Origin of the sequence: Ruegeria sp. HKCCD7221, assembly GCF_013031225.1 — a bacterium.
Lineage (GTDB): Bacteria > Pseudomonadota > Alphaproteobacteria > Rhodobacterales > Rhodobacteraceae > Ruegeria.
The window spans coordinates 113,622-227,167 of sequence record NZ_WPZE01000002.1 but is presented as its reverse complement, the minus strand read 5'-3'; the positions used below and the strand labels follow the sequence as shown (position 1 = coordinate 227,167).

Annotated in this window: 110 protein-coding genes, 3 tRNA genes and 3 riboswitches (1 of these 116 only partly in view); of the genes, 44 read left to right on the top strand and 69 right to left on the bottom strand. The window is 57.8% G+C overall.

All coding sequences use genetic code 11. The features are described from left to right. The first annotated feature begins 93 nt into the window (after nt 1–93). The gene (locus GOX73_RS06745; RefSeq protein ID WP_171124014.1) at nt 94–1,263 is read left to right on the top strand and encodes a glycosyltransferase; all 1,170 of its coding nucleotides are present in this window, start codon (nt 94–96) and stop codon (nt 1,261–1,263) included. A 432-nt stretch (nt 1,264–1,695) separates the two neighbouring features. On the opposite strand, the gene GOX73_RS06740 is transcribed toward GOX73_RS06745, so the two are convergent. Together GOX73_RS06740 and GOX73_RS06735 are read right to left on the bottom strand one after the other, a co-directional pair. Beyond that, complete coding sequence (locus GOX73_RS06740; RefSeq protein WP_171124012.1) at nt 1,696–2,412, bottom strand: sulfotransferase family 2 domain-containing protein; 717 nt, start codon at nt 2,410–2,412, stop codon at nt 1,696–1,698. A 327-nt stretch (nt 2,413–2,739) separates the two neighbouring features. Further along, nucleotides 2,740–2,815 (bottom strand) — tRNA-Lys (locus GOX73_RS06735). Nucleotides 2,816–3,026: 211 nt separating this feature from the next. Here GOX73_RS06735 and dapF point away from each other — a divergent pair. Both dapF and mtaB read left to right on the top strand, forming a co-directional pair. Then, nucleotides 3,027–3,869, top strand: a complete 843-nt coding sequence (gene dapF, locus GOX73_RS06730) for a diaminopimelate epimerase (RefSeq protein ID WP_171124010.1) — start codon at nt 3,027–3,029, stop codon at nt 3,867–3,869. Then, a complete protein-coding gene (mtaB, locus tag GOX73_RS06725) occupies nt 3,866–5,122 on the top strand; it encodes a tRNA (N(6)-L-threonylcarbamoyladenosine(37)-C(2))-methylthiotransferase MtaB (protein WP_171124008.1) in 1,257 nt (418 codons plus the stop codon). The genes dapF and mtaB overlap by 4 nt, the downstream gene beginning before the upstream one ends. Before the next feature lie 141 nt (nt 5,123–5,263). Here the strand turns inward: mtaB and GOX73_RS06720 are convergent, their stop codons facing one another. The 3 genes from GOX73_RS06720 to petA are packed head-to-tail and all read right to left on the bottom strand — an operon-like array spanning nt 5,264 to nt 7,994. Beyond that, a complete protein-coding gene (locus tag GOX73_RS06720; protein WP_171124006.1) occupies nt 5,264–6,049 on the bottom strand; it encodes a cytochrome c1 in 786 nt (261 codons plus the stop codon). Nucleotides 6,050–6,066: 17 nt separating this feature from the next. After that, a complete protein-coding gene (gene petB / locus GOX73_RS06715) occupies nt 6,067–7,398 on the bottom strand; it encodes a cytochrome b (protein WP_170387948.1) in 1,332 nt (443 codons plus the stop codon). An 11-nt stretch (nt 7,399–7,409) separates the two neighbouring features. Further along, nucleotides 7,410–7,994 (bottom strand): ubiquinol-cytochrome c reductase iron-sulfur subunit, encoded by a 585-nt coding sequence (gene petA, locus GOX73_RS06710; protein WP_171124003.1) that lies wholly within the window; start codon nt 7,992–7,994, stop codon nt 7,410–7,412. 487 nt (nt 7,995–8,481) lie between these two features. On the opposite strand from petA, the gene GOX73_RS06705 reads away from it, so the two are divergent. Beyond that, nucleotides 8,482–8,925, top strand: a complete 444-nt coding sequence (locus GOX73_RS06705; RefSeq protein WP_171124001.1) for a cytochrome c family protein — start codon at nt 8,482–8,484, stop codon at nt 8,923–8,925. Nucleotides 8,926–8,937: 12 nt separating this feature from the next. Here GOX73_RS06705 and GOX73_RS06700 read toward each other — a convergent pair whose 3' ends face one another. Then, nucleotides 8,938–9,549 (bottom strand): FMN-binding negative transcriptional regulator, encoded by a 612-nt coding sequence (locus GOX73_RS06700; protein ID WP_171123999.1) that lies wholly within the window; start codon nt 9,547–9,549, stop codon nt 8,938–8,940. Nucleotides 9,550–9,604: 55 nt separating this feature from the next. Continuing rightward, nucleotides 9,605–9,755, top strand: a riboswitch (FMN riboswitch). Between the two features lie 68 nt (nt 9,756–9,823). Between GOX73_RS06700 and GOX73_RS06695 the strand changes: the two genes are divergently transcribed. The 5 genes from GOX73_RS06695 to cobO all read left to right on the top strand — a co-directional run bounded on the left by GOX73_RS06695 (nt 9,824) and on the right by cobO (nt 13,791). Continuing rightward, the gene (locus GOX73_RS06695) at nt 9,824–10,264 is read left to right on the top strand and encodes a 6,7-dimethyl-8-ribityllumazine synthase (RefSeq protein WP_171123997.1); all 441 of its coding nucleotides are present in this window, start codon (nt 9,824–9,826) and stop codon (nt 10,262–10,264) included. A gap of 142 nt (nt 10,265–10,406) precedes the next feature. Next, nucleotides 10,407–11,507: a chorismate synthase gene (gene aroC, locus GOX73_RS06690; protein ID WP_171123995.1), complete on the top strand. Its 1,101-nt coding sequence runs from the start codon at nt 10,407–10,409 to the stop codon at nt 11,505–11,507. Next, nucleotides 11,491–12,165, top strand: coding sequence for an HD domain-containing protein (locus GOX73_RS06685; protein WP_171123993.1), 675 nt, complete (start codon nt 11,491–11,493; stop codon nt 12,163–12,165). The genes aroC and GOX73_RS06685 overlap by 17 nt, the downstream gene beginning before the upstream one ends. A gap of 32 nt (nt 12,166–12,197) precedes the next feature. Further along, on the top strand, nt 12,198–13,133 hold the full coding sequence (locus tag GOX73_RS06680; protein WP_171123991.1) for a DMT family transporter: 936 nt from the start codon (nt 12,198–12,200) through the stop codon (nt 13,131–13,133). 58 nt (nt 13,134–13,191) lie between these two features. Continuing rightward, nucleotides 13,192–13,791: a cob(I)yrinic acid a,c-diamide adenosyltransferase gene (cobO, locus tag GOX73_RS06675; protein WP_171123989.1), complete on the top strand. Its 600-nt coding sequence runs from the start codon at nt 13,192–13,194 to the stop codon at nt 13,789–13,791. A gap of 237 nt (nt 13,792–14,028) precedes the next feature. On the opposite strand, the gene GOX73_RS06670 is transcribed toward cobO, so the two are convergent. After that, nucleotides 14,029–14,895, bottom strand: coding sequence for a branched-chain amino acid aminotransferase (locus tag GOX73_RS06670; protein WP_171123987.1), 867 nt, complete (start codon nt 14,893–14,895; stop codon nt 14,029–14,031). A gap of 160 nt (nt 14,896–15,055) precedes the next feature. Between GOX73_RS06670 and GOX73_RS06665 the strand changes: the two genes are divergently transcribed. The 6 genes from GOX73_RS06665 (at nt 15,056) to dxs (ending at nt 20,313) form a co-directional block, all read left to right on the top strand. Beyond that, a complete protein-coding gene (locus GOX73_RS06665; protein ID WP_171123984.1) occupies nt 15,056–15,568 on the top strand; it encodes a MarR family winged helix-turn-helix transcriptional regulator in 513 nt (170 codons plus the stop codon). Then, the gene (locus tag GOX73_RS06660; RefSeq protein ID WP_171123982.1) at nt 15,565–16,266 is read left to right on the top strand and encodes a response regulator; all 702 of its coding nucleotides are present in this window, start codon (nt 15,565–15,567) and stop codon (nt 16,264–16,266) included. Before GOX73_RS06665 ends, GOX73_RS06660 begins: the two co-directional genes overlap by 4 nt. A 69-nt stretch (nt 16,267–16,335) precedes the next feature. Continuing rightward, nucleotides 16,336–17,262, top strand: a complete 927-nt coding sequence (locus GOX73_RS06655; protein WP_171123980.1) for a histone deacetylase family protein — start codon at nt 16,336–16,338, stop codon at nt 17,260–17,262. Continuing rightward, nucleotides 17,259–17,501: an exodeoxyribonuclease VII small subunit gene (locus GOX73_RS06650; protein WP_171123978.1), complete on the top strand. Its 243-nt coding sequence runs from the start codon at nt 17,259–17,261 to the stop codon at nt 17,499–17,501. Before GOX73_RS06655 ends, GOX73_RS06650 begins: the two co-directional genes overlap by 4 nt. Then, a complete protein-coding gene (locus GOX73_RS06645; protein ID WP_171123975.1) occupies nt 17,502–18,368 on the top strand; it encodes a polyprenyl synthetase family protein in 867 nt (288 codons plus the stop codon). A gap of 16 nt (nt 18,369–18,384) precedes the next feature. Then, complete coding sequence (dxs, locus tag GOX73_RS06640; RefSeq protein WP_171123973.1) at nt 18,385–20,313, top strand: 1-deoxy-D-xylulose-5-phosphate synthase; 1,929 nt, start codon at nt 18,385–18,387, stop codon at nt 20,311–20,313. 103 nt (nt 20,314–20,416) lie between these two features. Here dxs and GOX73_RS06635 read toward each other — a convergent pair whose 3' ends face one another. The 5 genes from GOX73_RS06635 to GOX73_RS06620 all read right to left on the bottom strand — a co-directional run bounded on the left by GOX73_RS06635 (nt 20,417) and on the right by GOX73_RS06620 (nt 24,057). Then, complete coding sequence (locus tag GOX73_RS06635) at nt 20,417–21,313, bottom strand: metal ABC transporter solute-binding protein, Zn/Mn family (RefSeq protein ID WP_171123971.1); 897 nt, start codon at nt 21,311–21,313, stop codon at nt 20,417–20,419. Beyond that, nucleotides 21,310–22,212: a metal ABC transporter permease gene (locus GOX73_RS06630; RefSeq protein ID WP_217350996.1), complete on the bottom strand. Its 903-nt coding sequence runs from the start codon at nt 22,210–22,212 to the stop codon at nt 21,310–21,312. The genes GOX73_RS06635 and GOX73_RS06630 overlap by 4 nt, the downstream gene beginning before the upstream one ends. Then, a complete protein-coding gene (locus GOX73_RS06625) occupies nt 22,205–22,963 on the bottom strand; it encodes a metal ABC transporter ATP-binding protein (RefSeq protein ID WP_171123969.1) in 759 nt (252 codons plus the stop codon). Before GOX73_RS06625 ends, GOX73_RS06630 begins: the two co-directional genes overlap by 8 nt. Next, entirely contained in the window at nt 22,963–23,094 is a 132-nt protein-coding gene (locus GOX73_RS20915; RefSeq protein ID WP_256367674.1) for a hypothetical protein, read from the bottom strand. Before GOX73_RS20915 ends, GOX73_RS06625 begins: the two co-directional genes overlap by 1 nt. 207 nt (nt 23,095–23,301) lie before the next feature. Next, nucleotides 23,302–23,514: riboswitch (cobalamin riboswitch) on the bottom strand. 467 nt (nt 23,515–23,981) lie between these two features. Then, nucleotides 23,982–24,057: transfer RNA gene (locus tag GOX73_RS06620), tRNA-Thr, on the bottom strand. A gap of 164 nt (nt 24,058–24,221) precedes the next feature. Here GOX73_RS06620 and GOX73_RS06615 point away from each other — a divergent pair. From GOX73_RS06615 to arsB, 4 genes are read left to right on the top strand one after another with little or no spacing between them, the layout of a single operon-like run. Then, nucleotides 24,222–25,055, top strand: coding sequence for a helix-turn-helix domain-containing protein (locus tag GOX73_RS06615; protein WP_171123968.1), 834 nt, complete (start codon nt 24,222–24,224; stop codon nt 25,053–25,055). Continuing rightward, complete coding sequence (locus tag GOX73_RS06610; protein ID WP_171123966.1) at nt 25,052–26,050, top strand: ArsJ-associated glyceraldehyde-3-phosphate dehydrogenase; 999 nt, start codon at nt 25,052–25,054, stop codon at nt 26,048–26,050. The genes GOX73_RS06615 and GOX73_RS06610 overlap by 4 nt, the downstream gene beginning before the upstream one ends. Beyond that, nucleotides 26,047–27,312 (top strand): organoarsenical effux MFS transporter ArsJ, encoded by a 1,266-nt coding sequence (arsJ, locus tag GOX73_RS06605; protein WP_171123964.1) that lies wholly within the window; start codon nt 26,047–26,049, stop codon nt 27,310–27,312. The genes GOX73_RS06610 and arsJ overlap by 4 nt, the downstream gene beginning before the upstream one ends. A gap of 41 nt (nt 27,313–27,353) precedes the next feature. Beyond that, nucleotides 27,354–28,340, top strand: a complete 987-nt coding sequence (arsB, locus tag GOX73_RS06600; RefSeq protein ID WP_254429148.1) for an ACR3 family arsenite efflux transporter — start codon at nt 27,354–27,356, stop codon at nt 28,338–28,340. Between the two features lie 6 nt (nt 28,341–28,346). Here the strand turns inward: arsB and glf are convergent, their stop codons facing one another. Genes glf through GOX73_RS06585 form a run of 3 tightly spaced genes read right to left on the bottom strand, consistent with a single transcriptional unit; the run spans nt 28,347 to nt 31,191 of the window. After that, complete coding sequence (gene glf, locus GOX73_RS06595) at nt 28,347–29,504, bottom strand: UDP-galactopyranose mutase (protein ID WP_217350995.1); 1,158 nt, start codon at nt 29,502–29,504, stop codon at nt 28,347–28,349. Continuing rightward, entirely contained in the window at nt 29,501–30,394 is an 894-nt protein-coding gene (locus GOX73_RS06590) for a hypothetical protein (RefSeq protein ID WP_171123960.1), read from the bottom strand. Before GOX73_RS06590 ends, glf begins: the two co-directional genes overlap by 4 nt. Then, the gene (locus tag GOX73_RS06585; RefSeq protein ID WP_171123958.1) at nt 30,391–31,191 is read right to left on the bottom strand and encodes a glycosyltransferase family 25 protein; all 801 of its coding nucleotides are present in this window, start codon (nt 31,189–31,191) and stop codon (nt 30,391–30,393) included. The genes GOX73_RS06590 and GOX73_RS06585 overlap by 4 nt, the downstream gene beginning before the upstream one ends. A 543-nt stretch (nt 31,192–31,734) precedes the next feature. On the opposite strand from GOX73_RS06585, the gene GOX73_RS06580 reads away from it, so the two are divergent. Beyond that, nucleotides 31,735–33,519 (top strand): ABC transporter ATP-binding protein, encoded by a 1,785-nt coding sequence (locus GOX73_RS06580; protein ID WP_171123956.1) that lies wholly within the window; start codon nt 31,735–31,737, stop codon nt 33,517–33,519. Nucleotides 33,520–33,668: 149 nt separating this feature from the next. Here GOX73_RS06580 and GOX73_RS06575 read toward each other — a convergent pair whose 3' ends face one another. From GOX73_RS06575 to GOX73_RS06565, 3 genes are all read right to left on the bottom strand, one after another. Beyond that, on the bottom strand, nt 33,669–34,703 hold the full coding sequence (locus tag GOX73_RS06575; RefSeq protein ID WP_171123955.1) for an NADP-dependent oxidoreductase: 1,035 nt from the start codon (nt 34,701–34,703) through the stop codon (nt 33,669–33,671). A 29-nt stretch (nt 34,704–34,732) separates the two neighbouring features. Then, complete coding sequence (locus GOX73_RS06570; RefSeq protein ID WP_171123953.1) at nt 34,733–35,143, bottom strand: DoxX family protein; 411 nt, start codon at nt 35,141–35,143, stop codon at nt 34,733–34,735. Nucleotides 35,144–35,241: 98 nt separating this feature from the next. Continuing rightward, on the bottom strand, nt 35,242–35,922 hold the full coding sequence (locus GOX73_RS06565) for a type 1 glutamine amidotransferase domain-containing protein (RefSeq protein ID WP_171124660.1): 681 nt from the start codon (nt 35,920–35,922) through the stop codon (nt 35,242–35,244). A 287-nt stretch (nt 35,923–36,209) separates the two neighbouring features. Here GOX73_RS06565 and GOX73_RS06560 point away from each other — a divergent pair, with 287 nt between their 5' ends. Continuing rightward, entirely contained in the window at nt 36,210–36,794 is a 585-nt protein-coding gene (locus GOX73_RS06560; protein ID WP_171123950.1) for a TetR/AcrR family transcriptional regulator, read from the top strand. Nucleotides 36,795–36,914: 120 nt separating this feature from the next. On the opposite strand, the gene GOX73_RS06555 is transcribed toward GOX73_RS06560, so the two are convergent. Beyond that, nucleotides 36,915–36,991: transfer RNA gene (locus GOX73_RS06555), tRNA-Arg, on the bottom strand. A gap of 114 nt (nt 36,992–37,105) precedes the next feature. Between GOX73_RS06555 and GOX73_RS06550 the strand changes: the two genes are divergently transcribed. Together GOX73_RS06550 and GOX73_RS06545 are read left to right on the top strand one after the other, a co-directional pair. Continuing rightward, the gene (locus GOX73_RS06550; RefSeq protein ID WP_171123948.1) at nt 37,106–38,131 is read left to right on the top strand and encodes a LacI family DNA-binding transcriptional regulator; all 1,026 of its coding nucleotides are present in this window, start codon (nt 37,106–37,108) and stop codon (nt 38,129–38,131) included. 4 nt (nt 38,132–38,135) lie between these two features. Further along, on the top strand, nt 38,136–39,347 hold the full coding sequence (locus tag GOX73_RS06545) for a winged helix-turn-helix domain-containing protein (protein ID WP_171123946.1): 1,212 nt from the start codon (nt 38,136–38,138) through the stop codon (nt 39,345–39,347). 3 nt (nt 39,348–39,350) lie between these two features. On the opposite strand, the gene GOX73_RS06540 is transcribed toward GOX73_RS06545, so the two are convergent. Both GOX73_RS06540 and hpaR read right to left on the bottom strand, forming a co-directional pair. Next, entirely contained in the window at nt 39,351–40,040 is a 690-nt protein-coding gene (locus GOX73_RS06540) for a fumarylacetoacetate hydrolase family protein (protein ID WP_171123945.1), read from the bottom strand. Nucleotides 40,041–40,153: 113 nt separating this feature from the next. Further along, complete coding sequence (gene hpaR, locus GOX73_RS06535) at nt 40,154–40,582, bottom strand: homoprotocatechuate degradation operon regulator HpaR (protein WP_171123943.1); 429 nt, start codon at nt 40,580–40,582, stop codon at nt 40,154–40,156. 237 nt (nt 40,583–40,819) lie between these two features. On the opposite strand from hpaR, the gene GOX73_RS06530 reads away from it, so the two are divergent. Then, nucleotides 40,820–41,590, top strand: coding sequence for an HpcH/HpaI aldolase/citrate lyase family protein (locus GOX73_RS06530; RefSeq protein WP_171123941.1), 771 nt, complete (start codon nt 40,820–40,822; stop codon nt 41,588–41,590). Nucleotides 41,591–41,594: 4 nt separating this feature from the next. Here the strand turns inward: GOX73_RS06530 and GOX73_RS06525 are convergent, their stop codons facing one another. Continuing rightward, nucleotides 41,595–42,737: a DUF3095 domain-containing protein gene (locus GOX73_RS06525; protein WP_171123939.1), complete on the bottom strand. Its 1,143-nt coding sequence runs from the start codon at nt 42,735–42,737 to the stop codon at nt 41,595–41,597. A 142-nt stretch (nt 42,738–42,879) separates the two neighbouring features. On the opposite strand from GOX73_RS06525, the gene GOX73_RS06520 reads away from it, so the two are divergent. The 3 genes from GOX73_RS06520 (at nt 42,880) to GOX73_RS06510 (ending at nt 46,244) form a co-directional block, all read left to right on the top strand. Beyond that, on the top strand, nt 42,880–44,052 hold the full coding sequence (locus GOX73_RS06520; protein WP_171123937.1) for an MFS transporter: 1,173 nt from the start codon (nt 42,880–42,882) through the stop codon (nt 44,050–44,052). Between the two features lie 23 nt (nt 44,053–44,075). Continuing rightward, entirely contained in the window at nt 44,076–45,110 is a 1,035-nt protein-coding gene (locus GOX73_RS06515; protein ID WP_171123935.1) for a glycosyltransferase family 4 protein, read from the top strand. A 111-nt stretch (nt 45,111–45,221) separates the two neighbouring features. Then, nucleotides 45,222–46,244 carry an aspartate-semialdehyde dehydrogenase gene (locus tag GOX73_RS06510; protein WP_171123934.1) on the top strand — a complete coding sequence of 341 codons (1,023 nt, stop codon included), beginning with the start codon at nt 45,222–45,224 and terminating at the stop codon, nt 46,242–46,244. A gap of 88 nt (nt 46,245–46,332) precedes the next feature. Here GOX73_RS06510 and GOX73_RS06505 read toward each other — a convergent pair whose 3' ends face one another. The 9 genes from GOX73_RS06505 to GOX73_RS06465 form a co-directional block, all read right to left on the bottom strand. Beyond that, nucleotides 46,333–46,722 carry a hypothetical protein gene (locus tag GOX73_RS06505; RefSeq protein ID WP_171123932.1) on the bottom strand — a complete coding sequence of 130 codons (390 nt, stop codon included), beginning with the start codon at nt 46,720–46,722 and terminating at the stop codon, nt 46,333–46,335. Nucleotides 46,723–46,814: 92 nt separating this feature from the next. Continuing rightward, nucleotides 46,815–47,501, bottom strand: coding sequence for an imm11 family protein (locus GOX73_RS06500; protein WP_171123930.1), 687 nt, complete (start codon nt 47,499–47,501; stop codon nt 46,815–46,817). A 115-nt stretch (nt 47,502–47,616) separates the two neighbouring features. Continuing rightward, nucleotides 47,617–48,663: an ABC transporter ATP-binding protein gene (locus GOX73_RS06495; RefSeq protein WP_171123928.1), complete on the bottom strand. Its 1,047-nt coding sequence runs from the start codon at nt 48,661–48,663 to the stop codon at nt 47,617–47,619. After that, nucleotides 48,663–49,910 (bottom strand): hypothetical protein, encoded by a 1,248-nt coding sequence (locus GOX73_RS06490; RefSeq protein WP_371808574.1) that lies wholly within the window; start codon nt 49,908–49,910, stop codon nt 48,663–48,665. Before GOX73_RS06490 ends, GOX73_RS06495 begins: the two co-directional genes overlap by 1 nt. A gap of 5 nt (nt 49,911–49,915) precedes the next feature. Further along, the gene (locus GOX73_RS06485) at nt 49,916–51,124 is read right to left on the bottom strand and encodes a carbohydrate ABC transporter permease (protein WP_171123924.1); all 1,209 of its coding nucleotides are present in this window, start codon (nt 51,122–51,124) and stop codon (nt 49,916–49,918) included. Next, on the bottom strand, nt 51,124–52,356 hold the full coding sequence (locus GOX73_RS06480; RefSeq protein ID WP_171123922.1) for a sugar ABC transporter permease: 1,233 nt from the start codon (nt 52,354–52,356) through the stop codon (nt 51,124–51,126). Before GOX73_RS06480 ends, GOX73_RS06485 begins: the two co-directional genes overlap by 1 nt. A 66-nt stretch (nt 52,357–52,422) precedes the next feature. Continuing rightward, on the bottom strand, nt 52,423–53,778 hold the full coding sequence (locus GOX73_RS06475) for an ABC transporter substrate-binding protein (RefSeq protein WP_171123920.1): 1,356 nt from the start codon (nt 53,776–53,778) through the stop codon (nt 52,423–52,425). Continuing rightward, the gene (locus GOX73_RS06470) at nt 53,775–54,929 is read right to left on the bottom strand and encodes a LacI family DNA-binding transcriptional regulator (protein WP_171123918.1); all 1,155 of its coding nucleotides are present in this window, start codon (nt 54,927–54,929) and stop codon (nt 53,775–53,777) included. Before GOX73_RS06470 ends, GOX73_RS06475 begins: the two co-directional genes overlap by 4 nt. A gap of 306 nt (nt 54,930–55,235) precedes the next feature. After that, complete coding sequence (locus tag GOX73_RS06465; protein WP_171123916.1) at nt 55,236–55,886, bottom strand: carbonic anhydrase; 651 nt, start codon at nt 55,884–55,886, stop codon at nt 55,236–55,238. A 150-nt stretch (nt 55,887–56,036) separates the two neighbouring features. On the opposite strand from GOX73_RS06465, the gene GOX73_RS06460 reads away from it, so the two are divergent. From GOX73_RS06460 to GOX73_RS06450, 3 genes are all read left to right on the top strand, one after another. Further along, nucleotides 56,037–56,420, top strand: a complete 384-nt coding sequence (locus tag GOX73_RS06460) for a hypothetical protein (RefSeq protein WP_171123914.1) — start codon at nt 56,037–56,039, stop codon at nt 56,418–56,420. A 64-nt stretch (nt 56,421–56,484) separates the two neighbouring features. Then, nucleotides 56,485–57,867 carry a M17 family metallopeptidase gene (locus tag GOX73_RS06455; protein ID WP_171123912.1) on the top strand — a complete coding sequence of 461 codons (1,383 nt, stop codon included), beginning with the start codon at nt 56,485–56,487 and terminating at the stop codon, nt 57,865–57,867. After that, nucleotides 57,864–58,601 carry an NlpC/P60 family protein gene (locus tag GOX73_RS06450; RefSeq protein WP_171123910.1) on the top strand — a complete coding sequence of 246 codons (738 nt, stop codon included), beginning with the start codon at nt 57,864–57,866 and terminating at the stop codon, nt 58,599–58,601. Before GOX73_RS06455 ends, GOX73_RS06450 begins: the two co-directional genes overlap by 4 nt. On the opposite strand, the gene GOX73_RS06445 is transcribed toward GOX73_RS06450, so the two are convergent. From GOX73_RS06445 to GOX73_RS06385, 13 genes are all read right to left on the bottom strand, one after another. After that, entirely contained in the window at nt 58,598–58,948 is a 351-nt protein-coding gene (locus GOX73_RS06445) for a DUF2794 domain-containing protein (protein WP_171123908.1), read from the bottom strand. The genes GOX73_RS06450 and GOX73_RS06445 overlap by 4 nt on opposite strands. 72 nt (nt 58,949–59,020) lie before the next feature. Continuing rightward, nucleotides 59,021–60,688, bottom strand: coding sequence for an iron ABC transporter permease (locus GOX73_RS06440; RefSeq protein WP_171123906.1), 1,668 nt, complete (start codon nt 60,686–60,688; stop codon nt 59,021–59,023). A 110-nt stretch (nt 60,689–60,798) separates the two neighbouring features. Further along, nucleotides 60,799–62,016 carry a phenylacetate--CoA ligase family protein gene (locus GOX73_RS06435; RefSeq protein WP_171123905.1) on the bottom strand — a complete coding sequence of 406 codons (1,218 nt, stop codon included), beginning with the start codon at nt 62,014–62,016 and terminating at the stop codon, nt 60,799–60,801. A gap of 19 nt (nt 62,017–62,035) precedes the next feature. Further along, a complete protein-coding gene (locus GOX73_RS06430) occupies nt 62,036–62,869 on the bottom strand; it encodes an ABC transporter ATP-binding protein (RefSeq protein WP_171123903.1) in 834 nt (277 codons plus the stop codon). A 73-nt stretch (nt 62,870–62,942) separates the two neighbouring features. Beyond that, on the bottom strand, nt 62,943–64,223 hold the full coding sequence (locus GOX73_RS06425; RefSeq protein WP_171123900.1) for an ABC transporter substrate-binding protein: 1,281 nt from the start codon (nt 64,221–64,223) through the stop codon (nt 62,943–62,945). 72 nt (nt 64,224–64,295) lie between these two features. Further along, nucleotides 64,296–65,372 (bottom strand): branched-chain amino acid ABC transporter permease, encoded by a 1,077-nt coding sequence (locus GOX73_RS06420; protein WP_171123898.1) that lies wholly within the window; start codon nt 65,370–65,372, stop codon nt 64,296–64,298. A 3-nt stretch (nt 65,373–65,375) separates the two neighbouring features. After that, complete coding sequence (locus GOX73_RS06415; protein ID WP_171123896.1) at nt 65,376–65,633, bottom strand: hypothetical protein; 258 nt, start codon at nt 65,631–65,633, stop codon at nt 65,376–65,378. Between the two features lie 2 nt (nt 65,634–65,635). Then, nucleotides 65,636–66,622, bottom strand: a complete 987-nt coding sequence (locus GOX73_RS06410) for a branched-chain amino acid ABC transporter permease (RefSeq protein ID WP_171123894.1) — start codon at nt 66,620–66,622, stop codon at nt 65,636–65,638. A gap of 29 nt (nt 66,623–66,651) precedes the next feature. Further along, nucleotides 66,652–67,470, bottom strand: a complete 819-nt coding sequence (locus GOX73_RS06405) for an ABC transporter ATP-binding protein (RefSeq protein WP_171123892.1) — start codon at nt 67,468–67,470, stop codon at nt 66,652–66,654. A gap of 78 nt (nt 67,471–67,548) precedes the next feature. Next, nucleotides 67,549–69,492, bottom strand: coding sequence for an AMP-binding protein (locus tag GOX73_RS06400; RefSeq protein WP_171124286.1), 1,944 nt, complete (start codon nt 69,490–69,492; stop codon nt 67,549–67,551). A gap of 527 nt (nt 69,493–70,019) precedes the next feature. Next, nucleotides 70,020–70,418, bottom strand: coding sequence for an 8-oxo-dGTP diphosphatase MutT (gene mutT, locus GOX73_RS06395; RefSeq protein ID WP_171123890.1), 399 nt, complete (start codon nt 70,416–70,418; stop codon nt 70,020–70,022). Continuing rightward, nucleotides 70,415–71,641, bottom strand: coding sequence for a bifunctional glutamate N-acetyltransferase/amino-acid acetyltransferase ArgJ (argJ, locus tag GOX73_RS06390; protein ID WP_171123888.1), 1,227 nt, complete (start codon nt 71,639–71,641; stop codon nt 70,415–70,417). The genes mutT and argJ overlap by 4 nt, the downstream gene beginning before the upstream one ends. Before the next feature lie 6 nt (nt 71,642–71,647). Further along, a complete protein-coding gene (locus GOX73_RS06385) occupies nt 71,648–72,496 on the bottom strand; it encodes a peptidylprolyl isomerase (RefSeq protein ID WP_171123886.1) in 849 nt (282 codons plus the stop codon). 176 nt (nt 72,497–72,672) lie between these two features. On the opposite strand from GOX73_RS06385, the gene secA reads away from it, so the two are divergent. The 3 genes from secA to GOX73_RS06370 all read left to right on the top strand — a co-directional run bounded on the left by secA (nt 72,673) and on the right by GOX73_RS06370 (nt 77,988). Beyond that, the gene (secA, locus tag GOX73_RS06380; protein WP_171123884.1) at nt 72,673–75,390 is read left to right on the top strand and encodes a preprotein translocase subunit SecA; all 2,718 of its coding nucleotides are present in this window, start codon (nt 72,673–72,675) and stop codon (nt 75,388–75,390) included. 100 nt (nt 75,391–75,490) lie between these two features. Then, the gene (locus tag GOX73_RS06375) at nt 75,491–76,408 is read left to right on the top strand and encodes a hypothetical protein (RefSeq protein WP_171134826.1); all 918 of its coding nucleotides are present in this window, start codon (nt 75,491–75,493) and stop codon (nt 76,406–76,408) included. Nucleotides 76,409–76,431: 23 nt separating this feature from the next. Then, nucleotides 76,432–77,988, top strand: a complete 1,557-nt coding sequence (locus tag GOX73_RS06370) for a phosphate ABC transporter substrate-binding/OmpA family protein (RefSeq protein WP_171123879.1) — start codon at nt 76,432–76,434, stop codon at nt 77,986–77,988. A 3-nt stretch (nt 77,989–77,991) separates the two neighbouring features. On the opposite strand, the gene radC is transcribed toward GOX73_RS06370, so the two are convergent. The 13 genes from radC to dnaK all read right to left on the bottom strand — a co-directional run bounded on the left by radC (nt 77,992) and on the right by dnaK (nt 89,597). Then, nucleotides 77,992–78,747, bottom strand: a complete 756-nt coding sequence (gene radC, locus GOX73_RS06365) for a DNA repair protein RadC (protein ID WP_171124657.1) — start codon at nt 78,745–78,747, stop codon at nt 77,992–77,994. Between the two features lie 35 nt (nt 78,748–78,782). Then, nucleotides 78,783–79,517 (bottom strand): ABC transporter permease, encoded by a 735-nt coding sequence (locus tag GOX73_RS06360; protein WP_171123877.1) that lies wholly within the window; start codon nt 79,515–79,517, stop codon nt 78,783–78,785. Continuing rightward, the gene (locus GOX73_RS06355) at nt 79,514–80,239 is read right to left on the bottom strand and encodes an ABC transporter ATP-binding protein (RefSeq protein WP_171123875.1); all 726 of its coding nucleotides are present in this window, start codon (nt 80,237–80,239) and stop codon (nt 79,514–79,516) included. The genes GOX73_RS06360 and GOX73_RS06355 overlap by 4 nt, the downstream gene beginning before the upstream one ends. Next, nucleotides 80,236–80,910: a thiaminase II gene (tenA, locus tag GOX73_RS06350; protein ID WP_171123872.1), complete on the bottom strand. Its 675-nt coding sequence runs from the start codon at nt 80,908–80,910 to the stop codon at nt 80,236–80,238. The genes GOX73_RS06355 and tenA overlap by 4 nt, the downstream gene beginning before the upstream one ends. Further along, nucleotides 80,907–81,842: an ABC transporter substrate-binding protein gene (locus tag GOX73_RS06345; protein WP_171123870.1), complete on the bottom strand. Its 936-nt coding sequence runs from the start codon at nt 81,840–81,842 to the stop codon at nt 80,907–80,909. Before GOX73_RS06345 ends, tenA begins: the two co-directional genes overlap by 4 nt. A 19-nt stretch (nt 81,843–81,861) precedes the next feature. Next, nucleotides 81,862–82,824: a HesA/MoeB/ThiF family protein gene (locus GOX73_RS06340; RefSeq protein WP_171123868.1), complete on the bottom strand. Its 963-nt coding sequence runs from the start codon at nt 82,822–82,824 to the stop codon at nt 81,862–81,864. Continuing rightward, nucleotides 82,821–83,417 carry a thiamine phosphate synthase gene (locus GOX73_RS06335; RefSeq protein WP_171123866.1) on the bottom strand — a complete coding sequence of 199 codons (597 nt, stop codon included), beginning with the start codon at nt 83,415–83,417 and terminating at the stop codon, nt 82,821–82,823. Before GOX73_RS06335 ends, GOX73_RS06340 begins: the two co-directional genes overlap by 4 nt. Beyond that, a complete protein-coding gene (locus GOX73_RS06330; RefSeq protein ID WP_171123864.1) occupies nt 83,414–84,178 on the bottom strand; it encodes a thiazole synthase in 765 nt (254 codons plus the stop codon). Before GOX73_RS06330 ends, GOX73_RS06335 begins: the two co-directional genes overlap by 4 nt. Nucleotides 84,179–84,180: 2 nt before the next feature. Beyond that, nucleotides 84,181–84,375, bottom strand: coding sequence for a sulfur carrier protein ThiS (thiS, locus tag GOX73_RS06325; protein ID WP_171123862.1), 195 nt, complete (start codon nt 84,373–84,375; stop codon nt 84,181–84,183). Continuing rightward, nucleotides 84,359–85,336 carry an FAD-dependent oxidoreductase gene (locus GOX73_RS06320; RefSeq protein WP_171123860.1) on the bottom strand — a complete coding sequence of 326 codons (978 nt, stop codon included), beginning with the start codon at nt 85,334–85,336 and terminating at the stop codon, nt 84,359–84,361. Before GOX73_RS06320 ends, thiS begins: the two co-directional genes overlap by 17 nt. After that, nucleotides 85,333–86,136 carry a bifunctional hydroxymethylpyrimidine kinase/phosphomethylpyrimidine kinase gene (gene thiD, locus GOX73_RS06315; protein WP_171123858.1) on the bottom strand — a complete coding sequence of 268 codons (804 nt, stop codon included), beginning with the start codon at nt 86,134–86,136 and terminating at the stop codon, nt 85,333–85,335. The genes GOX73_RS06320 and thiD overlap by 4 nt, the downstream gene beginning before the upstream one ends. Nucleotides 86,137–86,183: 47 nt before the next feature. After that, a riboswitch (TPP riboswitch) is annotated at nt 86,184–86,290 on the bottom strand. A gap of 173 nt (nt 86,291–86,463) precedes the next feature. After that, nucleotides 86,464–87,615, bottom strand: coding sequence for a molecular chaperone DnaJ (dnaJ, locus tag GOX73_RS06310; protein ID WP_171123856.1), 1,152 nt, complete (start codon nt 87,613–87,615; stop codon nt 86,464–86,466). 74 nt (nt 87,616–87,689) lie between these two features. Next, complete coding sequence (dnaK, locus tag GOX73_RS06305) at nt 87,690–89,597, bottom strand: molecular chaperone DnaK (protein ID WP_171123854.1); 1,908 nt, start codon at nt 89,595–89,597, stop codon at nt 87,690–87,692. Nucleotides 89,598–89,809: 212 nt separating this feature from the next. Between dnaK and GOX73_RS06300 the strand changes: the two genes are divergently transcribed. Next, nucleotides 89,810–90,412, top strand: a complete 603-nt coding sequence (locus GOX73_RS06300) for an alpha-ketoglutarate-dependent dioxygenase AlkB (protein WP_171134825.1) — start codon at nt 89,810–89,812, stop codon at nt 90,410–90,412. On the opposite strand, the gene GOX73_RS06295 is transcribed toward GOX73_RS06300, so the two are convergent. Beyond that, nucleotides 90,409–91,230 (bottom strand): ABC transporter permease, encoded by an 822-nt coding sequence (locus tag GOX73_RS06295; RefSeq protein ID WP_171123850.1) that lies wholly within the window; start codon nt 91,228–91,230, stop codon nt 90,409–90,411. The two genes, GOX73_RS06300 and GOX73_RS06295, sit on opposite strands and share 4 nt — an antisense overlap. Nucleotides 91,231–91,352: 122 nt before the next feature. Between GOX73_RS06295 and cysQ the strand changes: the two genes are divergently transcribed. The 7 genes from cysQ to GOX73_RS06260 all read left to right on the top strand — a co-directional run bounded on the left by cysQ (nt 91,353) and on the right by GOX73_RS06260 (nt 99,339). Next, nucleotides 91,353–92,150 carry a 3'(2'),5'-bisphosphate nucleotidase CysQ gene (gene cysQ / locus GOX73_RS06290; RefSeq protein WP_171123848.1) on the top strand — a complete coding sequence of 266 codons (798 nt, stop codon included), beginning with the start codon at nt 91,353–91,355 and terminating at the stop codon, nt 92,148–92,150. Continuing rightward, nucleotides 92,150–92,950: a manno-octulosonate cytidylyltransferase gene (locus GOX73_RS06285; RefSeq protein ID WP_171123846.1), complete on the top strand. Its 801-nt coding sequence runs from the start codon at nt 92,150–92,152 to the stop codon at nt 92,948–92,950. The genes cysQ and GOX73_RS06285 overlap by 1 nt, the downstream gene beginning before the upstream one ends. Before the next feature lie 60 nt (nt 92,951–93,010). Further along, on the top strand, nt 93,011–93,994 hold the full coding sequence (gene galE / locus GOX73_RS06280; RefSeq protein WP_171123844.1) for a UDP-glucose 4-epimerase GalE: 984 nt from the start codon (nt 93,011–93,013) through the stop codon (nt 93,992–93,994). Nucleotides 93,995–94,061: 67 nt separating this feature from the next. Further along, nucleotides 94,062–95,036: a glycosyltransferase family 2 protein gene (locus GOX73_RS06275; protein ID WP_171124655.1), complete on the top strand. Its 975-nt coding sequence runs from the start codon at nt 94,062–94,064 to the stop codon at nt 95,034–95,036. Between the two features lie 167 nt (nt 95,037–95,203). After that, a complete protein-coding gene (locus tag GOX73_RS06270) occupies nt 95,204–96,190 on the top strand; it encodes a glycosyltransferase family 2 protein (protein ID WP_171124653.1) in 987 nt (328 codons plus the stop codon). Beyond that, nucleotides 96,187–97,887 carry a beta-1,6-N-acetylglucosaminyltransferase gene (locus GOX73_RS06265; RefSeq protein ID WP_171123842.1) on the top strand — a complete coding sequence of 567 codons (1,701 nt, stop codon included), beginning with the start codon at nt 96,187–96,189 and terminating at the stop codon, nt 97,885–97,887. Before GOX73_RS06270 ends, GOX73_RS06265 begins: the two co-directional genes overlap by 4 nt. Before the next feature lie 6 nt (nt 97,888–97,893). Then, the gene (locus GOX73_RS06260; RefSeq protein WP_171123840.1) at nt 97,894–99,339 is read left to right on the top strand and encodes a sulfotransferase family 2 domain-containing protein; all 1,446 of its coding nucleotides are present in this window, start codon (nt 97,894–97,896) and stop codon (nt 99,337–99,339) included. On the opposite strand, the gene GOX73_RS06255 is transcribed toward GOX73_RS06260, so the two are convergent. The 8 genes from GOX73_RS06255 to GOX73_RS06220 form a co-directional block, all read right to left on the bottom strand. Continuing rightward, on the bottom strand, nt 99,323–99,841 hold the full coding sequence (locus GOX73_RS06255; RefSeq protein ID WP_171123838.1) for a murein L,D-transpeptidase family protein: 519 nt from the start codon (nt 99,839–99,841) through the stop codon (nt 99,323–99,325). The two genes, GOX73_RS06260 and GOX73_RS06255, sit on opposite strands and share 17 nt — an antisense overlap. Nucleotides 99,842–99,901: 60 nt before the next feature. Then, the gene (locus tag GOX73_RS06250) at nt 99,902–100,687 is read right to left on the bottom strand and encodes an ion transporter (protein ID WP_171123835.1); all 786 of its coding nucleotides are present in this window, start codon (nt 100,685–100,687) and stop codon (nt 99,902–99,904) included. Nucleotides 100,688–100,708: 21 nt separating this feature from the next. Continuing rightward, a complete protein-coding gene (locus tag GOX73_RS06245; RefSeq protein ID WP_171123833.1) occupies nt 100,709–101,932 on the bottom strand; it encodes a class I SAM-dependent RNA methyltransferase in 1,224 nt (407 codons plus the stop codon). A gap of 108 nt (nt 101,933–102,040) precedes the next feature. Then, nucleotides 102,041–103,873 (bottom strand): ABC transporter ATP-binding protein, encoded by a 1,833-nt coding sequence (locus GOX73_RS06240; RefSeq protein WP_171123831.1) that lies wholly within the window; start codon nt 103,871–103,873, stop codon nt 102,041–102,043. Beyond that, nucleotides 103,870–105,708: an ABC transporter ATP-binding protein gene (locus GOX73_RS06235; RefSeq protein ID WP_171134824.1), complete on the bottom strand. Its 1,839-nt coding sequence runs from the start codon at nt 105,706–105,708 to the stop codon at nt 103,870–103,872. Before GOX73_RS06235 ends, GOX73_RS06240 begins: the two co-directional genes overlap by 4 nt. Nucleotides 105,709–105,899: 191 nt before the next feature. Continuing rightward, entirely contained in the window at nt 105,900–107,054 is a 1,155-nt protein-coding gene (locus GOX73_RS06230) for a CCA tRNA nucleotidyltransferase (protein ID WP_171123827.1), read from the bottom strand. Further along, the gene (locus GOX73_RS06225; RefSeq protein ID WP_171123825.1) at nt 107,051–107,656 is read right to left on the bottom strand and encodes a CoA pyrophosphatase; all 606 of its coding nucleotides are present in this window, start codon (nt 107,654–107,656) and stop codon (nt 107,051–107,053) included. The genes GOX73_RS06230 and GOX73_RS06225 overlap by 4 nt, the downstream gene beginning before the upstream one ends. Further along, nucleotides 107,640–108,617: an Hsp33 family molecular chaperone HslO gene (locus GOX73_RS06220; RefSeq protein ID WP_171123823.1), complete on the bottom strand. Its 978-nt coding sequence runs from the start codon at nt 108,615–108,617 to the stop codon at nt 107,640–107,642. The genes GOX73_RS06225 and GOX73_RS06220 overlap by 17 nt, the downstream gene beginning before the upstream one ends. A 76-nt stretch (nt 108,618–108,693) precedes the next feature. Here GOX73_RS06220 and GOX73_RS06215 point away from each other — a divergent pair, with 76 nt between their 5' ends. Beyond that, nucleotides 108,694–109,137, top strand: a complete 444-nt coding sequence (locus tag GOX73_RS06215) for an NUDIX hydrolase (RefSeq protein ID WP_171123821.1) — start codon at nt 108,694–108,696, stop codon at nt 109,135–109,137. On the opposite strand, the gene GOX73_RS06210 is transcribed toward GOX73_RS06215, so the two are convergent. Further along, nucleotides 109,134–110,357, bottom strand: a complete 1,224-nt coding sequence (locus GOX73_RS06210; protein WP_371808573.1) for a PP2C family protein-serine/threonine phosphatase — start codon at nt 110,355–110,357, stop codon at nt 109,134–109,136. The two genes, GOX73_RS06215 and GOX73_RS06210, sit on opposite strands and share 4 nt — an antisense overlap. 208 nt (nt 110,358–110,565) lie before the next feature. Between GOX73_RS06210 and GOX73_RS06205 the strand changes: the two genes are divergently transcribed. Further along, on the top strand, nt 110,566–110,895 hold the full coding sequence (locus GOX73_RS06205) for an Hpt domain-containing protein (protein ID WP_171123819.1): 330 nt from the start codon (nt 110,566–110,568) through the stop codon (nt 110,893–110,895). Here GOX73_RS06205 and ilvA read toward each other — a convergent pair. Together ilvA and GOX73_RS06195 are read right to left on the bottom strand one after the other, a co-directional pair. Beyond that, the gene (gene ilvA / locus GOX73_RS06200) at nt 110,892–112,118 is read right to left on the bottom strand and encodes a threonine ammonia-lyase IlvA (RefSeq protein WP_171123817.1); all 1,227 of its coding nucleotides are present in this window, start codon (nt 112,116–112,118) and stop codon (nt 110,892–110,894) included. The two genes, GOX73_RS06205 and ilvA, sit on opposite strands and share 4 nt — an antisense overlap. 59 nt (nt 112,119–112,177) lie before the next feature. Then, the gene (locus GOX73_RS06195) at nt 112,178–112,963 is read right to left on the bottom strand and encodes a hypothetical protein (RefSeq protein ID WP_254428807.1); all 786 of its coding nucleotides are present in this window, start codon (nt 112,961–112,963) and stop codon (nt 112,178–112,180) included. 118 nt (nt 112,964–113,081) lie between these two features. Here GOX73_RS06195 and GOX73_RS06190 point away from each other — a divergent pair, with 118 nt between their 5' ends. After that, a protein-coding gene (locus GOX73_RS06190) for an argininosuccinate synthase (RefSeq protein ID WP_171123815.1) crosses the window boundary here: on the top strand, nt 113,082–113,546 show its 5' portion. The gene runs 762 nt beyond the window's last position; 465 of the gene's 1,227 nt are visible here — the first part of the coding sequence; the start codon lies at nt 113,082–113,084; its stop codon lies off the right edge, out of view.

The window sequence follows — 113,546 nt, the reverse complement described above, 5'->3', positions numbered from 1 at the left end:
GCAAGTTGAAAGGTTCGGGAAGAAAGTCTTTGAATAGGCCACGTCGTGGTTGTGAAATACATTTTGTCTGGAATCCTTAAAAGGAATACGTATTTGACCAGCCCAGCCCCGTCCGCAAAGACGCCCAGAGAAGTTCTGATTTTCTCCCAGCGCAGCCTGAACGACAACGTCTCGCGCTGTTCGGGGTTTGAGTTCGAAGACGTGATTGCCGAAATCGAAAACGCCGAGATTCTGGCGCCAAAGCGCGCCAAGGAACGGCGCCTGCCCTTTAACCCCAAGCGATGGCTGTCCAAACGCTCGGATCTGTTCAGGCACTGGCCGTCCGGCGTGCAGAAAACCAAGCTGGATCGCGACTACGACCTGTTCTTTTGCGATGCGCAAAAACCAGAAGAGCTTTTGGCGCTGGACGCGATTTCTAACTGGCGCGCACGCTGCGGTCTGGCCGTCTGTGTTCTGGAAGAGGTCTGGTCGAAGGAGTTGGATCTTCATCTGCCGCTTATCAAATATCTGGCCCAATTCGACCTGATCTGCTGCGCCTTTGCTGAAACTTGCGATGACCTTCAGCGCATAACAGGAAAACCCGTCATTCACCTGCCTGGCGCGGCTGACATGGTTCGCTTTGCACCAGAAGCAGCAACTTCGGACCGCCCGATCGACGTTTATTATATGGGCCGCAGACGTCCGGAGTTGCATGACAGGTTGCTTCAAAAGATCAAGGAACGCGGCGGTTTCTACCTTTACGACTCGGCGACCAAGCCACCCGTTACCGCGCAACACCGCGTGCACCGTGATCTGCTGGCAAATCTCGTTCAGCATTCCAAACTGTTCATGGTCGATATCGCCAAAATCGGCCACGAAGATCAGATAGAGGGCAACATCGCGTGGGGACCGCGCCACGTGGAAGGCATAGCGGGTGGGGCCGCGCAGGTTGGCTACGCCCCCGAAACCGAAGACTATGAACGGTATTTCGACTGGCCCGAGTCCGTGGTCAGGCTGTCCGAAGACCCTGACGCGGCCATTGACCAAATTGTTGCTTTGCTGGACGACCCCGCAGAACTGGACCGCATGCGCAGGATCAACCTCGCAGCGGCAACGCAAAAACACGACTGGCTGCATCGCTGGGCACAGATTCTGGACCACCTGCAAATCCCCCAGACAGACGGGATGGCAAAGCGCCGTCAGCATCTTGCAAATATCGCAGCCTGTTACAGAAGTGATGATCCTTCATTCACGGATGCGACCAAGCTCGTGAGTGCGCCCTGACCGATCTGAGCCACGCCCAAACACCCGACACAAGGCCGACGCTCATACACTAATTGTAGCGAAAGTCGCGGGGCGGCAAGTTGCACTCTACAACCCCCTCTAACCAGTCAATGAAAAAACCGGTATGCGCTCAAAACAATAACATGCCGCCCACCTTACGATGATGACATTGTGGCAAAACTGTGTCCACGATTCTTGCGGAAACGAATTGTTTCCGAAGTGGAAACCTATAATTTTCAGTAAGTTAATATCAGGTTACGTGAATATCTGCAATAATATTTCACTAGCGTGAAACGCAAGGCAGTTACTGTTGCCGGATAGAAAACAGTATCCCCCGATGCCTTGAGTCAGGCTTTACGGAAGCCGTTCATAGCGACGCCCGTGAAACAGGGTATGGGATCAAAATTGAGCTTTTCCACTGGCAGACGCCTCTCAATCGAACCGGTAACCAAAGGCCTCAATATCTTCGCCATAGCGCCGGCCGATGATCTGACGGGTGCGCTCATCAAACGCCGTGTGATAGCTTTCTGCGGCCGGTTTGACATTCTGCGCTGCGATTCTGGGGAATGTCACACCGGTCAGGCTTTCAACCCTATCGAGATCAGCATCAAAGCTTTCGATCTTGCCCACGAAATCGCAGATCTGCACACCCGCACTGGTGGACAGGTGGCGCGTCTGCGACAGCCAGTGGCGGTCCGCCACAGCATCGCTTCCATAATCGCTGTCCAGCCACTCGACAAACTCCGGGAACGGCATAAACGGGCGAATGCCTTCAAACCGCGACAGAATCGACAGCTTTGACGCCGTGACCGCATCAGCAATCTTGTCCTTCCAGCACGAATGAACCCGAGACCAGGGATTGCGTACAAATGAGAACACAAAATAGTCCGGAAACCCGGCGGCAATTTCATCGGGCGTGCTATCGAATTCATGACCCGACGCATTGCCGCTGGCCTGAGCAAACATCGCCTGAACGGTGCGGCTGGCAACCTTTGGAATCGGAGCAGCCAGAACCTTCTGTTGCCGCAACACAAACCTCTCGGCCCTTGGATCGCAGCTTGGCGGCGTGCCTTGCCTAAGCAGCCTCAACCCTTTGAACGCGGCCTGCGACATGGATGGGGAAAAAAGGCGACGGTGCCGAAGCTTCATCCTAACCCTCTGCTCGCCATACGGCTGTCTGGTGTCGCGTCAGCACGTTCGAATCCCTTTCGTATGGCCCTGTTTTTGAAAGATAACACATCCATTTTACCTTGTCCCAGCCCCCGCAAGGAGTCCGACGCCACACCTGCTGTTAACTGCACAAATACAAAGCCGGTCCGAATGGCTTGGATATGCGCGATGACCCAAAAACTGTGCATGACGACGGGCAAAGCCCTAAATGGTGCCAAAATTCCCGCAAACAGGTGATTTTCATAGATGGCAAACAACCAACATCGGCCCTTGGAAGCCTAAACACATGACGCTGTTTGAAAAAAGTGGTGAGCCGTGCAGGATTCGAACCTGCGACCCACTGATTAAAAGTCAGTTGCTCTACCAACTGAGCTAACGGCCCACTCTTTTGTCTGGATCTTCTCGATCCGTGGCGCTCTCTAAGGCATTTTCCCAACTGGGTTCAAGGCCTTTTTTGCACCTCGTTTCGCCAACAATTTCTTGCGTTTCGGCGTCCCGATAGGCGGCCTACTTAGGCAGGTGGCGCTGGGGGGTCAACCCCTTTTTTGAGGAATTTGCACTGCAGGCTGGATTCCCGTCCTGCGCAACGCTATATGCCCGCCATGCAACAAGATCCAAACACCGGTTTGCCCTTCATGAAGATGCACGGGCTGGGTAATGACTTTGTCATTGTGGACGCCCGCGCGCAGTCCGCCGAAATTTCCCCTGCGCTGGCAAAGGGAATCGGTCACCGGCAGTTTGGTGTTGGATTTGACCAATTGGCCGTTATCGAAAACGGCGAATCGGATGCGCATCTGGTCTTCTACAATGCGGATGGGTCGACTTCGGCCGCCTGCGGGAATGCCACACGCTGCATTGCGCGGTTTCTGATGGAAGAAACCGGAAAATTAGCCCTGACCCTGACAACAGAGCGCGGGACGCTTTACGCGCAGGATGCAGGCGACGGCCTGACGTCGGTCAACATGGGGCATCCTCAAACCGATTGGCGCGACATACCTCTGGCCGAGGATGTAGACACCCTGGAACTGCCAATCGAAGGTGGACCGACGGCCACGGGCATGGGTAACCCGCACTGCACATTCTTTGTCGAAGATGCCGACGCCATTCCCCTGACCGAGTTCGGCGCGCGCTATGAACATCACCCGCTTTATCCCGAACGCACCAATGTGCAGGTGGCGCATGTAATCCGACCGGATCACATCCGTATGCGCGTATGGGAACGGGGTGTGGGCATCACTTTGGCCTCGGGCTCATCGTCCTGCGCAACTGCGGTGGCGGCTGCACGTCGCGGCCTGACGGAGCGCAATGTACAGATTGAACTGGATGGCGGTACGATCTGGATTGATTGGAAAGACGACGGTGTCTGGATGACCGGCCCGACCTGCCACGTCTTCTCGGGTACCCTGACACCTGAGTTCCTGAGGACGCTTGGATGAGCATCCCTAAATTCACCACCCTGGGCTGCCGCCTGAACGCCTATGAGACCGAGGCGATGAAGGAGTTGTCGCAGCAGGCGGGCCTGTCGAACGCGGTCGTGGTGAATACCTGCGCCGTCACGGCCGAGGCCGTCCGAAAGGCCCGGCAGGAAATCCGCAAGCTGCGCCGCGAAAACCCCGATGCGCGGCTGATCGTAACCGGTTGCGCCGCCCAGACCGAACCCGAAACCTTCGCCCAAATGGACGAGGTCGATGCCGTTATCGGCAATACCGAAAAGATGCAGCCCGACACTTGGAAAGGCATGGCCGCCGATTTTATCGGCCAGACCGAAGCGGTTCAGGTCGACGACATCATGTCCGTGACCGAAACCGCTGGCCACCTGATCGATGGCTTCGGCACCCGCTCGCGTGCCTATGTGCAGGTTCAGAACGGCTGCGATCACCGCTGCACCTTCTGCATCATTCCCTATGGCCGCGGAAACTCGCGCAGCGTCCCCGCGGGCGTGGTGGTGGATCAGATCAAGCGGCTGGTGGACCGAGGCTATAATGAGGTGGTGCTGACCGGCGTAGACCTGACCTCATGGGGCGCAGACCTGCCAGCGCAGCCCAAGCTGGGCGATCTGGTGATGCGCATCCTCAAGCTGGTACCGGACTTGCCGCGCCTGCGGATCAGCTCGATCGACTCGATCGAAGTGGATGAAAACCTGATGCAAGCCATCGCCACCGAGCCGCGCCTGATGCCCCACCTGCACCTGTCGCTGCAACATGGCGATGACCTGATACTGAAGCGCATGAAACGCCGCCATCTGCGCGACGATGCCATCCGCTTCACTCAGGAGGCCCGCAAGCTGCGCCCCGACATGACCTTTGGCGCGGATATCATTGCAGGCTTCCCCACTGAAACAGACGCCCATTTCGACAACTCGCTGAAACTTGTCACCGACTGCGACCTGACGTGGCTGCACGTCTTCCCCTATTCCAAACGCGAAGGCACCCCGGCCGCCCGCATCCCACAACAGATCAATGGCAATGTCATCAAAACGCGCGCCGCCCGACTGCGCGCCGCCGGGGACGCTCAGGTCGCCAAGCATCTGACCGCCCAACTGGGCAAAACCCATCACATTCTGATGGAAAACCCCACCATGGGTAGAACCGAGCAATTCACCGAAGTCACCTTCACCACCCCTCAACCCGAAGGCCAGATCGTCACCGCCACGATCACGGATCACACCGGTAGCCAACTCAAAGCCTGATCCGCGCTTCATCTGGCCAAAAATATCCCGGGGATGAATTGGCCGCAGGCCAAGAAGGGGCTGGCCCCTTTATCCCGCCCTCAACGAAAAACCCCCGCTACCGGATGGCGCGGGGGTTCAAATTTCTAGCTGTCGAAAACCTCAGACGGTCTTCTTGCCTTTTACACCAGCCCACAAACGCTTGTTCACAAGGTACAGCAGGACCGACAGAACAGACAGGAACAGCACGCCGACAAAGCCGGAATACTTACGCTCCATCATCTTCGGCTCGGCAGTCCACATCAAGAAGGCCGCAATATCCTCGGACATGGCTTCGACGGTGGCCGGATGACCATCCGCGAATTCTACCTGATCTTCGGACAGCGGAGGCGCCATCGAGATCCAGCCGCCCGGGAAGGCTTTGTTCTCATAAAGAACGGTGCCCGCCTCTTCCTTTTCCTCACCGGTGTAACCATCCAGCAATGAGGCGATGTATTCCGCACCACCCATACCTTTGAACAGTTGGTTGATCCCCAGACCATAGGGGCCGTGGAAACCGGCACGGGCCTTCGCCATCAGGCTCAGGTCAGGCGCGCCAACACCGTTGTTCGCCGGGAAGTGGTCGGTCGGGATGGCCGGGCGGAAATCGTCCAGCTCAGGATCGAACACTTCGAAGTTACCCGCCGCATAGGCAATGACTTCTTCTTCCGAATATCCCAGCGCTTCGAGATCACGCAGAGGTACATATTGCAGGCCGTGGCAGGCCGCACAAACCTCGGTATAGATCTGAAGACCGCGCTGAAGCTGATGCTTGTCCCAGGTGCCAAACGGCCCTTCGAACGAGAAGTGGAAATCCTCGATATGCTGCTCGCCGCCACCTGCGGCGTATGACGCAGCAGGGGTAAGAGCCAAAGCAAACGCGGCACCGATTGCAAGTTTCTTGAACATGTTTCCGGTCCCTCTTCTTACTCGGCCGGCGTGGCGTCGGCGTCAGCCTTGCCATAATGCGCGTTGAAGTCTTCTTCGATGGTTTCCGGCTGGGCATCGGGTTTTTCGATAACACCCAGGATCGGCAGGATCACGAAGAAATAGGCGAACCAGTAGGCGGACGCGATCAGCGAGAAAGTCGCATAAGGCTCTTCTGCGGGCATCGCACCCAGCCACATCAGGGCAAAGAAGTCGATGATCAGCAGGTAGAACCACCACTTGAACATCGGACGGTATTTGCCCGAACGCACGGTCGAGGTGTCCAGCCACGGGGCCAGCGCCATCGCCAGGATCGCGCCGAACATCGCCAGAACACCAAAGAACTTGGCGTCGATGATGCCACCAGTGATGAAGCTGGCGAATTGCACAACCCAGACCTCACCGGTGAAGGCACGCAGGATCGCGTAGAACGGCAGGAAATACCATTCAGGCACGATGTGTGCAGGCGTGACCAGCGGGTTGGCCTCGATGTAGTTGTCCGGGTGGCCCAGATAGTTCGGCATGAAGCCGACAACCGCCCAGAACACGACCAGGATCACGGCAAGCGCAAACAGGTCCTTGATCACGAAATACGGCCAGAACGGCAGCGTGTCTTTCTCGGCCTCGGCTTTCGAACCACGGCGCACTTCAACACCCGTGGGGTTGTTGTTGCCGGTGGTGTGGAAGGCCCAGATATGCACGATCACCAGCGCCGCAATCACGAACGGCAGCAGATAGTGCAGCGAGAAAAAGCGATTCAGCGTGGCGTTATCCACCGCAGGTCCGCCCAGCAACCATGTCTGGATTGCGTCACCAACAAAGGGGATCGCGCCAAACAGGCCGGTGATCACGGTCGCACCCCAGAAGGACATCTGACCCCAGGGCAGAACATAGCCCATGAAGGCGGTGCCCATCATCATCAGGTAGATCAACATCCCGATGATCCACGTGATCTCACGCGGGGCTTTGTACGACCCGTAAAACAGGCCACGGAAGATGTGAATGTAGACCGCAACAAAGAACAGCGACGCGCCGTTCATATGCAGATAGCGTAGCATATAGCCGCCATTCACGTTGCGCATGATGTGCTCGATGCTGGCAAAGGCCAGATCAACATGCGGGGTGTAGTGCATCACCAGAACGATCCCGGTGACGATTTGCAGCGCCAGGCAAAACGCCAGGACGATGCCCCAGATCCACCACCAGTTCAGGTTCTTGGGGGTGGGGATCATGATGGTGTCGTAAATCAGGCCGACGATTGGCAGGCGGCTGTTCAGCCACTTCTCGCCGTTTGTCTTCGGCTCGTAATGATCGTGGGGAATTCCGGACATCTGGGTCTCCCTTAGCCGAGTTTGATGGTGCTGTTGTCCGTCCACTCAGCGGGCGGGACAGGCAGGTTTTCAGGCGCGGGGCCTTTGCGGATACGACCGGCAAGGTCGTAGTGCGAACCGTGGCAGGGGCAGAACCAACCGCCAAAGTCACCGGCATCGCCCAGCGGCACACAGCCAAGGTGTGTACAGACGCCCATCTGAACCAGCCACGCACCGGGTGCCTCACCCTCGGGCGAGGGCATCACGCGGTTTGCGTCCGTTGCTGGCGCATCGGCCGGTTGGTTGAAGTTGCGTGCCAGCGGATCGGGCAGCGAATCAACGCCTTCGGCGTCCTGTTCCTTCGCCTCTTGGATCTCGGCACCGGTACGGTGACGGATAAAGACGGGTTTACCCAGCCACTTGACAGTCAGCTGTGTCCCCGGCTCAACGCCGCTTACGTCCACACGGATCGAGGACAGCGCCTGAACGTCTGCCGAGGGGTTCATTTGGTTGATCAGGGGCCATACGGCTGCACCCGTCGCAACGACACCTGCGCCGCCAGCGACGTAGTAGAGGAAATCTCTGCGGGTGCCTTCGTGGTCTTCTGCGTGGGACACGAGGTTTTCTCCGATTCCGGCGCCCGGAGGATACCGGGCAAACATGCATCAGCACCGCATCAAAGCGGCGTCTCATCGCGGCTATCTATCCGGGAGAAATCGGTTCGTCCAGCGGTCATAGGCGCGCACTACGCCGCATCTGGGCATTCATGTCACAACGTAACCCTGAATTTTCAAGCCTCGGGGGGATTTTTGCCAGGACTCCCGTTGATCGTCATGCGTTCGCCGGGATGTGATTCGGATCAACAGGGCGCGCTGACAACCGATATGCGCAAGGGTACCGAATCCGCGGCGCCCCGCGTCGAATTGCAAAGTTTAAGCCAGGATTTGCCACAAAAACTTCTACTTTTGCGTGATTTCTCGCGCCATAAATATCAGATCAAAAATAGATATTTTTAGCAGACCTAGAAACACGCTATTTCGATTGCACTTTTTACGCGAATGTCTAAAGGCGCAGGGAAAAGCCACCGTTAACAGGACGCCTTTCATGCCAAACCTATCTGTACCCATTCTGACCTTTGCGCTGCTTGCGTCGACTCAAGCCTTAGCTGCCGGTGACCCGGCGCGGGGCGAGACACTCTATTTTCGCTGTGCGTCCTGTCACGCGATAATCAAGGACGGCGAAGTTCTGGTCAAAGGTGGCATCACGGGTCCGAATCTCTATGGCGTTGTGGGCCGGGCAGCAGGAACCGAGAACGATTACCTGAACGGAAGCGAACGGCTGCCCGTTGGTCTTTTCACCGATGACATGATCCGATCCGGTCAGGAAGGCTTGATCTGGACCGAAGAGAACATCGCAGCCTACTCCAAAGACCCGATCGGTTTCATTCAGGATTTCCTGAACGACGAAGAAGCGCGCCCCAACATGAGCATCAAGCTGAAGGAAGGTGCTGAAGATATCGCGGCCTATCTCGCGACTTTCTCCAACTAACCCCTGGTCTGGTCACGCGTCGCGCATCAGCGTGGCCAGCCATCCCAACTCGACGCCGAGCCCGCCTTCAACCCGTTCAGCCGCCGCTTCGCGCGCCTCGTCGGGTTTGTTCTGGTTCAGCTTCCAGGTTCCCTGAATATCGTCGACATACATCCGGCAGGGCACGATCATCCTTAGCATGCGATCCAGCGCATCGGGCGACATCTTGTCAGCGGTCCATGCGGGCTTGGGTAAAAGCCGCTCTTCATAAAAGGCCGATTGTCGGTCCAAAAGACCCCGCAACTCGGCCTGAGGGCGCTTTTCAATCCGCCCAGTCAGATGCACGGCGACATAGTTCCATGTAGGAACCTGATCTGCCAGACCGTACCAATCCGGAGAAATATACCCATCCGGCCCGGATACCGCGATACGCCCAGCGCGCGGGGCGGTTAGGGTGCGCAGGATCGGATTCGACCGCACCAAATGCAGTTCGACCATTGAACCATCGGAACTCAGCAAAAACGGCACATGGCTGATCAGGGGTGCGTCATCAGTGGACAGCGCCAAAACCCCAAAGGCCCGGTCACGGGCAAAGTTGATGTGGCGGGTACGGTCTTCGGCGCGGAAAGCCGGATTTGGGTGCATGGCATCTCTCCTGACGGAACGACTTGCAGATTCGCTTGGTCCTTGGCAAGTTCTGCCTCGTTCTCAGGGCGGGGCGGAATTCCCCACCGGCGGTATGCGGGCCATGACCCGTAAGCCCGCGAGCGGCCCCGGAATCTTCGGGGTGACAAGCAGATCTGGTGAGAAACCAGAGCCGACGGTTACAGTCCGGATGGAAGAGAACGTGCAGCGCGCCAATTGGCGCGGCTGCTCGTGATCGCCTTGGGTGACGTGTCTGTTTACGAAGGAGATCACAATGACACACACCCGCTATGCTTTCGTCAAAGCCAACTGGCATTCCGATATTGTCGATCAAGCGCTGGAAGGATTCCAACAGCTTATCCCCGCTGATCAGATTGACGTCTTCGACGTGCCCGGCGCGTTCGAGATGCCGTTGCTGGCCCGCGACCTGGCCCAAACCGGCAAATATTCCGCCATCGCCTGCGCCGCTTTCGTGGTGGATGGCGGTATCTACCGGCACGACTTCGTGGCGCAAGCCGTAGTCGACGGCCTCATGCGCGCCGGGCTGGACACGGGCGTTCCTGTCCTGTCAGTCTCGCTGACGCCGCACCAATATCAGGAAACAGACCACCACAATGCGATCTACCGCGCGCATTTCGTGGAAAAGGGCCGCGAGGCAGCTCAAGCCGCGCTCAAAATCAGTAAAACCCGCGCTGCACTTTTAGAACCGGCCTGACCCTTCTTCTGTTCAAAAATACTTCGGGGGAATCGCGGCTTGCCGCGATGGGGGCAGCGCCCCCTCCCCGCGCTCCAAACGCAAATCCGCTTGAGGCCCAAGGCTCTCCCCGCTAATCACAACCCTCAAAGGAGCACGCCCCATGTCGATGAACAGCTTTGGACACCTCTTCCGCGTCACCACCTGGGGTGAAAGCCATGGCCCCGCATTGGGGGCGACAGTGGACGGGTGCCCTCCGGGGGTCACCATTGACGAAACTATGATCCAGCACTGGCTGGACAAGCGGAAGCCGGGGCAGAACAAATTCACCACGCAAAGGCGCGAGCCGGATCAAGTGAAAATCCTGTCCGGCGTGTTCGAAGGCCAAACCACTGGAACGCCCGTACAGTTGATGATCGAGAATACCGATCAACGCTCCAAGGACTACGGCGACATCATGGACAAGTTCCGTCCGGGTCACGCCGATATCACCTATTGGCAGAAATACGGCATCCGCGACTATCGCGGCGGTGGGCGCAGCTCGGCTCGCGAAACCGCATCGCGGGTCGCGGCCGGAGGGCTGGCGCGCGAGGCGATCAAACAGATCGCGCCCAACGTGCAGATCACCGGCTACATGACCCAGATCGGCCCGCACAAAATCGACCGTACCAATTTCGACTGGTCGCAGATTGAACAGAACCCGTTCTGGACCCCCGATGCCCAAGCTGCTGACGATTGGGCAGCCTATCTGGACGATCTGCGCAAGTCCGGCAACTCGGTCGGTGCAATTGTCGAGGTGGTGGCGCGCGGCGTTCCCGCTGGGATCGGCGCACCGGTTTATGCCAAGTTAGACACTGATCTGGCCGCCGCGATGATGTCGATCAACGCCGTCAAAGGGGTCGAGATCGGCGAGGGTATGGCCGCCGCCGAACTGACGGGTGAGGCCAATGCCGATGAGATCTTCATGGGTCAGAACGGCCCGCAATACAGTTCAAACCACGCGGGCGGCATATTGGGCGGCATCTCGACCGGGCAGGACATCCTGGTGCGGTTTGCAGTCAAACCCACTTCGTCGATCCTGACCACGCGCAAGACGATCACCAAGTCGGGCGAAGAGACCGAAATCATCACCAAGGGCCGCCACGACCCCTGTGTCGGCATCCGTGCGGTGCCTGTGGGCGAGGCGATGATGGCCTGCGTGATCCTGGACCATTTACTTCTGCATCGCGGTCAGATTGGCGAGAACCGTGGACATATCGGCTGATCTGCGCCACCGGTTGCGCGGCATTGTCGTGCAACGCATGGAGACCGACCCGGCGCATGATCTGGCGCATCTGGACCGTGTCTGGGTGAACGCGCAGGCCATTTCGGACGAAACAACCAATATGCGCGTCCTGCTGGCGGCCAGCTATTTGCACGATCTGGTCAACCTGCCCAAGAACGACCCGGATCGCCACTTTGCGTCCCGTCGGTCCGCTGAAGAATCAGAGCCTATACTGGGCAATTTCGGCTATACGCCCGAGGAAATCAAAGCCACGCGACACGCCATTGCAGCCCATAGTTTTTCCGCAAATATCCCCCCTGAAACCGCAGAAGCCTGTATTCTGCGCGACGCCGACAGGCTGGATGCGCTGGGGGCCATCGGTGTTGCGCGCAACTTCTCGGTTTCAGGCGCGTTGGGGCGGTCACTCTACGATCCGGCAGATCCATTTGCAGAATCCCGGTCACTGGATGATCTGCATTTCTCGGTCGACCACTGGAAGGTCAAGTTACTGAAACTTCCGGCAGATATGCTGACGAAACGCGGCAAGGCCCTTGCCCGAAAACGGGCCGAACGTATGATCCGCTTCCTGACCGAATTCGCCGAGGAAATCGGCCATCCGCTTCCGTTGGACTGGTCGCAACTAAATTCCACACGTTGATCTTTGCCCGCCAAAGGCGCAGGGTCGCGCCGATGGCTGGCCCCCTAACGTCAAACAAACCACTTCTGGCTGTGGCGCTGAAACTCAGCGCCCTGGTTCTGTTCACGTCGATGCAGGCCCTGGTCAAAGCCTTGTCTGACACCTTCCCACCCGGAGAAATGGTGTTTTTTCGCTCGCTCTTTGCCGTGCCGGTCATCATAGGCTGGCTGGCCTGGCGCGGAGAGCTTTCGCAAGGCCTTGTGGTCAAAAAGCCCATGGGCCACTTCTGGCGCGGTGTTTTGGGCACCAGCGCCATGGGGCTGACCTTTACCGGCCTCAGTCTGCTGCCTTTGCCCGAAGTTACAGCCATTGGCTACGCCACGCCGATCTTCACCCTGATTCTGGCTGCAATCATGCTGGGGGAACGCATTCGCATGATCCGTATCGGCGCGGTGGCTCTGGGGCTGCTGGGGGTTCTGATCATGATCTGGCCGCGTCTGGGCGGCAACAACATGGACACGGCCGCCACAATCGGGGCGCTGTGCGTGTTGGCGTCGACCATGGCGCGGGCCTTTGTCCAAATACATATCCGACAATTAGTTCAAGTGGACCATCCTGCGGCAGTCGTCTTCTATTTCTCGCTGACGGCTACCCTTCTGTCTGCGTTAACCGCCTTTTGGGGGTGGACGATGCCAACGCTGGAACAGACACTAATACTGATCGTTATGGGCCTAACCGGCGGGGTCGCGCAGATTCTGGTGACCACGTCCTACAAGTTCGGACAGGCCTCAATGCTTGCGCCCTATGACTATACCACGATGCTATTTGCCGTATTGATCGGGTATATCTGGTTCGATGAACTGCCGACGCTGGTAATGCTGGGCGGGGCCGCGCTTGTGATCGCCGGTAATGTGGTCGTCATCTTGCGCGAGCGCCAACTTGGGATTGGACGCGAAAAGGCGCGTCAGGCGACAGATCCCAAAGCCTGATCTTTACCTTTTTCGAACTTCACCTAATTTGGGGCCAACACCAAATAAGGGTCCCAAAATGAGCGACGCAGAAGATCACAAGGAAAAGATGCAAAAGGTACAGGCAAAGCACCGCAAAAAGGTGTCCGAGGCCGTCGATCCCGGGCGCGGCTTGGTGCTGATCAACACAGGCAAAGGCAAAGGCAAGTCATCTGCCGCCTTCGGAGTTGTCATCCGCGCGCTCGGATGGGGTCAGAAAGTCGCCGTGGTGCAGTTTATCAAGGGAAAGTGGAAAACCGGCGAGCGTCGCTTTTTTGAAGAGCGCGATTTGGTAACCTGGCACACAATGGGTGAGGGCTTTACCTGGGATACGCAAGATCGTGAACGCGACATCGCCGCTGCCAATGCCGCGTTTGACAAGGCACGGGCGCTGATGGCCAGCGGTGACTATGACCTTGTGGTTCTGGACGAAATCAACATCGCCTTGCGGTATGAATATTTGTCAGTCGAGCAAGTGATTGATGGACTGAACGCGCGATCAGACAAGACCAGCGTATTTCTGACTGGCCGGGACGCACCGCAAGCCCTGCGCGACTATGCCGATCTGGTGACGGAAATGACCGAAGAAAAACACCCGTTCCAAGCTGGGATAAAAGCCCAGCGCGGCGTGGATTTCTGAGGATTAGAACCGCATTGCAGCCCCCGACCACTGGCCGGGGGAATGCAAGGTTTCGATCAGATCGCTTTGGGCTTGGGGTTCAGCGTGACGAACCACAGTTCAGCATCAGAGCGAATTGATCGAACGCTCACTTGCAAAACCGCCCAACCAAAGGGGTGATCTGCACCAGACCTCTAACCGTGGGCAAAGAAAAACCCCCGCAGTAGCGAGGGTTTTGGTTCTTTCAGGTTTTTCAGATCACGCGCGTACAAGCGTCTCGTAATCCTGTGCAATCTCGCGCGTGATGTCCCCGACTTTGAACGTGTAGTCGCCGATCTGACCAACCGGGGTAACCTCGGCGGCTGTGCCTGTCAGCCAGCATTGTTCAAAATCAGCCATCTCTTCGGGCATGATGTGGCGTTCGTGAACCTTGATGCCCTTGTCTTTCAGCATCTGGATCACGGTCTGACGAGTGATGCCGTTCAGGAAGCAATCGGCCAACGGTGTGTGAACCTCGCCATCTTTGACGAAAAACACGTTGGCACCGGTCGCTTCGGCGACATAGCCCCGGTAATCCATGAACAATGCGTCCGAACAGCCCTTGGCTTCGGCCTTGTGCTTGGAGATGGTGCAGATCATGTACAGACCCGCAGCCTTGGCGTGAACCGGGATGGTTTCGGGGCTGGGGCGTTTCCATTCAGCGATATCCAGCTTGGCACCCTGCATCTTGGCATCGCCGTAATATGCCCCCCATGGCCACACAGCCACGGCCATGCGTACTGGGTTCTTGGCCGATGCCACGCCCATGTCATCACCCGACCCGCGCCAGACCAGCGCCCGGATATAGGCGTCCTGCAACCCGCTGGCCTTCAACGCCTCTTCCTTTGCAGCTTCGATCTGATCGACCGTATATGGCATCGGGATATCCAATGCCTCGGCCGAAGCGATCAGACGTTCCGAATGCTCACGGCTTTTGAAAATCTTGCCGTTATAGGCCCGCTCACCTTCAAAGACGGACGAGGCGTAGTGCATTGCATGTGTCAGGATGTGGACCTTGGCATCGCGCCATGGCACCAGTTCACCATCCAACCAGATGACACCGTCACGATCGTCATACCCTGCCATGCGCAACCTCCTAAATCGGGCTTGGTTTTTCAATTATTGCGCTAATTAAGTCCGAAGCGGACATAATGTTGCGCAAAAACTGCGATTCGATACCTGTCCACTCTTGGAATGTCAATAACGCTGACATAAACTCGGCCTTGAGTAACCAATGAGGCATGATATGTCCGACACCCGTCCCGCCCAGGTCTTTGGCGGTGAAAGCCTGTTGTTTCTGACGGATGAACAACTGCGGCAGGGTATCGAAGCCATGTTCTTCGCCTATCGCGGATTCACAGCGGACCCGGACCGCATCCTGTCAGAGCTGGCCTATGGCCGCGCGCATCACCGGGCCATCCACTTTATCAACCGAGCACCGGGGACGACCGTAAATAACCTGCTGGCGATTCTCGGTGTTACCAAACAGTCCTTGAACCGCGTCCTACGCACCCTGATTGACGATGGTCTGGTGGAAAGTCGCGTTGGAACAGTGGACAAACGTGAAAGACACCTATTCTTAACCGATAAGGGAGAGGAGCTGGAAGCCAGATTGTCCGAAGCCCAACGCGTACGGATGCGCGCCGCCTATAAGGACGCCGGCCCCGAGGCCGTTTCAGGTTTTCGCAAAGTGCTTGAAGCGATGATGGATGCTGATATGCGTCATGCCTATAAGAAACTGCGGGATACCACCTCATGAGCGATATGGACGCCCATCTGCTGATTGTTGACGATGACGAGCGTATTCGTGATCTGCTCAAGAAGTTTTTGATGCGGAACGGTTTTCTTGTCACAGCCGCGCGGGACGCCGCCCATGCGAGGCGGGTCTTGTCAGGCCTGGATTTCGACATGATCGTTCTGGATGTCATGATGCCCGGAGAAGACGGCGTCAGCCTGACCAAGGCGCTGCGAGAGACACACGCAACCCCGATCCTGCTGTTGACGGCGCGCGGTGAAACCGAACACCGGATTGCGGGGCTTGAGGCCGGGGCCGACGACTATCTGGCCAAACCGTTCGAGCCGAAGGAGCTGTTGTTGCGCATCAACGCAATTTTGCGGCGGATGCCCGAAACACCTGCACAGGAAACGGCAAGCAAAATCCTGATCCTTGGGCCGATCCGGTACGACGTGGAGCGCGGAGAGATGTGGCAGGGCGAAGACCCCGTTCGTCTGACCGCAACCGAAAGCCAGTTGATGAAGATTTTCTCGGCCCAGCCCGGAGAACCCATAAGCCGCGCCAAGCTGGTCGAAGATCTGGGCCGCGACAAGGGGCAGGCACAGGAACGCGCAGTGGATGTTCAGATCACCCGGCTGCGACGTAAAATCGAACAGGACCCAAAGCAACCCCGCTATCTGCAGACAGTCCGTGGGGCGGGTTATATGTTGGCCCCGGATTGATTTTGCCGCTGCGCGGCGATTTTATGCCTTCGGCGAGGATATTTTTAGCCAGATGAAGATCGGATCCTGATGAAGACTGCTCTTTTGACCCACGCGGATTGCCTTGAACATATGACCCCGGACGGACATCCCGAACGGGTCGCGCGGCTTGAGCATGTTCTTCATGCGCTGGAATCGCTGGATTTGGACCGAAGGACGTCTCCGCTTGCCGCGGATGATGACCTGCTGCGCATTCACCCCGAAAGCCACATACGGAGTATCCGCAGCAGCCGCCCGACCGAAGGATACAGGCAGATTGATGGCGACACTTTCATGTCGCCGGGTTCGGTGGATGCCGCGTATCGCGCGGCTGGTGCTGTTGTTCGGGCGGTCGACCTTGTTCTGGTCGGTGACTCTCCGAATGCATTTTGCGCAATCCGTCCGCCGGGGCACCACGCCGAGACCGAGACGGCGATGGGGTTTTGTCTGTTCGGCAATGCGGCGCTGGCTGCCAAACATGCGCTGGATCACCACGGGTTGAAACGCGTGGCAGTGGTGGATTTCGATGTGCACCACGGAAATGGCACGCAGGACTTACTGTGGGATGAGGCGCGTGCTCTGGTCATAACCAGCCAGCAGATGCCGTTGTGGCCCGGTACGGGACGTCCTGATGAAACCGGAGCCTACGATACGGTTTTGAATATACCGCTGCCGCCTCGGTCCGGCGGAGCAGAAATGCGCGCAGCCTACGAAGCCCAAGCCTTCCCGCGGCTACGGGCATTCAAGCCAGAACTGATCATCATCTCGGCGGGTTTCGATGCGCATCAGGATGATCCTTTAGCAGAGCTTAACTGGTCGACCAGCGATTTTGCGTGGATCACGGCCGAGCTGTGCAAGATCGCTGATGAGTGTTGTAACGGGCGTATCGTCTCGACTCTGGAAGGCGGGTATGATCTGAACGCACTGGCCGAGGCCACACGTGCCCATGTGGAAGAATTGATGAAGGCAGCCCGATGACCGATACCCCTGTAGATCAGATGACATTTGAGCAAGCGATGAAAGAGCTTGAGGCCGTTGTTGGTCAACTTGAACGCGGCGATGTGGCGTTGGATCAGTCCATTGCCTTGTATGAGCGTGGTGCCGCCTTGAAAAAGCGCTGCGAGGACGAGTTGAAGCGGGCTGAAGAAAAGGTGGCCGCGATCACGCTGGATGCGGACGGTCAACCAACCGGGACGACTCCTGTCGAAGGCCTGTAAATGTTTCTGGACATTCTGGCACGGGATGCCGCGCGGATTCAGAAGCAGTTCGATCTGGTTCTGGGCGGGCTGGATGATCTGGATGTGACCCATGCGATGGCGTATGCCACCGAAGGCGGCAAGAGGCTGCGTGGATTTCTTGTCCTGGAAAGCGCGCGGCTGCACGGTGTGGACCCGGCGCAGGCCATTTGGCCCGCAACGGGGATAGAAACGCTGCACGCCTATTCGCTGGTTCACGATGATCTACCTTGCATGGATGACGATGATCTGCGCCGGGGGCGTCCGACGGTCCATGTGAAATGGGATGAGGGAACGGCGGTTTTGGCCGGGGATGCATTGCAGACGCTAGCATTTGAGCTGTGCGCCCGACCCGAGGTCGGATCGGCCGAGGCCCGTGCAGAATTGGTACTAACTTTGGCCAAGGCAAGCGGTGTGCAGGGCATGGTGCTGGGTCAGGCGCTTGACATTGCAGCGGAAACCGCGAAATCGCCATTATCGCTGGATCAGATTACCCGGCTTCAGGCTGGCAAGACCGGTGCATTGATAGAATGGTCAGCCTGCGCCGGTGCGCGTTTGGCTGGCGCGAATCCCGAACCCCTGCGCCGATACGCGCGGGATCTTGGACTTGCTTTTCAGATCGCTGACGACATCTTGGATATTGAAGGAGACGCGGCAATCGCCGGAAAGCGTCTTCAAAAGGATACAGAGGCAGGCAAGGCAACTTTTGTGTCGCTGCTGGGTCTGGATACCGCCAAAAGCCGGGCGGCCGAGCTGGTGGATCGGGCCTGCGACGCACTTGAAGGCTATGGGTCAACCGCGGAAACCTTGAAGGACGCCGCGCGCTTCGTTATTGCCCGGGACAGCTAAGCCAGGAACGCGCCAAATGTCAGATCGCCCGAACACGCCCTTGCTGGACCTCGTGAGCCGCCCCGCGGACCTGAAGCAGTTCTCGGACGCGCAGCTACGTCAGGTTGCGGATGAACTGCGAGCGGAAACGATCTCGGCCGTTTCGGTCACGGGCGGGCATTTGGGTGCAGGGCTGGGTGTGGTGGAACTGACCACAGCGCTGCACGCCGTGTTCGATACACCGCGCGACAAGATCATCTGGGACGTTGGGCATCAGTGCTATCCGCATAAAATCCTAACCGAACGGCGCGACCGTATCCGGACTTTGCGCATGAAAGACGGGTTGAGCGGCTTCACCAAGCGCAGCGAAAGTCCATATGACCCGTTTGGCGCGGCGCATAGCTCGACCTCGATCAGTGCGGCACTCGGGTTCTCGGTCGCGCGCGATCTGGGCGGTGTCACGCCCGAAGGATTGGGCGACGCGATCGCCGTGATCGGCGACGGTTCGATGTCGGCGGGCATGGCGTTCGAGGCGATGAACAACGCGGGCCACCTTAAGAAACGCCTGATCGTGATCCTCAACGACAACGAGATGAGCATCGCCCCCCCGGTCGGCGCGCTGTCAAATTACCTGTCCCGAATTTATGCCGAGGCTCCGTTTCACGATCTGAAAGCGGCGGCAAAAGGTGCAGTTTCTCTGCTGCCAGAGCCTTTCCGCGAGGGCGCGAAACGAGCCAAGGAAATGCTCAAGGGCATGGCAGTCGGCGGCACCTTGTTCGAGGAGTTAGGGTTTTCCTATATCGGCCCGCTTGATGGTCACGATATGGACCAGTTGCTGCCAGTTCTACGCACGGTCAAAGCGCGCGCGACTGGCCCGATCCTGATCCATGTGCTGACCAAAAAGGGCAAGGGATACGCCCCGGCAGAGCAAGCCCGCGACAAGGGCCATGCAACGGCCAAGTTTGATGTCGTGACCGGAAAACAGAAGAAAGCACCGTCAAACGCGCCGTCTTATACCTCGGTCTTTGGCAACACGCTGGTGGATGAGGCCGCGCGGGACGACAAGATCGTTGCCGTCACTGCCGCGATGCCGGATGGAACCGGCCTGAACCTGTTTGCCGAACGCTACCCCTCGCGCTGCTTTGACGTGGCGATAGCCGAACAGCACGGCGTAACCTTTGCTGCCGCGCTGGCTGCAGGCGGGATGAAGCCCTTCTGCGCGATGTATTCGACTTTTTTGCAGCGCGGTTATGACCAGGTCGTGCATGACGTGGCCATTCAGCGCCTTCCGGTGCGGTTCGCGATTGACCGGGCGGGCCTTGTGGGGGCAGACGGGGCGACCCATGCGGGGTCATTCGACATTGCCTACCTCGCCAATCTTCCCGGTATGACGGTCATGGCCGCCGCGGACGAAGCCGAACTGGTGCACATCGTTGCCACGGCTGCGGCTCATGACGACGGGCCAATCGCCTTCCGCTATCCGCGTGGTGAAGGGGTCGGGGTTGACCTGCCTGAACGGGGCGAGGTTCTGGAAATCGGCAAAGGACGTATGATCCAAAAAGGGGCACGGGTGGCACTGTTGTCATTCGGCACCCGATTGGCCGAAGTGCAAAAAGCGGCCGAGGCTTTGTCAGCGCGCGGGATCACACCGACAATTGCGGACGCCCGGTTTGCCAAGCCTTTGGACCGTGACCTTATCCTGGACCTTGCGGCCAATCACGAGGCGCTGATCACCATCGAAGAGGGTGCGATTGGCGGTTTCGGCTCTCATGTGGCGCAGTTGCTGGCCGACGAAGGCGTCTTCGATCACGGCCTGAAATATCGGTCGATGGTTCTGCCTGATATTTTCATTGATCAGGCAAGCCCGGCGGATATGTATGCCGTGGCAGGAATGAACGCGGAACAGATCGAAGCCAAGGTGCTTTCGGTGCTGGGCGTGACCACAATCGGTGAAAAGCGCGCCTGACCACGCCAAACAGCAAAACAGAAAAAACCGGAGCTTTCGGGCCCCGGTTCAATTCGCCCGCAAGGCGTCAGTAAATCTGATTACCTCGCGCAGAAACTTCTAATCAGCTTGCCGGTTCGCCCAGTGCGTTCATCAGCGTGCCCAGATTGTGCTGGAACATAGCAAGGTAGCTGGTCGCGGGACCTCCCCGCTCGGACAGCGCATCGGAAAACAGGCGGCCACCGATGACAATGCCGGTCTCCTCCGAGATTTGCTGAACCAGAGCGGGGCTGGTGATGTTTTCCACGAACAGAGCGGCTGCACCTTCGGCCTTCAGTTGGTCGATCAGGATGGCCAGATCTTTTGCGGATGGTTCCGCCTCGGTGTCGATCCCGACGGGGGCCAGGAAGGTCAGGCCATAGGCATCAGCCAGATATCCGAACGCATCATGCGCGGTCACGACGGTGCGGCGGTCCGCAGGCAAATCTGCCAACTTGGATTTGGTCTCTGCGTCCAGCGCCTCAAGCTCTGCGATATAGGCGTCAGCATTGGCCGCGATCTGATCCGCGTGCTCAGGCATCGCAGCTTTCAACACATCCGCGACATTGGTCACATAGACCACCCCGTTCGACAATGAGTTCCACGCATGCGGGTCGATTTCGCCGTCGACCTTGACCGGAGTAATCCCATCGGTGGCGACGTGTACCGTGGCATCAGTACCCGATTCTGAAATGAGCGTGTCGGACCATGTTTCAAAGCCCAGACCGTTGACAAAGATGATGTCTGCCTTGGCGACAGCTTTGGCGTCGGCGACCGAAGGCTGATAGACATGCGCGTCTGCATCGGGGCCAACGATCGTCGTCACGTTGGCCAGATCGCCAACGACCTCTTCAACCATGTCCCCGAGGATCGAGAAACTGGCGACAATCTGGACGTCGTCCTCACCTGCAATGGCCGGAAATGCAACCAACGCAAACGAAGCCGAGGCGATGCCGGCATAGAGCGATTTTATAAGAGTCATTGTGCTTTCTCTTCTTGTTGAATCTGAGCAACGGGAATGTCGTTGGACACGACTGGTTTGCGGGCTCTTTTGCCAAATCCAAGAGGGCCGAAGATGGCCGAGACTAGGAAAATTCCGCCCGCGACCAGAACAATGGCCGGGCCGGACGGGGTCTCTGGAAACAGATAAGACAGGGTCAACCCGATCCAGCAACTGGACAGCGCAAAAACGAAGCCCAGAACCAACTGAGCTGTAATCGTACTGGCCCAGTATCGTGCCGCTGTTGCGGGCAGGATCATCAGACCAACGGCCATCAACGTGCCCAAAGTCTTGAATGCGGCCAGCAGGTTCAGCACCAGCAGCAGCATGAACCCCTGATCCACCAGCCAGGGCCGCCGCGTTTGAGTCTCAAAGAAAACCGGGTCGCAGGTGCTGACAATCAAAGGCCGCAGAAGGAAGGCAAAGGCCACCAGCGTTACGGTCGCCACACCACCCACCAGCAGCATCGACGCGTCGTCGATCCCAAGGATCGAGCCAAACAGGAAGCTTTTCAACGGAACGGCCGATCCCGCAGCGGACAGAATGAATATCCCAACCGCCAGCGCGATCAGATAGAGCGACGCAAGGCTGGCGTCGCTGCGCAGGATCGTTCTGCGCGCCAACAACGCCGTCAGCATTGCGACACCGACGCCCGCGATCAGACCGCCCACCAGCAATGACATGACTGACAGGCCAGCGGTCACGAAACCAATGACAATGCCCGGTGTGATCGCATGCGCCATCGCCTCGCCCGCCAGCGACAGACGCCGCAGAACAAGAAACGCCCCGACCGGAGCAACCGAAGCCGACAAGACGGTCGTGACCACGAAAGCACGGCGCATAAAGGCGAAGCCCCACATTTCGCTGAGCAGTTCAAACATGCGCGGGCTCCTGCGGTTTTGGGCTGGACCGGAACATCCAGGACGCCTGGCTTTCGGACAGATACCCTTGGGCAACCAAACGGTCCGGCGTCAGTACATCATCCACCGGGCCATGCTTGGCCTCTTGCCCGCCAAGCAACAGGGCGTGGCTGCAATGGTCCAGCACCGAAGACAGGTCGTGCACCACCAACACAACAGAGCGCCCCTCGTCACGCCAGCGGTGAATAATCGACAGCAGATGCGCCTCGGTGCTTTGGTCAACGGCCGCAAATGGCTCGTCCAGCAGGATCAGCGGTGCGTCCTGCATAATGACACGCGCGAACAGGGCGCGCTGCAACTGCCCACCTGACAGCATGTGAATTGGGCGGTCAGCGATATCAAGAACACCGGCCTCGTCCAGCGCAGCGGTCATTCGGTCACGTGCCGCATTGTCCAGCCCCGACCGAAATCCAAACCCGCGCCAGGCACCCATTGCCGCCAAGTCCCGCACGCGAATTGGGAAACGCCGGTCAAATTCTGTCATTTGTGCCAAGTAACCGATTTCGCGCGGGCGGCCCTTGGGCCAGTTCAGGCTGCCCGACAGTGGGTCAATCAAGCCCAACAACATTTTCACAAACGTGCTTTTACCTGACCCGTTGGCACCTAACACAGCCAAGGTTGTTCCCGCCTCGATATCCATCGTCAGTCGGCGAAACAACGTCAGTTCGCGGTACCCAAGCGTCACATCGCGGATTTGCAGAACAGCCGTCATCAGATCACCATGTAAATCGCAAGCCACAACAGCGCAGACAGCACCAAGGCACCCGCGACCAGAACCGGCACGCTGAGCTCGGTCAGACAGCGTCCGCGTTGGCCCACGGCATAATTCGAACGGCGCGTCATGGGGTTGCCTCGCAGGGCATAAGGCAAGCGTAATCAGACAGCGTCAAGGCGGCGATGTCCCTGCACATTTTGCAAGGCCTGAACTGACAGTAATGCAATGACATGCGCATCGCCTCCTTCATTCAGACGGGGGACAAGCGAGTACAAGACAACGGGCGGCACAACCGCTTGAAACATTGTCATCTCCCTCTGGGACACCCCGCCCAGGTTCTTAAATATTCGGATGGCAGGTCTCCTGACTTACGGGTCTACGCTTTCCCGATCCTTCCCAGACAAATGCCCAGTGGACGATCTCGGGTCGCTCACCGCCTACAGTTGCGGGGGCAGTCACGGACTTGACCCATTTGACCGGGTCGCACCGTATTCCCTTTTATCCCTTCCCGCAAACAGCGGTCGGGAACCATCCCGGCGACAAAATAGGAACCGGGTCGATTCGGCAAGGGTCCACACCCGGCCTTGGCAGTTGTACGCCGCTGCGCGGGGCGCGACAAAAGGAAGCCCGACCCCAAGACCACATGCGCTCTGAACAGAGGTTCAATGCGAGAATAAACGCCATGTTGCGGTTTTCCTTTGGCATTGCCTCTCAACTTCGACCCTTCCGGCCAAGGTTGAACACCTGATCTTGAAGCTGTTTCGACTAATGAAGGGCAAGACAGCGATCCAACTTGTCGAATCGTTTTTCTGAAACAGACGTTGAGACCCACTAAATTTGAGTGTTCGATATGCATCACCGCGGTATGCGCTGTTACGATGCCCTGCGATTACCCAATTGCCAATCCTGACCGCAGCCCGGACCGGATTTATCAAAGTCGAAAACGCAACCGGCACCGAGAAGAATGGCTGAAAGCCTTGATCCCAGTTCCTAATTTGCATCGAAATTGAGAAGGTGGTGCCTCAAGAGGGACTCGAACCCCCGACCTTGTCCTTACGAAGGACCTGCTCTACCAGCTGAGCTATTGAGGCAAACGCAGGACCGTTTAAACGGTCCCAAAGTGGCGTGCAAGTCTTGATCTGCCGGATTTCCTCCACCGAACAGGTGCTGCGCTTTCCAGCTTCAATTGTGAATTATTTGTAACAGCGTGGATCACGCGTTGCCGACTCATTCATAATTCAATATTTCATGAAATATGATAGATCAGATAACCGACCAACTTGCCATTCTTGGCCACCCGCAGCGCATCTCCGTGTTTCGCATGTTGATGCGACGATTTCCTGACACCGTCCCGGCAGGTGAGTTGGCAACGGAATTGGGGATCAAGGCCAGCACCTTGTCGAACTACCTGAACGCACTTCAGCGGTCGGGTCTGGTGACGCAGGAACGGGTGGGAACCTCTCTGCTCTATTCAATTGAAATGAAGAATGTGCAGCACATGCTGGAATTCCTGCTGAACGACTGCTGCCGTGGACGACCTGATATCTGTATGCCTTCAACACAAGGAACCAGGAAAATGACGGATCGGAAATTCAACGTACTTTTTCTGTGTGTGGGAAATTCCGCCCGCTCGATCTTTGCTGAATCCCTTCTGCGGACGTTGGGCGGGGATCGGTTCAACGTCTATTCCGCGGGCACGCAACCTACGTCGAAACTCAACCCCTTTGCCGTTCAGGTGCTGAGCGATAAGGGGCACGATACATCAGGCCTGCGCTCGAAACATATGTCCGAGTTCGCCACAGACGATGCGCCCGAGATGGATTTCGTCTTTACGGTCTGCAATCAGGCCGCCAACGAAGAATGCCCCGCCTGGGAAGGCCAGCCCATCAGTGGCCACTGGGGTATGGTCGACCCGGTCAAGACAACCGGCACAGAGGCCGAGCAAAGCCTCGCCTTCCAAAACGCATATGGTGCGCTGAAACGGCGGATCGAAGCGTTCACCTCATTGCCAGTCGAAAGCCTGGATCGGATCGCATTGCAAACTGCCGTCGACGATATCGGCAGAACCCACGTCGAGGACACGAAATGACCACTTACGCGGTAAACGGCCTCGGCCGGATGGGAAAACTGGCCCTGAAACCCCTGCTGGAGAAGGGTGCCAAGATCGCCTGGATCAACGACGGGGTCGGTAACCCCGAGATGCACGCGCATCTGCTGGAGTTCGACACGGTGCATGGCCGTTGGGATGCCGAATTTACCTACGACGCGGACAGCGTTACGATCAATGGGACCCGCCTGCCGTTCATTGGCACCAAAGACCTGTCCGACCTGCCGCTGGACGGTGTGGATGTGGTGATCGACTGCACCGGCGTGTTCAAAACGCAGGCCAAGCTGGCCCCTTATTTCGAGGCGGGGGTGAAGAAGGTTGTTGTCTCGGCCCCGGTCAAGGATGGGCCTACCGCCAATATCGTGATGGGCGTGAATGAGGGCACCTATAACCCTGCTATGCATCACATCGTGACGGCTGCGTCCTGCACCACGAACTGTCTGGCCCCGGTCGTTAAGGTCATCCACGAAAATCTGGGTATCCGCCATGGCTCGATGACCACGATCCACGATGTGACCAACACCCAAACCATCGTGGACCGCCCCGCCAAAGACCTGCGGCGTGCGCGGTCGGCGCTGAATTCGCTGATCCCGACCACCACCGGGTCCGCCACGGCGATCACGCTGATCTATCCCGAACTAAAGGGCCGATTGAACGGCCACGCAGTTCGGGTGCCGCTGCTAAATGCCTCGCTGACCGACTGCGTGTTCGAGGTTGAACGCGAAACCACCGCTGAAGAGGTCAACGCCTTCTTTAAAGCCGCCGCCGAGGGCGAACTAAGGGGCATTCTGGGCTATGAGACCCGGCCGCTGGTCTCAACCGATTACACCAATGACGAGCGGTCTTCGATTGTCGACGCGCCTTCGACCATGGTGGTGAACGGAACGCAGGTGAAAATCTATGCGTGGTATGACAACGAGATGGGCTATGCGCATCGTCTGGTTGATGTGGCGCTGATGGTCGGGGCCGCGCTGTGACCGACCGGCCCGAAGGACTGTCGGCCTATATTGCGGTCACGGCAGCTTATTGGGCTTTCATGCTGACCGACGGAGCTCTGCGGATGCTGGTGCTATTGCACTTTCATACGATGGGGTTCTCGCCGGTGCAGCTGGCGTATTTGTTCGTCCTTTACGAAATCGCCGGAATGGTCACGAACCTGGCGGCCGGATGGATCGCGGCGCGGTTCGGCCTGACCTCAACGCTGTATGCAGGGCTTGCGCTACAGGTCGGGGCGCTGCTGGTGTTGACGCAACTAGACCCTAACTGGGCAATTCCGGTCAAAGTCGTCTTTGTGATGATCGTTCAGGGCGCCAGCGGGGTAGCCAAGGATCTGGCCAAGATGTCATCCAAATCCGCCGTGAAACTGCTGGCCCCAACAACGGGCGGAGGACTGTTTCGCTGGGTCGCCATTCTGACCGGATCGAAAAACGCGGTCAAAGGTTTGGGCTTTCTGCTGGGGGCCGGTCTGCTGGCAACGGTGGGCTTCATGTGGGCGACGCTGGCGATGGCCATTGTGCTGGCACTCATTCTGGTTGCGGTCTTTGTGTTGATGCCACCCGGCCTGCCGCAAGGACGCAAGGGCGCCAAGTTTTCCGAGGTCTTTTCCAAATCCGCAAATGTAAACTGGCTGTCTGCAGCGCGTGTCTTTCTGTTCGGCGCGCGGGATGTGTGGTTCGTGGTTGGTATTCCGATTTATTTCTACGCGGTCCTGTCCGACGGGACCGAAGAAGGAAACCGCGCGGCCTTTTTCATGATCGGCACCTTCATGGCCGTCTGGGTTATCCTGTACGGAGCAGTTCAGGCCAGCGCGCCCAAAATTCTGCACGCATCCGAGCGGACCGAGGGCGACCTGATCCGGGCAGCCCGCAATTGGGCTTCGGCCCTGTTCTGTGTCCCGGCTGCATTGACGGTGGCTGTCCTGATGTCGTCGGGGCCTGAGGCATGGCTGACCGTGACACTGGTTCTTGGCTTACTGGTGTTCGGGGCGATATTTGCGGTCAATTCCTCGCTGCATTCCTACCTGATCCTTGCCTTCACCAAGTCCGAACGGGTCACGATGGATGTCGGGTTTTATTACATGGCAAACGCGACGGGCCGTTTGCTGGGCACTGTCCTGTCCGGCCTGACCTATCAGATCGGCGGCCTTCCACTGGTGCTGGGAACTGCTGCTATTATGGTAGCCTTGGCGGCGCTGACCTCAAGCAAGCTCACCGATCAAACGAATGAGGCGTACTCTTGAGCATTTTCGAACGCTACCTGACTGTTTGGGTCGCCCTGGCCATGATCGCAGGCGTTATGATCGGATTGGCAGCCCCCGGTCTGGTGGCATTTATCGCATCGGCTGAGTTCGCCAGTGTCAATCTTGTGGTGGCTGTTCTGATCTGGGCCATGGTCTATCCGATGATGGTCAGCGTCGATTTCGGCGCTGTCGCAGGGGTCGCCCGTCAGCCCAAGGGCCTTATCGTCACGCTGGTGGTTAACTGGCTGGTCAAGCCGTTCACAATGGCTTTGCTGGCAGTCTTGTTCTTTGACTACGTGTTTGCGCCGTGGATCAAACCAGAAGACGCCGCGCAATACACCGCTGGTCTGATCCTGCTGGGCGCGGCCCCCTGTACGGCGATGGTGTTTGTCTGGTCTCAGCTTACCAAAGGGGATGCGACCTATACACTAGTGCAGGTCTCAGTGAACGACCTGATTATGGTCGTGGCCTTTGCCCCGATCGTCGCGTTCCTGTTGGGGGTCACCGACATCTCGGTCCCGTGGCAGACCTTGGTTCTGGCAACGGCTCTCTACGTGGTGCTGCCCCTGATTGCCGGTCTGCTCACACGGCGCAAACTGGGCTCGCAAGAGGCCATTGACGCGTTCTCAGCACGGGTAAAACCGTGGTCCGTGCTGGGTCTGATCACGACGGTGGTCATCTTGTTCGGCCTGCAGGGGCAAACCATTCTGGCCAAGCCGCTGGTGATTGTGCTGATCGCCGTGCCTATTCTGATCCAAAGCTACGGCATATTTGCGCTAGCCTATGGTGCGGCCTATGCGTTGAAGGTGCCCCATCGCATCGCTGCCCCCTGCGCCATGATCGGCACATCCAACTTCTTTGAACTGGCCGTCGCCGTCGCCATCAGCCTGTTCGGGCTGAACTCGGGCGCGGCCTTGGCAACCGTTGTGGGTGTTCTGGTTGAGGTACCGGTAATGCTGTCACTCGTGGCTTTTGCAAACCGCACGCGCAACCGGTTTCCGGATCCGGCGGTCCCGCACAAGGCATGACCCCGCCTAGAGCACCGAAACAAAAAACGGTTTGAGGTCGTCACCTCGTTCCAGCGACGCAAGAACAGCCGCAGCCGTATCCAAAGACTCGCGGATCGTGACGTCCATATCCAGATAGCGATAAGTTCCCAACCGGCCAACAAAGGTCACGTTCGCGGTCTTGTTAGCTAGCTCGACATATTCGCCAAGCAGCGCTTTTTCCTTCACCTGCCGGATCGGGTAATAAGGAATGTCGCCCGGCTGGGCCGCGCGCGAATACTCGCGATAACAGACCGACCCGTCATGTGTTTCCCAAGGGGCAAAGTGCTTGTGTTCGGTGATCCGCGTATAAGGGACGTCTTCTTCGCCGTAATTCATGACGGCACAGCCTTGATAATCCCCGTCATAGGTAAAGCGTTCAAAATCCAGCGTGCGATACCCGAGACGCCCAAGCTCATAATCGAAGTAGCCGTCCAGCGGCCCCGAATAGAAGACGTGGCCAAACCCCTCGGCCATGTTGCGGTCGAAGGTCGTGTTCAGTTTGACCGTGATCGAGGGGTGATCAAGGATATCCGCGATCATGTCGGTATAGCCGTTTTCTGGCATCCCCTGAAACTGATGGAAAAAGTAATTGTCGTCGTAGTTGAACCGCACCGGCAGGCGTTTAAGGATCGACGCAGGCAATTCGGACGGGTGACACCCCCACTGTTTGATCGTGTATCCTTTGAAGAACGCCTCATAGAGGTCGCGCCCGACGAACCGCATGGCCTGTTCCTCAAAGCTCTGCGGATCAGTGATTGAACTATCGGCCTGTTCTTCGGTGATAAAGCTATGGGCTTCGTCCGGGCGCATCGTCTTGCCAAAGAACTGGTTGATAGTGTGCAGGTTGACCGGCAGCGAAAAGACCTGCCCCCGAGAGGTTGTCTTTACCCGGTTCTTGTAGGGCAGGAAATTTGCATACCGATTGACATAGGCCCAGACCTCTTCGTCGTCGGTGTGAAAGATATGGGGGCCATAGACATGGACCATGACGCCGGTATCCGCGTCGCGCTGGGTATGGCAGTTGCCGCCGATATGGTCGCGGCTGTCGACAACTGTGATTTCGTGCCCTGCTTCGGCCAGTGCTCGACCTATCACGGCACCGGACAGTCCAGCGCCAACCATCAGGAAACGACTTGCTTTCATTTCAAAGCCTTCGTCTTCAAGTTTATCGTCGTCATATCAAGCGGCTTGATCAACTGCCGCCGTGCGATCTTGAGGACACCAGACCGCGCCTCGCCCGCATTGCGAAAACTCGACAGTTTTGACAACCACGCCCGGCACATGAGCCATCCCAGTTGAAGCCGACCCGAAACAGGCTGTCCGCCTTTCAGTATCCCGGCAAAAATAACAGGTACCGTACGGCGGGACAGATCGAACATTTCTTTTAGTACGGCTTCTTCTTCTTCCGAACTGAGATTGCCGGTCTCGGCCATGGCAGCTTTCAGGTTCTTGCCGACCGGACGGGTATGATGCATTGCGATTTCATCCAGAATCGCGGTTCGGAAGGCCCCGGCTTCGGCCCAGCGGCACCAGATGTAATCCAGTCCGTAGCCGCTCATGGTGTTTTCGAACAGCGGCAACGCCTTTTTCAGAATGTCCCGATGCATACATGGGGCCATGATCTCAATGTAATTGGTGTAACGCAGAACAAAGCCGGGGCACTGGCTAAACACAAAATGGGAAAAATAGCTGTCCGGGCTGAGAGATGGCTGTGCAATACGCAGTCCATAGCCACCCATGGCATCGAACAGCGCGTTCACCATTGACGCGCTTATGTCCAGATCATCGTCCGGCAGCCAGTAATAGTCGTATTGGTCCAGATTACGGTTCGAAAGCGTCTTGTACAGCCCGTCCCATTTACCGCCTTTGACCAAAACCGCTTCGACGCCGGGTTCGGGCGCAAATTCCGCATATGCCTCGTCCGAAAAGTAGCTGATCAATAGATCGTAGTTTCGGTCCTCATAGGGGATGTCCAGCCACCGGTGGTGAAGTGAGTTGCTGCCCGCACGGACAACCACAAGGCTATTCTTCATACGTGGGACCGGACCTGCTGTTCGGGGCGAAGCAAAGGACCCAGCCCGTCAATCATGTCTGGGTTCAGCGGGTGGCTCAACCGGCCATGCGTAAACTTGGCCTGATAGACAAGGTTGCGGACAAATCTTTCGACCGCCGAACCCGGCTTGGTCTTGCGACGGGCAGTTTCGATATTGCTGTCATGCGAATCTCGCTCGGCAATCATCTGCTTGCCCAAGGTCAGTATGGGGACCTTATGTTCCCAATAGAATTTCAGGTCGATATCGACAGGTCGCGCGATCGGAGCATCAACCTGCAGCAATCTAGCAGCCGCGCGCCGCCCAAGGATATAACCTGTAGTTCTGGGCGGTAGAATGTCAGACAGAACTAGGTTCTGATCGGCAAATTCCTTGATGATCTGCGCGTTCTTGCCCGGAACGCCGTCCAGTTTGATCATGACGTCCTCAAAGCACTCGGGACATTCGGCAAGCGCGTTCAAAAAGGATCGTGGGTCACGGATGAAAGTGGCATCGTCTTCCAGAACAAGGCCCACACAATCGCTGGATTCAGCGATGTGCTGCCAGATCTGGCGGTGCCCAAGCGTACAGGCCACTTCATTTCGACTAAGGGGGCGCTTGAACTTAGCGCGGTTCATTTCTTCATCATAAATGAGTTTCAGGTCTGACCGGCCCAGCTGTTCGCCCGCGATCGCATCCGAAAACTCATGACTCAATCCAAAGCGGGCCAGTTCTGCTTCGCAGAAACGTCGCCGCTCTACATCTTTTGGCAGGCTAAGGATAACGGCAGTGATCGACACGACTTTAATACCATCTTAATATTCCGCGTTCCTAATACTAACATTTAAGCAGTAGAAAAGCGAAAGAACGAGCGTTTTTTTCGAAAGCTACGCTAAAAACCCACAGCGGCAAAAAACCGCGCAACTACAAGTACCTATCCAAAAGGCCAGAAAATCAAATTTACGCCCGCAAGCCTTGCGACCTGGCATGGATACAGGCAAGAGACGAAAAACAAAGAGAAAAAGTGCTGTTCGCGGCAAAAACACACGCACGAGGCTTCAGAAATTATTGTTGCTTTTCAAATACTTAAAAATCGCAACGAATCACTCGAGACACCCCATCTTTCAAACGCCCTTGCCCGGCTTTATCGGATGCTGACCACAAAAACGTCTTCTCTTTTCATCAATGACTCTTGCCGACAGCTTTCCTGACACCTATCTGGCTGGGGCTATCGCCAAACAGTCAGAACAAACCGTTGGGTCAATTCATTTCATCTGCCCTTTAGAGAAGAACGGTTATAGGTTATCTGAGCGAGCGCACAGTTTCACGATCTGGAGAACGCAATGATTAAGCGCGCCTGGGACAAATGGCGGTCAGGCTATATGGGCCGCCTCATCAGCGAGAGCTTCTTTGCGCAAGGTAGACTATACGCCGTCGCGATTGTTGCGATGATTGCCGTGGCGGTGACGACAGCCGGGTCCGCCTACATGATGGAATACATCGTCAATGCGATGACCAGCGCCGAGATGCGCGGCTGGGCGCATTTGATTGCGCTGGGCGTCATTGGCCTGTTCCTGGTTAAAGCCGTCGCTTCTTACATTCAGGCGGTCTATCTGGCCCGCGCCGGGAACCGGATCGTCGCCGTTCAGCAGGAAAAGGTATATCGCAAACTGCTGAGGCACGGCGTTTCCTTCTTTTCCAAAAATGAATCGTCAAACCTGTTGATGCGAACGACCAACGGGGCGCAGGCGGCGCGAAAGCTGATCGACGTCCTTGTCACCGGCTTTGTCCGCGACACCCTGACACTGGTCGGGCTTGTTATCGTAATGGTGTATCAGCAGCCGGTTCTGTCTGTGATGTTCTTTATCGTCGGCCCCATAGCGTTGATGGGCGTTCGCTACCTGTTGAAAAGCGTCCGGTCGATCATGCAGGCCGAGTTCAAGTCCCTGGCCGAGATCATCCGCGTTCTACAGGAGACATCCGCCGGAATCAAAGTGATCAAGGTGTTTTCGCTTGAGGACAAGATGATCAACCGGATGGATACCGCCATCCACAAGGTTGAGCAGCGTTCCAACGACATTGCGCGGCTTCAATCCATCGCCAGCCCGTTGATGGAGTTTCTTGCTGGTTTGGCCGTCGCGGGCGTCCTGATCGTCAGCACAATCGGACTTGCCGGAACCGAGCAGCCAACCGCCGGTCAGCTCATGTCGTTTATCACCGCTCTGCTTATGGCCTATGAGCCCGCAAAACGGCTGTCCAAAATGCGCGTCCAGATCGAAACTGCAATGGTCGGTGTCGGCTTGTTGTTTAGCCTGTTAGATCAGGAAGACACGATGCAGGAAAGCCCGGATGCCAAAGACCTTCTCGACGGTCCGGGGGAGATCGCGTTGCGCAACGTGACCTTTGGGTATCAGGGGTCGATGCCGGTGATCGAAGACTTGAGCCTGACGTTCGAGGCACGCAAGACCACAGCGCTGGTGGGTCAGTCGGGCGGCGGAAAGTCAACGCTGTTTGGCCTGATCATGCGCTTCTATGACCCTGACGAAGGCAGTGTGGAAATCGACGGGCAGGACTTGCGAAATGTCAGCTTCTCATCATTGCGACGCAAGATTTCCTACGTTGGTCAGGACACCTTCCTGTTTTCCACCTCGATCATGGAGAACCTTCGCTGCTCGGCGCCGGATGCAACAGATGAAGAGGTCATCGCAGCAGCGAAAGCCGCCCATGCGCATGACTTTATCAGCGAGTTGCCCAAAGGCTACGATACTCCTGTTGGCGAAAACGGCACCTTCCTGTCAGGTGGCCAGAAGCAAAGGGTCGCGATCGCTCGTGCGATCCTGCGCAAAGCCGAGATTCTGTTGCTGGACGAGGCGACAAGCGCGCTGGATGCAAAATCCGAGTCGTTGGTCAAAGAAGCACTGGATGCCTTGACCAAGGACGTCACGGTGATCGTGATCGCACACCGCCTGTCGACGATTCTGGAGGCCGACAAGATCATGGTTGTTCAGGACGGCGCTGTCGTCGAACAAGGCAACCTTGATGAGCTACTGCACAAAAACGGCAGTTTCCGCAGCTTGTTTGATGAGCAATTCAAGAAACGGGAACCAGAAGCCGAAGTGGCGGAATAAACCCGTTTGGCGCTGTGGATGCGATGGACCGTCCGCTAAGGTAAGCCACGCGATCGGCTTGGCCGCATCCCAATCAAACCCCTGTCAAAGGTCGAGTTCTACCGGGGCCACCTGTTGGCCCCGGAATTTCGCGATGCCGCCGGATAAGATCACGCGGCGACGTTGATTACCATCTTTCCGAAATTACCCCCCTGCAGCAATTGGTTCAGAGCTTGGGGCGCGTTTTCGAGACCGTCGACCATGTGTTCCCTGTACTTGATCGACCCGTCTTTGATCCAACCCGTCATGTCGCGGGTGAATTCCTGATAAACCGATGGTGGGAAACTATCGAAGATGATGAAGCCCTGCATTTTGACCTTTAGCCGCAGCAGGGTTCCCATGATCGCGGGGCCCATATCCGGGCCTTCGGGCAGGCCGGTCAGGTTGTACCAGGCAACGATGCCGCACACCGGAATGCGCGCAAACGGGTTCAGCAGGGGCAACACGGCGTACAAGACTTTGCCGGCCACGTTCTCAAAATACACGTCGATGCCGTCTGGACACGACGCGGCGAGCTGGGCTGCAAAATCATCAGCGTTATGATCAATGCAGGCGTCAAAACCAAGGTTTTCGACCACATGCGCGCATTTTTCAGCCCCGCCAGCAACGCCGACAACCCGACACCCCTTAAGCTTGGCGATCTGCCCAACCGTTGCACCCACTGGACCCGCAGCAGCGGCAACAACAACGGTTTCACCCGGTTTCGGCTCACCGATTTTCAGAAGACCTGCGTAGGCCGTGTATCCGGGCATACCCAGAATGCCCAAGGCCCAGGACGGGTTCTGCGGCGTCTTGCCCAGATTGATGACCTGGGTTCCGTCAGAAATCGCGTAATCCTGCCAACCGCTGCCGGACAGAACGTAATCCCCCGCTTCATACCCCGCCAGGTTGGATACAACCACCTGACCCACAACCTGCGCTGTCATGACGCCACCAATGGCAACCGGTTCCGCGTAAGATTTGGCATCGTTCATCCGACCGCGCATGTAGGGGTCAAGCGACAGATAAACCGTGCGGATTAGCATTTCGTTTTCGCCGGGCGTTGGCACGTCCGTGGTTTCCATCCGCAGCGTGTTTTCGTCCGGCAAACCTACGGGACGTTCGTTCAGAACGATCCGGCGATTGGTATCTGCTGATTGTGACATTTTATCTCCCTTTGATCTCAGTTATTAGGTCAGGCGGCATATGCGTTGTCTGATTTTGACAGCAAAGTCAGATCAAGCGGCCTTTTTGGGCTGGCTCCGGCAAGGATGAGTGTTCCAGCCAAAATCCCAAGGTTTTTGACAAAATTCTGAACCTCATGCTGGCCTTGGACACCTTCAAAATTCCAAAAGTCATGCAGGCAAAAGTTCACCAAAAGGATATAGGCAACAAGGCCAAAACTGGCCGCGCGAACAAAACGATTGAACAGTAGCAAAAGCGCACCGGCAACATTGGCAACTCCGGCCACAACCAGCAACGGCACTGGCGCGGGGACGTTATGCTGCTGCATCAGCGCAACATGCATATCAAAAGCAGCGAACTTCATCAGTCCGGGGATGAGGAAATAGACGGCTAGAAGGCATCGACCAAGTGTTATGCTCATGATGTTGCGACTTCCTAAATTACGTAATTGCAAATTTTGCTAAGGTTTCCAGCCTGAATCGAAAAGACGGGACCGCTGTTCACCGCCCCGCTTTTTGATCACGAATTCACGGCTGCGATTAGTTTTTCCGCAGCGCCTTCAGATGAGGCCGGGTTCTGACCAGTGATCAGCAAGCCGTCCTGCAAGACATAGGGCGCCCAATCTTCACCACAGGAATATTCGCCCCCATTGCTTTTGAGCATATCCTCAACCAGGAATGGGACGATTTTGGTCAATTCAACTGCTTCCTCTTCCGTGTTGGTGAAACCCGTAACCTTTTTACCGGCAACCAGCGGATTGCCGTTGCCGTCTTTCACGTGTTTCAGAACGCCGGGCGCATGGCATACCAGCGAAACCGGTTTTCCAGCCGCATGGAATGCTTCGATTAAGGCAATCGACTGTGCGTCTTCGGCCAAATCCCACAACGGACCGTGCCCACCCGGATAGAAGACCGCATCAAATGTGTCATGGGCGACATCAGCCAGTTTAACGGTGTCTGCAAGTTGCGCCGTGGCATCGGCATCAGCTTCGAACCGCCGAGTCGCATCTGTCTGGAAACCTTCTTCGGCGCTTTTAGGATCAAGCGGAGGCTGACCACCCAGCGGAGATGCCAAGGTGATTTCCGCGCCAGCATCTTTGAAGACGTAGTAAGGCGCAGCCAGCTCTTCGAGCCAAAAACCGGTTTTTAGCCCGGTTTCACCGAGTTTGTCATGCGAGGTCAGTACCATCAGGATTTTCATGTTCTGCTTTCCAAGTTGGGTCAATTCAGTTGGATCGTGCATTCCACCTGCACCGCGACCGGGGGCACGCCCCCGCATTCATCGCGGCAAAGAGGGTCTTGGGCGACTCACCTACGCCAAACTAGACCGGTCGTCTAGTAATTTATTTTTCAAATCCTTGGCCAAAAATTTTATACTTTTGCCAAATATCTCAATTCTTGGTCGACCTATTGTACGTTCGCGGCTGGAGTATTAGACTATCCGTCTATCATGGAAGCAGACCTGAACCGGGTAAGAAGGCGGGGCAGATGAATACGCGATCTAACATTGTAACCGCTGGCCAATCCCTGATCGGTCAAAAAGGTTTCAGCGCCGTTGGCCTTGCAGAAATCCTAAAAGCTGCAGGTGTACCGAAAGGCTCGTTCTATCATTTCTTCGAATCCAAGGATGCGTTTGGCGTGGTATTGCTAAACGAGTACTTTGAATCCTACCATGCAAATCTGGACCATCTCTTTGCGAAACAAGGGCTTACAGCGGCTGAGATGTTGATGCTGTATTTCTCGAACTGGCGCGAAAATCAGGGCCTTGAGGATTGCGAAAGCCGGTGTCTGGCTGTGAAGCTTGGCGCGGAGGTATCGGATTTTTCCGAACCGATGCGGCGCGCATTAAAAGATGGAACAGACGGCATCATCTCTCGCCTCGCAACTGTCGTCCGAGCGGGCGTGTCAGATGGGTCCCTTCGCGTGTCTCAGACCCCTACTGCTGTGGCAGCCAGTCTGTATTACTTGTGGTTGGGGGCCAGCATCATGGTCAAGATATCCAAGTCGCATGATCCATTTGAAATTGTGCTGACAAACACACGGCAAACTCTGGGTATAGGTGTGTCTAACTAGGGGTCTGCGCACAGTTCTGGGTCTGAGGGCGGCTTACCTTTCTGCGGACGATCCTGACCTAAGGGTGCACGCCAAGAGCGGTTAAGCACAACGCTGCAAGCCCACAAGCCATTGCAAAACTGGCGACCCCGGCAGGATTCGAACCTGCAACCTGCCCCTTAGGAGGGGGCTGCTCTATCCAGTTGAGCCACGGGGCCGCGCAAGGCTCTCTCTACCTGTGTTTTTTCTGGTTGTCATGGCCTTTGCACAACAGTTGTAAATTGCGCTCTGTTCACGCTACCATTCCACAAAACAAATACGCAGGTACCCCAGTGACGACAGATACAAAACGCCCGCTTACCCTTCGTGATGTCTCTGAGGCGTCCGGCGTATCCGAGATGACGGTCAGTCGGGTATTGCGAAACCGGGGGGATGTGTCTGACGCCACCCGAACCCGGGTCTTGGCCGCTGCAAAAGAACTGGGCTATGTGCCGAACAAAATCGCAGGCGCGTTGGCATCAAGCCGGGTCAATCTGGTGGCTGTCATTATTCCATCGCTGTCCAACATGGTTTTCCCGGAAGTTCTGACAGGGATCAATCAGGTGTTGGAAGATACCGAGTTGCAACCCGTGGTCGGCGTCACCGATTACCTGCCGGAAAAAGAAGAAAAAGTTCTGTACGAGATGCTTTCGTGGCGGCCCTCAGGCGTGATCATCGCCGGGCTGGAGCACACGGACGCGGCCCGCGCCATGCTGGATTCTGCGGGCATTCCAGTGGTCGAAGTCATGGACACCGACGGTAAACCGGTGGACGCGATGGTCGGAATTTCGCACCGTCGGGCCGGGCGCGAGATGGCGCAGGCGATCCTTAAGGCTGGCTATGAACATATCGGGTTCATGGGCACCAAAATGCCGCTGGATCACCGGGCGCGTAAGCGGTTCGAAGGGTTCACCGAAGTGCTGGGCAAGCACGGCATCGAAATCGAGGATCGAGAGTTCTACTCTGGTGGCTCGGCACTGGCCAAGGGGCGCGAGATGACGCAAGCCCTGCTGGAACGCTCACCTGAATTGGATTTCCTGTATTATTCCAACGATATGATTGGCGCAGGTGGCCTGCTTTACTTACTGGATCAAGGCATTGATGTGCCTGGCCAGATCGGCTTGGCTGGGTTCAATAATGTCGAGCTTTTGCAAGGTCTGCCGCGCAAGCTGGCCACGATGGATGCCTGCCGGTTGGAGATCGGGCGCAAAGCGGCCGAGATCATCGCCACGCAACTTGCCGATCCGAACACCGAGGTCGACACCCGCGTGACCTTGACCCCCAAGATCAGCTATGGCGACACGTTGAAACGACGCTGACCTGATGGCGCTTCGTCAATTGGACAACCGAACAGCGCGGGCCGTGTTCATGGATCGGCACGCCCTTCTTGAGCCGCCGACGGGCAGCGCCAAGGGGACCGCCCTTCTGAGCCTGATTCAGCGGTTGGGGTTTGTGCAACTGGACAGCATCAACACGGTGGCTCGCGCCCATGACATGATCCTGTTTTCACGCAGGCCCAGCTATCGCGCGAAGAAACTGAAACACCTGTACGAACGCGACAGGGCATTGTTTGAACATTGGACCCATGACGCAGCGGTTATCCCCATGGAGTATTACCGGCATTGGCATCTCAGGTTTCAACGAGACGCGGATATGTTGAAGTCCCGGTGGAAGAACTGGCGCCGGGACGGGTTCGAACAGCGGTTTGAAACCGTCTTGCAGCATATCCGTGACCACGGGCCAGTGTCGTCGTCAGACGTCGGCAAGGACGAAAAGAAAGGATCGGGCGGCTGGTGGGACTGGCACCCATCCAAAACCGCGCTGGAGTTCCTTTGGCGGTCCGGGGCGTTGACTGTGATTGGGCGACAGGGGTTTCAGAAACGCTATGACCTGACAGAACGTGTGATCGACGACCATCTTTGCCCCGGCAAGCTGCAGGTAGACCCGGAAGAAACCGTTGATTGGTTGTGCAATGCGGCGATGGACCGATTGGGGTTTGCAACCTCGGGCGAACTGGCCGCGTTCTGGGACACGGTAAGCACCACAGAAACCCGGGAATGGTCTAAACAGGCTCTAACAAAAGGAGAGTTGGAGGAAATCGAAGTCACCTGTGCTGATGGAAGGACGCGCAGGATGCTCTCACGGCCCGACTCCGAAGACGTAAATCACTTGAACAAACCGCCGGGCCGTATCCGAGTGCTTAGTCCGTTTGATCCCATGCTTCGCGATCGTAACCGGGCGGAAAAGCTGTTTGGGTTTCACTACAGGATCGAGGTGTTCGTACCTGCCCCAAAGCGGACCTACGGCTACTATGTGTTTCCACTGTTGGAAGGTGACCGAATGATCGGTCGCATCGACATGAAGGCCCACCGCGACGACGGTGCATTGCGAGTCAGCGCTGTGTGGCCGGAACGATCCGTTCGTTGGTCTGCGGCACGGACGGGTCGGTTGGAATCCGAGCTCGACCGGGTGCGCAGATTCACCGATCTTGGCCGCGTAGAGTTTGCGGAAAACTGGCTAAAAGACCCTATTTAGGGTCTATTCTGCCGCAGAGAGGGTCAAGCTTATGGGTTGCAAGCCGTCAATCGTACCCGCCAGCCTGTCACCGGGTTGCACCGGCCCAACGCCCGCCGGGGTGCCCGTCATGATCAGATCACCGGGGCGCAGATGGTAATAGCCTGAAAGATGGCTGATGATTTCGTCGATCTTCCAGATCAGCTCGTGCAGCGTTGCGTCCTGACGCACATCGCCATTCACGCTTAGAACGATACGCTTGTCGTCATCCGGCGACCAATCCGCAGCGGGTGTCAGGGGGCCAAAGACTGCTCCGTTCTCAAGGTCTTTGCCCAGATCCCAGGGCCGCTGCTTGTTCCGCTCTTTTATCTGCAAGTCCCGGCGGGTCATGTCCAATGCGCAACCATAGGCGTATACGGCGTCTGCGGCCTCGCCTCGGGACGCGCGAAAGACGGGTTTGCCGATCGCTACGGCCAGCTCCATCTCGTGATGAAAGTTGTCTGTCCCCGGCGGGAAGGGCACTGTGGCACCGGACAAAACCGCATTGGCTGCAGATTTCGTGAAATAGAACGGTGCTTCGCGATCTACCTCGTGGCCCATCTCGGCCGCATGCGCCGCATAGTTCCGTCCAACACAGAAAACGCGGCCCAACGGGTAAGGGGTCGAAAGCCCCTCGACCGGGATTTCAAGCGGTTTTGGTAGCGAAAACGGCATAGCGACCCCTTTGCCTGGCAACAACAGCGCATCTTAGAGGACAAACCACTGGGGGCAAGCAGATGAACCGCCTGTTGGAAATGACGTCCTAAGTTCAGAAGCCCGAGAAAGGGCTAAAGGTCATGCAGCTCGTTCAACAGGTCCAGCAATGCCTCGTGCCGTTTTTGGCCCAGTTGGTCTTTTATTTCTTCTGCAAGACGTATCATCACTTCGATATTGTCCTGAATTATCCGCTCACCCTGCGCCGTGACCTCGACAATCTGACGGCGCTTGTCGCCGGGATTAACCCTGCGCCGGATCAAACCCTTGGCTTCCAGTTTTTGCAATATCCGCGTAAGGCTGGGCAGCAGAAGACAGGCGCGCTCGGCGATACGTGTCGGCTCCTGCGGGCCCTCCTCTTGCAGGACACGCAGGACACGCCATTGCTGTTCAGTCACGCCTGCATCTGACAGCATTTTGCGAATAGGTCCCATGACACGCTCCCGCGCCCGCAGCAATGCTATGGGCAATGAGCGTGACGTAAGTGGAAAGTCATTGGGCATAAGGAATCTTGGACGAAATCTCATCAGACTGCAACTCAGCCGAAGTTTATTAAATACGCCTTATTTAGAGACTGTTTAAGATTTTTGATGAGCGCTAACGCGATGGGCTCAGCGCGAACCGTTATGGGCGGTGATCTGCCATGCGCTTTTGGGCTGGTCAAACTCGGAACCACTGGGAATGATGCTTTCAAGGCTCGATCACCGCACGTGCCACGTCACTGATGAAAAGGTTCCAACATGCCCGCCCCTACAAACACCTTTAAGTTGGCTCTGCAAAACGGCGACAGATTGATCGGCTGTTGGAGCAGTTTTGCCGAGGCCGTCACAGCCGAAATCATGGGCACGGCCGGGTTCGACTGGCTGGTGATTGACGGAGAACATGCGCCAAACGACATCCGATCTGTGCGCGATCAACTCATGGCGTTGTCGTCCAGTCCCACCCATCCCGTTGTCAGGGTACCAGTGGGCGACACCGCATTGATCAAGATGGTTCTGGACGCCGGGGCGCAGACCATTCTTGTTCCCATGGTTGAATCCGCGCAACAGGCGCAGGAACTGGTGCGCGCCTGCCGCTATCCACCACAGGGTGTGCGGGGGGTCGGGGCCATGGCGTCACGCGCGACGATGTATGGAACGACCACCGATTACATCCAGACTGCGGACACCCAGATTTGCCTGCTGGTTCAGGTTGAAAATCGCGCCGGAATCGAGGCCCTGGACGCGATTCTGAAGGTCGAGGGCGTCGACGGCGTGTTTATCGGACCTGCGGACCTGTCCACGGATATGGGCCATCAGGGTGACAGTACCGCACCCGAAGTCCGTGCCGTAATTGCCGATGCCATGACGCGGATCAGGGCTACGGGCAAGGCTCCGGGCATTCTGGGCACGACGGACGAGGCCAGTCAGGCCTATCTGGATATGGGCGCGCAGTTTCTGGCGGTTGGCATTGATGTCATGTTGCTGACCCGGGCTGCACGCGCACTGGCTGCGCAATGGAAAGGGAAATAACGCCTCAGCCCTGCATGGCGGCTGCCGCTTGCGCGTAACCTCCGGATGCGCCGTCAATAAAATGAACGTGGTCGTCGCGCGTGGCCGAGGGGACAAAACAGGTCATCATCGCCTCATCTTGCGCATGCAGGCCATAGCGGATCTTTCCCTGACCACGGGCCTGTTCAAGCATTATCCGGATTTGCGACAGTGTCGCCTCGTCGCAATCCAGTGTCATCTTCAATCCGTCGTCGAACTTCCGGTAATCCGCGTTACGGCTGACCATTTGTTGATAGTGTTCGGGCTGGAAGTCACCCATGGGTCGCCCGACCTTGAACAAGAGGTAAATCAGCAGATTTTGTGCCAGTAACCCAAGTTTTTGCAAGGTGAGATTGCGACCCCGTCGCGACACATGCGCGTCGATATCCAACCCCGGCGGAGGCCAATTCATTGGCGGGCCGTTCACAGGCACAGGATGTCCCGCCCGCTCTAACCCTTCTGAGGCGACCAGAACGGATTGCGCCAAATCAGCAAAATCGCTCTCGGTCGCTTGCGCAGTCGGCTCGATCACCAAAGACACGATCTGACCATGGGCCGCCCTGATGTTTGACCAGCGACAGGACAGGCCCGTTAGATCCGGTTGCGCGCCCGGTTCCGCGACAGGCACAGCAAACGCACCCGCTTTCATCTGCGCCTCGGCCCAGGCCAACCCGCCGCCCGCGAACATGGCATAGTCCACGCCATCGGACGGCGCGTAGCGGGCGACACGCAAATCCCGATCCGACGCCCGGATTTCGGCGACGGGCATCAACGCAGCGCGCAAAGATATTCCGAATTCGTCCTCGGCCCAGCGCCGCAAGGCAGCCAACTTGGATCGGGCGTCGTCAGCCGCACTAGCGGGGACGGCAAACCCTGCGCCGTCGCCGCCAAACACATAGGGGAAGTCGCTGCCCTTCATGGCGTTGATCATGGCTGAAATAACCGCGGCGCCGACCATATTCACGGTCTTGTAGCGGCCTTTGGCAATTTCGCCCGTTGAATCGACAATATCCGCCACCCCGACGACCCAATTGTCAGGAAGGGCTGAAAACTGCACGGGGTCGGCAAGCCGGGCAAAGTCGCGCAGCAAAGGAAGACTGTCATAAAACGCGGCCTGAGCGTCTTTCATAATCGCCTCGATCAGAAATCACCTCTTAGGGTAGTGCGATTGCGGTTGCTGTCCCGTGAAATCGTCACGACACACGTGCTTGTGTGCGGCGATTGTACGTGCCAATCAGGGGCGGTCAGCCGTTGGGGAAGAGGGGCGATACATGAAGGCAGGATTGGTGGTGTTGTGTCTGGGCTATGTGCTCAGCCAGTTTTTTCGTGCTTTCCTTGCCGTTCTCAGTGTCGATCTTGGCCGCGACATAGGGGCCACGCCCGAGGACCTAGCCTTTGCCTCGGGCCTTTGGTTTTTGATCTTTGCCGCCATGCAGCTTCCAGTGGGTTGGGCGCTGGATCGGGTCGGCCCGCGCCTGACGGCCGCCGCACTATTACTGATCGGAGGTGCCGGTGGGGCTGCATTGTTCGCAATCGCTTCTACGCCCTTCCACGTTGCCATCGCGATGGGGCTGATCGGGGTTGGCTGTTCACCGGTCCTGATGGCGTCTTATTACATCTTCGCGCGTGAGTTTCCCCCGGCGCGCTTTGCGACGCTAGCCGCGCTGATGCTGGGTGTCGGGTCAGTGGGTAATTTGGTGGCCTCATATCCCACCGCACTTGCCGTCGAATTGATGGGCTGGCGCGCAACCATGTGGGTGCTGGCGTTGTTCTCAGGCGCGATTGCGCTGGGTATTCTGACCACCGTGCATGACCCCAAACGGGTTGAAACAGACCACAAGGGTTCGGTTCTGGACCTAGTGAAACAGCCCGCTTTGTGGGCGATCCTGCCGCTGATGCTGGTGGCCTACGCGCCTTCGGCGGCTACGCGCGGGCTTTGGGCCGGACCTTACCTGAGCGATATCTTCGCCCTCAGCACCACGCAAATCGGCACGGCGACGCTGATCATGGGGGCCGCCATGATTGCCGGGACCTTTACCTATGGGCCGCTCGACCGGATTTTAGGCACGCGGAAATGGGTGATCTTTGGCGGCAATGCGCTGGGGGCGATCGCTTTGTCACTGCTGTGCCTGTGGATCGACAACAGCGTCTGGGTGTCCATCGTATTGATTTCGATCATTGGCTTTGTGGGGGCCAGCTTTCCAGTCATCATGGCGCATGGCCGCGCCTTTGTACCGCCACATCTTGTGGGCCGAGGCGTAACCCTGCTGAACCTGTTCGGGATCGGTGGCGTCGGCTTCGCGCAGTTCGTCACCGGCCGCATCCATGCGGCCACAGTGGACATCAGTCCAAGCGCACCCTACACAGCGATATTCGGCTTTTTCGCGGTCACGCTTGCCATTGGCTGCGTGATCTATCTATTCAGCCGGGACAGCGTCGACTGACGCTGAAACCGTCAGGAGCAACCATGTCCGACCCGCGCGTTATCGCCCCCAATCTGAAACGCAGGCTTTCAGGCGTAACGGCGACGATTGCGCGGTTGGTGCCGTTGCAAGTGCAGTGGATCGACATAGCCGCCACCGGCCCCGGCCTGCCTGCCGACATTCCGCATATCCCGCTGAGCCGCCTGCCCTTTTTGTCGCGTAAATCCCTGCGTGTCTGGCATGCGCGCCGCAACACCGAGATGCTGTTGGGTCTGTTCCTGCGCAACATCCTGCGCCTGCGGTTGAAGCTGCTATTCACCAGCGCCTCGCAGCGCAGCCATTCGGGCTATACCAAATGGCTAATCGGCAAGATGGACGCCGTGGTGGCCACCTCGCGCAAGACCGCCGGGTATCTGGACCGGGACGCGCAGGTCATCATGCATGGCATCAACCTGCAGGATTTCACCCCGCCCGAGGATAAGGCGGCGGTTCGTACCCGCTTGGGTCTGCCGGATGGTCTGTTGCTGGGCTGCTATGGCCGCATCCGCCAACAGAAAGGCACCGACGCTTTTGTCGATGCGATGATCGAGCTGTGTGGCCAGTTCGATGACGTCCACGGCATCGTCATGGGCCGCGCAACGGAACAACACACCACCTTCCTGGCAGAACTGAAGGACAAGGTCGCGGCTGCGGGCCTGTCCAATCGCATTCTGTTCATGCCCGAAGTCACGGTCGACCAGGTCGCCGAATGGTATCAGGTGCTGGACCTGTTCATCGCGCCCCAGCGGTGGGAGGGATTCGGCCTCACCCCGCTGGAGGCGATGGCCTGCGGCGTGCCCGTCGTGGCCACCGATGTCGGAGCGTTCTCGGAAATCGTCACCGACCCTACGCTGGGCCGTATCATCCCGCCGGGCGACATCCCCGCCATGATTGAAGCCAGTGCGCAAATGCTGAAGAACCGCGAATCCCTCGCCCAATCCGGCCGCGCCGCCCGTGCCCATGTCGAACAGAATTTCGATATCAACGGCGAAGCAAAGACCCTTGTTGCCCTCTACGAACGGCTTCTGACCGAAAACTGAGGCGATGCGCCGCGTCAAATCGGTGTCATCGTGCGAAATATGCCCCGAAAACTCTTTTTTCTTTGCTGCAACGCGGCTATGAACGCGCGTCCTTAACTTTGGAGACATGAAATGGGCTATCGCGTCGTTGTCGCCGGCGCCACGGGTAACGTGGGCCGCGAAATGCTGAACATTCTGGCGGAACGCCAGTTCCCCGTCGATGAACTTGCTGTTCTGGCAAGCCGTCGTTCGCTGGGAACCGAAGTAAGCTTTGGCGACAAGACACTGACCACCCAGGACATCGACACCTTCGACTTCACCGGCTGGGACATGGCGCTGTTCGCCATCGGCTCGGACGCGACCAAAGTCTACGCGCCCAAGGCGGCTGCGGCGGGTTGCGTGGTGATCGACAACAGCTCGCTCTATCGCTACGACCCGGACATTCCGCTGATCGTGCCGGAATGTAACCCTCAGGCGATCCACGACTATAAAAACAAGAACATCATCGCCAACCCCAACTGCTCGACCGCGCAGATGGTTGTCGCGCTGAAGCCGCTGCATGACCGCGCCAGGATCAAGCGCGTTGTCGTCTCGACCTATCAGTCGGTTTCGGGCGCGGGCAAAGAAGGGATGGATGAGCTTTGGGATCAGACCAAAGCCATCTACAACCCCACCACCGAGGTTGAGCCGAAGAAGTTCCAGAAACAGATCGCCTTCAACGTCATCCCGCAGATCGACGTCTTCATGGAAGACGGCTCGACCAAGGAAGAGTGGAAGATGGTGGTCGAGACCAAAAAGATCGTCGATCCGTCGATCAAGGTCACAGCAACCTGCGTCCGCGTTCCGGTATTCGTCGGCCACTCCGAGGCTGTGAATATCGAGTTCGAGGAATTCCTGGACGAGGATGAGGCCCGCGACATCCTGCGCGAGGCCCCAGGCATCATGGTGATCGACAAGCGCGAAGACGGCGGCTACGTCTCGCCGATCGAATGCGCGGGTGATTTCGCCACGTTCATCAGCCGCATCCGTCAGGATTCGACCATCGAGAACGGCATCAACCTGTGGTGCGTGTCCGACAACCTGCGCAAAGGCGCGGCCCTGAACGCTGTGCAGATCGCCGAACTGCTGGGCCGTGAGGTTCTGAAAAAGGGCTAAGGTCAAACCGGCTGGAAAAACAAAGGGTCAACCATGGGTTGGCCCTTTTTTTATTGTCCACCAATGGCCCCAGCCAAATCGAACACGGCTAGGAAAAAAATTTCATCAAGGCCCCGCCTGGGAAATACCCGATGAAACACATTGCGATGAACCAAGCGAACCGGGGACGTTTTCGGAATGTGAGCAAAGCAAACACGCCTCCGGCAAACATGAAAATTACAAACCCGAGCGCAGTGTAGATCAGCGGAAGCAAATGAGTTAATTGTTCGAGACTGAAATTTTCATCCGCCCCCATATCAACAATCTGCCGCGCCGTCACAGCGATTGGATACACGATGAGGGCGACGACAATGCGATACCCCATCGTGATACCCCTGTTCTGTGGGGCCGGTTTAGCAGACGGACGGGGGTGGTTTACGGCCGAAGCTCTGTCTGCCTGAAGCTTGCGAATATGATCACTTTGTCGCTGATCGAACATACTAGAATCCCTGAAACTCAATACACGCAAAGCGTGCAGTATGGATTGAAAAAACACAAGCTGTACTAAGGTTGGTTTGGCGCAAACAGTGTTTAAAGAACCCCGACGGGGCAGCGGACCAAGCCCCAACCGTCATCGACTCCGGCAGCTTTCAAAGCTGAAACGAGACGTTCGGAGAGGAACAGGAGTCTTGGAACTTTAGGGTCGATCCAGATGTCGGGGCCGCCCAGTGCTTCGGGGGAAACCACCAGTTTATGTTCCGACCCTTTTCTCGGAAGAAACCGTTTACCATATTTGTTGTTCAAAGGGGCTGTCAGATCCCCCTCGGGCCCCAGAGCTTCGTAGTTCCCCATCAACCGTTTGTTGCACACATTCAGGATGTAGTATGGCTCATCCCTGGTCGCATGGCCCGCCGGAGCCTGCAATCTGATCGCGTGGAAATAGGTCTCGCCCAGATCGAACTGCTCCAGAACCACTTTGGCCGAATCCGACAGCACCGGCAGACCGCCTCCGTTCATGAAACTCGGTGCGGGATTGCCGTCCTGCGAGCCATAGTACCAGACATCGCCGATTTCTTCTGCCGTCAGCACCTCGCCCTTAGGAACTTTGTCATAGGTCCGTTGGAGCAATTCACTGTATTTTTCACCGATTTCTTTGGGCTGACCCGCGCGCCAATGCCGTTCATATTCCCTCCGCGTCATCGGAGTTACACCGGACTTGTTGTTCCAAGTCGTAGAAATCCAGACGTGGGACTCCCGTTCGGGGAGGTCGTTTTCCATATGCACAATCACCACCTGAAATCACTTCGATCTATGAATCGCTGAAATTTCAGACAGCTTACAGCCTCTGTGCGGATCGGAAAGACGCAAACTCACTCATTTGGGACCGATCTGCTCACAAAGCCTGTCCTTCCCCATCAAAGAACTGCAATTTCTCGGGCGCGAAATGCAGACCGATCTGCGCCCCGGCCTTGATTTCGGTATCTCCGCCAAGGCGGACGGTGACTTTTTCTTCGGTGCCGCAATCGACGATGATGAACATGTCGGCGCCAAGGTATTCGACAACCTCGACCACGCCGTCGCTGTGGCCTGTGCCCGGTTCGACCACGCTGATATGTTCGGGGCGGATGCCCAGCCGTGTCGCCTCGCCCGTCCGGTCAAATGGACCGCTGCCACCGTTTTCCAAACGGAACTGATCCCAGGCCACGGTACAGGGCAGGACGTTCATCTTTGGGCTGCCGATGAACTGCGCCACAAACAGGTTGGCCGGGCGTTCATACAGCTCGCGCGGGGTGCCGACCTGCGCGATCTTGCCGAACTCCAGCACCACGATACGGTCGGCCAGCGTCATCGCCTCGACCTGATCGTGGGTCACGTAGATCATGGTTCGGTTCAGGCTTTGATGCAGCTTGGCAATCTCATAGCGCATTTCGACCCGAAGGGCGGCATCGAGGTTGGACAGGGGTTCATCAAACAGAAACGCGGTCGGGTCGCGTACGATGGACCGACCGATGGCCACGCGCTGACGCTGCCCACCGGACAGATCCTTGGGGCGGCGCTCAAGATAAGGCTCTAACTTGAGGACTTCGGCCGCTTTTCCGACACGCTCGGCGATATCGGCCTTGGACACACCCGCCACCTTCAGCGAGAACCCCATATTCTCGGCCACGGTCAAATGGGGGTACAGAGCATAGGACTGAAACACCATCGTCAGCCCCCGTTTCGAGGGCGGGTGGTCGGTCACATCTGCCCCGTTGATCAAAAGCCCCCCGCGCGAGATATCCTCGAGCCCGCCAATCATGCGCAACAGGGTGGACTTGCCGCATCCCGAGGGGCCGACAAAGACGACAAACTCACCTTCTTGAATCTGCAGGTCGATGCCCTTGATCACCTGCACCTCGCCGAACCATTTCTCGACGCTTTTGAGTTCGATGCTGCCCATCAGTTCCTCCCTGCCCAGTGCAGCCAAACGGCGGCGGTCCATGTGAATGAATTGCCACCTGCGGGACCTCCGGTGAGCGGATCAAAATACTCGGCAAAGCCATGTCCGGCGATCAGGCGCGCGGTTTTCAGGCGCAGAGCTTCGGCTTCGACCCCGTGGCCCATTTCAGCCAGTCCAAAACCGGTCAGCATGTTCATGAACGCCCATGTTGGACCGCGCCAGTATCGGCGTTCGTCGAATTTAGGCATGTGCGGGTCATAGCTGGGAATCGGATGCGGTACCGTGGTCAGAACCGTCTTGACCCGTTCCAGCATCCGGGCCGATTCAATTCCTGCGTACCAGCACAAATAGCTTGCGTTAGAGACACTTTCTGCCCATTCGCCAGTATGCGCATCCCGCGCGTCAAACGCGCCCAGCGCCTCATTCCAAAGGGATCGCGCACCAGCCTCAAGCCGATCAATATCGGCGCTGAGACCATCAGCCCCAAGCCCGAGATCATTGCTCACGGCCAGCAGATCGCGGGCAGCGCGCAGGGTGGTGAAGCTCATGGTCGGATCGGCCACGCGAAACGGATTTACCTCTAGCAGCTTCGCCTGATCCCATCCCGCCTCACGGCCGATATTCACCAGTTTGATGTAGCGGTCGTAGTCGTATTTCGTCGGACGGTCGGCGCTGTTGACATGGCTGGTATCACGGCGCTGATATTCACCCACGTCCGAGGCATCAATTGCCGCCATCGTATTGTCCCAGTCGGGGGCATTGTCGCGCCCGGCCTCCCACGGGTGGGTGGTGCAGACCGCGCCGTGATCGTCCAGCCGCCACGCCATGATCCAACGGTGCCAGGCCAACATCTTGGGGAACAGCACCCGCATCCGTTCTTTGCCTGCCACCGGATCCATATCCACTACCCGCCGCGCCATTGTTGCCGCCAATGGAGGTTGAATGATCCCCGAAGACGGGATCGGCCCCGTTCCGCCCCACACGTCCGGTCCTGGAAAATAGCCCGGATCGGGCTTGTGAAACAGGATATGCGGGACCATGCCGTCCGCCCATTGACCCGAGAACAGCGTCTCAAGCTCAACCCATGCGCGGTTGATGTCGAACTCGGCAAAACCCAGCGCAGCAACCGCGCTGTCCCAGTTCCATTGGTAGGGATACAGTCCGCTGGTGGGGATCGTGTAGCCGCCCCTGTCATTGGCAATCAGGATATTGCGAGCCGATTCACTCGGCGTAGTATAGTAGTTCATGTCAGTCATCCTTTGACCGAGCCTGCCGTCAGGCCCTTGGTCATGAAACGTTCAAGCCCCAGAAACAGGGCCATGATCGGAACGGTGGCAATCACCGCACCGGCCATCAGGTGTTGGCGGGGAATCTCCGAGGAGTTCAGCATCGTAACGCCTCGGGTCAGGGTGAATTTCGACGGGTCGTCGAGCAGCATGAAGGCCAGCAGGAACTCGTTCCACGCAATCATGAAGACATAAAGCGACACCGACGCCAGCGCAGGCAGGCTAAGCGGCAGGGTGATCTTCCAAATCACCGCCAGCCGCGACAGACCATCCATCAGACCGGCCTCTTCCACTTCGGTCGGCAGGCCGCGGAAGTAACCTTGCAGCATATAGAGCGCGACCGGGATCGTGGTAACCGGGTAGATCATGACAATGCCCAGGATCGAGTTGCGCAGACCCGTCAGCGAAAACGCGATGTAAATCGGCAGCGCCAGAACGATCATCGGCACCATGTAAATCAGCAGGATCGAGCGTGAAAACGCCTTTTGCCCTTTGAACCGAAATCGCGCGACGGAATAGGCTCCGGGAACGCTGAACAACAGGGTGATGAACACTGTCAGGACCGACACATAGAACGAGGTCCACAGGTAAGTGCCGAAATTGAAGTCTCGGAAAAGCTCCGAATAGCTGCGAAACAGCGCCCAGCCTTGCGACAGGTCAACCGAGAAATCCAACGGGTTCTGCAATAGGGCCTGTTGCGATTTCAGGCTGGTCATCACCATGACATAGAAGGGGATGACGACAATGGCGGTGAAGAAAATATAGCCGAAGCCGGTGCAGAACCGGATCACGGCGTCTTCAAATTCGTGGCGGGTGAGCTCACCTAAGGGCGTGTCCCGCAGGATCGCCGCCAGAGACAGGTGCGTAACAATGGCCATGGCAAGAACCGTGACCAATACGGCCTGCAAAGACGTATCCGAGCCGATCAGGACCGGGCCAAATCCGGTCAGGGCAGACAAGCCCAACAGGGCCGAGATCCCCAACCGCGCCGGTGCACGCTGTGCCGGAAACCGGACATAGACCAGCCCGGCCAAAGCCCCCCAGATCAGGCAGAGCAAGACCTGCGGGCGAAACGCTGCCCCGGTCGAAAACGACATGGTGATGGCGACAGTGGTGGCTATCACAACCAGCCAGAGTGCGCCCAGAACCGGGCCGGTGATATATCCTTTGCGCATCACAGACCCTCCTCTCGGCTGATGAAGCGGAAGAAGACAAAGCTGAAGGCGATCAGGCACATCAGGATCACAACGGCCACCGCTGCGCCTGCCCCGATATTGGAAATCGCGAATGCCTGTTCATAGACATTCACAGTTAGGGTGCGCGTGCCCGCATTGCCGCCGGTCAGCAGGAAAATGTCGTCGAACTTGTTGAACGTCCAGATAAAGCGCAGCAGGAACAGCACCGACAGAATGCCCAGCAGTTGCGGGATGCTCAGCAGCCAGAACTTCTGGAAGGGCGACGCCCCGTCCATATCCGCCGCCTCATACATGCTGGAGTCGATGGACTGCATCCGAGCCAAAATGAAAAGGAAGGACAGCGGGAAATAGCGCCAAATCTCAAACACAGTGACCATGATCAACGCCAAAGGCCGCTCGCCGAAGAAATTAATTGGCTCGCTACTCAATCCCATTTGCACCAGCAACGCATTGGCCGAGCCTGAGAACGGGTCAAACAGCGTAACCCACGTAAAGGCCACCGCGATCACCGGTGCGACGTAGGGAAACAGGTATAGTCCCCGGATGATACCCTGCCCTTTGAAACTTTTGTTCAGCAACAGAGCCGCAAACAGACCCATCACCAAGGCTCCGATGGTGCCGAAAACCGTGTAGAACAGCGTGACCCAAAGAACGCCCCAGAACTCATCCCCGTCGAATACGCGGGCATAGTTTTCCAAGCTGAACTCGAAATTGGTCAGAACGCTTGGCCCGCTGCCGGTGACGCCGGGTTCGGACCCTTCGATCGCGTCTTCAAAGGCGTCAGGGTCTCCGTCCACGGTGACCGGAATTCGAATGCGTTCGCGCTGACCTCCTTCCAGAGTGCCGAAATCACAGAACAAATCCGGCCCGTTCAGCACGCAAGGGGCCGAAACTTCGCCCACCGTTACACCATCGGGCAGTACATCTGTCACGGTCACGCCTTCAATGGCGATTTCCTGGCTTGAATTGCGCACGCGGTATTCGATCCGCAGATCCTCGCCTGATCCGCGCAGGCTTTCGCGCACAACGGGCGCAGGCGGGCGCAGGTCAGACAGGGTGAACGGCTTGAAACTGATCCAAAAGATCGCCAGCAAGGGCAGGATCACCACAAGCGATACGCTGATCACAGTTGGGGAAAGCAAAGCCCAGGCCAGACGCGCCTCGCGTTTGGCAAGCGCCCCGGTTCCGGTCGGTGGGGTGGCCGAAGACATAGGTGGACCTCAGAGGGTTAGGTGCAGCGGCGCGCACGCCGCTGCAGATACCGGTCAAGCAGGGGTCTACTGAACCTTGGCAAGTTCTTCGTTCATCGCGGCCACGGCAGCGGCGGCGTCGATTTCATCGTCGATATATTGACGCACGATCCGGTTGATGACCTGAGAGTTGATCATCTTGGACGCCAGCGAAAGCTGCCCTTCGGCCACGCCCCAACGCTGCGCAACGTCCAAACCGCCGACAATCTCGTCGATCATCGCCTGATCGTATAGCTCACCCAACGGGGCCTTGCGATCAACGCCCACGGGCAATTCCGCCCACGCTTCGGCAAAGGCCGTCGGGTTGTCGGCGTTACCGCGACGCACCGGGAACTTGCCTTCGGGCGCGATGGACAGCGTCTGGGTATAGCCATCATCCATGGCGAATTTCACAAACTCCATCGCCGCGTCAGTATCGGCGTCATTGGTGATCCCGAAATACCGCACATCCCCCCATGCTGCGCCGTCCGGGTTGGATGGGCCAGAGAAGTTGGTGACAATCCCCGTCTTCGACGCCAAATCGCGCGAGGTCGGGTCATCCGTGATGGTGGGCGGTGCGCTGTCGCGCAGACCTGCCAGTTCATCCAGAATGAACGGCGACCAGATGATCATCGCGGCTTTGCCATCGAAATACAGCTCGCGCGATTGCTTCCAGAACAACTCACCCGGAGGCGAGGCTTTGGAAATCGCCTTGTAAAAGTCCAGAACCTCGGTGGTTTTGGCCTCATCCAGCGGCTGGAACCCGTCCGGTCCAACAGGCGAAACACCGTTGGCGAGGAAAACATGCTCCAACACCTGGCTCATGAAGTTTTCGTCAACCTTTGTGGCAGAAACAAATCCATACATCTCCGGCGGGTTGTGCAACTTGTCCAGCGCAGCCAGAACATTGGCATAGGAACTTGGGGCTTCCAGACCAGCCTCGTCGAACAGGTCCTTGCGGTAGACGACCATCTGGGTCCAACCATCAACCGGGACCGAAGCCGTTTCACCATTGAACGCCGCCATTGCCAGCGCGCCTGGGGCAAATGTATCTGCACCCAGTTCCTCGATCACCTCTGTTGCGGCTTCGGTATCCAGGATACCCGCCTCGGCCCAGGGCAGAGCGTATTGCAGTGTGTGATAAACGACGTCCGGCAGATCACCGGCAGCAAAGGCCGCGGTTGCACGCGTACCCAGATCGCTTTCGGTGACAGGGATCACTTCGACTGTCGTTCCCGTTTCAGCTTTGAACTGGTCGGCCATCTCCTGCTGCTTGGCCAGACGTTCGGGCTGTTCCTCGGTGGTCCAGAAGCGGATCGTATCCGCCTGCGCCGACAGCGCGCCAAGCATCACTGCCAGCGACGTGCCCAGCATCAGGCGGGACATCTTGGGTGTAAGTTTCATGATCGGTCTCCCCGGTTATGATTATTGTCAGTCTGTATTATGCGCGCCAGTTCCTGTGGCGTTCGTGTTGGCGGTCCGTCCGATCCACCCTCAACCAGGGTGGCTTCGGTCAGTTCGCGTAAACCTGCGGGGTCGTCGCCCCGGATTTGCCGGATCAGCATCGTCGCCAAACGCTGTCCGGCCATGTGTGAATCTACCGCAAAGCTGGTCAGAGCCGGGCGCGCGTACCGGGATTCGGGAATGCCGTCATAGCCAATGATGGACACGTCACGACCGATCTCAAGCCCCAGATCCTGCGCGACCGGGTAAAAGCCCAAGGCCGCCAGATCGGTGGCAAAGACAATTGCTGTCGTGGGCTGTTCGACCTGCATCAAGGCCATGGCCTGCGCAGCGCCTTCATCCCGTGTTCTGGCCCCGTCCCGGATCAGGTCGGGGTCCAAGGGCAATCCAGCCTCGTGCAGACCTTCGGCATACCCATCGCGGCGCAGGTGGCTGTAGTTGAACTTGAGGTCACTGCCGACATAACCAATGCGCGTATGTCCAAACCCGGCCAACCGCAAAACCGCCTTGCGCATCGCCGTTTCACCGGCGATATCGAACCAAGAGGTTTCCTCCCACGTGTTCGGCTGCCCATACCCGGTACGGCCATACAGGATGTGGGGAACCCCAAGGCTGCGCAAAAGGCCGATCCGGGCGTCCTTGACCGCGGTCCGGGGCAGAATGAAACCATCCGCTTTGCGTTCTTCGAACAATCTGCTGAGGACTTTCAACGTGTCCCGTTCCGAGGTCGCGGTCGAAATCGTCATCGTCCAGTCAAGGTGACTTGCAGCCTCGCACGCACCAGCCAGAAAATCCTGCAGGAACGGGTTGTGACGATCAGGTTCGTCGCTGTTCAACACCATCGCAATCGCACGAACCTGCCCGGTACGGATGGCCTGCGCATGGCTCAGAGGTCGATAGCCCAACTTGCGCGCCGCCGTTTCCACCCTGGCGCGGGTCACAGCCGAAATATCAGAATACCCGTTGAGCGCCCGCGACACAGTGCTTTTAGACAAGCCCAGATGCGCGGCCAATTCATCAAGCTTGACGCGCCCAGAAACCGAGGGGCGATCTGCGGTGTCCCGCGGCCGATGTGAAAGATTCGCTGTCATTGATTGCAATTTTTTGTTCCGAAACCGGTTTCGGCAACGAAAAAGTTAAAAAAAGTGCAGAATGGCTATTTTTTTGGCTTCTTCTTATTGGGAAATCGCCCCGCTGGGCCGTCGCAAACGGACGAACGCCTTTAACTTAACCAATCAGGATTGCGTTTGAAGTAATGTCCCAGGTGGTCGGACCACACAATTTACGTATCGACCGACCTGAATCGGTTCAGGCTGGGTGCGGGACGTTGGACAAAAAAGGGCGCGGAATCGGCAACCTGATCCCACGCCCGTCAAATTGAATGAACCTTCGGCGGTTTAAACGACGACGAACTTCTTCGCCTGCGGATCATAACATTGCAGTCCGCCTTCACCGATATCGGTCCACAATCCATGCAGGCTGAGAGAGCCATCCTCGACCGCCGACGACACAAACGGGAAGGTCATCAGATTTTCCAACGAGGCCACAACCGCTTGCCGTTCAAATTGACGCGCTTGCTCTGCCCCGTCTTCGACATCAGAAACAAGTTCGTATTTCGGTTTCAGGATATCCATCCAGCGGCCAACAAAGCTTTCTTTCGCTTCCAACTGCGGGGCCTGTCCCTTGCACATGTCAATGCACCCCTGAACCCCGCCGCATTGCGAATGGCCCAGCACGATCAGATGCGCCACTTTCAGCGCAGTTACGGCATATTCGATTGCCGCGCTTGTGCCGTGGTGGTCACCGTCAGGGGCGTAAGGCGGAACAAGGTTGGCGATATTGCGGTGAATGAAGAACTCACCCTGATCAGCCCCGAAGATCGAAGTGACATGAACCCGACTATCGCAGCACGAAATCACCATGGCGCGCGGACGCTGTCCCTCTGTAGCAAGACGGCGATACCAGACCTGGTTCTCGGAATAAGTGGTGGCTTTCCAGCCATGATACCGTTTGACCAGATAATTCGGCAAAGGCTTGGCATGATCCATGTTCGTGTCCCTGATTTGTTCGCTGTGGGCTGCTCTAGCCCGAATTCGAGGAAAATTCGAGCAATTATCCCTCAGGAACGCAAGGTTTTGCAAAGAAGTTCTCGGTCAAAGTCGCCTTGTACCGTGGGGGTATAGTGAATTGGGGAATAAGTGGTGGAAAATATTATCACGCTTGAACACAAAGAAACTGTTCGACTGGACCCGGACCGGGTGAACGGGTTGTATCGGCAGCTTGGAGAAAAGAATGCACTGGACGTGTTGTGCCGCACGGTCGAGGAGCTGGCCGTTCGCCTGTCGAATTGCGAACGGTTCTGGCGGCAGCGCGATTGGACCGGGCTGCGAAAATGTTCGCGGTCGTTGGTGGCGATAGCCGACCAGGTCGGCATGACAGCACTGGCTGGTGTCGCAGATGACGTCGCCCGGAACGTAGATGCAGGAGATGCGGTCGCCACGGGCGCCACCCTGTCTCGTCTGATCCGCGTGGGCGAGAAATCCCTGACGGTGATCTGGGATCAGCAGGACCTTTCTGTCTGACAGGGGCTTGCAGATGGAATGTGGGCGGCTAGGCTGGGCGCAAATCGAACCAGCCGAGTTACCCATGACCCTGACCTTTGCCTCGCCCTCAGACAATTCTGTCCCGCTGCACGTGATCGCCCAACCCGATCTGGATGATTGGGTAAAGGATCAGCCTGATGCCGTGCAGAACTGGGTCACGAACAACGGGTTTACGGGGGCGATGGGCCAGACCTTGTTGGTTCCCGGAACGGACGACGCGCCGCTTTACGCTTTGGCGGGGTATGGCAAACCCGCAGGCCGCGCCCGCAAGCGTTTTCCACTGGCGGCTGCGGCAGAGGCGCTGCCGAAAGGCACCTATCACATCGCTTCGGGCGTTCCCAAAGACGCGCTGGAAACCGAATGCTTTGGCTGGTTAATGACCGGATACGTATTTGACCGCTATGCCAGTCAGTCGCCGGCCAAAGCCCGGCTGGTTGCCCCCGACGGTATTGATGCCGCGCGTCTTGAGGTTCTGGCCAAAGCCGAAGCCCTGATCCGGGATCTGGTTAACACCCCCGCGTCGGATATGGGGCCAGAGCAATTACAGGCCGCCTCCGAGGGCCTCGCGCAGGAATTCGGTGCATCCTGTTCGGTGATCGCAGGCGATGCGCTGCTGGATCAGAACTTTCCGATGATCCACACGGTTGGCCGCGCTGCCGCGCAGGAACCGCGGCTGATCGAGATAAACTGGGGCACAACAGGGCCAAAGCTGACCTTGGTCGGTAAAGGTGTGTGCTTTGACACGGGCGGTCTGAACCTGAAACCCGGCGCGTCGATGGGGTTGATGAAGAAAGATATGGGTGGTGCGGCCAATGTTCTGGGGCTGGCCCGTATGATCATGGCGCTGAAGCTGCCGCTGCAACTGCGGGTTCTGATCCCCGCTGTCGAGAATTCGGTGTCCGGAAACGCCTTTCGGCCCGGCGACATCCTGACCTCGCGCAAGGGCCTAACGGTCGAGATCAACAATACCGACGCCGAAGGTCGCCTTGTTCTGGCAGACGCGCTGGCGCTTGCGGACGAAGGGACACCGGACCTCGTGATCTCGATGGCGACGCTGACCGGCGCTGCGCGGGTGGCCGTGGGAACCGATCTTGCGCCCTATTTCACCGACAGCGACAACGCGGCAGACGCGCTGACCCGCGCGGCGCGCAAGGCCGCCGATCCGGTCTGGCGCATGCCGTTCCACGACCCGTATGAAGGGTTGATCGAGCCGGGCATCGCCGATCTGGACAACGCCCCGGCCGGTGGGTTTGGCGGTTCCATTACCGCCGCGCTGTTCTTGCGTCGCTTTGTAGGCGACAGCCGTTACATGCATTTCGACATCTTCTCATGGCAGCGCAGCAACGAACCCGGTCGCAGCAAGGGCGGGTTTGGCCAAGGGCCCCGCGCCTTGTTGACGGCCTTGCCCGAGATGCTGGACCTATGACACGCCAACGCATCATCCAACCGGTTACCGACCTGTTGCGCGAGCCGGACGGTCCGCGCGACCGACAGTTGCTTTTTGGTGACGCTGTCGAGCTCTCAGAACGGGCAAACGGCTGGAGCCGGGTCATCGCAGAAAAAGATGGCTACGTCGGCTGGGTCCGCTCGGAACAGCTTGGCCCGGACCTAAGCGCAACGCATTGGATCACGGCACCAGCCACCCACGCCTATGCTCGGCCAGACATGAAAAGCCCCGACCGGACCTCTTTGAGTTTTGGAAGCAGGGTTGCGGCCACGTCCGAGGTAAATGGCTTTCTGGACACCGAGCTTGGGTTCATCCCGACCGTTCACGCCAAACATGTGGGCGTTCCGCTGACCGATCCTGTTGCGGTAGCCGAACTTTTTCTGGGCACACCCTATCTTTGGGGCGGAAACAGCCGGTTCGGGCTGGATTGTTCAGGACTGGTTCAGGCCGGGCTGCTAGCCTGCGGACAACCCTGCCCAGGAGACAGTGGCGACCAGGAGCGCGAACTTGGTCATCTGCTGCCGCAGGGCACCCCTCCTCAGCGCGGCGATCTGCTGTTTTGGAAAGGGCATGTGGCCTGGGTTTATTCCGAGGATATGCTGCTGCACGCCAATGCTTTCCACATGGACGTGACGTTTGAGCCAATGGAACAGGCGATCACGCGCATTCTGGAACAGGGAGACGGGCCGGTGACGGCCCATAAGCGGCTCTAATCAAGGTCAACTGAACGGATCAGCTTACGCTCAAGCACGCGCAGCACCGTGCGCAGATCGTGGCCGCGTTTCAGGATTCGGCCATCCATGCCCACGACCGAATACATCCCTTGTTTCTGTCGAAGCCGGGGGTGTTTCTCGACCCGATAGATGGGATGTTCCGCAGTTCGGCGAAAGATCGAAAACACGGCCATGTCCCGCAAGTTGGAAATACCGTAATCGCGCCATTCTCCGGCTGCGACCATCCGGCCGTAGACGGACAGAATATGGGACATCTCATGCCGGTTAAACGCGACGGGCATCTGGGCCGAGTTTGCAGAGAACCGGCTGGGAGGCTGCATGTTCATACCCCAAGCCTTGCCGGAAAACGCGTCTGAATCAAGTCCGGCGACACCCGGGTGTGATATTTTTGGATCGCTCTAACGCCGCTGACCAACCTGTCGACAGATCAGGATGACCGGCAACAGCCCCACCGCCAGGATTACCAGAGAGGGGACCGCAGCCCCCTCGAGCCGTTCATCCGAGGCCAACCGATAGGCCTGCACCGCCAGCGTATCAAAGTTGAACGGGCGCATGATCAGGGTCGCGGGCAGTTCTTTCATCACGTCCACAAACACAATCAGCAGCGCCGTCAGCAAGGACGGTGTCAGGATAGGAAGATGAACCCGGCGCAATGTTCCCAGCGGGGTTTGCCCCAAAGACCGCGAGGCCGCGTCCATGTTGGCATGAACTGTGCTTTGCCCACCTTCATAAGCGCCGAGCGCCGCCGCCAAGAACCGCACCATATAGGCGGCGACCAGCAGCCAGATTGAGCCCGTCACCAGCAAACCCGTCGAAACATCAAAGGTCGCCCGCATCCAAGCATCCAGTGCATTGTCGAAACTGGCAAATGGCACCATCAGGCCCACCGCAATGACACCTCCGGGCACCGCATAGCCCAACCGCGCCATGTACCCCGCGCCAGATGACAACCGCCCGGGGCGCAACCGCTGAAAGAATCCAACGCTGATCGCGGCGCAAACCGTAATCACGGCGGCAGTACCGGCCAAAGTCAGCGAGTTCTGGATGAAGCCGATATAGCGGCGCGACAGCAGGTTCTGCTCTGACTCAAGCCCCATCTGAATCAAGATGAACACCGGCAGCAGGAACCCCAGAAGAACCGGAATGGCGCACAGCGTAAAGCCCGCGGCAGCCTGCCAGCCCTTTAGCCGCGCCGAGGGCAGTGACGCATGGCTTTTCCCTGCCTGATAGTATTTCGCCTTACCGCGCTGCATCCGTTCGGCCACGGCCATGACCAGCGCAAAACCCAGCAGGCACAGGGCCAACTGCGCGGCGGCAGCGCGGTCTCCGATGGAAAACCAGCTTGTGTAGATACCGGTGGCGAATGTTTGCACGCCAAAATAGGCGACAGTGCCGAAATCGGCGATGGTTTCCATAATCGCCAGCAGCACACCCCCCGCAATTGCCGGGCGCGCCATGGGCAGCGATACGTGCCAGAACGCCAGCCAAGGGCTTTTGCCTAACGCCCGCGCCGCAAGAAAAGCCGTGGCGCTTTGCTGAAGAAACGCGGCGCGGGCCAGCAGGTAGACATAAGGATACAGCACGAGGATCAGCATCACCGCCGCACCCTCGGTCGAGCGTATCTCGGGGAACCAATAGTCGCGTGGCCCCCAGCCGGTCACATCGCGCAGGGTGCTTTGGACAATGCCGGGGTGATCCAGAATGAACGTATAAGCATAGGCCAGCACATAAGCCGGAAAAGCCAGCGGCAAAACCAAAGCAATCTCAAGGAACCGAACGCCGGGAAAGCGTGTCATGGTCACAAGCCACGCAGCACCGACACCGATGGCAAACGTACCAATCGCCACCAGAACGACCAAAATCACCGTCGTAAGCGCATAGCGCGGCAAAACGGTTTGCAACAGGTGCGAGATCGTATCCGTTCCGCCCGTTGCAGCCGCCAGAACGACGGCGAGCATCGGCAACAGACAAGCGGCCGCAACAAGACAGGCGACCGTGCCAACCAGCCGGGTACCAAACGCGCCGTGGTTGCGCGAGCCATGTTCTGAAACTTCTATGTCGGCCATGATCCCGGCTTGTAACTGGCGAATGCGCAGAGTTGGCCATTAATCGACCAAAACGCTAAGAAACACCAGTCTACAGGGGAACAAATCTGCGGCACAAACTGCCGCAGACTTTATTCATAGACCCGCTGATCCTCGATCACCAAACCATCCTTGGGCAGCGAACCGGGTTCAACAACCTCGATCGCGCCTTTTAGCTTCAGCACTTCGATCACGGATTTGGCATAGGTCATGTCATCTCCGCTGGGGCTTTCAATCTGAACGGTCATTGTGTCCATCTCGCCCTGACGGGCTGCGATGACACGAGCCTTGACGATCTCGGCATGTTTGTCGACCAGCGCGGCCACCTGTTCAGGGCGCACGAACATGCCCTTGATCTTGGTCGTCTGGTCGGCACGACCCATCCAGCCCTTGATCCGCGCATTTGTACGACCGCAGGGCGACTGGCCGGGCAGGATCGCCGACAGATCACCGGTCGCGAACCGGATCAACGGATAATCAGGGTTGAGCGAGGTCACGATCACCTCACCCACTTCACCCTCGGCCACAGGGGTGCCGGTGCCGGGGGTCACGATCTCGACGATGATGTGTTCGTCCAGAATCATCCCCTCCATTGCAGGGCTTTCGTAAGCGATATTGCCCAGATCAGCGGTGGCATAGCATTGCAGGCACGAAATCCCGCGATCCGCATATTCCTGACGCAAGGATGGGAACAGCGCGCCGCCTCCCACAGCAGCCGTAGCGAATTGCAGGTCCACACCCATCTCATCCGCTTTGTCCAGAATGATCTTCAGATAGTCGGGCGTTCCGGCATAAGCGGTGCAACCCACATCACGCGCGGCGGTCACTTGCAGCTCGGTCTGGCCGGTGCCTGCGGGCAACACGGCGGCGCCCACGGCCCGCGCGCCGCTTTCAAATATCATGCCGGCAGGCGTCAGGTGATAGCCGAAACAGTTCTGCACGATATCGCCCGGCCCCACGCCTGCCGCGTGCAGGAACCGACCCATGCGCCACCAATCGGGACCGGTGTTGCCCGGTTCGTAGATCGGACCCGGAGACTGAAACACATGATGGAAATGCCGCGCCGGAGTGACCGTGAACCCGCCGAACGGAGGTCGCTGAGCCTGTGCCTGCGCCAGTTCAGATTTGCGTAGAACCGGCAGTTTGACCAGATCTTCGATGGTTTTCACCGCATCGGTATCCACCCCGGCCAGATGAGCCTGAAACCCCGGCGCGGATTGGGCGCGTTCCAGCTGAACTCGCAACCCTTGCGACTGATCAGCTGCGCGCTGATCGGCTGATCGGGTTTCGAGTGCGTCGTAGTAAGTCATCGCCAGATCCTCCACCCGCTCACAACCACCTCTTGCGGCGGCGGTATGAGCGTACATCTCGGAAACTTTTTCGGCCTTCATCGGACATGCCCAGATAGAACTCTTTCACGTCCGGGTTTTCACGCAACTCATCGGCAGGTCCGTCCATAACGACACGGCCCGATTCCAGAATGTACCCGTAATGGGCGAACCGCAGAGCAACGTTTGTATTCTGTTCGGCCAGCAGGAAGGACACGCCCTCTTTTTCATTGAGATCCTTCACGATGCCGAAAATCTCTTCGACCAATTGCGGGGCCAGCCCCATTGAAGGCTCGTCCAGCAGGATCGTTTCCGGCCGCGACATCAACGCCCGGCCCATGGCAACCATCTGCTGCTCACCGCCCGAGGTATAACCCGCCTGCGACCGGCGCCGTTCAGCCAGACGCGGGAAGTAGGTGTAAACCAGATCAAGGTCTTTCTGGACCGCGGCCTTGCCGTCCTTGCGGGTATAAGCTCCGGTCAAAAGATTTTCCTCGACCGTGAGGTGTTCGAAACAGTGACGGCCCTCCATCACCTGAATCACGCCTTTTTCAACCAGATCCGCCGGATCGCTTTCATGCACGCTTGCGCCGCGATACTTGATCGACCCTTTGGTGACTTCGCCCCGTTCCGAATGCAGCAGGTTCGACACCGCCTTGAGCGTCGTCGTCTTGCCCGCGCCATTACCACCGAGCAGAGCAGTAATACCGCCTTTGGGAACGGTCAGGCTGACACCCTTAAGGACGAGGATCACATGGTTGTAGATCACCTCGATATTGTTGACTTCAAGCAGGGTTTCCGCCTGCACGTCAGTGGTTTGAGCCGCATCCAGCATCAGCGCGTGTCCTCGTGCGAGTGTTGGGGTCGGGACGGCGGTCTGCCGCCGCCCCGGATTTCAGTACGCCGGATCAGCAGCGCGATCCGATGTTGTTTTCCGACGCATAAGCGCTCGAGTCTTCGTCGATCAGAGGACCGATCACGTCGCCATCGGTTGCCTTGAACTCGGAAATCAGGCTCCAGGTTTTGTTGGCCGCATCCCATTGGGTCACACCAACCAGAGCGTCCCCGCCGTGGTTCTCACACGAGACCGAGAATGCCGGACCAAAACCAGGCAGACCCAGTTCGGTCATCTTGGCTTCGTTGATTTCCAGCGCCTCCATACCGTCGCGCATCATCGCAGGGGTGATGTCGGCAGTACCGTGGATTTCCTGCGCTTTCTTGGCAGCTTCGGCCGCAAGCATCGCGGCATAAAGACCACGGTTGTACAGAACCGTACCGACCTGATCGCCAGCGCCGGCAGCTTTACCCGCATCGACGACATGCGTCTTCAGATCGTCAAAGACCGGGAAATCCGTGCCCACGTTGTGGAAGGTCAGCGCCTTATAGCCGTTTGCGGCCTCGCCCGCTGGCAGCACATCGTTTTCAGAACCGGACCACCAGATACCGATGAAGTTTTCCATCGGGTAACGGATGTTGGCAGCTTCCTGAACGGCCACCTGGTTCATGACACCCCAGCCCCACATCAGAACATAATCGGGGCGATCACGGCGGATTTGCAGCCACTGCGATTTCTGTTCCTGACCCGGATGGTCAACCGGCAGGGCGACAAGCTCAAAGCCATGCTTGGCCGAAAGCTCTTCCAACGTGCGGATCGGTTCCTTGCCATAGGCCGAGTTGTGGTAGACCAGAGCAATTTTCTTGCCGCTCAGGTCCCCCCCATTCTCTTCCAGCAGGTAGTTCACCGCGCCCGAGGCACCATCCCAATAGTTTGCAGGATAGTTGAACGTGTGGCTGAACACATCGCCGTTCTTGGCGGACGTACGGCCATAGCCCATCGTGTGCATCGGGATGCCGTCTGCCGTGGTCTTGGGGATCAGCTGATACGTGATACCGGTCGACAGCGGCTGATAGACCAGTGCACCTTCGCCCTTGGTCGATTCATAGCATTCCACACCTTTTTCGGTGTTATACCCTGTCTCGCATTCAATCACCTTCGCCGGAACGCCACCGATCCCGCCGTCACGTTCGTTCAGCAGGGTAAAGTAATCCGCATACCCATCCGCAAACGGAATACCACCCGCCGCGTAAGGTCCGGTACGGTAGCTGAGTGACGGGAATACGAGATCGGCCATAACCGGTCCTGCCGCCATTACGGCGCCCAGCGCCACGGTTGCCAATTTCAATTTCATCGGGTTTCTCCTCCCTTGGTTGGTCCGATGTTGGGTTCGGGCTTTGCACCCGTTATCTGATTGGGCCTGCCCCTAGTGCGGGAACGGCCAGAGTCTGAGTTTCTCTTTGGCGACGCGCCACAACTGCGCCAGCCCATGTGGTTCCAGGATCAGGAACATGATGATCAGCCCACCGACGATCACCAGCTGCAAATGCGCCACGATATCCGTGGGCCAACCCAGCATATCCGCGCCAACCACTTTCAGGACAACCGGCAACAGCACAAGGAATGCCGCCCCCGCAAAGGACCCGAAGATAGAGCCCAATCCGCCGATAATGATCATGAACAGAACCAGGAAAGACTTGGTGATGCCGAACACCTCGCCAACCTCAACCGCGCCGAGGTAGACCGCAAAGAACAACGCGCCCGAGATGCCTACAAAGAATGAGCTGACGGCAAAGGCGGTCAGTTTCGCCTTGAGAGGGTTCACCCCGATGATCTCGGCCGCGATATCCATATCGCGGATCGCCATCCACGTACGCCCGGTAGTGCCGCGTGTCAGGTTGCGTGCGATCACGGCGCAGACGGTCAGAAAGATCAGGCAGAACAGATACGTGGCCCATGCCGGAGCATTCGGTCCAGTGATGATGATCCCGAACACATCGCGTTCCGGTGCGTTGATCTGACCCGAAGCCGAGTAGTTGTAGAACCACGGCACCCGGTTGAACAGCCACACAAGAAAGAACTGCGCGGCCAGCGTCGCCACCGCCAGATAGAACCCCTTGATCCGCAACGATGGAAGACCGAACAGAACGCCGACAATGGCCGTGATACCACCTGCCAGTATGACATGGATAAACATGCTGACATCTGGAAAGGCCGTCATCAGCTTGTAGCAGGCATAAGCCCCCACCGCCATGAAGCCGCCCGTACCAAGGCTGACCTGCCCGCAATACCCAACCAGAATGTTCAAGCCGATTGCCGCGATCGCGTAGATCAGGAACGGCAGCAAAAGCGCGTTTGCCCAGTAATCGTTGATGATGAACGGAATGATCCCGAACGCGACCGCCAGAACCACATAGTACCGATACCGGTCGAATTTGATCGGGAAAGTCTGGCTGTCATCCACATAGGAAACTTTGAAGTCTCCGGCTTCACGATAGAACATGTGTCACTTTCCCCATTGTTCCTGCGCCCGGTTCCGGGCTGCGGCGTCCAGTTGATTGGACCCTTTTGCGTACCCGCTCGCCTCTGACGCGCGCACCAGTTTCATGTAGGCCATGATGCCCGTGACCAGACCGGCAAAGGCAAGGATCGCAGCGACAACCAGTTGGGTTGCGGTCAGATCGTCCGAGGTTACGGCGATATAGCCAAAAGCCCAGAACCCCGACCACGCGATCACATTGATGATGGCAATCATTTTCTGCATCGCTACACCCTCTCGATGATCTTCTCACCGAACAGACCCTGCGGCCGGAATACGAGGAAGATCAGTGCCAGAACATAGGCGAACCAGTTCTCGGTCGCGCCACCGACCATCGGGCCGATTGCGAATTCAAACAGCTTTTCACCCACTCCGATGATCAGCCCGCCCACAATCGCTCCGGGGATCGACGTAAAGCCGCCCAGCATCAGCACCGGCAACGCCTTGAGCGCGATCAGCGACAGCGAGAACTGAACGCCCGACTTGGTGCCCCACATGATCCCGGCGACCAGCGCGACAAACCCCGCAACCGACCAGACCATGATCCAGATGAAGTTCAGCGAGATACCCACCGACAGTGCGGCCTGATGGTCATCCGCCACCGCTCGCATCGCCCGGCCCTGCTTGGTGTATTGGCTGAACACCACCAGCGCGGCCACCAGCAGCGCCGCAATCAAGGTCGCCACGATGTCGAGGTTGTCGATGAAGAAGCCATAGCCAAAGATGTTGAACGTGGTCTCGTCGATCCACAGGTTGATGCCCTGTGGCAAACCCACGTCCAGGGTCTTGATCTCGGACCCCCACATCAGGTCGGCCACGCCTTCAAGCAAATAGGCCAGACCGATGGTCGCCATGAACAGAATGATCGGTTCCTGACCAACCAGATGGCGCATGACGAACCGTTGCACAGCCCAGGCCAGCAGCACCATCACGGCCATGGTCACCAGGATCGCCAGCAACGCCGGGACATTCCACCCGAAATAGTGGACATGCGTCCCGAAGATCGCGTTGATTAGATGCGCGAACGGCACTTGCCCATTCATGATCCCGACAAGGGTCATGGCCGCGAACAGGGCCATAACACCCTGAGCATAATTGAAAATCCCCGAAGCCTTGTAAATAAGCACAAAGCCCAGTGCGACCAGCGCATACAGAACCCCGGCCATCAGGCCATTCAGGATGACCTCCATCGCGAAAATCAGCTGATCAGGCATGTGCGCCCCCTCTCATGTCTGTCAGTTGGTCAGTCATGGCTCACCCCCAGATAGGCGTCGATGACTTCCTGGTTGTTGCGCACCTCGTCCGGTGTGCCGTCCCCGATCTTCTTTCCGTAATCCATCACGACAACCCGGTCGCTTAGATCCATCACCACGCCCATGTCGTGTTCGATCAGGGCGATGGTGGTGCCGAACTCGTCATTCACATCCAGGATAAAGCGGCTCATGTCCTCTTTTTCCTCGACGTTCATGCCTGCCATCGGTTCGTCCAACAGCAACAGCTTGGGTTCGGCCGCCAACGCACGGGCCAGCTCTACGCGTTTTTTCAATCCGTAAGGCAGGCGCGACACCGGAGTTTTCCGGATGTGTTGGATTTCAAGAAAGTCGATGATCTTCTCGACCGCCTCGCGGTTTTCGGTTTCTTCCGCCTCGGCTTTCCCTTTCCACAGCGCCTGCTGGAAAATGTTGGTCTTCATGTAACCCAGCCGCCCTGTCATGACGTTATCCAGAACGCTCATGCCTTCGAACAGGGCAATGTTCTGGAAGGTTCGCGCAATCCCCTGCTGTGCCACCTCAAAAGGCCGCATCGGAGGGCGCTTCGCCCCGTGAAACCAGACCTCACCCTCTTGCGGGACATAGAACCCCGATATCACGTTCAGCATCGAGGACTTCCCCGCGCCGTTCGGGCCGATAATGGCGCGGATCTCACCTTCGCGGATGTCGAACGAGATATCCTTGATCGCGACCACACCACCGAAACGCAGGGTGATATTCTTCATCTCCATCACCACGCCGCCGATCTTGCGGCCATCCTCGGTGACATATCCTTCGGAACTATCCAGCATCAGTCACTCCCTGACTTGCGCAAAAACGGGACGGAGGGCGGGGCGAAGACCGCAGGTCGAGCAGCGCTCGAACGGCCCTCATTCCGCCGCCACCTTGTGCTGTGCCGCCGGTACAACCGCTGCGTCGATGATTTGCAACGTAGCGCTGATCGACCCTTTGCGCCCGTCCTCATAGGTCACTTCGGTCGTCGTCGAGACATTGGGCGAGCCATCATACAGGGCAGCAATAATGTCGTGGAACTTCTCCTCGACGAACCTGCGCCGCACCTTGCGGGTCCGGGTCATCTCACCATCATCGGCGTCCAGTTCCTTGTGCAGAACCACAAAGCGATGCACCTGACAGCCCGACAGCATCTCATCGGCCGCAACCGACTTGTTCACCTCTTCCACATGGGCCTTGATAGTTTCTAACACACGGGGATGGCTGGTCAGTTCCTGATACGACGCATAGGCAACGTTGTTGCGTTCTGCCCAGTTGCCTACCGCCATCAGGTCAATATTGATGAAGGCCACGCAACGATCCTTGCCGTTTCCGAACAGCACAACCTCAAGGATATCAGGATAGAATTTCAACTTGTTCTCGACATATTTAGGCGCAAACATCGATCCGTCGGCCATTTTGCCCACATCCTTGGCGCGGTCGATAATCCGCAGATGGCCGCTGCTTTCCTCGATGAACCCGGCGTCCCCGGTCGCGACCCAGCCCTCGGCATCCTTGGTGGAGGCGGTCGAATCCGGGTTGTTGTAATACTCCACAAACACGCCCGGCGAGCGGTAGTGAATCTCGCCACTGTCATCGACCTTCAGCTCGACCGCGGGTGAGGGCACGCCCACCGTATCGGCGCGCACTTCGCCATCGGGCTGCTGGGTGATGAACACCGTGGCCTCGGTCTGGCCATAAAGCTGTTTGAGGTTGATCCCCAACGAGCGGTAAAAGTCGAAAATCTCGGGCCCGATCGCCTCACCCGCCGTATAGCCCACCCGGAACCGCCCATAGCCCAGCGTATCCTTGAGCGGGCCGTAAACCAGCATATTGCCCAGCGCGTATTTCATCTTGTCGCCAAAACTGACCGGCTTGCCATCCAACAACAGGCCACCGACTTTTTTGGCGTGGGCCATGAAATTATGGAACATCTTCCGCTTCAGGCTGCCCGCGTCCTCCATGCGGATCATCACATTGGTTAGCTGGGTTTCGAAAACGCGCGGTGGGGCGAAGAAATAGGTCGGCCCGATTTCGCGCAGGTCGGTCATCATTGTGTCGGCACTTTCGGGGCAGTTCACGCAGAAGCCGCACCAATAAGCCTGACCGATGGAAAAGATGAAATCGCCCACCCAGGCCATCGGCAGATAAGACAGGATGTCTTCGTTCCGTGTCAGGTGGTCGAACTCAGAGGAATTCTTTGCGCTTTCGATCACGTTACGGTTCGACAGCACCACGCCCTTGGGCTTTCCGGTCGTACCCGAGGTATAAAGCATCACGCAGGTGTCGTCATAGGTGATCGCCGCGATCCGCTTGTCCAGCTCGGTATCGAACCGCGCGTGTCCCGCACCGCCTTCGGCCATAATGTCGTCCAGAGCGTTCATCTGGGAATGGTCGTATTTCCGCATCCCGCGCTTGTCGGTATAAAGGATGTGTTTGACCTGATGCAGGTTTTCCTGAATCTCGATGACCTTGTCGACCTGCTCCTGATCTCCGCAAACGACGTATTTCGCGCCGCAATGTTCCAGCACATAGGCCATCTCTTCGGCGACCGAGTCCTGATACAGAGGCACCGGTACAGCACCCACCATCTGAGCGGCTACCATTGACCAGTAATGCGCCGGGCGGTTTCGCCCGATCACGGCGATATGGTCACCCTTTTCCACGCCGATTTCCAGAAATCCCAGCGCCAGTTTACGGATTTCAGCGGCGGCCTCGGCCCAGGACCAGCATTGCCAGATCCCGAATTCCTTTTCCCGGTAGGCCGGGGAATCCCCGAACTGCGTCGCATTGCGGTGTAGCAGCGCCGGAAGAGAGGTCATCCCTTCAGCGCCCGACTGCGTCTGAGCCAATCTCTTTCTCCTCCCTATCCAACCCCTCCCTTGGGTCGGAAATGGCGGGTCCGGTTCAGACCCGGACACCACTGCCCCTATGACGGGACACGAGGACGATCAGCGGCAAGTTTTGCCTGATGTTTTCTCAATTCTTACGAATTGTAACAGGGGCGAAAGACCATTTCCTGCGTACAATGAGTCCTGATAAGTATATGCGGACTACCGAGTACCCAAAGCACAAATGAACATCAATTTGAAATGAAGCTACTATCGAAACCGGAAAAGTGCTCACTAAAGAAAGCCTTGATTTTAAAGACTGTTTTCTTTGCAATCACTATCTAAGCGTTCGCCACCCAATTGAGTATTGTAGGCTCAATATTTTGGATCACGGTTTCAGCAGTCTTCATTTTCGTCGGTAGCGTTATTTCGCACCGAGTTTTTGGCACTGGCCTTTAACGGCTATGCGAAAAACTTCTTGGTGTTTACTTCTCTGTGGAAAAGCTAATTCTGCTGCCTCACAACCAATCCCTCAGTATCGGAATCAGCGGCACATCCGCCGCGGGCATCGGGTAATTCCGCAACTCATTCGCCCGCACCCACTTCAATGCCTGCCCTTCTTTCGACTGCGGTATCCCCTCCCACTTGCGGCAGGCAAAAAGCGGCATGAGCAAATGAAAATCGTCATAGCTGTGGCTGGCAAAAGTCAGTGGCGCAAGGCACGAGGCCCAGGTGTTGATGCCCAGTTCTTCCTCCAACTCGCGGATCAGGGCGACCTCGGGGGTTTCGCCGGGTTCAACTTTGCCGCCGGGGAATTCCCACAGACCAGCCATGGATTTGCCTTCCGGGCGCTGCGCCAGCAGCACCCTGCCTTCAACGTCAATCAGGGCGACAGCAGACACTAATACTGTCTTCATGAACGATAATCCGCGTTGATCTCGATGTAGCCATGGGTCAGATCGCAGGTCCAAACGGTGGATGCGCCCTCGCCCAGCCCCAGATCGACAGCGATCACCAGATCCTGACCTTTCATATAAGCGGCCGCGTCTTCCTCGCGGTAGTCAGGGCTAACCCAGCCTTGCTCGGCCACCAGAATATCGCCGAAAGAAATACTCAGCAGGTCGCGGTCGGCGGCGGCACCGGATTTCCCGATGGCCATGACCACGCGGCCCCAATTGGGGTCTTCGCCCGCAATCGCCGTTTTCACCAGCGGTGAGTTGGCAATCGCCAGCCCATGCACCTTGGCATCCGCGTCCGAGGCCGCGCCGGTCACACGGATTTCCACGAATTTCGTGGCCCCTTCGCCGTCGCGCACCACCTGCTGTGCAAGGTCCAGCATCACAGCCTCAAGCACCTGCGCAAAACTCGCGTTGCCAGTGGCATCCACACCCGAGGCCCCGGTTGCACATAACAATAGGGTATCCGAGGTCGAGGTATCGCTGTCCACGGTAATGCAGTTGAAGGTACGATCCGTCTGCGTGCCCAGCATCGACTGCAGCGCCGATTGCTCGACCAAGGCGTCGGTGAAGATGTAAACCAACATCGTCGCCATATCCGGCGCGATCATACCAGAACCCTTGGCGATCCCCGCAATAGAGACTGTTTTTCCATCAATCTCAACCTGCGCCGAGGCCCCCTTGGGGAAGGTGTCGGTGGTCATGATCGCCCGCGCAGCATCCTCGATCGCGTGGCGGCTGAGGCCCGATTTCAACGCTTCAAGCTGGGCGGTGATCTTGTCATGGGGCAGCGGCTCACCGATCACGCCAGTTGACGAGGTGAATACCCGTTCCACCGCAACACCAGTGGCTTTGGACACGGCTTGCGTCAGCTCGGCCACAGATGTCTGGCCGTGATGCCCGGTGAACGCATTGGCATTGCCTGAATTCACAAGGATCGCCGCCGGGCCATCGCTGGCCCAGCCGATTTTGTCCTGACAATCCAATACGGGTGCCGCGCGGGTGGCCGAGCGCGTGAACACCCCCGCCACCGAGGTACCGGGATCCAGCACCGCCAGCATCACATCGGTCCGGCCCTGATAGCGCACGCCCGCTTCAACCGTGGCAAAGCGCACCCCGTCAATCGCGGGCAGTTCAGGAAACGCCGCCGGAGCCAGCGGCGAAACTTTGGTGATCGTCGCCACGGTCGCTTACTCCTGAATCAACTCAATCTGGCGAACGACGTCGGGGCTTACCCCTTCCAGTTCGGGCCGCTCGATCTGTGCTGCCTCAGTCAATTCTTCGATACGGGCCTGAATCGCTTCGTTTTGAACCGTCTGTGTCAGTTCATCGCGAATAGCGTCCAGCTCCGGGGCTTCGGATTTGCGTCTGTCATTCAATGTCACGACGTGCCAGCCGAACTGGGTTTGCACCGGGTCGGAAACCTGACCTTGCTCCAGTTCCAGAACAGCGGCCTCAAACTCGGGCACCATCTGGCCTTTGCCAAACCATCCCAGTGAACCGCCATTGGGTCCGGACGGGCCTGTCGATTTCTCTTTGGCAAGTTCAGCAAAATCCGCGCCGTCATCAAGCTGGGTCTTGATTTCCTTTGCCTCGTCTTCCGTCGCCACAAGGATGTGGCTGGCGTTGAATTCATCCTCGCCCTCAAACTGCGCGTACTGCGCGTCGTAGGCAGATTGGATGGCTTCCTCGGTAACCGCATCCTCGACCAACGCATTCACGGTCTGAACTGCCAGCAACGACCGGGTCTCATTCGCCAGCGCAAGGGCGTTCAATTTCGTCAGCGCTTCCTGCTGCTGTCCCAGCAATTGCTGCTGAACCAGTTGCTCGATGATGAAGTCGTACAGAACATCGTCTTCAATCTGCTGATAGTTGGGCGGCAGGGTCGCAACAGTGGCGATGACATGGCCCAAAGTGATCTCGTCCCCGTTCACGCGGGCAACAACCGTACTGGCATCAGGCTGTGTTTCGGCGGCCAGCGGCAGGGCCATCATGGCAGTCAGGGCCAGAGATGGCAGAAAAGTGAAGCCTTTGGGCATTGAATCATCCTATTTCTTTGCCACGACGGGGCGCAGCGTTGACACTCAGGAACCTGCCGCTTACATCGCTTTGAAGCCTTGGACAGGGCCGCCTTTCACCCCCCGTATCTATGGGTTGCGCGCAAGGTGGGCAAGCCTGTCGCAACCAAGACAAGAACAGATCCGCTGGAGTGAACATGCTGGGACTCGGAACGCTCGCCAAAAAGGTGTTCGGAACACCGAACGACCGCAAGATCAAGGCGACCCGCCCGCTGATCGAACAGATCAATGCGCTGGAGCCCGAGTTCGAGAAATTGTCCGATGAAGGTCTGATCGAAAAGACCGCCGAGCTGCGCAAACGCGCGCTGGACGGCGAAAGTCTTGACGCCCTTCTACCCGAAGCCTTTGCCAATGTCCGCGAAGGGGCCAAGCGCGCCTTGGGTCTGCGCGCCTTTGACGTGCAGTTGATGGGCGGGGCCTTCCTGCATCAGGGCAACATCTCGGAAATGAAAACGGGTGAGGGCAAGACGCTGGTCGCCACTTTCCCCGCTTATCTGAACGCACTGACCGGCAAGGGCGTTCATGTTGTTACGGTGAACGAATACCTGGCCAAGCGCGACTCGGAATGGATGGGCAAGGTGTTCGGCGCTGTCGGCATGACCACTGGTGTTATCTGGTCGGGCCAGCCCGATGCCGAGAAAAAAGCCGCCTATGCCTGTGACGTGACCTACGCCACCAACAACGAACTGGGCTTTGACTATCTGCGCGACAACATGAAGGCCGATCTGGCCGAGATTTATCAAGTCCACCACAATTTTGCGATCGTGGACGAGGTTGACTCGATCCTGATTGACGAGGCTCGGACGCCGCTGATCATCTCGGGCCCGTCACAGGATCGGTCCGAGCTTTATACCACGATTGATGCGCTGATCCCGTCCTTGCAGGACGACCATTTCTCGTTGGACGAAAAATCCCGCAGCGTGACCTTTACGGATGAGGGCAACGAGTTCCTCGAGCAGCAACTGATCGCCGGCGGACTGATCCCCGAAGGCCATTCGCTATATGATCCTGAAAGCACCACGGTTGTTCACCATGTGAATCAGGGCCTGCGCGCGCACAAGCTGTTCACGCGCGACAAGGATTACATCGTGCGTGATGGCAACGTAGTTCTGATCGACGAATTCACCGGCCGTATGATGCCGGGCCGCCGTCTATCGGAAGGTCTGCATCAGGCCATCGAAGCCAAGGAAGGTGTGCCTATTCAGCCGGAAAACGTGACGCTGGCCAGCGTGACCTTCCAGAACTATTTCCGTCTGTATGACAAGCTGGGCGGTATGACCGGCACCGCGTTGACAGAGGCCGAAGAATTTCAGGAAATTTACGGTCTGGGCGTGGTCGAAGTTCCGACCAACAAGCCGATTGCCCGCGCGGATGAAGACGACCAGGTTTATCGCACCGCTGGAGAAAAATACGGCGCGATGATCCAGGAAACAAAGGAAGCGCAGGAACGCGGGCAGCCCGTCCTTCTGGGCACCACCTCGATCGAAAAGTCTGAACTTCTGAGCCAGATGCTGACGAAGGAAGGTGTCGAGCACAACGTCCTGAACGCGCGCCAGCACGAGCAAGAGGCGCAGATCGTCGCCGATGCAGGCCGGTTCGGTGCCGTCACCATCGCCACCAACATGGCGGGCCGCGGCACCGACATTCAGCTTGGCGGCAATGTCGAGATGAAGGTCCTGCAGGCGTTGGCTGAAAATCCCGAGGCCGACCCAGCCGAGCTTCGCTCTGCCGAGGAATCCCGCCACGCAGAAGAGAAAGATAAGGTTCTGGCTGCAGGTGGTCTTTATGTCATGGCGTCCGAACGCCACGAAAGCCGCCGCATCGACAACCAGTTGCGCGGCCGTTCCGGCCGACAGGGTGATCCGGGCCGCACCGTGTTCTACCTGAGCCTTGAGGATGACCTGATGCGCATCTTCGGGTCGGAACGTCTGGATAAGGTCTTGCACACGCTGGGCATGAAGGAAGGCGAGGCAATCATTCACCCTTGGGTGAACAAATCGCTGGAACGCGCGCAGTCCAAGGTCGAAGGGCGCAACTTCGACATGCGCAAGAACGTCCTGAAATTCGACGACGTCATGAACGATCAGCGTAAGGTGGTCTTTAGCCAGCGGCGCGAGATCATGTCGTCGGATGACCTGTCCGAAATCGTGTCGGATATGCGGGAACAGGTGATTGACGACCTAATCGACGAATACATGCCGCCGAAATCCTACGCCGATCAGTGGGACACCGAGGGTCTTCATGAGGCGGTCAAAGACAAGCTGACCATCGACGCCCCCGTGCAGGACTGGGCAGCCGAAGAAGGCGTAGATGACGAACAGGTGCGCGAACGCCTGATCAATGCCTCGGACGAGATGATGGCCCAAAAAGCTGCAGCCTTTGGCCCCGAGAACATGCGCAACATCGAAAAGCAGGTGTTGCTGAACACGATCGACAGCAAGTGGCGCGAGCATCTTCTGACGCTGGAGCATCTGCGCTCGGTCGTGGGATTCCGCGGTTACGCCCAGCGTGACCCGCTGAACGAATACAAGAACGAAAGCTTCCAGTTATTCGAAGGCATGTTGGACAGTCTGCGGGAAACTGTAACCCAGCAATTGTCGCGCGTCCGACCGCTTACCGACGAAGAACAGCGCGAGATGTTGGCGCAAATGCAGGCGCAGCAGGCACAGGCGCAACAAGCCGTCGATCAGGCGGTGGATCAGGCCGAAGCAGAGGCCGAGGCAGAAGCCTCGGGTGATGCGCGCCCCGGCTTTGTCGAAGATGACCCTAGCACATGGGGCAACCCGTCGCGCAACGACAGATGCCCGTGCGGATCAGGGAAAAAGTTCAAGCATTGCCACGGTCGTCTGACCTGACGCCGACGTAATTCAGACACAATGAGTCCGTTTCACGGCCACATATTGGCCGTGATTCATCTCCAGTATGCGACTCGCTCCTTCAACTGGGGAGGGTGTCTTGTTTGTAATTAAGAACTACGTGACCACCGGGGGCACGGTCGCCTGCGCCCTTGCGATCGGTTACCTGATGCAGAATGGATCACCTGCGCAGCCGAACGGCACGCAGACCGTTGTCAATGCGACCGCAATGACAGACCAGGCTTCGATCATCGCCGGGCTGGAGGATATTGTTCTGACCTCCTCGTCTCCAGCCACGGACGCGACCCAATCCAGAAAATCCCTGCAACCCAACCGTTCGGCCCCCTCAGAACCGATGGATTGCAATCTAAGCGCGCGGGCGCATGCCGTTCCGGGTGCAGCCGCCGCGCTGACTGTCAGGGCGCCCTGTCACGCCAATCATCGGGTTGACGTGCTGCACAGTGGCCTGGCCGTGACGCAGATGACCGACGAAAACGGGCGGATGGAGCTGACGCTTCCGGCGTTGTCCGAATATGCAATCTTTCTGATCTCGGTCGACGATCAGAATGGTACGGTCGCAACCACGCATGTCCCGGACCTGAACCAATACAACCGGATTGCCCTTCAGTGGTCGGGCGAGACCGATCTGCAAATCCACGCCCTTGAATTTGGGGCAAGCTATGGCGGCGCGGGTCATGTTTCCTCTGATCCGAATGCGCAGGGCGCGGGCAATGTCGTTACTCTTGGCCATTCCGGTCTGGAAAGCGCGCGCAATGTCGAAGTGTATTCCTTTCCAGCCGCTCAGATCAGCCAGTCAGGGTCAATTGCCCTGACGGTCGAAGCCGAAGTGACAGACGCCAACTGCGACCGCGATTTGAGCGTTCAGTCCTTTGAATTGCGCTCGGATCGCCGGCTGACATCGCGCGAGATGACGCTCAACCTGCCGAATTGTACCCAAACGGGTGAGTTTCTTGTGTTGAATAATCTGATCGAAGACCTGACAATCGCCGCAAATTAAACGCAGGCAGGCTCGATCTTCTTATGACCTTTCTTCGTGTGGCGGTCGCTGCACTTATTTCGCTGACGCTATCCAAAAACGTGTCCGCGCAGGATATCACCCTGACATCCCACGACGGTAAGGTTGAGGTTGTCGGCAATCTGCTTGGCTTTGATGGTGAGTTCTATCGGGTGGACACTCCGTTCGGAACGCTGACCGTTGATGGATCAGGCGTCACGTGTGACGGCCCAGCATGCCCCAGCCTGACTGATTTCGTGGCAGAGGTGCGTTTCTCAGGCTCGTCCGTGATGGCTGAAAAAGTTCTGCCGGCACTGATCACAGGTTTCGCCCGGCAAGAGGGGTTGCTGGCCACGTCTCATGATTCCGAGTCTGGCAACCTCGTGATCGAGCTGCAGAAAACGGGTCGGAATGCACCGCTGGGGCGGTTCTTTTTCAGCGCAAACAACACAGGGCAGGGTTTTGTCGATCTGACCAATAACGAGACCGACATCGTGATGGCCCTGCGCGAAATACGCGATGATGAGCAAACCGCGGCAGAGGCGGCCGGTCTGGGCGACCTGACCCATGTGCGCCGGTCGCGTGTCGTGGCATTGGACGCGCTGGTCCCGATCGTTGCAATGGATAATCCCGTGCGGCAGATTTCCCCGACCGATCTGGTTCGGGTCTTTGCAGGAGAGATCGTGAACTGGGCAGATTTGGGGGGTCCGGATGCGCCGATCTCAACCCATTTGCCCAGTGCCGGTTCAGGACTGGCCCAGATTGCCGAGGACCAGTTGTTTGTGCCATCAGACGCAGCCCTGTCAGAAAGCGTGGTTCGCCATATTCACAGCGGTTCGCTTGTGCAAGAGGTGGCAAAAGACCCGTTCGCCGTCGGGTTGGCAAGTCAGGCTGAACTGGACACTGTTCGTGCGCTGCCGTTGACCGGGGGGTGCGGTCATGCGCTTTCTGCCACGCGGCAGACCATCAAGACCGAGGATTATCCCCTTACTTCGCCCATGTTCCTGTATCTGCCCAACCGCCGCCTGCCCCGGATCGCAAGGCAGTTTCTGGCCTATACCCAAAGCGATGCGGCACAGTTACAGATCCGAAACTCTGGTTTTGTCGATCAAGCCCCGGAAATGATGCAGATCGGGTTACAGGGGGATCGGCTGGCAAACGCCATAGCGTCAGGCGGCCCCGAGGTCGGGCTGGACGAATTGCAGCGCATGATCGAAACGCTGCGTCCCCTCTCACGCTTGTCACTGTCCTTTCGGTTCGAGGCGGGATCGTCCCGGCCTGACGCGCAATCGCGGTCCAACATACGGCAACTGGCACAACAGATTGAATCCGGGGCATTCGATGCGCGCAAGCTGACCTTTGTCGGGTTCAGCGATGGCGACGGTCCCGCCGCAGGCAATGCACGTATCGCCCTGCTGCGCGCGAAAACGGTTCGCAATGCAGTGGTGGCAGCCGTCGAGACCACGGTGCCAGACAGCGTCGAACTGAATGTGGATGCATTTGGTGAAGCGATGCCAATGGCTTGCGATGACACGAATTGGGGCCGCAAGGTCAATCGCCGGGTCGAGGTCTGGGTCGAGTGACAGCTACAGATACCCTTCGGAGCGGAAACTCAGCTCATTTGATTTTCCGATGATCAGGTGATCGTGCAGCGTCAGCCCCAAGGCTGTGCAGGCATCCTGAATTCGGTTTGTCATGTCGATGTCCGATTGCGACGGCGTCGGATCACCCGAGGGATGGTTATGCACAAGGATCAGGGCCGAGGCGTTTAGCTCAAGCGCGCGTTTGGCAACCTCGCGCGGGTAGACTGGCACATGGTCCACCGTGCCCTTGGCTTGTTCCTCATCCGCGATCAGCACATTCTTGCGGTCCAGAAAGAACACCCGAAACTGTTCAGTCTCGCGGTGCGCCATGGTTGTGTGGCAATAGTCCAGCAAAGCATCCCAGCCGGAAATCACGTGCCGGTGCATCACCCGCGCCCGTGCCATCCGGTGGGCGCAGGCTTCGAGTATCTTGAGGTCGGTGATCACCGTATCACCCACGCCTTTGATCTGCCGCAGCCGTTCTTCTGGCGCAGTCAGAACGCGGTTGAAATCGCCGAATGTGTCCATGAGGGCACGCGCCAGAGGTTTAACATCCTGCCGAGGGATCGCGCGGAAAAGGACCAGTTCCAGCAACTCGTAATCCGGCATGGCAGCCGAACCGCCAGCCATGAACCGTTCGCGCAGCCGCTTGCGGTGATCCTTGATATAAGACGGCAACTTACCCGTCGGCAAAGGTTGCCCCGGGGCTTCGTCAAAGTCGAACAATGAGGGGGCTTCGGCAAAGGCATCCTGAGTCATACTCAAAGATTGGCTCAGAATCAGTTTCTGAATGGTTAACGCGCCTCGCCCGCCATGCGCGCAGTGGCCCGTCGGACAATCAGGTGCAAAAGGATGGAAAATACCCCCAGCGTCAGCATCGCAGCAAACATCAGATCGGTTTTGGCGCGCCCATTGGCCAACAGCATCAGATAACCCAACCCTTGCGAGGACCCGACCCATTCGCCGATCACCGCCCCGATCGGAGCATAAACGGCCGCCAGCCGCATCCCCGAGGCCAGCGACGGCAGCGCGGCGGGTATACGAATGTGCCACAACACGGCGCGGGGGCTGGCCTGCATGGTGCGCGCAAGGTCCAGATACCCTTGTGGCGTCCGCATCAGCCCGTCAAAGAAGGAGGACGTGATCGGGAAGTAGATGATCAACACGGCCATGGCGACCTTGGACCACAACCCGTATCCCAGCCACAGGGTCAGTAAAGGTGCCAGCGCGAAAACCGGCAAGGCTTGGGTAAAGACCAGCATCGGCTGCACCAACACCCGCGCCGCGCGTGAATTGGCCAGTTGCAAGGCGGTCAGAACTCCCAAAACCGTCCCAAAGGCCAGACCGATCACCACCTCAACCGCCGTAATCCACGTGTGTTCCGCGATGATCCAGCGATTCTGCCACCATGTCTCGGCAACCAAAGCAGGGCCGGGCAGGATGAATTTCGGCAACCCGGTCAGGCTGACGATCACCTGCCAAAGAACCAGCGCAAACACGGTTGCAGCAAGGGCCGACAGGATCTTCATGCAGCCTCTCTCAGCAGTCGCAACAAAGCACCCTGCGTTTCCAGCGTTTCCTGATCATCCACATGGCGCGGCGCAGGCGCGGCAGGGGGATCGCATGAGGTCAGCCCCTGTGGTGTCATCACCACAATGGATTGACCCAGCCGCGCGGCCTCGCCCGGATCGTGGGTCACCAAAAGAACGGTCCTGCCCTTCAGCGCATCGGCGGCAAGGTCCTGCATATCGGCTCGTGTACGCGCATCCAGGGCCGAGAACGGCTCATCCAGCAAAACGATGGGCCGATCCTCCATCAGGGTTCGCGCCAACGCGACCCGCTGGCGTTGCCCGCCGGACAGTTCTGACGGTCTCTTGGCCATGTGATCCTGAAGCCGCATCCGTTCGATCAAACGGTCCCTGCGTTCGATATCGGGTGTCTCACCGCGCAGCCGCGCGCCCAATGATACGTTCTGCGCAACTGTCGCCCACGGCAACAACAGATCGTCCTGCGCCATATACGCGACGCGATCCGCCACGGTCTGACCATCACTTGCGGTAATCCGGCCATCAAAATCCGCACCCGTATCAAGCCCTGCGATCAAGCGCAGGACTGTGGTCTTTCCAACACCCGACCCCCCCAGCAAACAGGTCCACTGTCCCGACCCAAGGGTCAGGCTAAGCGGCGCGAACAGCGTCGCTCCGTCAATGGTGGCCGTGCCGCTTATGGTTAGATCGGGTGCAGGGGTCATGGTGTCAGGCCCATTTGCCAGAAATTGACCTCTAGCTCTGTGGCGGTTCGGAAGGTCTGGCACAGCCTGTCCCACCGTGGCGAGGTTTCAAAATCCGGTCCAATGCGTCGCGTTAGAGCCTGATCCAGCAACGTTCCCACCGCCTTGCATGCGTCTTGGTAGTCTGGGCCTGCATAGGTGTTGATCCAGTCGCGATAGGTCTCGGACGTGGCCTCGATCGCCAGCCGTGCTCCGATCTCGCCATAGCCCATCACGCAGGGCGCTAGGGCCGCTAGCAGATCCAGCAAATCGCCGCTATAGCCCGCCTCGAGCACGAACCGCGTATAGGCCAAATTCTCGGCACGTTCAGGGGTGGCGAACAGTTCCTCGCCCGAGATACCTTCGGCCTCGCATATACCAATATGAAGCTGCATTTCCTCGGCCACCAGCGCGTTCACGGTACCGACTGCAGTCAGCATCTCGGAATGGGTTTCCGATTTTACCACCGCCAAGGCCCAGGCACGAGAAAAGTGGATCAGAAACACATAGTCCTGACGCAGATAGTGCAGGAACGCGTCACGCGGCAGGCTTCCGTCCTTCAGCCCTTCGACAAAAGCGTGGCGGGTATAGTCCCGCCACGGCCCTTGCGCCGCGTCGCGCATCAGCGCGAAGGCCTTGCCGTACTCGCTCATTGTGCCGTCACGTCGATAGTGATGTCGCTGACTGGGTTGATGCTGTCGATCATGCCGCTGTCCTTGAGGAATTCTTCGAACCGGGCATAACGGCCAGCGTCAAAACCCGCTGGACGCAGGGCAAAACGGGGCAGAGTGTCGACCCATGCCCGTGCATTCAGTTCGTCCTGCAGCTCAGGCGACGTGGCGGCGAAAATTTCCCAGCTTTTTTCGGGGTTGTTGACGATGTACTGGGTGGCTTTCTCGGTCGCTGCCAGAAAACGGGCGATCATGTCGGTGTCCATCTTGTCGGGATTGGCGACATAGATCAGTTCATCATAGGGCGGAACGCCTTCTTCCTCGATATAGAAGCAACGGCCTGCGACGCCTTCGATATCCATCTGGTTCAGCTCAAAGTTACGGAACGCACCGATCACCGCGTCGACCTGGCCGGTCATCAGCGACGGCGACAGCGAAAAGTTGACGTTGATCAGCTCGATATCGTCCAGTGCAACACCATGTGCGTTCAGCATCGCAGTCAGGATCGCCTCTTCCACGCCTGCGACCGAGAATCCAACCTTCTTGCCCTTGAGATCGGCAAGCGATTTGATCGGGCCGTCCTCAAGAACCAGCAGGCAGTTCAGCGGCGTCGCAACCAAAGTGCCCACCCGCTTGAGCGGCAGCCCCTCATGGATCTGCAGATGCAGTTGCGGTTGATAAGACACGGCCAATTCCGCCTGACCCGCAGCAACCAGACGCGGGGGCGCAGACGGGTCCGCAGGTGGGACGATCTCGACCTCAAGCCCCTCATCTGCGAAGTAGCCATTTTCCTGAGCGACGATGATAGGACCGTGGTCGGGATTGATGAACCAGTCCAGCAGCACGGTCATCTTGTCCTCGGCCCATGCAGGCGCGGCGGCCAGCAGAGCGATGGCTGTGATCAGCTTTTTCATGTCTCGCGTTTCCTTCTGTTCACGAGGTTGCGGCCGCGACGAGGACAATCTCGCCGGACCAATCCGGTTGTAATTCTTCAGCGGTGCGCCAGGCGCGCAAACCTGTGGCGCAGCACAAAGCCAGTGTTTTCCCTTTGTTAGGCTCCGATTTTAGGGCGTTGAGCGACAGGCGCCGCGCATTCGGATGCACGGGTTTCGGTGCTTCGTCTTCGCCGCGTAGTTCAACGATCAAGTCGTCCTCGGTCAGATCGCCCGGGGAGACAAATCTGAAATGCCGATCGGGCTCGGGCGCATTGTCAAAGCGAAAAGTGGTGCTGCGCAGGGTTCGCGCGTCGAACTGAACCATCTGACCCAAGGGCGAGGGGTCCAGCCCCAATATCAGGTTCAGCGTCATTTGCGCCTGCATCGCACCGATAAATCCAACGACAGGACCCAAGACACCTGCCGTTGCACAGCTTGCCCCACTGTCCGGCACATCCGGGAACACAGCGCGCAGCGACGGGACACCGCCGCAGAACCCACCGACATAACCCGACAGACCCAGAACCGACGCGGTGATCAGTGGTTTTCCCGCGCCAAAACACGTGTCGGACAGGATATAGCTGGCGGCGTAACTGTCAGCACAATCCAGAACCACATCTGCCTGCGCCACCAAGTCGGCTGCGTTTTCGCTTGTTAGGGCCTGTTCACTCGCAATTACGTTGATCTCGCCATTCAACGCGCGGCACCGTTCAGCAGCGACCGCAGCTTTGGGCCGCCCACAATCCGCTTCGGCAAACAACGTCTGGCGGTGCAGGTTTGACAAGGCAACCGTGTCACCATCTACAATCGTGATCTGCCCGATACCGGCACCGGCAAGTAGGGGAAGAACCGGTGCCGCCAGACCTCCGGCGCCAATCACCAGAACCCGAGCGTCGGACAAGCGCGCCTGACCTTCGGCCGCGACTTCGGGCAACAGGGTTTGACGCGCGTAACGGCTCATCGCGTGACCTCGATCCATTGGCGCACGCGGGCTTCGGGGTCGGCGTTTAGGGTGATATCTGTCACGACCGAAACGATATCCGCACCCGCCTGCAATACGCCCAGTGCACGCTCCACACTCATGCCACCGATACCGACTAGGGGAATGTCGCCCACCCGTGCCTTCCACTCTGTTACGCGCGGCAAACCCTGCTGTTCCCATTTCATTTTCTTCAGAATCGTCGGGTAGACAGGACCAAGCGCCACATAATCCGGGTCCATCGCCAGAACACGCTCCAGCTCATCATCGTCATGGGTGGACACGCCCAGCTTCAGCCCAGCCTTACGGATGGATTTTAGATCGGCGTCGTCCAAATCCTCCTGCCCCAGATGGATCCAGTCACACCCCGCATCAATGGCGGCCTGCCAATAGTCGTTCACTACCAGCACCGCGCCGTGTGCTCGACAGAGGTCCAGTGACGCAGAAATCTGTTCCCACACCACCTCATCCGGCTGATCTTTGATCCGCAACTGGACCAGTTTGACGCCCAGCGGCAACATGCGGCGCAACCAGTCGGAGTGATCGAAAATTGGGTAAAACCGGTCCAGCGTCATGACAGAAACGCCTTTCCGATCACTGGGGTCGAAGGCTCAGCCATATCTCGGGCCTCGATCGGATCGGCCTCATGCGCCAGTTGCCCCGCCTCGATCGCCAACATCATGGCTCGCGCCATCGCCGCCGGGTCGCCCGCCCGCGCCACGGCTGTATTGAGAAGCACGGCGTCATACCCCAACTCCATCGCGTGTGCCGCGTGACTTGGCAGGCCGATCCCCGCATCAATCACCAACGGGACATCAGCAAACTCGGCGCGCAGCGCGCGCAGCGCGTATTCGTTGTTCAGCCCGCGCCCCGACCCAATCGGCGCGCCCCAGGGCATCAGCACCTCGCACCCGGCCCCCAACAGGCGTTCTGCCACAACCAGATCGTCAGTGGTGTACGGGAAGACCTGAAACCCATCTCCGGTCAGGATGCGGGCCGCCTCGACCAATTGAAACACATCCGGCTGCAGGCTGTCGGTATGGCCTATCAGTTCAAGTTTGATCCACTTGGTATCAAACACCTCGCGCGCCATATGCGCCGTAGTCACGGCCTCTTTAACGGTATGGCAGCCAGCGGTGTTGGGCAGAACCAAAACGCCAAGGTCGCGGATAATTTGCCAAAACGTCTGCCCGGCACCAGATTCGCGCCGCAAGGACACGGTGGCGACCCCGGCTCTACTTTCCCGAAATGCTTTTTCTAGTATTGCCGGGCTGGGATACAGCGCAGTCCCCAGCATCAATGGATTCGGCAGTTTGGTGCCATAGAACGTCTTCACCTTCAGCCCCCCTGCATCGGCGCAACAACTTCGACCCTGTCGCCGTCAGTCAGTTTATGGGCGACGCGTAGGGTCGACGGTACAAAGTCTTCATTCACCGCCGTCGCGACACGACCGGTAAACCCGCATTCCAGCAACAAGTCCGACAAGGTTTCGGCGCGCACCTCGCGTGGTTCACCGTTAAGCACGATCTTCATCGACCATCTCCGAATGTTTGTTCTCAAGCGCCAGATCAGCCACACCCTGCGCAAGTGCCGGGGCCAACAGGTAACCATGACGATACAGCCCGTTCGCATAAATCGTATGCCCCAGACGCCGAATGCGCGGCAGGTTGTCGGAGAAAGCCGGGCGCAGGTCGACACCGATTTCCAGCACCTCCGCTTCTCCGAAGGCGGGGTTCAGCGCGTATGCGGCGCTTAACAATTCCAACATGGACCGCGCGGTGATACGGCTGCTGTCCTCAGATTCGATCATTGTCGCGCCCAGCATGTAGACGCCATTGCCGCGCGGCACGATGTAAAGCGGCATCCGCGGGTGCAACAGGCGTACGGGCCGAGACAGGGTAACGTCAGGGCACCGGATCACAAGCATCTCACCCTTGACCCCACGAAGGTCATGCAATGTCTCGCGCGCGTGCAAACCCCGACAATCAATGGTGTTTTTCAAACCAGACGGGGCAAGTTTCTGATGAAATACCACACCCTCTGATTGCAACCGCCGATACAGGTCCAGCAGCGCGCGACGCGGATCCAGATGCGCCTCGTTCGAAAAGAACAGGCCCTTAGGAAAACCCGTTAAATCAGGCTCTAATTCGACTATTTCCGGCTGATCGACGTCCTTAAATCCATGCGTCCGACGCGAGAACCGGCGCAGATCAGGCAAATCTCTTGAATTGGCAACAACCAGAGTACCGCGCCGATGTACCACGGTGCGCGTGCCCCACCATTCCAACGCGCCTTGCCCCAGGCGCAGCACTGGTTCCTCGGCATTTTCATACTCGCACCACGGAGCCAACATACCGCCAGCCCACCAGGAACACCCATGCGCACCCGGAGGGCCGCCGGGGTCAAAAACCTGCACCTTCGCGCCACGGGACACAAGCTCGCTGGCGACAGTCAAACCGGCAACACCGGCCCCTATGACCGACCAAAGCGTCATGCCGTCCACACCCGATGAAAGTGATGAACCGGCCCGTGGCCCTGTCCGATATTCAGCTCATCCGCCTTAGCGATTGCCCCCTGAAGATACTCATGCGCCTGCGCGACCGCATCGGGCAGTGCCAGACCTTTGGCCAATCCCGCAGCAATCGAGGATGACAACGTGCAACCGGTGCCGTGCGTGTTGCGGGTCTCAACACGTGGGGCTGTATATTCGCCAACAACGCCCGAAGCGTCCAGCAGTACATCGTGGCAAATATCCCCTACGCCATGACCGCCCTTCATCAATACGGCCTTTGCCCCCAATGCACACAAGGTACGCCCCTGATCCGCCATTTCCGCAGGAGACGTAGCCGCTGCGCTGCCCAACAGACACGCAGCTTCCGGCAAATTGGGCGTCAATACCGAAGCGCGAGGTAAGAGCACATCCCGCAAGGTTTGGACCGCGTCCTGCGCCAACAAGGCATCCCCCGACTTGGCGACCATCACGGGATCCAAAACAATCGGACCTTCAAAAGCTGCGATGCTGTCGGCCACGGTATGGATAATCTCAGGTGTCGCCAACATTCCAATCTTGATGGAACCAACCTTCAGATCAGTCAGAACAGCATCAATCTGCGCGGCGATAACCTCCAGCGGTATTCCATGCACGGCGGTCACCGCACGGGTGTTCTGCGCCGTTACCGCCGTAACAACACTCGCGCCAAACACACCCAGCGCCGACATCGCCTTAAGATCGGCCTGTATTCCGGCGCCGCCGCCGCTGTCCGATCCTGCAATTGTCAATGCAATAGGCGCCATTTGGTTGCTCCGGTTCAGTAGGGACAACGGTGGCGTGGATAACGTCAGTAAACTGTACGACCGTTCCCTCCGCCGGTATTGCCCGGATCAGGTTCGATGGGTTGGCGCATTTGCACCTCTCAGCCCCATGATCAGGGCACCCCAACGGTTGGCGCAGAACATCTCAGGCGCGGTCGGATTAATCAAGAGGATTCTGCGAGGCTCTGCCTCGCGCTCCGGGATATTTCTGGCCAGATGAAGAACGGATCCCCTGCTTCATCTGGCTAAAAATATCCCGGGGGAGTCGCCCGAATGGGCGGCGGGGGCAGAGCCCCCTGACTGAAGGCTTCAGCCCTTCATCCCGTCCCAGAACGATTTCACCGAAGAGAAGAAGCTTTTGGATTCGGGATGATTGTCTTCGCCCAAGTCGTCGAACTCTTTCAAAAGCTCTTTCTGACGGCTGGTCAGGTTCACCGGTGTTTCCACCGCCAATTCGATGAACATATCGCCGACACCGCCACCACGCAGCGCAGGCATACCCTTACTGCGTAGACGCATCTGTCGGCCCGACTGACTTCCAGCCGGAATCTGCACGCGACCACGGCCGCCGTCGATCGTCGGCACCTCGATCGACCCACCAAGCGCGGCCTTTGCCATGCTGACGGGGACGCGGCAATAAAGGTTCACGCTGTCACGTTCGAACAGTTTGTGATCCGAAACCTCGACAAAGATATAGAGATCACCCGGAGGGCCACCACGCATCCCGGCCTCACCCTCGCCTGCCAGACGAATGCGCGTACCGGTTTCAACACCGGCAGGGATGTTCACGGACAATGCGCGCTCTTTTTCGACGCGGCCTGCGCCGCCACAGGATTTACAGGGATTCTTAATGATCTGGCCAAGGCCCGAACAGGTCGGACAAGACCGTTCTACCGTGAAAAAGCCCTGTTGCGCGCGGACCTTGCCCATGCCGGAACATGTGGGGCAGGTTGTAGGCTCGACGCCACTTTCCGCGCCCGAACCGTCACAGGCGGAGCAGGCAACTGCAGCGGGGACGTTGATGGTTTTCTGAAGCCCCGAGAATGCCTCTTCCAGCGTCACGCGCAGGTTGTAGCGTAGGTCTGATCCACGTGCAGCACGACGGCCGCCGCCGGCCCCGCCACGCTGACCACCCATGAAATCACCGAACAGGTCGTCAAATACGTCAGAAAATGCGCTGGAAAAGTCGCCCTGACCAAACCCACCACCGGGACGGCCACCACCACCCATGCCGTTTTCAAACGCGGCATGGCCAAAGCGGTCATAGGCGGCCTTTTTCTCGGCATCGCGCAGAACGTCATAGGCTTCGTTCGCTTCCTTGAACTGCGCCTCGGCATCCGGGTTGTCCTTGTTGCGGTCGGGATGCAATTCCTTGGCTTTCTTGCGAAAGCCTTTCTTGATCTCGTCCGCTGATGCGCCCTTTGATACGCCGAGCACATCATAGTAGTCGCGTTTTGACATCAGTATTTCCTTCTGCCTCAACGTAATCGGGCCGGCCCGACAACCGGACCGGCCCGAATTGGCCCGGTTACCCGTTAGTTACGCTTGTCGTCGTCCAGATCTTCGAACTCGGCGTCGACAATATCATCATCGCCCGGCGCTGCGTCTGCCGCTGCAGGCTCATCCTCACCTTCTTCGGCTTGCGCCTTGTAGATGGCCTCGCCCAGCTTCATGGCCGCTTCGGTGACGTTCTGGATGCCCGACTTGATCTTGTCGGCATTCTCGGTTCCCAGCTCGTCTTTCAGCGCGGCAATCGCCAGCTCGATGGCTTCGATGGTGGTCGGGTCGACCTTGTCGGCATGCTCTTCCATCGACTTCTCGGTCGAATGGATAAGGCTTTCCGCCTGGTTCTTGGCGTCCACCAGCTCGCGGCGTTCCTTGTCGGCCTCGGCATTATCCTCGGCGTCCTTGACCATCTTTTCGATGTCCGCGTCGGACAGACCGCCCGAGGCTTGGATGGTGATCTTCTGCTCTTTGCCGGTGCCTTTGTCCTTGGCCGAAACCGACACAATGCCGTTGGCGTCGATGTCAAAAGTCACCTCGATCTGAGGCATACCGCGCGGTGCGGGCGGGATATCTTCCAAGTTGAACTGACCCAGGATCTTGTTGTCCGCAGCCATTTCACGCTCACCCTGGAACACGCGAATGGTCACGGCGTTCTGGTTGTCCTCGGCGGTCGAAAAGACCTGAGACTTTTTCGTCGGGATGGTCGTGTTGCGGTCGATCAGACGGGTGAACACGCCACCCAGCGTTTCAATACCCAGCGACAGTGGGGTAACGTCCAGCAGAACCACGTCTTTAACGTCGCCCTGCAGAACACCGGCCTGAATGGCGGCGCCCATGGCAACCACTTCGTCCGGGTTTACGCCTTTGTGCGGCTCTTTACCGAAGAATTTGGTGACCTCTTCGATCACTTTCGGCATCCGGGTCATACCACCGACCAGAACAACCTCATCCACGTCGCCAGCCGACAGACCCGCATCTTTCAGTGCAGCCGCGCAAGGCTTCATCGACTTCTTGATCAGATCGCCCACCAGCGATTCCAGCTTGGCACGGGTCAGTTTCATGACCATGTGCAGCGGCTGGCCGTTGGCGCCCATCGAGATGAACGGCTGGTTGATCTCGGTCTGCGAGGTCGAGGACAGTTCGATCTTGGCTTTCTCAGCGGCTTCTTTCAGACGCTGCAGGGCCATTTTGTCGCTGGACAGATCGACACCGTGTTCCTTTTTGAACTCATCCGCCAGGTAATTGACGATGCGCATGTCAAAGTCTTCACCACCCAGGAAGGTGTCACCATTGGTCGATTTGACCTCGAACAGGCCGTCGTCGATTTCCAGGATGGTCACGTCGAAGGTACCACCACCAAGGTCATAGACCGCAATGGTTTGGGTTTCTTCTTTATCCAAACCATAGGCCAGCGCGGCAGCCGTCGGTTCGTTGATGATCCGCAGCACTTCCAGACCAGCGATTTTACCAGCGTCTTTGGTAGCCTGACGCTGTGCGTCGTTGAAATAGGCTGGAACGGTGATAACCGCCTGCGTGACTTCCTCACCCAGATAGCTTTCGGCGGTTTCCTTCATCTTGCCCAGAGTGAAGGCCGAGATTTGGCTTGGGGAGTACTTTTCACCACGGGCTTCAACCCATGCGTCGCCATTGCCGCCATTGACGATGGCATAAGGCACCATTTTCTTGTCTTTTTCGACTTCTGCATCATCCACACGACGGCCGATCAGACGCTTGACGCCAAAGATCGTGTTGTCGGGGTTGGTGACCGCCTGACGTTTTGCAGGCTGACCGACCAGTCGCTCATCTTCGGTGAAGGCGACGATCGAGGGCGTGGTCCGCGCCCCTTCGGCGTTTTCGATGACCTTCGGCTGCGAGCCGTCCATGATGGCCACGCACGAGTTGGTGGTTCCGAGGTCAATCCCGATTACTTTACTCATATGTTCAATCCCTTTCTCTTCAAGGCGATGTCCGAGGTCCGGACCCGTTATGGCACCCGCCCCCGATCTGATTTGCGCAATAGCCCTACACCATCACGCGTCCCGGCGTATATAAGGGCGGGACCAAAAGCCTGCAAGCGGTGTAAATCGCAGGTTTTCGGGATTCTGTGGCCTTTTTTCGCAAGGTTTTGGCAAGGATTGAGGATTCTGCGATGGCGCGGCTGATTTTGCGCGATTTCGACATCAGAAAAGCCTATCTGGACAGCACTGAACAAACAGGGCTGGTCGAGGTACTGCGCCCGATTCTGAAGTCCGCGCCTTTGTTCCGGCCTGTTACGCCCTCGGGCAAGGAAATGTCCGTTAGCATGACCTCGGCCGGATCGTTGGGTTGGGTGACAGATCGCGCGGGCTACAGGTATCAGTCGCAGCATCCCAAAGGGGTCAGTTGGCCGTCAATCCCCGAACCCATTCTTGCAGTCTGGCGCGATCTGGCCAGCGCGGAACGTGACCCGGATTGCTGCCTGATCAACTATTACGGCGAAAATGCCCGAATGGGGCTGCATCAGGACAAGGACGAAGCAGATTTTTCCTGGCCGGTTCTCTCAATTTCGCTTGGCGATGACGCCTTGTTCCGCATTGGCAACAGCGCCCGAGGCGGCAAGACCGAGTCGATCTGGCTGAACTCGGGCGATGTCGTGATTATGGGTGGCCCTGCGCGCCTGACCTATCACGGCGTGGATCGCATCCGTTTCGGGTCATCCAAGCTGTTGCCGAAAGGCGGAAGGATCAACCTGACCCTGCGCGTAGCCAGTTAGCGGCGCGCGTTCCAGCTCTGCGAGATTTGCTGGCGCGTGTAGAAAATTCCCAACAGACCAATCAGCAACAGCGTCAAGCCAACCCAGATTGGATATTCCCAGTTGGTGTTGCGCGGAAAATAGTTCCGAAACACAAATCCGCGGCACTGGTCGATGATATGAAACAACGGGTTCCACGCAAACATCGTCAACATGAAACCGCCCAGCGCGTTTGCCACGAACATCTTTCCCGAAAAGACCATGTTCAATCTGCGATAAATCGTGCTCAGAATCGTCGAAGTCGTTGGAAACCACGGCTTCAGGGCCATGAACACCACACCTACAGCGCACCCCGTGAACCAAGCCAATATCAGCATGTAGAACGCACCGCCTGGATCTTGAACTTCCAACGGGGCAACGACGACTATGTAACCGAACAGGATCACGAAAATGGATACCAACTGCGTATAAAGCGTTCCAAACGCGGCAGCCAACAGAACCACCATCATGTTCATCGGCGAATGCAGCATCATCGGGTTGTCGCCGGTACCAACACCGGACACTGCACCAACCGCTTTGACATGTGTGAGGAACAGAAAGATACCCGACAGCAGAAACAAAATGAACTCACCCCGAACCTTCGCAACGCGGGTCCCAAGAAAGGACATTATCAGGTAAAAGACAGTGAGCAGTGCCAGAACCTGAATGACATTCTTCACAATTGCGATAATTGCGTTGGAATGACCCGCGCGGATGTTGCGCACGACGGCGTGAAACACCAGTTCAGCCGTTGTGAACGCGCCACCCAAAAGGGTCTGATTTCGCTTAAAATAAAACACGCGTGCGTCGTTTCCTGCCCAATCGCCTGTAAACTGTCACGAAATTCTTGCCGATCCGTAACTGGCACATCATAAGGCCGACAGAATATTCAATCAACAAATCACAGGAACGGAGCATTTTTGTGACGTACGACGCCCTTATCCCCGTCATCCGCCGATTGGCTTTGGAAGCTGGCGACAAGATCATGGAAATCTATAATTCGGATGATTTCGACGTGAAGGTCAAATCCGACTCCAGCCCAGTGACCGAAGCTGATGAGGCCGCAGACGCCCTGATCTCGGCGGGTTTGCGCGACGCTTTCCCGAATATTCTGCTGGTGACCGAGGAACAGGCAGACTCGCACTCGGAAAAAGGCGACACGTTCCTGATCGTCGACCCACTGGACGGGACCAAGGAATTCATCAACCGCCGCGGCGATTTCACCGTGAACATCGCACTTGTTGAAAATGGCACGCCGACCCGAGGTGTGGTCTATGCCCCTGCCAAAGGACGCATGTTTTACACGCAACCCGACGGACAATCGGTTGAGGAAACCGGCGCGCTCGATAAGGACAATATCGGCGAAACGACCTCGATCTCAGTCTCTAAACCGGACAATTCCGCACTTTTGATCGTGGCTTCGAAATCACACCGGGATCAGGCGACCGAGGATTACATCAATAAGTATCAGGTGCAGGACAGCAAAAGCGCCGGCTCATCGCTGAAATTTTGTCTGGTGGCAACGGGTGAGGCCGATCTGTACCCCCGCGTCGGCCGCACGATGGAGTGGGACACAGCCGCAGGTCACGCCATTCTGGCAGGCGCTGGCGGTAATGTGGTTCGCTTTGACGACCATACACCTCTGACCTATGGCAAGGACGGCTATGCAAACCCGTTCTTCATCGCCTACGCTCCGGGTGTTGACCTGAAGGAAGCCTGATGTCCGTTCTGATCGCCATTCCCGCCCGCTATGCCTCGACCCGCTATCCGGGCAAACCCCTGGTTCCCCTGACCGGAGCAAGTGGCAAAGCAATGACCCTGATTGAACGGTCATGGCGCGCGGCCTGTTCCGTATCCGGTGTGGACAAGGTGGTTGTCGCCACCGATGACGACCGCATCCGTGACGCGGCCGAAGAATTCGGGGCCGAAGTTGTCATGACCTCGGAATCTTGTGGAAATGGCACCGAACGCTGTGCAGAAACCCACGCCAATCTGGGCATGGGCTATGACATCGTGGTCAACCTACAGGGCGACGCACCGCTGACCCCGCATTGGTTCGTCGAAGACCTGATCGCAGGGCTGCGCGACGCACCAGATGCAGGCGTCGCCACACCGGTTCTGCGCTGCGACGGTGATGCGCTGAACAGCCTTCTGAACGATCGCAAGCACGGGCGCGTCGGCGGCACGACCGCCGTCTTCGCCGCAGATCACAGCGCCATGTATTTTTCGAAAGAAGTGGTTCCCTATACCGCCCAGACCTATGCATCGGCGGACGACACCCCAGTTTTTCACCACGTCGGCGTTTATGCCTATCGTCCTGATGCTCTGGCTGCTTACCCCACATGGCCCGTTGGCCCGCTGGAACAGTTGGAAGGTCTGGAACAACTGCGCTTCATGGAAAACGGGCGCAAGGTTCTTTGCGTCGAGGTTGAAGCCAAGGGTCGTCAGTTCTGGGAACTGAACAACCCGCAGGACGTGCCGAAACTGGAACAAATGATGGCCGCCATGGGGCTGGACTGACCGCGGTGCATATCAGAAATAATCGGCCTTTCTGGGCGGCAAGACAAATTGGACTTTTGAATGACTAATATTCTTGTGACCGGCGGTGCCGGCTACATCGGGTCGCATGCCTGCAAAGCGTTGTCGCAAGCAGGATACACGCCTGTGACCTTTGACAACCTGATTACCGGTTGGCAGGACGCTGTGAAATTCGGCCCCTTTGAACAGGGCGACCTATTGGACCGCGCCCGGCTAGACGAGGTTTTCGCCAAATACCAGCCCGCCGCCGTGATGCATTTCGCGGCCCTCAGCCAGGTGGGTGAGGCGATGTCGGAACCGGGCAAATACTGGACCAACAATGTCACCGGATCGCTGTCTCTGATCGAGGCCGCCGTTGCCGCCGGGTGCCTGAACTTCGTGTTCTCATCGACCTGCGCCACTTATGGCGAACACGACAATGTCGTGCTGGACGAAAACACGCCGCAGGAACCGCTTAACGCATATGGTGCATCCAAACGGGCGATCGAAGATATTCTGCGCGACTTTCAGGCAGCGCATGGTCTGAACCACGTGATTTTCCGGTATTTCAACGTGGCGGGCGCAGACCCTGACGGTGAAGTGGGCGAATTCCACCGCCCTGAAACTCATCTGATCCCGCTGATGCTGGATGCCATCGACGGCAAGCGCGACGGCCTGACGGTGTTTGGCACCGACTATGACACACCGGACGGAACCTGCATCCGCGACTATGTCCATGTCTGCGATCTGGTCGATGCGCATGTTCTGGGTCTGAACTGGCTGGAACAGGACAAGGGCAGCCGCGTGTTCAACCTTGGGACAGGCAGCGGATTTTCCGTGATGGAGGTTATCGGACATTCCAAGTCCGTAACCAATCGCGACGTGCCCTATTCCATCGGACCGCGCCGGGCCGGGGACTGCACCAAGCTGGTCTCAGGGTCGGTGCGCGCCGGTGACGAACTAGGCTGGGCGCCGAATAGATCTACGTTAGAGGCGATGATTGCCGACGCGTGGCGCTGGCATCAAAACGGCCATTACGAGAAATGAGCCCCCTGTGACCGGTACCGAGGATATTCTGCCGCCCCTTTCATGGGTGCAGAAGTACCGGCTGCGCATGAAACGACGGCGGCTGTTGTGGAGATCATTTCGCAGCCGCCGCCAGTTGACTCCGCTATTGGATCGAACCCGCGCGATCAAACCGGGCGACATTCTGGCCTTTACGACCCTTCGGAGCGAAATTACCCGCCTGCCCTGGTTTCTGCGGCACTATCGGGCCTTGGGTGTGGATCACTTTCTGATTGTGGATAACGGCAGCGAGGACGGGTCGGTCGTGTTTCTTTATGACCAGCCGGACGTGTCGCTGTGGCAGACGCATGCCAGCTATCGCGATGCGCGGTACGGGCTGGACTGGCTGACCTGGTTACAGATGCGGCATGGGCACGAGCACTGGACGCTAATGGTGGATGCCGATGAGCTGCTGATCTACCCAGAGCATGATACGCAATCCCTTCATGATCTGACGTCCCTTCTGGACCAACAGGGTCGCGACGCGTTTGGCGCGCTGATGCTGGACCTTTATCCCAAGGACCAGCTGGGGGTTCAGGGCTATGAACCCGACACTGACCCAACTGCAGTTCTGAGCTGGTTTGACCCCGGTCCTTACCGCGCAAAACGGCAATCTCCCTTGGGAAATCTATGGGTACAGGGCGGCGCGCGCGAACGAATGTTCTTTGCCGACACGCCGCGGCAGTCCCCGACGTTGAACAAGCTTCCTCTGGTTCGGTGGTCCCGGCGGTATGCTTACGTAAATTCGTGCCATTCGGCCTTACCGCGAAAATTGAACGCGGCCTATGACGGCCCAGATGACAGCAGACCGTCGGGCGTATTACTGCACACCAAGTTTCTGCCCGAGGTGATCGAGAAATCGAAGGTCGAAAAAACCCGGCGGCAGCATTTCCATAACCCCGATCAGTTCGCGGACTATTATGACGGGATAATTAATCGCCCCTTAATGTGGACACCTCAGTCAGAGCGTTACACAGGCTGGAGGCAACTGCAGCAGCTTGGGCTGATGGGCAATATTGATTGAAAATTCGGCCTCTTCGGCTAACGGCTTGTAAATGCGTTGCCTCGATAGATGGAAAAGTGGCATAACCCGATAATGACCCGGCACCACTTTGGCTGATCCAGGCCCCGGGTATGCTCGCGTAAATCAAAAGGTAGGGCAGTCACGTGAGCCTGTTGGATTCTTACCGAATGAGATTGCGGCGCAAGCGCCGTATTTTGCGCTGCCTTAGAAAACGGCGTGATCTTACGGCCGTTTCGACGAAAACACAGAATATCAAACGGCGTAATGTCCTGTTGGTGAGCGTCGTGCGAAACGAAAAAATTCGCCTGCCATTTTTTCTGGAATATTACCGCCGTCTGGGGGTCAATCACTTTTTGTTCGTCGACAATGACAGTGATGACGGAACCGGCGCATTTCTAGCCGATCAACCGGATGTTTCAGTCTGGCGGGCTGATGCAAGCTATAAGCGGGCTACGTTCGGCATCGACTGGTCGAATTACCTGCTGCGCAAATACGCGCATGGTCATTGGGTTCTGACAGTCGACCCGGATGAGTTCTTTATTTACCCGTTCTGCGACACCCGCCCGGTGCGGGCATTGACCGATTGGCTGGACGGATGCGCCGTACGCAGTTTTGGCACGATGCTGATCGACATGTACCCGCGTGGCCCTGTTGAAGCCGAACCCTACACTGAGGGTCAGGACCCGTTCGAAATCGCCCGCTGGTTCGACTCGGGCAACTACATGATCACAAAGAACCACGACTACGGAAACCTGTGGATTCAGGGCGGCCCACGCGCGCGGGTGTTTTTCCGGGACAACCCATCCAAAGCCCCCGCGCTGAACAAGATACCGCTGGTCAAGTGGGACCGGCGCTATGTTTATGTCAGTTCGACCCACTCTCTGCTGCCGCGCGGCCTGAACCAAGTTTATGACGAATGGGGCGGCGAAAAGACCAGCGGGGCGCTGCTGCATGCCAAGCTGATCGACACTTTGGGAGATAAGGCCCGCGAAGAAATGGAGCGCGGCCAACACTATCGAAGATCGGGGGAATACCGCGCCTATGCCCAAGGGTTGGACGACCAGCCCGTCTTTTGGTGCGACTGGTCCGAGAAATACATCAACTGGCGGCAGCTCGAAATTCTGGGGCTCATGTCCAAAGGAAACTGGGCATGAGCAAACTTGGCATCGTCATGCTAGTTCATTCTGCGCTGCACCGGGTCGAGCAGGTTGCGCGCCATTGGGCCACCGCCGGGTGTCCTGTTGTCATTCACGTCGATCAAAAAGTCTCGGACAAGGCATATTCCGATCTGGCCGCATCCTGTGCGGACACGCCGCTGATCCGATTTTCCGAGCGACACACGTGCCAGTGGGGTGGGTGGAGCATCGTGGCAGCCTCGCAATCCGCGGCCGAACTGATGCTGGACGCGTTCCCGGATGTTCACCACGTTTACTTGTCGTCGGGTGCCTGCCTTCCACTGCGTCCCGTTTCCGAACTTGTCGACTATCTTGCGGAACGTCCACGCGTGGATTTCATCGAAAGCGCAACCACTGCCGATGTTAGCTGGACCATCGGAGGGCTGGATCAGGAAAGGTTCACGCTGAGGTTTCCGTTCTCGTGGCGCAAGCACCGCAAGCTGTTCGATCTGTACGTCCGGCTGCAACGAGCGCTTGGGATGCGGCGCCGCATCCCCAAAGGATTGGTGCCACACATGGGCAGCCAATGGTGGTGCCTGACCCGTCAGACGCTGTCCGCCATTTTGCAGGACCCCAAGCGCAAGGTGTATGATCGGTATTTTCGCCGGGTCTGGATACCCGACGAAAGCTATTTTCAGACATTGGCGCGCCTTTATTCGATCCAAATCGAAAGTCGGTCACTCACCCTGTCTAAATTCGACTATCAGGGGCGTCCGCATATATTCTACGACGACCACCTGCAGCTTTTGCGCAGGTCTGATTGTTTTGTGGCCCGTAAGGTCTGGCGCGACGCGGATCGACTGTATCAGTCCTTTCTCGCCGATCAGGCTGGCACAATGAAACCGGCAGAACCCAATCCGGGGAAGATCGACCGCGTATTCTCGAAGGCGGTCGAACGCCGCACACGGGGACGGGACGGGCTGTATATGCAAAGCCGCTTTCCCCGTCATGGCAGCGAGAATGGCCTGACCTGTTTCCCATATTCCGTCTTTCAGGGCTTTGCTGAACTGTTCGAGGATTTTGAGCCTTGGCTGACTGAAACAACAGGCGGGCGCGTGCACGGCCACCTTTTCGCACCCAGCCGGGCAGAGTTCTCGGGCGGAGAAACCATCATAAACGGCGCATTGAGCGATTGTGCGAAATTGCGGGACTATAACCCGACCGCCTTTCTATCCAACCTTGTCTGGAATACCCGAGGCGAGCGGCAGTGTTTTCAGTTCGGGCCCCGTGATACACAAAAGATCAACTGGTTTCTGGCGCGTGACAAGAATGCCCAAGTCTCGGTGATCACCGGCGCATGGGCCATCCCGCTGTTTCGGTCCAACCTGAATTTTTCGGATATTCGCAACGAGGCCGCCCGGCTTCAGCAGATCGAAACCAAACAGCTTGAGGTTTTGAACTCGGTCTGGACTAAGGCACGGGTTCGAACGTGGTCTCTTGCGGAATTTGTTGAAACACCGATGGAACCGCTTCAGGCGGTGGTCGGGGAAATAGGCATTCAAAACCAAAGCCATCTCACACAGACCCCGACCATGGTTGACCTTTCGGGATTTGGCCAATTCCTGCAAAACCTCAAGAACCAGGGGATGCATCCCTACATGATGGGCGACTTTCCGTCAGACGACGTGTTCGGAAAACAGGTCAGGCCATATCCAAAACCTTATTTGGTGCGATAACCGGATATGAGCCAAAAATTCGACTATTTCGTTATTCTTGCCGCCATGCGCACGGGCTCGAACCTGCTGGAGGCCAACCTGAACGCATTGGACGGGGTCACCAGCCACGGCGAGGCGTTCAACCCGCATTTCATAGGGCGATTGAAAACCGAAGAACTGCTGGGCATTTCGATTGAGCAGCGGGACCAGAATCCGACCGACCTGCTGGACGCGATCCGCGAGGCGCCAGGCGAGCTGAATGGATTCCGCTTTTTTGATGGCCACGATCCACGCGTGTTAGAGCCTGTTCTAAGCGATCCCCGCTGCGCCAAGATTATCCTGACGCGAAACCCATTGGACAGTTTCGTGTCACTACAAATTGCGCGGGAAACCAAACAATGGCAGCTAAAAAACGTAAAACGCAGGCGTGAGGCCCGCATCGAATTTAAAGTGGTCGAATTTCAGAAATACCTGGACCAACAGCAGAACTTCCAACTTTTGCTGCTTCATCACCTGCAAGACTCGGGTCAGACCCCATTCTACATCGCGTATGACGATTTAAATCGGCTGGAATCGCTGAATGGTCTGGCAGAATGGCTGGGTGTTGCCGGGCGACTTACGGAACTTGATGACACGCTGAAACCTCAAAACCCCGAGGCGACCCTGTCCAAGGTCACAAACCCGGATCAGCTTGAGCGTGACTTGTCCCAAGTCGACAGGTTCAATCTGTATCGCACCCCCAATTTTGAACCCCAGCGTGGTCCGGCAGTAGCCAACTACGTGGCCGCGCCGAACACACCACTGATGTACCTGCCTGTGCGCGGAGGGGTTGAAGCACAGGTTTCGCAATGGCTGGCTGATCTGGATGGGGTGGAAATGGATGCCCTGATCACCAACCAGAACCGAAAGCAGGCACGGACGTGGATGGTTTCCCATCCCGGTCACCGGAAGTTCACCGTGCTGCGCCATCCGTTGGCCCGTGCGCATTCCGTTTTTTGTTCTAAAATCCTAAGCACCGGACCGGGTTCTTATCTGAAGATCCGAAATATGCTGCGCAATCGGTTCAAAATTCCCATTCCAGGCCAATTGCGCAAAGACAACTACCCTATCGACCAACACCTAGAGGCATTTTCCGCTTTCTTGCAGTTTCTGCGCCAGAACCTTGCGGGCCAGACGCCGGTTCGCGTTGACGGAATGTGGTGCAGTCAGGCGCAAGTGTTGGAAGGAATGGCGTCATTTGCCCTGCCCGATGTGATCCTGAGGGAAGAAGAACTGGCATCAGCCCTTCCCAATCTGGCCCGGTCGCTGGGGTACGAAACCCCGCCGGTGCCAACAATAACCGACCCTGACAGCCCTTACACGCTGGGCGAGATCTACGACGAAGCGCTCGAAACGCTGGCGGCAGATGCCTACCAGCGCGACTATATGCAATTCGGATTTGGTGCGTGGAAACCTGTTAAGGGCGCAGAGTGATCAGCGTACCGCGGTTCACCATTGCGTAGATTTCTTCAATCTCTTCATTCTTGACCGCAATGCATCCGGCCGTCCAATCCGGCGTCTTTTTCGCGCGTTTGCGTTCAGATCGCTTGTTGGGCTGGCCGTGGATAAAGATATCGCCACCGGGATCAACGCCTGCTGCCTTTGCCTGTGCAACGTCATCCGAGTTTGGGTAAGAAATCCCAAGGGACAGATGATAACTGCTGTTGGGATTGCGGCGGTCGATCAGGTACGTGCCTTCGGGCGTGCGACCATCACCGCGTTTGGTCTTGGTCCCCGCGGGCGCAAAACCCAGATCCACCTTGTATTCTTTTAGAACGTGTTCGTTGTGCAGAAGATACATCTTCCGCGCACTTTTGTTGATGACCAAAGATGTCACTTCGGGTCCATCATATGTCAGAAATCTGGGGTTTGCCGAGGCGCAGGCCGAAAGGCCCAGCGTTGCCATAGCACCCAATCCAAATGCTCGACGATCCATGTTTCACTGCCTGCCGTTTTGTTTTTTTCAGGATTATGCCAGAAATCCGAAAAACTGAAATCACTTTTTGATGTTCGACTGCTCAATTAAGCGACGTTCGATGGATTCAAGGCGCTCTAGCACCTCATCGCGGTAGGCATCGGTCTTTACCTCATCCTCGGCGTGGTGGGCATCTTGCATCGAGTTCACGATCAAACCCACCAGCAAGTTCACAACGGCAAAGGTCGTGACCATGATGAATGGCACAAAGAAAATCCACGCATAGGGATAAACCTGCATAACCGGGCGCACGATGCCCATCGACCAGCTTTCCAGCGTCATGATCTGGAATAGCGTGTAGGCTGACAGGCCAAGATCGCCGAACCAGTCCGGGAAAGACTCCGAGAACAGCTTGGTCGAAATCACCGCGCCAATATAAAACAGGATCGCCATCAGAAGGAACACACTGGCCATGCCCGGCAAGGCTGAAATGAACCCTTCGACCACCCGGCGCAAACGGGGCGCAACCGAAATCACGCGCAGCACCCTGAGAATACGCAGCGCCCGCAAAACCGACAGGCTGCCCGCACTGGGCACAAGGGCGATGCCCACAATCAGGAAATCAAAGTTGTTCCACCCGTTCTTGAAAAAATTCCGCCCCGTGGCAATCAGCTTCATCGAGATTTCGGCAACAAAGATGGCCAGACATAGCTGATCCAATGTCACGATCACCGGGCCTGCCAGCTCCATTAAGGTCGGAGATGTCTCCATCCCCAGCAGGACCGCATTGAACAGGATGACTCCGGTGATGAAATGGCCAAAAGCCGGGGCGTCGATGATTGTCTGCAGGCGTTGGGTGATCCCCATTCGGGTGCTCTCCTGTCAGGGTTATGAGTTCAGAGTAAAGCGGGCGGCAAGTTCGACATGTGACGACCACCGAAACTGGTCAACCACTTGTACCCATTCAAGGGTGTAACCCGCGTTAACCAGCGTTTTTGCGTCACGGGCGAATGTAACCGGGTTGCAAGAGACATAAGCAATCACTGGGCGTTTTGCCTGCGCCAGCTCGGACACCTGCGCCTCGGCCCCTGCGCGCGGCGGGTCCAGCACGATCGCGTCAAAATGCCTGAGTTCATCCGGCATCAAGGGTCGGCGGAACAGATCGCGCGCCTCGGTCGTTACTCGTTTCAGCCCTTTGGCCTTGCGCCACCCCTGAACCAGCGCGGCGGTCATGTCACCCTCGCCCTCCACTGCGTGAACTTCGGCGGTCTGCGCCAGTGGAAGCGAAAAGGTACCACTGCCTGCGAATAGGTCGACAACGCGCTTTGCCCCCTCGGTTACCTGCAAAACAGCCTGTAATAGAGCCTGTTCACCGTCCTTGGTGGCCTGCAGAAACGCGCCGGGCGGAGGTACGACTTTGGCCGTCCCAAAGCGTTGAACCGGCTGCTGCCGCGTGGCGATAACCTCGTCATCCCAACTGAGCCGTGCAAGACCATGGTGTTCGGTCGCCTGCGCAAGGGCCAGCTCAAGCGGGCCGTCCAATGGCTTGCCGCCTTTGACTGCCACGTCCAGACCACCCTCGGACAGGGTCAGCGTCACGGCCAGAACCCCTTTTCGGCTGCCCCCCAGCAGGGCCAACGCCTCGGCCACCGGGATCGCGGCGATCAGGTCGGGATGCAGCAAATGGCAATCCGGGATTTCGGAAATCGTATCGGATGCGCGGCCATGGAACCCAGCCAAAGTGCCCTTTTTCGTGCGCCGCACAGCAACGGTTGCCCGACGCCGGGACCGTTCGGGTGAGGTATGGATCGGGCGCATGTCCGCTTCGATCCCCTGCGCATCCAGCGCCTTGCGCACAATTTCGACCTTCCAGTCGGCGACAAATGCGTCTGATGCATGTTGCAGTTGGCATCCACCACAAGACTTGTAGTGGCGGCACGGCGCCTTGACCCTTTGATCCGAGGGGGTTTCGACCCGGACCTCGGTCAAAAGCTGCCCGACAACGGTGCCGCTGACCGCTTCTCCCGGCAAGGTGCGCGGTGCAAAAACGGGGCCTTCGGCAATGCCATCCCCCTGATGACCAAGGCGCGTTATGGTGAATGTCTGCGTCATGATCCGCCTGATACCGGGGCTTTGCCCGCAACAAAACCCCTTTGACACCGTCACGGTCGGGTTGAACATAAAAACGCCGCCGGACCACCCGAGCCAATCAGCTAAAAGCTATTCCGCAGCCTCTGCTTGAATGAAGCCACCAGACTGACGATGCCAGAACCGTGCATAAAGGCCGCCCTGTTCCAGCAGATCGTCATGAGTGCCGGATTCGACAATGCGCCCCTGATCCAGCACGATGATCCGGTCCATCTCTCGCAGCGTGGAAAGCCGGTGTGCAATCGCAAGGACGGTCTTGCCTCGCATCACGCGGTGCAGGGCGGCTTGGATCGAGGCTTCTACCTCGGAATCCAGCGCAGATGTCGCCTCATCCAATACAAGGATCGGCGCGTCTTTCAGGATCGCACGCGCCAGGGCGATCCGCTGGCGCTGTCCCCCGCTGAGTTTTACGCCACGCTCACCCAGATGGGCATCATATCCTGTGCGACCGTGGGCGTCCTGCAAGCCAAGGATAAATTCGTGCGCCTCTGCCTTTTGTGCCGCGGCGATCATCTCGGCTTCTGTGGCATCAGGACGGCCATACAGGATGTTTTCACGCGCCGAGCGGTTGAACATCGCAGTTTCCTGCGTGACCATACCGATATGCCTGCGCAAGCTGTCCTGTGTCACTTGGCGTACATCCTGACCGTCGATGCGAATTGTGCCCTTTTCCCCGTCATAGAGCCGCAATAGCAAGGAAACCAAAGTTGACTTCCCTGCCCCGGAAGCGCCGACGATGCCCAGCTTCTCACCCGGATATACGGTCATATTCACATCGCTTACACCGCCGACATCGCGCCCATAAGCAAAGCTGACATGGTCAAACTCGATCCGACCGTCCTGCACCTGCAGATCGGACGCGTTTGCTGTGTCCACAATCCGGTCCCGTTTGGCGAGAGTCATCATTCCATTCTCAATCTCACCAACATTCGCATAGAGGCCCATCAGCGTGAAACTGACCCAGCCTGTCATCTGGGCAATACGGATCGAAACTGCGCCCGCCGCAACGATATCGCCTGCCGTTGCAGTTCCCGCCTGCCACAACCCGATCGTTGCGCCCATCAGCACAACCGGCAGCACACCTGCCAGCGTCATCAGAATGAACCTGAAACTGGCAGACAAACTACCGAACTCCAGCGACCGTTCCCGCAGGTCGACCATCGCATTGCGGGCAGCCTGATCTTCGTAGGCAGAATGCGCAAACAGTTTTACGGTCTTGATGTTCGTGATGGTGTCGACCACCTGCCCCGACACCATCGCCCGCGCTCCAGCCCGCGCGGCCGAGCGTTTGCGGATGCGCGGCAGATACCAGTGGACAAGCAGGAAATAAACGGCGAGCCAAGCCGTGAAGGGCAGCATGACAAGCGGATGAATAGACCCTAACAAAAGGAATGAACCCACAAGCGAGGCGAGGGCAAAGACGATCGCGCTGATGGTCTCGGACACGACCGACGCCATCGCATTCGAAGTTTGCATCTGCTTCTGGGCGATCCGTCCGGCGAAGTCGTCGTCGAAATAGGTGACGGACTGCCCCAATGTCCAACGGTTCAGCTTGGCCAGAACCAGCGGCGTGATATTGGGCATTACGATGTAATTGTTCGACAGTGAGGACAACCCGAACAATGCCGGGCGCAACAGCATGAAAAAGGCAACTGCGCCGAGTATCATCCACATGTTGCTAGCGGTCAGAAAGTTCTCGGGCCCGCCTGCGGTTGCAATGTCGACCACCAATCCCAGAATCCAGGCAGTTCCGGCCTCCATCGCGCCAGCGGTTGCGGAAAAGAAGGCCGCGACAAACAGCATTGGCCACGCGCCGGACAAGCACCAGCGAATGAACGCCCCCAGTGTTTGCGGCGGGGGCGTTTCGATGTTTTTGAACGGGTTTATGAGGTCGGCGATCCTCATTCCGCGGCCTCCGGGTTCAGGAAGCCCCCAGATTGCCGCGCCCAGAACTGGGCGTAAAGCCCACCATGGGACAACAGCTCGGCATGGCCGCCTTGCTCTACAATTCTTCCGTCGTCCATGACCAGAATGCGGTCCATCTGGGCAATGGTACTCAGCCGGTGGGCAATGGCGATCACGGTTTTACCTTGCATCATGCCGTAAAGAGTTTCCTGTATCGAAGCTTCGACTTCGGAATCTAGGGCAGATGTCGCCTCGTCCAACAACAGGATCGGCGCATCCTTCAGGATCACACGCGCCAAGGTCACCCTCTGACGTTGCCCGCCAGACAGTTTCACGCCCCGCTCACCCACATGTGCGTCATAGCCGGTGCGCCCTTGCGGATCCTGCAGATCAAGGATGAACTCATGCGCTTCGGCCTGTTTGGCAGCGGCGATCATCTGAGCCTCGGTCGCGTCAGGACGACCATAGAGGATGTTATCTCGGACCGAGCGGTGCAGCAGCGCGCTGTCTTGTTGCACCATGCCGACATGGCTGCGCAAACTGTCCTGCGTGACCTGCGCGATGTTCTGACCGTCGATCAGGATCGCACCCTGCTCGACGTCGTAAAACCGCAAAAGCAGCTTTACTAGGGTCGATTTCCCGGCCCCGGACCGCCCGATCAGACCGATCTTTTCACCCGGCTGAATGGTCAGATTGATGTGGTCCAAACCCCCGGTCTTGCGCCCGTAATGGTGGGACAGATCGCGAATGTCGATCTGACCAGTGGACAATTGCAACGGTTTGGCGCCGGGCACATCCAACAGATCAATGGGTTGCGCAATCGTCTGCATCCCCTCGGCCACAACACCAAGCTGACGGAAAAAGCTGGTCAGCGCCCACATGATCCAGCCAGTCATCGCGTTCAGCCGCAGGGTCAAAGCGGTAGCAGCCGCAACCACCCCAACCGAGGCGCTGCCTTGCATCCACAGGGCAATCGCCCATCCGACAACGCCAACGATCAGCAGACCGTTCAGCGTGACCAGAACCGCATCCATGATGGTGAAGATCCGCATCTCGATCTGAAAGGTTCGGCGTGTTTCTTCGATGGCTTCGCGGGCATAGTCCAGTTCCTGCGCGTCATGGGCAAACATCTTGACCGAGTGGATGTTGGTGTAGCTGTCGACCACCCGCCCCGTCACGGCAGACCGCGCATCGGACGCCGCCTGCGACGCGGGACCTACCCGAGCAACCGTCCAGCGAACCAGCAATCCATACAGGACAAACCAGACCAGCAGTGGCAGCAAAAGGCGCGGATCAGCCGCCATAAGCAGCACCGCCGCCCCGATCAAATAGGCCAGCGAGAAAGAGATCGCGTCAAAGACCTGAAACACCGCCTCGCCCGCTGCCGGGGGCGTTTGCATGATCCGGTTGGCGATGCGGCCCGCAAAGTCATTCTCGAACCAGCCCACGGACTGACGCAGCACATGTTTATGCGCGCGCCAGCGGATAAGGGTGCCAAAGTTCGGCAGAATCGTGTTGTTCAACAACAGCACATCCACGACATGCAACATGGGCCGCAGCAAAAGGACAAAAAGGGCCATCAGGATCAGTTCAGTCCCGTGGGCCTTCCACACCTCGGCCGGCGGTCCGGTCAACAGGTCAACTACGCGACCCATATAGTAGATCAGCCCGACCTCAACTGCCGCTACGATGACTGAAATCAGCCCCGCCCAGAAGAATACCCGATAGAACGGCTTGGAGTATTCCAACATGAATGGCCACAACCGCGTGGGCGGCGCGTCAGATTCCTTGTAGGCGACAAAAGGGTCAACGAGGTTTTCGAAAAAGCGAAACATGGAGAGTGCTCCGATTGAGCAGAAAATTGGTCATGCGAAGAAAGATGGCGCTAGAACACCACCCCAACGGGTCAAGGTGTCCCGGCTTTAGCCGAACCAGATCCCGTAATACATTCGCATCCCTCCATTTAAGTGACAGGCGAACGTAAGCACAAAGACTGCGACTTGTCATCCCTTTTTGAGACTACGCCTCAGCCGCTCAGCAAATCGTCGCGGGTCAGCACGAAACCCGAAGCAATCCAGCGGGCCTCAAGCTCGGCCAGTTTCCGGCCCAGCGCGGGGCCGGTGAATTCGGGGATCAGGTCCGATGCGCTGATCGGAAATTCGGCATTGGCCCCTGCGTGAAGGTCAGTGCGCATCCCCTCGGACCAGGGCTGTTCGAAAAAGGCGCATCGCAGAAGCACTTTGTGCAGACCGCTTTCCTCGCCATAACGAAACCCCAGCTCTGCGGTAGACGCAGTCCCGCTTGCCTCATCCCGCATCCGAGTAAGTTGCTGAATCTGCGCCTTGCTCAGGCGCAGGGTCTTTGCAATTTCGGGCGTCGCAATCGCGGCGAGCCGCCGGATGGGATCTGGCGCGGCGCCTGCCTGCTGCTCGAACATAATCAGTGGCGCAAGAGCCCGATCATCTGCATCCGGGACAAGTTGCGCCAGAACGCCGACGCTGCGCATGGCCGCGACAGAGGGTGCAGGATCGGGGGCACCCAGCAATTTCAAAAGCTCGGCCCCGACACGTTCGCGGGACAAATCCGACAATCCGTCCAAATTGGACGCAATCGCCGCCAGAGCATCCGCGTCAAACCCAGCCTCTGCATCACCATACCAAGCGTGGAACCGAAAATAGCGCAAAGACCGCAGGTAATCTTCACGGATGCGGTGTTCTGCGGTTCCGATGAAGCGCACCCGCCGTGCCCGCAAATCCGGCAGGCCATTCAGCGGATCCAATACCGTCCCGTCAGGCTGCGCATAAAGTGCGTTCATGGTGAAGTCCCGGCGTGCCGCGTCCTCTTGGATATTGTCCGAGAACGCCACAACCGCGCGGCGGCCATCAGTTTCGATGTCACGGCGGAAGGTGGTGATCTCATGCGGGACGCCATCACAGACCACCGTGATCGTTCCATGATCAATCCCGGTTGGGATCGCTTTCAGCCCCGCGTTTTGCGCAAGCTCGACAACCTGCTGCGGGCGGGCGTCCGTCGCAATGTCGATATCGGACACGGCCGCGCCCAAAAGCGCATTTCGCACACAGCCACCGACAAACAGCGCCTGCGCCCCGCCGTCCGTCAACACCGCGCAAACCTTTTGTGTCGCCGGATCGGAAACCCAGCTTTCGGAAATTTGCGTCATTCGCTCACCCGCGCGGCCAGACCCCGTAGCATGCGGGCCGTCGCGCCCCAAATATAATAGGGACCGAACGGCACCGTAAAATAATACCGTTTGTGACCCCGCCAGCGACGCGACTCAATAATGTAGTTTGCGGGATCAAGGACATGCGCCAGCGGGACCGAAAACACCTCATCCACTTCGCCCGGTTCCGGTACCGGTTGAAACCTGTCCCGCAGAATGGCGAGTACCGGGGTGACCGTGAAGGATGTCACTGTCTCATGGGTCGGCAAATGGCCCAGAATGTCCGGCAGGTCCGGAGGCAAACCGATCTCCTCCTGCGCCTCACGCAGGGCGGTGTCCGTGACATCGGCGTCACCTTTGTCCTGCTTGCCGCCCGGAAAAGCAATCTGACCCGGATGATGTTTAAGCGCTGACGAACGCTTGGTCAGGATCACACGCGGAGTGTTTCCGACAACGGAAACCGGAACCAGAACCCCCGCCGGGCGCAGCTTCCGACCTTCCGGCAATACAGTGTCGGGGTTCAGGTCAAAATCACTTGACCCGTCGCCGGGGCGGCTCAGCGCCGCCCGCAGCACGTCTGTCGGATCAGGGCCGGTCAGCATCAAAACCGACGGTGCCGGGATCCAGCACGTAATGCGCGCCGCAGAACTGGCAGTCTGCGGTGACTTTGCCCTCGGGCGTCGTCATCTTTTCAATGTCCTTCGCCGAATAGATCGACAGGCTCTGCCGCACGCGATCCTCAGAGCAGGTACATCCGAATTGCACCGGCTGGGCGTCATAGACGCGGGGCTGTTCTTCGTGAAACAAGCGCACCAGCAAGTCGGTCGGCGCGGTTGACGGGCCGATCAGTTCCAGATCCTCGACCGTATCCAGCAGGATATTCACGCGGCCCCAGTTTTCACCTTCCTCGCCATCGACCAGATCGCTGGCGGTCAGAATGTCTCCGGTGCCTTCGCCCGTTGCCGCAAACGGCGAGGCTTTGGGCATATGCTGCAGCATGATCCCGCCCGCGCGCCAATGTTCGCCAACGCCCGGTTCGGTCGATTTTCCAAAACTCAGCGAGAACCGTGTCGGCAACTGCTCGGACTGGGCAAAATAGGCTTCGGCACAGGCGCTGAGCGACCCGCCGGCCAAGGGAGTGATCCCTTGATAGGGATGCGTACCTTCGCCCTGGTCGATCATGATCGCAAAATACCCTTCGCCCACCTGATCGAACGGGCTGGCATCGGTCAGCCTGTCCCGATCAAAGCTGGCATAAGCCCGAATGCGCGCCGGTTCGCCTTCTTCGGTGGGCGCATAGTAATCGGTGGCAATCATGCGAACGGCGCCCTTGGACTGTACCTGAAGGGACAGCTTCCAGCGCAAGGACACCGTCTGACCGATCAACGCGGTCAGCAGGGCCATCTCAGCGACCAGAGCCTCGACCTTTTCGGGATAGTCGTGTTGTTTCAGGATGCCATCCAGCACCCCGTCCAGACGGGCCACGCGGCCACGCATGTCCGATACATCGAGTTGAAAGGGCAGGACGGTATCGTCCCACGCGATTTTGGTTCCAAGAGACATGGGGTTTCCTTACACGCCACAGGTTGGCATACCGCCAGCATATAGGTCGAACAATTCGGGTTGTAAGGGGCAATACATGATCAGACGGTTCGGTGAAACCCCACAAGCGGGTCGTAAATACATACGAAGGGTCGGCGTTTACGCGTTGCTGCCCCGGGGTCGGCACCTTTTGCTGACTTGTCAGATGGAACCCGGCCCTGATCTGCAATTGCCCGGCGGCGGTATTGATCCCGGCGAATCGCCTATAACGGCCCTTCACCGAGAGGTTTTCGAAGAAACAGGCTGGCTGGTGGCCAATCCACGTCGTGTCGGCGCATTTCGCCGGTTCACCTATATGCCGGAATATGACTTATGGGCAGAAAAGGTCTGTCTGATCTACCGCGCTCGTCCCGTCCGCAATATCGGCGCCCCGACCGAACCGTTTCACGAAGCGTTGTGGATGGATACTGCAGACGCGGTTGAGATGTTGGGCAATGGCGGCGACCGTCATTTCGCCAGTTTGCATCTGGATACGCTCTAGGGCCCTCCGTATTCGAAAAATACGGCCGAGACATCGTCATCCATGCTGCTGCCGGGGGCCATGGCTTGGGTCAGGTCTCGAAAGATGTTGTCAAGAAAATCGGACCCTGCGGCACCCTTGGTGCATTTGATCGCCATTTGACGCAGCCCTTCTTCTTCAAGCAATTGCCCATCCGCCATCGTGCATTCCGTAAAGCCGTCGGAATACAAAAGAAGCCTGTCGCCGGGGTTCAGATAGGTTTCAATCCGCTGAAAAGGCACGTCCGGCAACAACCCGATCGGCAGCCCGCCTTCGCCCAGAAACGCAGTTCCTCCATCCTGACGAAGCACCAATGGGTGGGGATGGCCCGCCTGCACCATTTTCAAGTGCCCGTTGCGCAGGTCGATGATCCCATAGACCATGGTAAAGTATTCTTCGATCCCGGCATCCGCCATCAATCGGGAATTTAGGGTCTCGGCGACCTTCTCGGGCTGCAACAGCGCATAGAATTTATCGAACCGCTTTTCCATCGCTACATTCTGGTCGAAATGCTTGCTGGACAGATACCCGCCCAGCCGCGCTGTCATCATGGCCGAGGTGATGCCGTGGCCCGACACGTCAATGCTGTAAAATCCCAACCTGTTCACACCGGGTGAGAACATGCCGACAAGATCGCCGCCGATGTGACCGCAGGGTTTCAGCAACAGGCTAACTCGGGAATTCCCGAAGCTGCGCGTCAGTTCCGGCACCAGAGATTCCTGAATCTTGCGGGCCTGCATCAGGTCTTTGTCGATGGCGTCATGCGCCAGCTTCAGGTCTTCCAACGCTGATTCAATCAGGCGATTTTTTTCGGACAACTCGCGCTGCATATCCAGAATTCGGGCGCCTGCTGAAATACGGGCTCGCAGTTCGTCCGCCTCGAGCGGCTTAATCAGAAAGTCGTCTGCCCCGGCGTCCAGCCCGCGCGCGACCTCTTGCTTTTCGCTCTTGGAGGTTAGCAGGATGAAATAGCTGTACACCTCTCGATTCAACGACCGAAATGCCCGACAGAATTCCAGGCCGCTCATCCCCGGCATGACCCAATCGCTCAGGACCAGGTCCGGCGATTCCTTTGCGCAGATTTCCAGCGCGGCAGCGCCATTATCCGCCTCAAGAACCTGAAACCCCCATTTCTTGAGCGAGGCCACAAGAATGCGCCGCTGAAGTCGGCTGTCATCTACGACAAGCACCTTCTGGATCACTCCAAAATCCAACTCTGACCTGGCTTCTGCTTGACTGACCTCTGCCACCCGAATCCTCTGCTCCCTAGCTGCACCCCCCGCGCAAAAAGACCGTAGGCTTCGGCTGTTTAACATCAGTTGAAGGTTGATTTTTGCGTCGCTTAACCTGCCCTTTACCGGTACAACGCTACCAAAATCATGTCGCGGTTTTGTTTTGGAGATTTCGGGCATGATCAACTGGTCCAGGGTCAATCAGTTGCGGAACGAAGTGGGCAGCGCCGAGTTTGACGAGGTCGTTCAGATCTTTCTGGACGAAGTGCAAGAAGCGATCGACCGTCTGGAACAGGACACGTTGCGGAAAAACTTGGAACAAAACCTGCATTTTCTCAAAGGCAGCGCCCTGAGCCTTGGGTTTGACCACTTCTCAAGACTGTGCCAGGACGGTGAGCGGTCGGCGGCCTCTGGCCAAGCGGTCGAAGTCAACCTGCCTGAAATTCTGACCGCATTTGAAGAATCTCGCGCCCGTTTCTTGATCGAAAAGGCGCAGAACCTGACTTAGATGACAAACTGCGCCAGCGTTTCGTCGTCTGTTATGTCGGTATAGGTGAACCCCGCTTCGTCCAGATGCGCGAAAAGACGTGCAAAATTCTCGGGCTTCCGGGTTTCGATACCAATCAGGACCGAGCCGAAATTGCGCGCGGATTTCTTCATATACTCAAATCGGGCAATATCGTCATCCGGGCCGAGGATATTCAGGAATTCCTTCAACGCGCCGGGACGCTGCGGCAAGCGCAGAATAAAGTACTTCTTCACGCCCGAGTAGCGCTGCGCCCGCTCTTTCACTTCGGGCAGACGCTCAAAATCGAAATTCCCGCCCGAGGTGACGCAAACCACGGTCTTGCCGCGAATGAAGCTTTGCACGTCAGCAACCGCCTCAACCGCAAGGGCACCCGCAGGTTCCAGAACAATGCCTTCGACATTCAGCATTTCAATCATCGTGGCACAGATGCGATCTTCGGACAGGACCAACACATCCGAAAGATGGCGTGACTTGAGCAATTCAAACGGCTTGGCACCAATCCGACCAACCGCGGCGCCGTCAACGAAATTGTCTACGTGGTCCAGCGAAACCGGGTGACCCGCCGCCATCGCCGCATGCAGGCACGCCCCACCTTTGGGCTCGACAAACAGGCAGTGCGTTCGATCGCCAAACCACGTCGCCACACCTGATGACATTCCTCCACCCCCAACCGGCAGGATGACGTGGTCTGGGACGCGGCCCAGTTGCTCTTCGATCTCAACCGCAAGGGACGCCTGCCCCTCGATTACGTCCTCATCATCGAAGGGTGACAGAAAATAACCGCCCTGCTGCGCACACCACTGTTGCGCCGCTGCCAGAGTATCATCGAAATAGTCTCCGGACAGACGAACTTCGATATTGTCGCCGCCGAAGATGCGGGTTTTTTGAATTTTCTGCTGCGGCGTTGTCACCGGCATGAAGATCACACCGCGCACGTTCAGGTGTTTGCACATGAACGCCACACCCTGCGCATGATTGCCTGCGCTGGCGCAGACGAAAAGGTCATGCCCCTTTTGCTTGCGCATGGCGTTGAACGCACCGCGAATTTTATATGACCGCACCGGGCTTAGGTCTTCACGCTTGAGCCAGATATCAGCCCCATAGCGGTCAGACAGGTGGGCATTCCGCTGCAAGGGCGTCGGCGGAAAAACCGATCGCATTTCCTGTTCGGCGGCGCGGGCACGGGTCATGAAGTCACTCATGACGGTTTCACTGCCGCATCACCACCGAAAGCGCAAGGAATACATATGTGTACGAGCGGCTAGGTCAGTTCACGCTTTTCGATGAACACACCGAACATCGTGGTCAAAATACTGACATTGATCAGCGGCAACACCAAAGTACCGAAGAACAGGGTTAGCAAGATGCCCAGCAGGGGAATGAACGCGAGCGCGGTGAACGCAAGCTGCACCAGAAACTGAAACAGAAAGTTCACGATAAGAAGCAGGATGATTGCACCGCCCATTCCTTGTGTGCTGTTCCACGCATCCCCAAGCGTTACTGGATGGCCAATCGCAGCCGCTGGCAGAATGATCGAAAGGCGATAGAATGCAACGATCAGAAAAAAGGCGAAAGCGACCATTACCACCAAAGTCAGTGCGCCAGCTCCCATCGCGGCCATAACCATGCTTAGCGGCAAGAAGGCAAGGCCCATCAGCAGGCCCAACAGCAACACGCGCCCAAAATACGCGAGAATCCTGTCAAACCGGAAAGTCGGGAAAATACCGTGGGGGTATTCTTCCAGCAGGATAAAACGATGCCAGGACACGGCGATCCAGAACATCGTGATTATTCCCACGATGGCCACGCTTGCGACGAAGAACACCAGCGATCCGTATGACGTTCCCGGTGGCAAGGTACCGCTTTCCGGATCAAGCTGATCCCAGGGTATATCCAGAACCATAAACAGCGCGACGATGGCGGCGGTTGCCGCAAGTGCCGGCCCAAAGGTAATTTGCAGAACCTGCTTAATATTTCCAAAAACCATTCGCACGGAATGCACAAAAATCTGCCAGCCCAACATCGTAAAAACTGCCCTTTCAACCAATCCTTGTTCTCTATCCGTCCGTTTCACCTGAAATCGCTGCCTGCGTCAACGCAGATAACTTGCCCCCGCTTTCAAAACCCGTTAGGGGCCAATCGTTCTACGCATAAAGGGAAGTCAGATGTCCGCGCCCAAGAAAGTTGTTCTGGCCTATTCCGGTGGCCTTGATACCTCGATCATTCTGAAATGGCTGCAGACCGAGTATGGCTGTGAGGTCGTCACCTTCACCGCCGATCTGGGTCAGGGTGAGGAACTGGAGCCTGCCCGCCAGAAGGCCGAACTGCTGGGGATCAAGCCCGAGAACATCTATATCGAAGATATCCGCGAGGAATTCGTCCGCAATTTCGTCTTCCCCATGTTCCGCGCCAATGCGCAGTACGAAGGTCTGTACCTGCTGGGCACGTCCATTGCGCGCCCGCTGATCTCGAAACGTCTGGTTGAGATCGCGGCTGAAACCGGTGCCGATGCCGTGGCCCACGGCGCAACCGGCAAGGGCAACGACCAGGTTCGTTTCGAATTGGCAGCCTATGCTCTGAACCCTGACATCAAGGTCATCGCGCCGTGGCGGGAATGGGATTTGACCAGC

What these genes read in the sequence shown, in the direction of transcription:
- GOX73_RS06740 (WP_171124012.1), bottom strand. Translation starts at nt 2,412, where the DNA reads ATGAAGCTTCGGCACCGTCGCCTTTTTTCCCCATCCATGTCGCAGGCC.
- dapF (WP_171124010.1), top strand. Translation starts at nt 3,027, where the DNA reads ATGCCCGCCATGCAACAAGATCCAAACACCGGTTTGCCCTTCATGAAG.
- mtaB (WP_171124008.1), top strand. Translation starts at nt 3,866, where the DNA reads ATGAGCATCCCTAAATTCACCACCCTGGGCTGCCGCCTGAACGCCTAT.
- GOX73_RS06720 (WP_171124006.1), bottom strand. Translation starts at nt 6,049, where the DNA reads ATGTTCAAGAAACTTGCAATCGGTGCCGCGTTTGCTTTGGCTCTTACC.
- petB (WP_170387948.1), bottom strand. Translation starts at nt 7,398, where the DNA reads ATGTCCGGAATTCCCCACGATCATTACGAGCCGAAGACAAACGGCGAG.
- GOX73_RS06705 (WP_171124001.1), top strand. Translation starts at nt 8,482, where the DNA reads ATGCCAAACCTATCTGTACCCATTCTGACCTTTGCGCTGCTTGCGTCG.
- GOX73_RS06700 (WP_171123999.1), bottom strand. Translation starts at nt 9,549, where the DNA reads ATGCACCCAAATCCGGCTTTCCGCGCCGAAGACCGTACCCGCCACATC.
- GOX73_RS06695 (WP_171123997.1), top strand. Translation starts at nt 9,824, where the DNA reads ATGACACACACCCGCTATGCTTTCGTCAAAGCCAACTGGCATTCCGAT.
- aroC (WP_171123995.1), top strand. Translation starts at nt 10,407, where the DNA reads ATGTCGATGAACAGCTTTGGACACCTCTTCCGCGTCACCACCTGGGGT.
- GOX73_RS06680 (WP_171123991.1), top strand. Translation starts at nt 12,198, where the DNA reads ATGGCTGGCCCCCTAACGTCAAACAAACCACTTCTGGCTGTGGCGCTG.
- cobO (WP_171123989.1), top strand. Translation starts at nt 13,192, where the DNA reads ATGAGCGACGCAGAAGATCACAAGGAAAAGATGCAAAAGGTACAGGCA.
- GOX73_RS06670 (WP_171123987.1), bottom strand. Translation starts at nt 14,895, where the DNA reads ATGGCAGGGTATGACGATCGTGACGGTGTCATCTGGTTGGATGGTGAA.
- GOX73_RS06665 (WP_171123984.1), top strand. Translation starts at nt 15,056, where the DNA reads ATGTCCGACACCCGTCCCGCCCAGGTCTTTGGCGGTGAAAGCCTGTTG.
- GOX73_RS06660 (WP_171123982.1), top strand. Translation starts at nt 15,565, where the DNA reads ATGAGCGATATGGACGCCCATCTGCTGATTGTTGACGATGACGAGCGT.
- GOX73_RS06655 (WP_171123980.1), top strand. Translation starts at nt 16,336, where the DNA reads ATGAAGACTGCTCTTTTGACCCACGCGGATTGCCTTGAACATATGACC.
- GOX73_RS06650 (WP_171123978.1), top strand. Translation starts at nt 17,259, where the DNA reads ATGACCGATACCCCTGTAGATCAGATGACATTTGAGCAAGCGATGAAA.
- GOX73_RS06645 (WP_171123975.1), top strand. Translation starts at nt 17,502, where the DNA reads ATGTTTCTGGACATTCTGGCACGGGATGCCGCGCGGATTCAGAAGCAG.
- dxs (WP_171123973.1), top strand. Translation starts at nt 18,385, where the DNA reads ATGTCAGATCGCCCGAACACGCCCTTGCTGGACCTCGTGAGCCGCCCC.
- GOX73_RS06635 (WP_171123971.1), bottom strand. Translation starts at nt 21,313, where the DNA reads ATGACTCTTATAAAATCGCTCTATGCCGGCATCGCCTCGGCTTCGTTT.
- GOX73_RS06630 (WP_217350996.1), bottom strand. Translation starts at nt 22,212, where the DNA reads ATGTTTGAACTGCTCAGCGAAATGTGGGGCTTCGCCTTTATGCGCCGT.
- GOX73_RS06625 (WP_171123969.1), bottom strand. Translation starts at nt 22,963, where the DNA reads ATGACGGCTGTTCTGCAAATCCGCGATGTGACGCTTGGGTACCGCGAA.
- GOX73_RS20915 (WP_256367674.1), bottom strand. Translation starts at nt 23,094, where the DNA reads ATGACGCGCCGTTCGAATTATGCCGTGGGCCAACGCGGACGCTGTCTG.
- GOX73_RS06615 (WP_171123968.1), top strand. Translation starts at nt 24,222, where the DNA reads ATGATAGATCAGATAACCGACCAACTTGCCATTCTTGGCCACCCGCAG.
- GOX73_RS06610 (WP_171123966.1), top strand. Translation starts at nt 25,052, where the DNA reads ATGACCACTTACGCGGTAAACGGCCTCGGCCGGATGGGAAAACTGGCC.
- arsB (WP_254429148.1), top strand. Translation starts at nt 27,354, where the DNA reads ATGATCGCAGGCGTTATGATCGGATTGGCAGCCCCCGGTCTGGTGGCA.
- glf (WP_217350995.1), bottom strand. Translation starts at nt 29,504, where the DNA reads ATGAAAGCAAGTCGTTTCCTGATGGTTGGCGCTGGACTGTCCGGTGCC.
- GOX73_RS06590 (WP_171123960.1), bottom strand. Translation starts at nt 30,394, where the DNA reads ATGAAGAATAGCCTTGTGGTTGTCCGTGCGGGCAGCAACTCACTTCAC.
- GOX73_RS06580 (WP_171123956.1), top strand. Translation starts at nt 31,735, where the DNA reads ATGATTAAGCGCGCCTGGGACAAATGGCGGTCAGGCTATATGGGCCGC.
- GOX73_RS06575 (WP_171123955.1), bottom strand. Translation starts at nt 34,703, where the DNA reads ATGTCACAATCAGCAGATACCAATCGCCGGATCGTTCTGAACGAACGT.
- GOX73_RS06570 (WP_171123953.1), bottom strand. Translation starts at nt 35,143, where the DNA reads ATGAGCATAACACTTGGTCGATGCCTTCTAGCCGTCTATTTCCTCATC.
- GOX73_RS06565 (WP_171124660.1), bottom strand. Translation starts at nt 35,922, where the DNA reads ATGAAAATCCTGATGGTACTGACCTCGCATGACAAACTCGGTGAAACC.
- GOX73_RS06560 (WP_171123950.1), top strand. Translation starts at nt 36,210, where the DNA reads ATGAATACGCGATCTAACATTGTAACCGCTGGCCAATCCCTGATCGGT.
- GOX73_RS06545 (WP_171123946.1), top strand. Translation starts at nt 38,136, where the DNA reads ATGGCGCTTCGTCAATTGGACAACCGAACAGCGCGGGCCGTGTTCATG.
- GOX73_RS06540 (WP_171123945.1), bottom strand. Translation starts at nt 40,040, where the DNA reads ATGCCGTTTTCGCTACCAAAACCGCTTGAAATCCCGGTCGAGGGGCTT.
- hpaR (WP_171123943.1), bottom strand. Translation starts at nt 40,582, where the DNA reads ATGCCCAATGACTTTCCACTTACGTCACGCTCATTGCCCATAGCATTG.
- GOX73_RS06530 (WP_171123941.1), top strand. Translation starts at nt 40,820, where the DNA reads ATGCCCGCCCCTACAAACACCTTTAAGTTGGCTCTGCAAAACGGCGAC.
- GOX73_RS06525 (WP_171123939.1), bottom strand. Translation starts at nt 42,737, where the DNA reads ATGAAAGACGCTCAGGCCGCGTTTTATGACAGTCTTCCTTTGCTGCGC.
- GOX73_RS06520 (WP_171123937.1), top strand. Translation starts at nt 42,880, where the DNA reads ATGAAGGCAGGATTGGTGGTGTTGTGTCTGGGCTATGTGCTCAGCCAG.
- GOX73_RS06515 (WP_171123935.1), top strand. Translation starts at nt 44,076, where the DNA reads ATGTCCGACCCGCGCGTTATCGCCCCCAATCTGAAACGCAGGCTTTCA.
- GOX73_RS06510 (WP_171123934.1), top strand. Translation starts at nt 45,222, where the DNA reads ATGGGCTATCGCGTCGTTGTCGCCGGCGCCACGGGTAACGTGGGCCGC.
- GOX73_RS06505 (WP_171123932.1), bottom strand. Translation starts at nt 46,722, where the DNA reads ATGTTCGATCAGCGACAAAGTGATCATATTCGCAAGCTTCAGGCAGAC.
- GOX73_RS06500 (WP_171123930.1), bottom strand. Translation starts at nt 47,501, where the DNA reads ATGGAAAACGACCTCCCCGAACGGGAGTCCCACGTCTGGATTTCTACG.
- GOX73_RS06495 (WP_171123928.1), bottom strand. Translation starts at nt 48,663, where the DNA reads ATGGGCAGCATCGAACTCAAAAGCGTCGAGAAATGGTTCGGCGAGGTG.
- GOX73_RS06490 (WP_371808574.1), bottom strand. Translation starts at nt 49,910, where the DNA reads ATGAACTACTATACTACGCCGAGTGAATCGGCTCGCAATATCCTGATT.
- GOX73_RS06485 (WP_171123924.1), bottom strand. Translation starts at nt 51,124, where the DNA reads ATGCGCAAAGGATATATCACCGGCCCGGTTCTGGGCGCACTCTGGCTG.
- GOX73_RS06480 (WP_171123922.1), bottom strand. Translation starts at nt 52,356, where the DNA reads ATGTCTTCGGCCACCCCACCGACCGGAACCGGGGCGCTTGCCAAACGC.
- GOX73_RS06475 (WP_171123920.1), bottom strand. Translation starts at nt 53,778, where the DNA reads ATGAAACTTACACCCAAGATGTCCCGCCTGATGCTGGGCACGTCGCTG.
- GOX73_RS06470 (WP_171123918.1), bottom strand. Translation starts at nt 54,929, where the DNA reads ATGACAGCGAATCTTTCACATCGGCCGCGGGACACCGCAGATCGCCCC.
- GOX73_RS06465 (WP_171123916.1), bottom strand. Translation starts at nt 55,886, where the DNA reads ATGGATCATGCCAAGCCTTTGCCGAATTATCTGGTCAAACGGTATCAT.
- GOX73_RS06455 (WP_171123912.1), top strand. Translation starts at nt 56,485, where the DNA reads ATGACCCTGACCTTTGCCTCGCCCTCAGACAATTCTGTCCCGCTGCAC.
- GOX73_RS06450 (WP_171123910.1), top strand. Translation starts at nt 57,864, where the DNA reads ATGACACGCCAACGCATCATCCAACCGGTTACCGACCTGTTGCGCGAG.
- GOX73_RS06445 (WP_171123908.1), bottom strand. Translation starts at nt 58,948, where the DNA reads ATGAACATGCAGCCTCCCAGCCGGTTCTCTGCAAACTCGGCCCAGATG.
- GOX73_RS06440 (WP_171123906.1), bottom strand. Translation starts at nt 60,688, where the DNA reads ATGGCCGACATAGAAGTTTCAGAACATGGCTCGCGCAACCACGGCGCG.
- GOX73_RS06435 (WP_171123905.1), bottom strand. Translation starts at nt 62,016, where the DNA reads ATGACTTACTACGACGCACTCGAAACCCGATCAGCCGATCAGCGCGCA.
- GOX73_RS06430 (WP_171123903.1), bottom strand. Translation starts at nt 62,869, where the DNA reads ATGCTGGATGCGGCTCAAACCACTGACGTGCAGGCGGAAACCCTGCTT.
- GOX73_RS06425 (WP_171123900.1), bottom strand. Translation starts at nt 64,223, where the DNA reads ATGAAATTGAAATTGGCAACCGTGGCGCTGGGCGCCGTAATGGCGGCA.
- GOX73_RS06420 (WP_171123898.1), bottom strand. Translation starts at nt 65,372, where the DNA reads ATGTTCTATCGTGAAGCCGGAGACTTCAAAGTTTCCTATGTGGATGAC.
- GOX73_RS06415 (WP_171123896.1), bottom strand. Translation starts at nt 65,633, where the DNA reads ATGCAGAAAATGATTGCCATCATCAATGTGATCGCGTGGTCGGGGTTC.
- GOX73_RS06410 (WP_171123894.1), bottom strand. Translation starts at nt 66,622, where the DNA reads ATGCCTGATCAGCTGATTTTCGCGATGGAGGTCATCCTGAATGGCCTG.
- GOX73_RS06405 (WP_171123892.1), bottom strand. Translation starts at nt 67,470, where the DNA reads ATGCTGGATAGTTCCGAAGGATATGTCACCGAGGATGGCCGCAAGATC.
- GOX73_RS06400 (WP_171124286.1), bottom strand. Translation starts at nt 69,492, where the DNA reads ATGACCTCTCTTCCGGCGCTGCTACACCGCAATGCGACGCAGTTCGGG.
- mutT (WP_171123890.1), bottom strand. Translation starts at nt 70,418, where the DNA reads ATGAAGACAGTATTAGTGTCTGCTGTCGCCCTGATTGACGTTGAAGGC.
- GOX73_RS06385 (WP_171123886.1), bottom strand. Translation starts at nt 72,496, where the DNA reads ATGCCCAAAGGCTTCACTTTTCTGCCATCTCTGGCCCTGACTGCCATG.
- secA (WP_171123884.1), top strand. Translation starts at nt 72,673, where the DNA reads ATGCTGGGACTCGGAACGCTCGCCAAAAAGGTGTTCGGAACACCGAAC.
- GOX73_RS06370 (WP_171123879.1), top strand. Translation starts at nt 76,432, where the DNA reads ATGACCTTTCTTCGTGTGGCGGTCGCTGCACTTATTTCGCTGACGCTA.
- radC (WP_171124657.1), bottom strand. Translation starts at nt 78,747, where the DNA reads ATGACTCAGGATGCCTTTGCCGAAGCCCCCTCATTGTTCGACTTTGAC.
- GOX73_RS06360 (WP_171123877.1), bottom strand. Translation starts at nt 79,517, where the DNA reads ATGAAGATCCTGTCGGCCCTTGCTGCAACCGTGTTTGCGCTGGTTCTT.
- GOX73_RS06355 (WP_171123875.1), bottom strand. Translation starts at nt 80,239, where the DNA reads ATGACCCCTGCACCCGATCTAACCATAAGCGGCACGGCCACCATTGAC.
- tenA (WP_171123872.1), bottom strand. Translation starts at nt 80,910, where the DNA reads ATGAGCGAGTACGGCAAGGCCTTCGCGCTGATGCGCGACGCGGCGCAA.
- GOX73_RS06345 (WP_171123870.1), bottom strand. Translation starts at nt 81,842, where the DNA reads ATGAAAAAGCTGATCACAGCCATCGCTCTGCTGGCCGCCGCGCCTGCA.
- GOX73_RS06340 (WP_171123868.1), bottom strand. Translation starts at nt 82,824, where the DNA reads ATGAGCCGTTACGCGCGTCAAACCCTGTTGCCCGAAGTCGCGGCCGAA.
- GOX73_RS06335 (WP_171123866.1), bottom strand. Translation starts at nt 83,417, where the DNA reads ATGACGCTGGACCGGTTTTACCCAATTTTCGATCACTCCGACTGGTTG.
- thiS (WP_171123862.1), bottom strand. Translation starts at nt 84,375, where the DNA reads ATGAAGATCGTGCTTAACGGTGAACCACGCGAGGTGCGCGCCGAAACC.
- GOX73_RS06320 (WP_171123860.1), bottom strand. Translation starts at nt 85,336, where the DNA reads ATGACGCTTTGGTCGGTCATAGGGGCCGGTGTTGCCGGTTTGACTGTC.
- thiD (WP_171123858.1), bottom strand. Translation starts at nt 86,136, where the DNA reads ATGGCGCCTATTGCATTGACAATTGCAGGATCGGACAGCGGCGGCGGC.
- dnaJ (WP_171123856.1), bottom strand. Translation starts at nt 87,615, where the DNA reads ATGTCAAAACGCGACTACTATGATGTGCTCGGCGTATCAAAGGGCGCA.
- dnaK (WP_171123854.1), bottom strand. Translation starts at nt 89,597, where the DNA reads ATGAGTAAAGTAATCGGGATTGACCTCGGAACCACCAACTCGTGCGTG.
- GOX73_RS06300 (WP_171134825.1), top strand. Translation starts at nt 89,810, where the DNA reads ATGGCGCGGCTGATTTTGCGCGATTTCGACATCAGAAAAGCCTATCTG.
- GOX73_RS06285 (WP_171123846.1), top strand. Translation starts at nt 92,150, where the DNA reads ATGTCCGTTCTGATCGCCATTCCCGCCCGCTATGCCTCGACCCGCTAT.
- galE (WP_171123844.1), top strand. Translation starts at nt 93,011, where the DNA reads ATGACTAATATTCTTGTGACCGGCGGTGCCGGCTACATCGGGTCGCAT.
- GOX73_RS06275 (WP_171124655.1), top strand. Translation starts at nt 94,062, where the DNA reads ATGAAACGACGGCGGCTGTTGTGGAGATCATTTCGCAGCCGCCGCCAG.
- GOX73_RS06270 (WP_171124653.1), top strand. Translation starts at nt 95,204, where the DNA reads ATGAGATTGCGGCGCAAGCGCCGTATTTTGCGCTGCCTTAGAAAACGG.
- GOX73_RS06265 (WP_171123842.1), top strand. Translation starts at nt 96,187, where the DNA reads ATGAGCAAACTTGGCATCGTCATGCTAGTTCATTCTGCGCTGCACCGG.
- GOX73_RS06260 (WP_171123840.1), top strand. Translation starts at nt 97,894, where the DNA reads ATGAGCCAAAAATTCGACTATTTCGTTATTCTTGCCGCCATGCGCACG.
- GOX73_RS06255 (WP_171123838.1), bottom strand. Translation starts at nt 99,841, where the DNA reads ATGGATCGTCGAGCATTTGGATTGGGTGCTATGGCAACGCTGGGCCTT.
- GOX73_RS06250 (WP_171123835.1), bottom strand. Translation starts at nt 100,687, where the DNA reads ATGGGGATCACCCAACGCCTGCAGACAATCATCGACGCCCCGGCTTTT.
- GOX73_RS06245 (WP_171123833.1), bottom strand. Translation starts at nt 101,932, where the DNA reads ATGACGCAGACATTCACCATAACGCGCCTTGGTCATCAGGGGGATGGC.
- GOX73_RS06240 (WP_171123831.1), bottom strand. Translation starts at nt 103,873, where the DNA reads ATGAGGATCGCCGACCTCATAAACCCGTTCAAAAACATCGAAACGCCC.
- GOX73_RS06235 (WP_171134824.1), bottom strand. Translation starts at nt 105,708, where the DNA reads ATGTTTCGCTTTTTCGAAAACCTCGTTGACCCTTTTGTCGCCTACAAG.
- GOX73_RS06230 (WP_171123827.1), bottom strand. Translation starts at nt 107,054, where the DNA reads ATGACGCAAATTTCCGAAAGCTGGGTTTCCGATCCGGCGACACAAAAG.
- GOX73_RS06225 (WP_171123825.1), bottom strand. Translation starts at nt 107,656, where the DNA reads ATGCTGACCGGCCCTGATCCGACAGACGTGCTGCGGGCGGCGCTGAGC.
- GOX73_RS06220 (WP_171123823.1), bottom strand. Translation starts at nt 108,617, where the DNA reads ATGTCTCTTGGAACCAAAATCGCGTGGGACGATACCGTCCTGCCCTTT.
- GOX73_RS06215 (WP_171123821.1), top strand. Translation starts at nt 108,694, where the DNA reads ATGATCAGACGGTTCGGTGAAACCCCACAAGCGGGTCGTAAATACATA.
- GOX73_RS06205 (WP_171123819.1), top strand. Translation starts at nt 110,566, where the DNA reads ATGATCAACTGGTCCAGGGTCAATCAGTTGCGGAACGAAGTGGGCAGC.
- ilvA (WP_171123817.1), bottom strand. Translation starts at nt 112,118, where the DNA reads ATGAGTGACTTCATGACCCGTGCCCGCGCCGCCGAACAGGAAATGCGA.